The sequence below is a fragment of the Ruegeria sp. CDSC085 genome, from assembly GCF_059610465.1.
Window position 1 is genome coordinate 507015 of sequence record NZ_JBXWNR010000001.1, and the last position, 113530, is coordinate 620544.

Below are 113530 nucleotides of genomic sequence, written 5' to 3' on the forward strand. Positions count from 1 at the left end.
GCGCCATGAAACCCGCTGCGATCCCGATGGCCAGTGCGATGAACCAGAACTGGATCTGGCTTGGCCCCCGGCGCAGCATCACCCGCCACGCATCCTTGATCGCGGCCAGAGCCTGATTGAACTGGTTGCGCAGAACGGTGCGGGTCGATTGGGTCATTGGCCCTCAGGGATCATCACTTAACCCTTAGTAAGCCACGGGGCGTCCATATAAAAGTGAGATAGCGACAGTGTGAGCACCAAATTACGCCACCGCCCCATCAGGCCTGCAACAGAGCCCGTGCTGCGGCACGAGCTTCTTCGGTAATGGTATCGCCCGCCACCATGCGGGCGATTTCGTCCACCCGATCCGATTCGGCCAGGGGGACAACCGTGGACAGGGTTTGCCCATTCGCGACCTGTTTCTGCACCCGCCAGTGATGCGCTGCCCGTGCGGCAACTTGCGGAGAGTGTGTGACAACCAGAACCTGCCCGCCCTGCGCCAATGACGCCAGCCTGCGCCCGACCGCGTCGGCGGTTGCCCCACCGACACCGCGATCAATCTCGTCAAAGATCATCGTCCGGGCGCTGTCGTCGCCAGACAGGCAGACCTTGAGCGCCAGCAGGAAGCGGCTGAGCTCACCCCCCGAAGCGATCTTGTTCAACGGCCCCGCCGGCGCACCGGGGTTGGTGGCCACGGTGAATGCCACCGCGTCGGTGCCCTCGGGGCCGGGTTCAGCCGGGGTGATTTCGGTCTGGAACACAGCACGTTCCATCTTGAGCGGGGCCAGTTCCGCCATGACGGCCGCGTCAAGCTGCCCGGCGGCGGCCTTGCGCGCGGCGCTTAGTTCGATTGCGGCAGCATCATAGGCCTGTTGCGCCGCGTCCACGGCCGCACGTCTGTCGGCCAGGTCGGCATCTCCTGCCTCCAACCGGTTCAACCGGTCACGCAGTGTGTCGGCAAACGAACCCAGATCATCCGGGGCCACGTCATGCTTTCGGGCCTGCGCACGGATGGCAAACAGGCGTTCTTCGGCCTGTTCCAATTCTGCCGGATTGAAGTCCAGCGCCTGAAGGCAAGCATTCACACCATCCTGCGCCTCGCCCAACTCGATCATTGCGCGTCCGAGCGCTGCAATCGGTTCTTCCAGCTGGCCGCCCGCATTGTCCGAGACGCCTTCCAGCCAGCGGGTGGCGTCGGACATGGCCCCTTCCGCCCCGTCCCCGGACAACAGGGCAAAAGCACGCGCAACATCGTCGCGAATCCGCTCGGCCCCTTGCATCATGCGGCGACGGGAATCCAGTTCGGCATCCTCACCGGGTTGTGGATCAAGCTGGTCAAGCTCGGCGACCGCGTGGCGCAGGAATTCTTCCTCGCTGCGGACGGCAGCCAGAGCGGCCTCGGTCTCGGCCAGCATTCTTCGGGTACGGGACATCGCGGCCCAGGCCGTTCGCACGTTTGACTGCGGCTCCGAGACCTGGGCAAATTCGTCCAGCATCGCCCGATGACCACGTGGGTTCAACAAACCACGATCATCATGCTGACCATGCAGTTCGATCAGGGTCTCGGACAGCGCCCGCAGCACCTCACCCGAGCACCGGCGATCATTGACCCAGGCGGTCTTGCGCCCCTCGGCAGTATTTACCCGGCGCAGGATCAGTTCTTCGCCACCCGGCAGGCCAGCTTCGGCCAATACCGCATGTGCGGGATGATCGGCAGAAAGTTCGAACTCGGCGACGACCTCGCCCTGCGCGGCACCCTGCCGCACCAGTTCAGCCCGACCACGCCAGCCAAGTACGAAACCCAGTGAATCCAACAAAATCGATTTGCCCGCACCGGTTTCGCCGGTCAAGGCGTTCAGGCCCGGCTGAAAGCAGAGTTCCAGCCGGTCGATGATCAGCATGTCGCGGATATCTAGGGTGCGCAGCATGAGGTCTTCAGCGTCCCGGACCCGAGGCCATCGCGATTACAACCATTCACCTTTGATGGTCTGACGATAGACCGTGCTAAGCCAATTGTTGCCACGGCTCTTGAGATCAAGCCCGCGAGATGTCAACAGCTTATACGCATCGTCATACCATTCCGTGGATTGGTAGTTGTAGCCAAGAATGGCGCCGGCAGTCTGCGCTTCGTCCAGCAGGCCAAGCGACAGATAGGCCTCGACCAGACGATACAACGCTTCGGCGGTATGGGAGGTGGTCTGAAAGTCTTCGACCACAACACGGAACCGGTTGATGGCTGCGATATAGTGATCCTGACGCAGGTAATAGCGCCCGATCTCCATTTCCTTGCCCGCCAGATGGTCGAAAGCCAGATCGAATTTCAGAACCGCAGATGTGGCGTATTCGCTGTCTGGATAAACCTCGATCACGGTCCGCAAAGATTGCAGCGCCTGGAAGGTCAGGCCCTGATCCCGCCCGACTTCGTCAATCTGGTCATAATAGCTGAGTGCCAGCAGATACTGCGCATAAGCCGCATCTTCATCCGTCGGATAGAAGTCGATATAGCGTTGAGCCGCCGCGCGGCTTTCTTCGTAATTCTGGTCCGAATGGAACGAAAACGCCTGCATGATCAGCGCACGCTTGGCCCAGTCGGAATACGGATACAGACGTTCGACTTCCGAAAAATACCACGCCGCATCGTCCGACCGATTCTGCGACAGTTCGTATTCACCACGGGTATATATCTGTTCCGGCGTAAACCCTTCCAGGTTCTGATCACGGTCAGCGCCCTTGCGACTAAATAGGCCGCCGCCGTTGCCGCATGCCGTCAAAACTGCTGCCAGAAGAATCGCACCCGCGAATCTGACTGCCGCTTTGCTGCCAACCATACCGCCCATCCTTGTCGTCTTGCTTAATGGGGTTTGCCCCGATTTGAGCCATGGTCTAGCACATAAAATTCCGGTGCAAAACGCCTTATGCGACTTCTGGCGCAAATGTCGTCAGAGTTGATCTGATCAGGCCACTTCGGGAATTTCGTGCACGACCAACCCCTGCCCCGGCAGGCGCGCGGCCTGTTCCGGCGTACACAGTACCGGGCGCACCGCACCCGGCGTTTCAAACAGATTGCGCAGCAGTGTGTTGGTCAGCGAATGACCCGACTTGTTTCCGGTGAAGTGACCCAAAATCGGCCCACCAGCCAGATAGAGATCACCCAGCGCATCCAGCATCTTGTGGCGCACGGCCTCGTCCACGCGGCGGAAACCGCCCGGTGTCAGAACTTCGACGCCCTGAACGACCACGGCGTTTTCAAGCGTGCCACCCAAAGCCAACCCGTTTTCGCGCATCGCCTCGACATCTGTGCGACGGCAGAACGTGCGACAATCGCTGAGTTCGCGCGCGAACGAACCGTTGCGCATGTCCAGCGTCTTGCTCTGGCTGCCGATGGCACTGTCTTCGAAATCGATGTGGAAGTCGATGATCAGCCCGTCAGCGGGTGCAATGCTGGTGCTGGCACCTTCGCGTGATGCGGTGACAGTCTTCAATACCTCATAGGCCAATACCGGGCTGGCCTGACGGCGCACGCCCCTGGCCATGATGCCACGCACAAATTCAATCGAGGAGCCGTCCATGATCGGAACTTCGGGACCGTCGATCTCGATAAGCGCGTTGTGCACGCCACAACCAGCCAGAGCAGCCATGATATGTTCGACTGTGGAAACCGAGACACCCGCATCATTCACCAGTCGCGTACAAAGCGGGGTCCGTTCGACCACATGGTAGAGCGCCGGGATCATCGCATCGCCCAGTTGAATATCCGTCCGCTTGAACCAGATCCCGTGACCAGCTGCCGCCGGTTTCAGAACCATGGTCGCCGGCTTGCCACTGTGCAGCCCGACGCCTGTAAACGTGACCGGAGATTTGAGCGTATGTTGCAAAATGGGCCTCGGTGAGTGGTGTCCAGCCTGCTTGGACTGTGTTGGACACTCAGTTAAGGAAGCCCGCGTCAAGGCTCAACTCACTCTTTGCAACCGATTGAAACATGTATGTGACAGATCGGCAAAACCCTGCTTACATGCCTGCAAGATGCTGTTAATAAATGATTAAGGGCCGCCAAATGGCAGCCCCTTGAGTGGATTTTGTTACCGCGATCAGTTGGCTTGACGGCGCAGGAAGGCCGGAATTTCGATACGCTCCTGATCCGGATCAACCTCTTCCTGAATTGGCGCCGTAGCCTCGGACTGCCGCAAAACGGGTTGCTGCCGGGGCGATTGTGCCGGCGTATCAGACGCATGGCCAGTCATCCGATCGATCAGACGATTGAAGCCAAAACGCGAGCGCTCCTCGGGTTCCGACTGCGAAACCGGATCGGATTGTCGGGGCGCCGCCGGGCGCTGCGGCGCTGACGGAACCTTCTGAACAGCAGCCTGCAAACGCTGCAGTGCTTCGGGCGACGGGGTGCCGGCGGCATGTCCGCGCGGTGCCACAAATGCCTCGGGCGCTGGCTCAATATGCTCGGGTTGCGGCTCGAATTCGGCAACACGCGGCTGGTAGGCCGGCGGCGGCAGGCTGTCATCTTCACGCTCGTCGCGCGGCTGGAATTGCGGTTGCGCCGGTTCTTCAGCGGTTTCGAACAGCGAAGGCTCGCGGTTTTCTTCCCGCTGCGGGGCAGGCTCTGCCACCTCTGCAGCAACCGGTGCTTCTTCCTGAAAATGATCTTCGGCCGAAACCGTGCGGGTCAGTGGTTCTGACATCGAGCGGCGAGCCACAGGGACTTCCGTCGTTTTTTCGCTGGCGTCGATACCGGTTGCAACAACCGATACACGCATTCCGCCCTCCATGGCCGTATCCAGCGTCGAGCCGACGATGATATTGGCCTCTGGGTCCACTTCCTCGCGGATGCGGTTGGCGGCTTCGTCGAGCTCGAACAGGGTCAGGTCGTGTGAACCGGTGATGTTGATCAGCACGCCCTTGGCACCCTTGAGGCTGATTTCGTCCAGCAGCGGGTTTGCAATGGCCTTTTCCGCCGCCTGGACGGCGCGGTCTTCGCCGGTTGCTTCGCCGGTGCCCATCATTGCCTTGCCCATCTCGTCCATCACCGCACGAACGTCCGCAAAGTCGAGGTTGATCAGGCCAGGGCGCACCATCAGGTCGGTCACACCCTTGACGCCCTGATACAGAACGTCATCGGCCATCGAAAACGCCTCGGTGAAGGTGGTCTTTTCATTGGCCAGACGGAACAGGTTCTGGTTCGGGATGATGATCAGCGTGTCGACAACCTGCTGCAATGCCTCTACGCCGTCTTCGGCCTGACGCATCCGCTTGGCGCCTTCGAACTGGAAGGGCTTGGTGACAACACCGACGGTCAGAACACCCAGCTCACGAGCGGCCTGCGCAATGATCGGAGCAGCGCCCGTGCCGGTACCGCCGCCCATACCAGCGGTGATGAAGCACATATGCGCGCCGGCAAGGTGGTCAACGATCTGTTCGATGCTTTCTTCGGCGGCGGCTGCACCTACGGTCGGGCGGGCCCCTGCCCCCAGACCTTCGGTGACTTTAACACCCAATTGCACACGTGCCGAGGACTGACTTTGTTGCAGCGCCTGCGCGTCGGTGTTGGCGACCACAAAATCAACGCCGTCCAACTGTTTCTCAATCATGTTATTGACAGCGTTCCCGCCTGCACCGCCAACGCCAAATACTGTAATCCGAGGCTTCAGTTCGTCGTGCCCGGGCATCGAAAGATTCAATGTCATGCTCTGTCCGCCTGTATTTATGTCCCGCCAAAGCGGTGTTTTTCTTACCTATCCTTGTCCGATTCTAGCGGCCTGATGCCAAAAGGTCACGTCAAAAATCGCGTTTTCCCACAAAATATGGAGGAAATAAGGCAGAAACCGGCGGCATTTCGCAGGACATGCCAGATATAGCGGAAACAACGGCGACCATCACAAGACAACCGACATGAACGCGAGGACTCATTCGTTCATCGCGCTCTGATCCATTGTCATTTACATTGCGGAAAACTGCTCAGGTCCTGCCGCGAGGCCTCTGCCGGGCCTTGAGGATATCTTGAGGGATAAATTGAATTGCTGCAACCGGTTTCTTTAGCTGAGCGGAGCACCTGGGCAGTTCAGGCCGCGCTCGGTCATGGTGCGCACTTCCTGTATTTCCCCCTCGGCGAAAGAGGCAAGTCGCACCATCAGCCGGCCTTCGTGCAAAAATGGCCACCAACAGACCGGAATGCCGTCCGGGTCATTGTCGTAAAGAAAGCATATCTGACCGTTAGGCGTTGTGATCTGCCCGTAGACACAGCCCTGCCCCTCTTCGCGCCAGACCGAGACACTTCGGTTCAGGAACTGTTCTGTTCCGACCAGACCGCCGCTGCGAATTTCGTAGAACGTGAGGGTTTTGCCGACAGCCGCATCTAGAAACGCCTCGGGCGTAATTATGGTCTGGGCCGAGACCGCGCCGGGCAGCAAGGCCGCGCCCAGTGCACACCCGCGCAGGTGCTTACCAATTGTCACGGAACCACCGCACGGCGCGCTTGAACGGGCGCGCGGCGTAGGTGTCGACCGGGATTTCAAAATCCCACCATTCGTCCTGAGGATGGGCCGCAAACAGACTGAGGCCGACAGCGGACGAGAACCCGGGCCCGGTGGCTGACTGCGGCAGGCCATGCACGCGCAAGGGGCGGCCCAGGCGCACGCGCTGGCCCAGAATGCGGGTGGCAAGCCCGTCCAGCCCCATGATCTGGCTGCCACCGCCGGTCAGCACGATCTGCTGGCTTGGCATGTGTTCAAACCCGGCGGCGTCCAGCCGCACGCGAACCTCTTCAAGAATTTCCTCGACACGCGGGCGCATGATACCGATCAGCTCGGCACGGCTGACGGTGCGGCGGTCGTGTTCCCAGTCACCGGTGTCACCACCGATATCAATCATATCCCTGTCGTCGGCCCCGGTGGCATGAACGCCACCATTGAATGTCTTTATCCGTTCCGCCACGGCGGCAGGCACACCCAGACCCATCGAGATATCGGCGGTCACGTGATCGCCACCCATGCGCACGCAATCGGCATAAATCATGTGCTTCTTCATGAAGATCGATACGCTCGTGGTGCCGCCACCCATGTCGATACAGGCCGCGCCCAGTTCCTGCTCGTCTTCAACCAGCGCCGAGATGCCCGAAACATAGGCCGAGTTGGCAATACCTGCGAGTTCAAGATCGCAGCGCTTGATACAGCGCACGATATTCTGGATCGCTGTCGAATCCACGGTCAGCATATGCATGTCGACTGCAAGGCTCTGGCCCATCTGCCCGCGCGGGTCGATCAGGCCCGAGCGGTTGTCGAGCGCGAAATTCACCGGTTGAGCGTGCAGCACTTCGCGCCCGTCGCCATAATCCGGCACGTCGCAGGCGTTCAGAACGCGACCCACTTCGGCCTCGGTCACGATCTGACCGTCTAGGTCGACTTGTGCATCCAACCCGTAAGAGCGCGGGTTCGCGCCCGAGAAACATGCGATCACATGGTCGACGCGGATATCGGCCATCTTCTGTGCGGCCTGAAGCGCGGTTCGGATGGCACGTTCGGTTTCCTGCATGGCGGTAACTTCGCCGAACTGGACACCCCGCGACCGGGTGGTCGCGGCGCCGATGACGCGAAAGCCCGTCTGACCCGCCATGGAGCCGATGGTGTTGTCCTCGCTCAGCCGACCAGTTCCGTCAAAGCGCAGCACTAGGCAGGCGATTTTCGAACTGCCCACATCCAGAATCGCAATCACACCGCGTTGCAAAGCCTGCCGCCGCATCTGACGCATGGCGCGTTGGGACTGATAAAGATCGGTCATCATGGTCGTTACTGCCCGTTACTCACTGTCACTTTTGTGTTCCACCAGTCGTCGCTGGCGGCTTTGGTCATTCGGATGGTTGGACGCTGCCCGAGGCGCATGTCGACCACGGCCACGTCACGTTCCAGAAGGTCCTGCACCTCGTTCACGGCAAGCACGCGTTCCAGCGCGCGCACAGGACGTTCGGTCGGCAGCATGATGCGCTGACCACGGTCCAGCACCAGATCCCAGCGCCGCTCTCCCACGCGCACCAGACCGCGCACGCGATTGCCCAGGCTGCGCGAGGTCTGAAGAAGCTCCAGCGCTTCACCCACATGATCGCTGGCGCCCGCCCCCGCGATCAGCGGCAGATCAGCGTGGTCCTTGCGAGAAGTGGCTTCCTTGACATGCGCGCCTGTCTCATCGAGAAGCTCGAGCCCGCCATGCGTTCGCCAGACAATTACTGGCTGACGCTCGACGACATTGACTTGCAGGATGCCTCCGGGGCGGATTCTGACGGTTGCGGATTTTACCGGGTCCAGCCCGGTGATCGTGTCGCGGATCTGTTCCACATCCAGATCCCAGGAACTGATCGGGAAATCCAGCGGCACAATTGCGCGGATGTCCTCGGACAGGCCGGTTCCCGCCCCATCGATGGCCATCAGGTTGACCATGAATTCGGGGCGCTCCTGAATCGAAGTGCGCACATCGGCGATATAAGCGGCAAGTGCGTCGCGACGGTCCTGCGAGGCAAAGAAGATGCCGACAGTTGCAGCAATGGCGCAGATCGGCAGGCCGACCTTGACACCAAGGCGAATGCCAGGTGTCAGCATCCAGCGCTGGAGCCGGTAGCTGAGGCGCGACGGCGCCGGGTCGCTGCGACGGGCCGCGCGGAAAAACACCCGCGCGCCACGCAGACGCAGAAGCGGTTGACCATCGCGCTGTTCAGTGTCTGCCGATGCAAAATCCGCATCCGGGCCTGCAACGGGTTTGGTTCGATGGATTTCCAACGCGCGTCTGGCGGTCAGCGGTCGCATGAGGCGTCCTCCACCATCCAGGCGCAAAGCTGGCCGAATGTCATGTCCAGATGGGCGGCCTGTTCCGGGGCCAGAGATGTCGGCGTCATGCCGGGCTGGGTGTTGGTCTCAAGCAGGAACAGCCCATCGGCGCCCATGCCGTCATCCCAGCGGAAATCGGTGCGGCTGACGCCCCTGCACCCCAAGGCAACATGCGCGCGCAGGGCGTAATCCATGCAGCGATCAAAGATGTCCGGTGGCACATCGGCAGGCAGAACGTGCCATGATCCGCCCGGTTTGTACTTGGCATCATAGTCATACCAACCACCATCGGTCATGATCTCGGTCACGGTCAGGGCGCGGTCGCCCATCACCGTTACGGTCAGTTCACGCCCCGCAACATATTTCTCGACCATGATCTGATCGGGCATGTCTTCGGACAGCTGCGGCGGGCCATTGGCATTTTCGTGGACGATGTAAATCCCAACGCTGGAGCCTTCGTTGTTTGGCTTGGCCACATAGGGCGGCTCCATCACGTGGGCTTCGATCACCTCAAGCCTTGGAACGATCACACTTGGAACGACAGGCAGACCTTCGGCCTGATAGACGTCCTTGCTGCGTTGCTTGTCCATTGCCAGGGCCGAGGCCAACACGCCGGAATGTGTGTAGGGAATGCGCATCCATTCCAGCAGGCCCTGCACACAGCCATCTTCACCCCAGCGGCCGTGCAGGGCATTGAAAACCACATCTGGCTTGATGTTCGCAAGGCGCGCGCAGAGGTCGGGACCTGCGTCCAGTTCGACCACCTCAAAGTCTTCTCCCACAAGGGCGGCTGCGCATTCGCGCCCAGAGCTGAGAGACACCTCGCGTTCCGCCGAGGGGCCACCCATCAATACCGCCACTTTGGGGTTTGTCCTGCTCGACATACCCAACGTGCGCCTCAATGTCCCCGGACCTTATATGGTGGTCCGTACTGCGTTTATGCCTTTGATCCGTCGCCTGAATTTGCCTGTTTTGGTCTGACGGTCCGGGCTTTATTCTTTCAGCGGATCTCCGACCCGCATGATTTCCCACTCTAGCGTGATGCCGCTTGTTTCGTAAACCTTTTTTCGCACCTCTTCGCCAAGGCCTTCGAGGTCGGCAGCGGTGGCCGAGCCGGTGTTGATCAGGAAATTCGAGTGTTTCGGGCTCATCTGCGCACCGCCAAGCGTCGCGCCGCGCATGCCCGCGTCATCGATCACCTTCCACGCCTTGAGATCATGCACATCATCCGCCTGCCCGGTCGAGGAAAACCCGGCCGGATTGCGAAAGGTCGACCCCGCGCTGCGATCCTTGGTGGGCTGGGTTTCGTCGCGTTTTTTCAACTGCGCCTCCATACGGGTATGGAGATCTTCGGGATTGCCTGAAGGGGCCTCGAACACAGCCGAAATCAGCACTGCACCTTCCGGCAGGTCCGTCTGGCGATAGCGAAAATTCAAGTCTTCGGGTGTCAGGTCCACAAGGTCCCCTTGCCGGGTGACAATGATGGCCTTACGCAACACATCCGCCGTGTAACTGCCATAACACCCTGCATTCATGCGCACCGCACCGCCGACGGATCCCGGAATGGTGCGCAGAAAGGTCAGGTCGACACCGGCGTCCGCCGCCTTGCGTGCCACATGCGCATCCAGCGCCGCAGCCCCTGCCGTAACCGTATTGCCGTCAACCGAGATCGTATTGAATCCGCGCCCCAACCGGACCACAACGGCCCGTAGACCCCCATCCCGAACAATCAGGTTCGAACCGACACCGATCGGAAAGATCGGGGTTTCTGCGGGCAGTTCCCGCAGGAACGCTTGCAGGTCTTCGACATCGGCAGGCTGGAACAGGTAATCGGCCGGACCGCCAACACGAAGCCACGTGAGGTCAGAGAGAGGACGCGCCCGAGACAGGCGACCTTTGGGAGCAGGAAGCGTTGTCATATGTCTGCGCGCACCGCCAGGCTGCGTCCGCCCACACCCCCCATGATCGTGGCGAACAGAAAGGGAAGTACGCCGGCGGTCAGCCAGACCAGCGGGCCGAACGCCTGTTCTTCTTCACCAGTGCCAATTCCGGCCAGCACGACGATCAACGCCAAGCCGACGGCCGAGGCCAGACCGATCAGCCATAACAAGCCGCGCAGGCCCAGCCAGCGGCCCGCGGTGAAACCGGCGGCGGCACCAAGCAGAAAAGACAGAATTGGCAGATAGGCAAATGTAGCGACCGACGCCATGGCGGACCTCCTGAAACTGGCCGGTTATTCGTCAGCCGCCTTCATGCCCTGCATTTTCGTCTTTGTCCAACGGGTCAGATAAATGACGGGCCAGCGCAGCACGGACATCCCCATGGCCAGCACCAGCAAGCCGATCCACGGGCCGTTTTGATAGGTGACATACCCCAGAATCGGAATGCCCACGGCGATCAGGATATAGGCGCGCGTCCAGTGGTTGTCTTTGCTGGGGATCATTGCCAGCAGATTCGCGGAAACGCCCCACAGACCGGCAAGGGCGATGGACCAGTTCACTCCATAACCTCCCCTCGCACCCATTTCCGCCAATAGAACCGGATGGGGTTGCGGAACATCGAAACGAAACCGCCAAAGGCAAAAACGGACCAGAACCAACCGTGGTCATAACCCAGCCAGACGATCAGAACCGGAGCACAGATCAGCAGGGTCACACCCGGCGGGAACTGCAGGCGCATCGGTAAGAACGCCACGATCGTGGCACAGATCACCCAGAGGGCGGCAAGGATCATCGAATAGTCCACTTGTCCCCTCCGAGGATATGCGACAGTTGCGGGCAGGTTACCACACTTTCAGGTTGTGCGCCAAACAGAAGGGACGTCAAACAGCTTGTTTTCGTTGCAATCTCTCGGGCAGAGCATTGGCCCAGGCGCTGATCGTGCCGGCCCCGAGACAGACCACCATATCGCCAGGACGGGCCTGTTCCAGCACAAGTCGTTCAAGATCGTTTTCGTCCAGCAGCGCGCGGGCGTGACGGTGACCGTGACGGATCAGGCCCTGTACCAGATCATCACGCGATGCGCCTTCGATCGGGTCTTCGCCGGCGGCAAAAATGTCGGCAATGGCCACGACATCGGCGTCGTTGAAACAGGTGCAGAAATCGTCGAACAGGTTGGACAGGCGCGAATAGCGATGCGGTTGGTGCACAGCGATCACGCGGCCTTCGGTCGCCTGACGCGCGGCTTTCAGAACAGCCGCAATTTCGACCGGGTGGTGGCCGTAGTCGTCGATGATGGTGACGCCGTCGACTTCTCCGACCTTGGTGAAGCGGCGGTTGACGCCACCAAAATTGGCCAGCGCTTCGCGGATTTCCGAGGCTTTCATGCCCAGATGGCGGGCAACGGCCACGGCGGACAGCGCGTTCGAGACATTATGGTCTCCGGGCATCGGCAGGGTGCAGCCTTCGATCACCTTGTCTTCATATTGCAGATGGATATCAAAATGCGCAACGCCGACTTTGTAGGTCAGGTTCTCGGCCCGCACGTCGGCCTGCGCGTTGAAGCCATAAGTGCGCACGCGACGGTCGGTGATACGCCCGACAAGCGCCTGCACCTCGGCGTGATCCGTGCAACAGACGGCCAGACCGTAGAAAGGCAGGTTCGATACGAATTCATGGAAGCCGTCGCGCAATTTGTCGAAATCGCCCCAATGCTCCATATGCTCGGGGTCGATATTGGTGACGATTGCGATGGTCGCGGGCAGGCGGTTGAACGAGCCGTCGGATTCATCCGCTTCGACGACCATCCATTCGCCCTGTCCCATACGGGCATTCGAGCCATAGGCATGGATGATGCCGCCATTGATCACAGTCGGGTCGAAATCCCCCGCCACCATCAGTTCTGCCATCATGGTGGTCGTGGTCGTCTTGCCATGAGTCCCCGCGATGGCAATATTCGAGCGCAAGCGCATCAGTTCGGCCAACATGTCAGCCCTGCGGACAACAGGCAGGCCCTGCGCCCGGGCTTCGTCCAGTTCCGGATTGCCCGGTTTGATCGCGGTCGAAACAACTACAACCGCAGCATTTTCAAGGTTCTCAGCACGTTGACCGACAAAGATCTCGGCCCCCAAACTTGCCAGCCGGTCGGTGATCTTCGATGCCTTGAGGTCCGAGCCCTGCACCCGGTAACCCAGATTGAGCAGCACCTCGGCGATACCTGACATCCCGATCCCGCCGATCCCCACAAAGTGAATCGGCCCCACGTCCTGCGGAAGTTTGGTTGCTGGGTTCATGTGGTCTCCTTCTGCGCCAATTGCTCGACGAGGGCAGCCAGACGCTCGGTGGCGTCAGGTGCCCCGACAGACAAGGCGGCGTGGGCCATTTTCTGTGCGGCTTCAGGGTTCGTGAGAACCGTGGTGATTTGCTGTGTCAACGCAGGAACGTCAAGTGCCTTTTCCGGGATCATGATGGCCCCGCCCGCCTGTACCAACCCACGTGCGTTGGCAGTCTGATGATCTCCGGCGGCTGCGGCAAAGGGGATCAGGATCGACGGGCGCCCGATGACCGAGATATCGGCAACGCTGGACGCGCCTGAACGTGAGATCACCAGCTGGGCATCCGACATGCGACGGGGGACATCACCGAAGAAGGGCTGCACATCGGCGCGAATGCCGTGGTCGTTGTAAAAGGCTGTGACGCGCTCGCCGTCCTCGTCCCGCGCCTGATGCGAGACGCGGATGTGATTGCGGATGTCTTCGGGCAGTTCGGCGATGGCTCCGGGCACAACATCGCTGAGGATGCGGGCGCCTTGCGACCCGCCCATGACAAGGACCGACATCGGGTAATCACCGGGCGGAATGTAACCGGCTGCGGCGCGGTCCAGAACGGCAGCCCGGACCGGGTTGCCAGTGTGGATGCCACGTGCGCCTTCGGGCAGGCCCGTGGGCCAGACACCGCAGGCCACCTGCGCGACGCGGGTGGCGAACAACTGGTTCACACGCCCCAACACTCCGTTCTGTTCGTGGATCATGCGGGGGATTTTAAGCATGGTCGCTGCGCTCAGCGCCGGGATCGAAGGATACCCGCCAAAGCCCACAACAACATCGGGCTTGTCCCGCATCATCTGGAACACCGTGCTGGCGATGCCGCCCGCGATCTTGGGACCGGCCATAGCCTTGGCCACCAGGCCGCCACGCGCGAAAGTGGCTGAGGACGCCTCGACAATCTCGGTCGAATGCGGGAAACCTCCGGTATAGCGGGCGCCGCGCGGGTCGGTAGACAGGCGCACTCGCCAGCCCTTGTTCAGCATCGCCTCGGCCAGCGCCTGAGCGGGGAACATGTGCCCCCCGGTCCCACCAGCCGCAATCAACAGATATGGAGTCCCCATTATCCTCGTCCGCGTAGAATATCGCCAAGTTCGCCCTGTGGGCGGTTTCGGGTAAAGGCCAGCAGCATGCCGACCGCAATACCGCCTGCAATCAGCGATGAGCCGCCATAGCTGACAAAAGGCAGCGTCATACCCTTCGCGGGCAGCAGACGTACCGCAACACCCATGTTGATCATCGCCTGCACGCCGAACATGCACGCCAGACCGGTGCCCGCCAGACGGATGAACATGTCGCGTTCCCGCATCAGGCGAAGCAGCGAGCGTACCACGATCAACGAATAGAGCGCGATGATGATGAGCACCAGGATCAGGCCGTATTCCTCGGCCGCGACGGCAATGATGAAATCGGTATGCGCGTCCGGCAGAGACCATTTCACCTGCCCCTCACCCACCCCGACACCGAACAAACCACCTTCACGAATGGCGTTGGTGGCATAGCCCAACTGCGTGGTCGGATCGACCTCTTGATTCAGGAAGCCATCGATACGACGGGCAAAATGTTCAGAATTGGAATAGGCAAACATACCACCCAGGACAACAAACCCGGCCATTCCGACCAGCAGCAGCATCGGCGCCCCGGCGACAAAGTACATCACCCCCCAGCCGAACAGGATCAGGCAGGCCTGGCCGAAATCAGGCTGCATCACCAGCATGCCGACTATCGCCATGCAAAGGGCAAACGACCAGATCCGCCCCGGTGGGCCGTTTATCTCTTGTGAGGCAGCCAGCAGCCATGCAGCGACGACGATGAAGCCGGGTTTAAGAAACTCGGACGGCTGAAGCGAGGCAAACCCCAGCGAGTACCAGCGCACCGCGCCCTTGCCAAAATCAGTTCCGAACACGGGTAGGAAAACCAGCGCCACGAATGCCCCAAGGAAGCCCAGCACTGCCAGCCGCCGCACCAGCGTCGGCGACATCATCGAGGTCAGCAGCATCGCAATCAGCGCCATTCCGCCGAAGATGGCCTGACGTTCGACATAATGGAACGGATCGAACCCGTTTCGCCCGGCCAGCGGTGGCGAAGACGCCAGCCCCAGCAACAGACCGATGGCAAACAGGATCAGAACGCAGGACATCGTCCAGCGATCGATTGTACGCCACCATTTCGGTAGAATCGGTTCGCCGCGCTGGTCCTGGACCGCGCCATACACCATCTCAGTCATGAGATACCGCCACTCTCTGCCTCGTCAACGCCCCGTTTTCGGGGTCTGCTTGAGACATTACAGGGATTTTTGTTTTTGGGCTAGCAGAATGAAGCAATAAGGCAGAAATCAACCTGCCATGCCCAAGGTGTCCCCCTTCTGCATCTGGCTGACCTAGGAAATTGCAGTATTAGCCGCGCCACTTGGTGGAGCGGCGTGTGATTAAACCTACAAGGCGTTGCTCTTTGCGCTAACCTTTGATCGGATATCGATCGGGCTCTTCAAACACATCGATGACACGAGACCCCGCCTTGATGATCCCTCCGTGCTCCACACCGCTTGGGATCGAGTAGCTGTCGCCGGGGCGGTACGTGCGGGTCTGGCCACCGATAGTGAGTTCAATTTCCCCCTCGACCACTGTCCCCCATTGGGCACCATGCGAATGCAGGGGAAGCTCCATGTCCTTGAGGAAAGTGAAGAAAGCGACCAGCCCTGCATCTGATCGAATGACGGCCGTTTGCACCACGTCTTCAGGAAAAGGCACATCCAGTTTTGGAAATGACGAAATAAATTCGGGAAACTGCATTGGAAATTCCTTTTGCCAGCTTGTTTTGTCAAAGCCTCTTTGCGTTAAAGCAGCAGCATGACAGCACGCTGAACATCTGGCAATCGCCATGTCGGTCGACCTCAAATCTGGGAATGCGCGGGTAGTGCGTCTCATGCACTACTTCGGCATGAGGCCTTGCCATCCCGATTAATCCACGCCATGCGCAGCACATGACCTACGACACGATAATCCTTGGAGCCGGGGCTGCCGGCATGATGTGTGCGGCCCATTGCGGTGGGCGCGTGCTGGTGATTGATCACGCCAAGGCACCCGGCGAGAAAATCCGCATCTCGGGCGGTGGACGCTGCAATTTCACCAACATGTATGCCGGGCCGGGCAATTTTCTGTCGCAGAACCCGCATTTCTGCAAATCCGCCCTTGCACGGTACACGCAGTGGGATTTCATCGATCTGGTCGGACGTCACAACATTGCCTGGCATGAAAAAACCCTGGGCCAGCTGTTCTGCGATGGCTCTTCGAAACAGATCATCCGGATGTTTCTGGATGAATTGAGCGGTGCAGGAGCAGAGCTGTGGGTTCAAACCTCTCTGCGTGATCTGCGCAAGACCGAAAGCGGCTTTGCACTGGAGGTTGAACGTGAAGGACAGCGGCAGCACCTGACCTGCACCAATCTGGTGCTGGCAACGGGCGGAAAATCGATCCCCAAGATGGGCGCGACCGGGCTGGCCTATGACATTGCCGGGCAATTCGGTCTGCGTATGACCGAAACACGCGCTGCATTGGTGCCATTTACCTTCACGGATGGGCGGTTCAGGGACCTGTCCGGCGTTTCCCTGCCCGTGCGACTGTCGAATGATCGAACCAGCTTTGACGAGGCGCTGCTGTTCACCCATCGCGGCCTCAGCGGACCGTCAGTTTTACAATTGTCGTCATACTGGCGCGAAGGTGAGGCCATCCGGGTGAACCTGATCCCCGATCTGCCCCTGCTTGATCTGTTGCGCGCACAGCGGCAAAGCGCAGGTCGCAAGGCGCTGACCACTGAATTGGCGCGGCATCTGCCGGCCCGGCTGGTCGACTACCTGTGCCGGATCATTCCGATGTCCGGGAAGCTGGCGGATCAGTCAGACGCGAAACTGGCCGAGCTGACCTCGGCCTTGTCTGCGTGGCAACTGGTGCCGTCGGGAACCGAAGGGTATCGCACCGCCGAAGTCACCTTGGGCGGGATCGACACGGATGACTTGTCCTCGAAAACGATGGAGGCCAGGGATGTCCCCGGCCTCTATGCGATTGGTGAAGCGGTGGATGTCACCGGGTGGTTGGGCGGCTACAATTTCCAGTGGGCATGGTCATCAGGCCATGCCGCAGGTATTGCAATTGCCGCCGGGCATTAGCCTACGACGTTATACCCGCGCCCACGCATGCAGTTGCGCACCACGACTTCTTTGTTCTGGTTTTTATTGATGACATCTGCGCCAGCGCCAACCAGGGCACCTGCCACAGCCGCGCGACCAAGATTGTCGCTGCTGTCCTGAACGATCCCAGTAACGGCCGCGGCACCCACTGCGCCAATTGCTGCGTTCCCTGCGGTAGAGCCATCAACGCTGCCCTGCGATGCCGCCAGTTGTTGGCATTGCTGCAGGTCCACGTTGTAGTTCGGACCGACCGGACCGTCCACGATAGGCTGATAGTTGGCACCCGTATTGGTGCAGGCCCCCGCAACAAGAATGGCAGGCAGGATCAGAGAAAGTCTACGAAATGGCATAGTCATAACCTCGTGTTGAGTCTGCAGGCAAGCAAAACCAATAGTGGTGCCGCGTCAAGCTGATAGCATCCAAGTTTGGCCCAGCCGGCGGTCTATTGCAAATGGCTATTCTGTCAGCCTGAGCCTGACCTGCGTTGCAAAATCCTCTCCGCGCCGTTCGAAGTTGTCATACTGGTCGAAACTGGCAGCAGCCGGTGCCAGTAGGACTGTCTCGCCAGGTCGGGCATCCGCCATGGCCTGCTCAACGGCTTCAGACATCGTCGTACAGACCTGCGTATCCGCCTCGAGCTGCATCGCAAAACCAGCCGCTTCGCGTCCGATCACATACGCCTTGATGACCTCGCCCGCCGCCGTGTTCAGGGCTGCGATACCGCCCTCTTTCTCAAGACCACCGCAAATCCATCGGATCTTTTTGAACGCCATAAGCGCCTTCAGGGCGCTGTCGACATTGGTCGCCTTGGAGTCGTTAACATAGGTGACCCCATCCGCCTCGGCGATGATCTGGCTGCGATGCGGTAGACCCGGATAGGAATGCAGCGCGTCTTCGATCACGCGGGGAGCAAGGCCCAGCGACCGGCAGGCCGCGTAGGCCGCGCAAGCATTCTGGTGATTATGCGCACCAGGCAAACCCTTGATCGCGCGGAGGTCGATAGACCCCGCCTGCCGCCCCTTGCGGTATTCCGACAGGAACCCTTTGCGCGCAAAAACCTGCCAGCCCGGCCCGGTCAGTTTCCGCGCGACCGAGACACGGATCACCCGGTCATCCGCAGGCCCTTCGGCCAGTTGCCCCGCCAGAAACGCGCCTTCGGTTTCGTCGACACTGATGATCGCGCGGTCGGGGCCGCCTTCGGCAAAGAGACGCCGCTTGGCCGCGAAATACCCTCCCATGCCGCCATGGCGGCCCAGATGATCGGGCGACAGATTGGTGAAAACCGCCACATCGGGGGTCAGAGCGCGGGCCAGCTCGGTCTGATAGCTGGAAAGCTCCAGCACCACGACCGAACCATCACCGCCCGGATCGATATCCAGAACACCGCGACCTATGTTGCCCGCCAACTGCGCCTCGCGACCGGCCTCGGTCAGAATGTGGTGGATCAGAGCGGCAGTCGTCGATTTGCCGTTCGAGCCCGTCACCGCGATCACCCGAGGCGGGGTGTCATGGTTATGCCATTCCGGCCCTGCGAAAGAGCGGAAGAACAGACCGATATCATTGTCGACGGGCACACCGGCTTCCAGGGCTGCGGCCACCACAGGGTTCGGTTCGGGATAGAGATGCGGAATGCCCGGTGAGACGATCAGCGAGGCGATGTCGTCAAACGCTCCATGCTTGCGCAGGTCGGTGCAGGTGAAGCCTTCTTCCTCGGCGGTTTCACGGGCCGCTGGGTTGTCATCCCAGCAGACCGGTTCTGCCCCGCCTGCGTGCAAGGCGCGGGCTGTGGTCAAGCCGGACCGGCCCAGCCCCAGAACCGCAACTTTCTGTCCTGAAAAGCCTTTGACCGGGATCAAACCTTCGTTCCTTTTTTGCTCCACAACAATACTAACAGAGCAGCAACGATCGTGTAGACAATCAGGATACCCCAAGAAATCGACAACGCGGCCCTGTATCCGTCAAAGAGTGTTACAACCGTAAAGGGCAACAAGATCAATGCGATTCCTAAGGCTATGGCTATTACCCGCAACTGCAGACCCCAACCCAACTTCTCAACAGGTTTGAAGCCTTGATCCTGAGAAATATATTTCAGCCCTCGAAGCGAAATCAGGAGTGCATTGCACAACAAACAATAAATGAACGGTAAAATCACCGTTATTGCCGAGAAAAAGGCTAACCACCTCTTCGCGTTACTCTCCGTTGCAAACAACTCAGCCATGTACCAAACACCCCACGCCAGAATCAATGCGGCAACAAGTGATTGAATTGAATTGGCAACCCATTCAATGTGTGGTCGTAGGTATTCAAGAAAATTGATCACTTCACCGCACCTTCAGCGTCGCCAGACCGATCATCGCCAGGATCAGCGAGATGATCCAGAAGCGGATGACGATGGTCGGCTCGGCCCAGCCTTTTTTCTCATAGTGGTGATGGATCGGGGCCATCAGGAAGACCCGTTTGCCAGTGCGTTTGAAGTAGAGGACCTGAATGATCACGCTCAGCGCTTCGACCACGAACAGACCACCGACCACGGCCAGAACCAGCTCGTGCTTGGTGGCCACGGCAATGGCGCCCAATGCGCCGCCAAGGGCCAGCGATCCGGTATCGCCCATGAACACAGCCGCCGGGGGGGCGTTGTACCACAGGAACCCAAGCCCCGCGCCGAATAGTGCAGAGGTGAAGATGAAGATCTCACCGGTGCCCGGGACGTAATGCACATCGAGATATTCGGTAAAGTCGACCCGACCCACCGCATAGGCGATCACGCCCAGAGTCGAGGCCGCAATCATCGCCGGCATGATGGCCAGCCCGTCCAGACCATCGGTCAGGTTCACCGCGTTGGCCGCGCCCACGATCACGACAATCGAAAACGGGATGTAAAAAATTCCCAGATTGAGCAGCGTATCCTTGAGCACTGGAACCGCAAGCTGGTTCTGCAAGGCTTCGGGATGGTGCAACGTGGCCCAAAGCGAGGCCAGCACGGCGATGATCACGCCCAAAGCCAGACGCATCCGGCCCGAAACCCCTTGGGTGTTCTGTTTTGAAACCTTTGCGTAGTCATCCGCGAAACCGATTGCCGCATATGACAAGGTCACAAAAAGAACCATCCAGACATAAGGGTTGTCCAACCGCGCCCAGACAAGGGTTGACGTGACCAGAGCGCCGACAATCAGCAACCCGCCCATCGTCGGTGTGCCTGCCTTGGAAAAATGCCCTTCGGGGCCGTCGTCACGGATTGGCTGGCCCTTGCCCTGTTTCTTGCGCAGCACGTTGATCAGGGGTTTTCCGAAGATGAACCCAAAGATCAGCGCGGTCATGAAGGCACCGCCTGCGCGGAAGGTGATATACCGGAAGAGGTTCCAGAAATCCCCTCCGTCCGACAGAGCGGTCAACCAGTACAGCATGACAATACCTTTCTCACACGAGGCGCGCGGGCATGTTCACCCATCAAGCGCGCCCCCTTGCCCCATTTTGCGCAGACCGTCAACAATCACGGCCAATGCCATGCTGAGTGAACCCTTGGCGAGCACCGTGTCGCCATCTCGGATCAACGCAGGCAGATGTTCGGCCATTTCGGCGCTTGTTGCGAACCAGAGTCCACGTTTCTTTTCTGGCAGCGCGTGGTACATCGCCTGCATCAACGGCCCGATGCAATGGACCTGATCTACATGCTCCATCGCCTTGATACCTGCCATGGCGGCATGCATGGCCTCTTCCTGGGCGCCCAGTTCCTTCATGTCACCCAAAAACGCAATGCGGCGGATACCGCCAGAGGCGGCCAATACATCCAGAGCAGCCTCCATCGAGGTCGGGTTTGCGTTATAGCTGTCATCCAAAAGTTCGATCCGCCCACCTCCTGACAATGGCAAGCTTTCGCGTACCCCGCGCCCCTTGACGGGCGACCACGCATTCAGGCCCGCGATGGCCTGATCCAGATCGACCCCCAATTCGACGCAGGCCGCCAGTGCGCCAAGAGCGTTCATGGCGAAATGCGTACCGGCAGAGTTCACCTCAAACCGGATCACGTGATCACCAACCTTTGCTTCGGCATTCACTGCGTCGGCTTCTGCCCGAGCATCGGTTAGCCGGTAGTCCGCTGCGTTCCGGCCAAAATCGACAACCCCTGCCCCCTGCTCCACCGCTGTTTGGCGCAAGATGTCCGCGTGGTCGATATCTGCGTTGACGATTGCAGCCCCGTCGGGTTCGAGCCCTTCGAAGATCGCCGCTTTTTCTTGCGCAATGTCGGCCACCGACTCGAAGGCTTCCAGATGCACCGCCGCCACGGTCGTAACCAGCGCCACATGCGGGCGGGCCTGTTTGGCGAGAGGGGCAATTTCACCCGGATGATTCATGCCGATCTCGATCACCGCAAACTCGGTGTCATGTGGCATCCGCGCAAGGGTCAGTGGCACGCCCCAGTGGTTGTTGTAACTGGCGACGCTGGCGTGGGTTTTCCCTTGCGTTTCCAAGATTGTCGCCAGCATTTCCTTGGTCGACGTTTTACCCACACTGCCCGTCACGCCGACCACGCGCGCACCAGTTCGTGCCCGTGCCGCCTGCCCCAACGCTTCAAGACCTGCCTGCACGTCTTGGACGATCAGCAGGGGGGCTCCTACGGGTACATCGTCCGGAACACGGGAAACCAGCGCGGCGCCTGCCCCTTTTTCCAACGCCTGAGCTACGAAATCATGCCCGTCCCGCGCCGCTTTCAGCGCCACGAACAGATCGCCGGGCTGAAGGGTGCGGGTGTCGATGGAAACACCATTTGCCACCCAGTCGATCGTGGCCTGCCCACCGGTCGCTTCAACCGCATCAGATGCTGTCCAGAGCGTCATGCGACCCTCCCGTCCAGTGCTGCCACGGAAATGCTGGCCTGTTCCACATCGTCGAAGGGCAGAACCTGATCCCCCACGATCTGTCCGGATTCATGGCCCTTTCCGGCAATCAGCAGAGCGTCGCCCGGTTGCAACGCATCAATTCCACGCAATATGGCCTCGGCACGGTCGCCGACTTCGGTCACGCTGGCTTTGCCGGCGGCCTCTGAAGCGCCTGCCATCACGGCCGCACGGATCACAGCCGGATCTTCGCTGCGCGGGTTGTCGTCGGTGACAAAGACCACATCAGCGTGGTTGGCTGCCGCCTTGCCCATCAACGGGCGCTTGGTGGCGTCGCGATCCCCGCCCGCGCCAACAATGGCAATCAGACGGCCCATCACATGCGGGCGCAGCGCCTTGAGTGCTGTGGCGACAGCGTCAGGCGTGTGGGCATAGTCCACGAACACCGTCGCGCCATTGTCACGCGTGGCGGCTAGTTGCATCCGCCCGCGAACCGTTGTCAGGTGGGGCAGAGTTTCAAAAACGCGTTCGGGGCCGTCCCCGGCTGCGATGACCAGCCCACAGGCCAGCAGAATGTTTTCGGCCTGAAATCCTCCGATCAGGTTCAGGCGGGTCTGGAACGTATGACCCTGCCACGCAAAGCGCAGGTCTTGCCCCGTCGCGTCGAACCGTTGGTTGATCAGGCACAGATCAGCATCGCCCAGCCCGACCGTGAGCACCGACTGACCACGCGCCTCGGCAATCCGCCTGATCTGAGCCCCTTTAGGGTCGCTCAGGTTGACGACAGCTGTTCCATCCTGCGGCAAAACCCGGTCGAACAGACCGGCCTTTGCGTTGAAATAGGCCTCGAAAGTTTCGTGGTAATCCAGATGATCCTGCGTGAAGTTCGAGAAACCGGCGGCGGTCAGGTGAACGCCATCAAGACGGCGCTGTTCAAGGCCGTGGGACGACGCCTCCATTGCGGCATGGGTCACGCCGTTCTCAGCCGCCTCGGCCAGACAGCGGTGCAAGGTGATCGGCTCGGGCGTGGTATGGGCCAGCGGCGCTGTCCAGGCGCCCTCGACCCCGGTGGTGCCGAGGTTGATGGCGGCATGGCCAAGCTCGGTCCAGATCTGCTGGACAAAGGTGGAAACAGACGTTTTGCCGTTCGTCCCCGTGACGGCCACGATGGTTTGCGGCTGCGCCCCGAACCACAGCGCCGCGGCACCGGCCAGCGCCTGACGCGGGTCTTCCACCACGACCAGCGCTGCGTCTGAGGCTGCCAGCTCGGCCTCGGCGATCTCTGCCCCTCTGGCATCGGTCAGGATCGCAGCGGCCCCCATGCGCAGGGCAAACTGGATGAACTCTCCGCCATGAACGCGGGAACCGGGCAGCGCGGCAAACAGAAAACCGTCTTTCACCTCGCGGCTGTCAACGGCCAGACCAGTGATATCTGGGTTTGCGCCCTCTCTTGCGGTCAGGGCCAGCTGGCTGAGTTTCTTCGTCCTTGTGCCCATGACCCACCTCTTGCCGGACAGCCTAGTTTGAGGTCAGCGTTATAGCAGCGCCCGCCTCAGGCTCAAGCCGGGGACGTAGCCCCAACAACGGTGCGACGCGACCGATGAGTTCGGCGGCAACAGGCACCGCAGTCCAACCGGCCGTGCGACGCTTTTCACCGTAGGCCACGATCGAAGGCTCGTCCAACGTGACGATCAGAACGTATTGCGGGTCGTAGGCCGGGAAGATCGTCGCAAAGGTGGCAATGACCTTGTCGTCGTAATACCCGCCGCGCGGTTTGGGCTTGTCGGCCGTACCGGTTTTGCCCGCCACGTCATAGCCATTGACCTCGGCGAAACTGGCGGTGCCGTCCGTTACCACCTTGCGCAGCATTTTCTGCGCCTGACGCGCGGTGTCCTGTGACATGACACGAGGCCCGTATTGCGAGCCGTTCTGGCGCAGGATGGTCGGACTTACGTAATGCCCGCCATTGGCAATCGCCGCATATCCGGCGGCCAGATGCATCGGACTGGTCGACAGGCCATGGCCATAGGAAATTGTCACGGTGCTGAGCTCGCCCCATTTCTTCGGCTTCAGCGGCACGCCGCCCTTGGCCTCGACAATCTCGAAAGGGGTCGGATCGAACATGCCAAGCGCGTCCAGAAACTCCTGCTGCCGTTTGGCCCCGATTTGCAAAGCCAAACGCCCCGTGCCACGGTTCGAGCTGTGGACGATCACATCCGCCACGCTGATCTTGCCGTAGTTCTTGCCGTTGAATTCGCCGATGGGAAAGCGGCCGATCTTCATCGGCCCGGACGTATCGATGGTGGTGTTCGAATTCACCAATCCAAGTTCAACGGCCTGCGCGGCGGTGAAAATCTTGAAAACGGACCCCAGTTCGTACACGCCTTGCACATAACGGTTGAACAGCGGGCTGTCCGAGGGGTCAAAGCCCGAGGTCGGCGGGCGCGGACGGTCATTCGGATCAAAAGAAGGTAGCGAAGCAGCTGAAATGACCTCGCCCGTATGCGCGTTCATCAGAACGGCCGAGGCCCCCTTGGCATTCATGATCTTCATGCCGCCATAGAGAACCTGTTCAACTGCGGCCTGAATGGTCAGGTCCAGCGACAGTTGCAGAGGCTTGTTGCCATTGGCCGGATCGCGCAGATAGTCGTCGAACTGCTTTTCCACACCGGCCACGCCGATCACTTCGGCGGCGCTGACGCCTTCACGCCCAAAACCGGACCCGCCCAGGATATGAGCGGCCAGCCGCCCGTTGGGGTAAAGCCGCATTTCTCGCGGGCCGAACAGGATGCCCGGATCGCCGATGTCATGCACGGCCTGCTTCTGCTCGGGCGAAATGCGTTTCTTGATCCACAGGAATTTGCGATTGCTGGTGAAGTCTTTGATCAGCCGCTCTTTGTCCAGATCAGGAAAGATCGCGACCAGCTGGTCCGCGGCCGCCCCGGGGTCGATCATCAGAGGGGGCTGCGCGTAGACGGAATAAGTGTCCAGATTGGTGGCCAGTATGCGCCCTTCGCGATCGACGATATTGGCGCGCTGCATGGCAATCGCCGCCCCCGGCGCGCTGGCCAGTGGCTCTTGTGCTTCTGAGGTTGCCAACATGCCCATGCGGACACCAACGACTGAAAAAGCGCAGAAGAAGAACAGACCAAGCACCAGCAAACGCCCTTCGGCGCGGGCGCGGGCGCGATCTTTCATCTCTTCGTGACGCTTGCGGATGTTCTCACGTTCGATTGCCTTGGGGTTTTCGCCCCGGGCGCGGGCATCAAGGATTCGGGCCAGGGGGCGCAAAGGGGTGCGTGTCATGGAATCTGCACCTCGCCCAAAGCCTGAATATCGGTGATGGCCTGCAATTCAATCGGATCAACCACGGGCAGGTCCGGGTCTTCGGCATAGGCGATCTGATCCGCACGTCCGAACTGTTCGGCCCGCAAAGGCAGCAGGCCAAGGCGCTCAAAGTTCAGGTCGGCCAGTTCGCGCAGCCTGTCCGGGCGGTTCAGATAGGCCCATTCCGCGTCCAGAACGGCCAGCCGCACCTGTGCCATTCCGATCTCGCGCTGCAAAGACTGCGTTTCCTTTACCACTTGTTGGGTTCGGTAGTTTTCCTGATAGGCCCACAAGGCAAGGCCGAATACGGACAGAGCAGTCAACACATACAAAACACTCTTCATCTTGCCCTTCCCCCCAGTTGCGGCATCCCGATGGCCCGCGATTCGATTTCCCCCGCCGGAGCCTCTGTTCGTATTGCCACGCGCAGTTTGGCTGACCGTGCACGCGGGTTTTCCCGCAATTCCTGTTCGTCAGGACCCACCGCCTTGCGGGTTTTCAACGTGAATTGGGGCTGTTCCTGTTCAATTTCCGGCGCATAGCGGTTCGCACGCCCCGTCTTGCCTGCGCGGGACTGAAAGAACCGTTTCACCATCCGGTCTTCGATGGAGTGGAATGTGACAACAGCCAGTTGCCCGCCAGGCTTCAATGCGCGCTCAGCGGCCATCAACCCCTGAAACAGTTCTTCATATTCTGCATTCACGGCGATCCGCAGCCCTTGAAAGCTGCGCGTGGCCGGGTGGGATTGCCCCGGTTTCGGACGTGGCAGGCAGGATTCGATGATCTCGGCCAGACGCAGGGTCGTGGTGATCGGCTCTTCCGCGCGGGCTTTGACAATCGCCTTGGCAATCCGTCGGCTGGCGCGTTCTTCACCATAGTGGAACAGGATGTCGGCCAGCTGCGCCTCGGTTGCGGTGCTGACCAGATCGGCGGCACTTTCGCCCTCCTGGCTCATGCGCATGTCCAAGGGGCCATCCTTCATGAAGGAAAATCCACGGTCGGCCTGATCCAATTGCATTGAGGAAACGCCAAGGTCCAGCACAATGCCATCCAGATCCTGCGCATATTCGTCCAAACGAGAAAACACACCGGGCTGCATCACCAGCCGGTCGCCATAGGCGCCCGCCCATTCTGACGCCATATCAAAAGCCAGCGGATCACGATCAACACCGATGACCTTGTCTGCCCCGGCCTCCAGCAATCCGCGGGTGTACCCGCCTGCGCCGAAGGTGCCGTCCAGCCAGACGCCGGACACAGGTGCGACTGCGGCCAGCAGGGGGCGCAACAGAACGGGAACGTGAGGTTTGTCGGAGGAGATCTCAGCGCCGGCCATGCCGTTACGCATCCTCGGTGCCATCAAGGAACTGCATAGGATCGAAGTCCTCTGGCAGATCGTTAATCCATTCTTCGGTTTTGGCCAGCTCCTCGACTTCGTAGGTCTCGGGCTTCCAGATCTGAAATGTATCACCGGCGGCGATAAAGAACGCCTCACCTTCAAGGCCGATCTTGTTGCGCAGCTTGGCAGGCAACACCAGACGCCCGGTTTCATCCACATTTGTCGGAAAGGACTGACCATGGAACATGCGCTGCAACATTCGGCGCTGCATTGACCCGCGCGGCAAGGCATCAATCTTGGCATCAACCTCGTCAATGGCCTGCATGGTATAGCATTCAAGGAATTTGCGGCGATGATCGCCGTAGACGATCACAAGCTCTGGATTGTCTCCGGGCTGCCAGTTGGGATCGGACGCTTCAAGCACACGGCGAAACGAGGCCGGGATCGAGACCCTGCCCTTCGTGTCCACCTTATGGTGGCTTTCACCTCTAAACCTGCGCGCCAAGACGACTGTCCCTTTCGCTTGCGCCCCACTTGAAATTCACGTTCCCCCGGATGAAAAACGGCGGGTTGATCTGCTGCCACTGATCAACCCGCCGCATTGACCCGCTTCGCGGGATGTCCAGCTGCACGCGCCACCTGGGGGGATGTCTGCTCGCCCGCGCGCCGGATCTCTTGATTGATGAAAGCGAGATGCCTGTATGAAACCTGATTATTTTTGGTCGGGGTCGTTTGGTGCCCCTGCTGCCTCGTCCTCATCGGATGTACAAGGGATGCCATGGGAATTCATGGAAATCAACAGGAATTTTACGAACCGCACCCCATGAAACACACTCAAGACACAGTATCACTCTAAAATCGGAACGTAATGACACCACTTGTGGAAGAATACGACGACCCAACCTCTATATATAGATAATTTGAGGCGTAAAACTTTTTTCCCATGATTTCCCGAAATAATTTGAAATCCGCCGCGAAGGGTGGAAATACTGCGTGTCCTTGTGCTGCGGCCTCACAGAATCGTTCGAAGTTCGTGCGCGTTTTCGGCGACATGAGCCCTCGGAAACCACACCTGCCCATGAATTCCCGCGGATCTCCGGCTGCACGCGCCGCAACCTGAAACCGGCAAACTGAGCTTCAGGGGCTGGTGAAGCGCCACGCTTCGCCTTGCCGCTTCTCTCACGGGAGCTACCCGAGTTGTTTATTCGCCCAAATTCCAGCCAACACCGCTCAATTAGAGGGCAAGCCGCCAGAAGGCCATGTTTGCGCCATCACCAGTGACCCAGGGTAATGCCCAATTTTTCAAGGCGCATTTCCAGTCGAGGCAAAAAACTGAACCAATCTATGCGCTTGCTGCATAGCAGCATTGACGACGCGACCTATTGTGCAATTGCAGCATTTGCCTATTTTCAATCTCAAGCAAGGGCCGAACGTTATCGGCAAAGCAAATAGACACGGATGATGAGCATGGCAGTCGCAAGCACACATACAGCACCCAAGAGCGCACCGGCGTTCGGAATCGCAGCCATGGTGGAGAACGCTAAGACGCGCTTTACCCGCTATCGTATGTATCGCCAGACCGTCAATGAACTGGCAGGGCTGTCGGATCGTGAACTGGCCGATCTGGGCCTGCATCGGTCCATGATCCGCCGGGTGGCCATGCAGGCCGCCAACGATCACATCGCGCAATAAGCGCGCCACGAATACTGAGATCAGGCCCTTACTCCTCCCTTAGGGTCTGTAATCAGCGGCAACGTCTTTCCTCCTCCCTGACGTTGCCGCACCCTATACCGGCCCCAACCCGCCGGATCCTGATACATCGGGGCTCTCCTCCTCCCTGCCTCGATGTTGAAAGCGCGCGGCGACGTCTTCCTCCTCCCTGACGTCGCCGCGTCTTCCTCATACCGGGCTCAAACCCGGGCACGAATACATCGGGGCTCTCCTCCTCCCTGCTCTGATGTTGACAAGACGGCGGTTCCCCTCCTCCTCCCTGGGAACCGCCGTTTTTTTTATTTTTCGAGCAGGGGTGTAAAACAGCGTCCTGATTTCTGATCCGGAGGACGTTATAGCAGCCTATTTCATCACGCAGATCGACATCCACGACCCGGACGGGCATCAGGATTATCTGGCTGGCTTCATGCCGATTTTCGACCGCCACAGAGGCCGCTTGCTGACAATCTCATCCAAACCGGTCGAACGGATCGAAGGCGTTTGGCCCGACGGCGGGATTGTATTGATGGAGTTTCCGGACCTTGCGGCGGCGAAAGCCTGGAAAGACGACCCGGAATACATCGAACTGGCTAAGATCTGGCAGGCCACCGCCGCAACCAATCTGATTCTGGTCGAAGGGATATGACGCCTCAGAACGGGACGTCATCCTTGTTGCTCAGAAAACGCGAGACCACTTTCTTGGTGCCGGCCTTGTCGAAGTCGACCTCGACCTTGTCACCCTCGATCCCGATCACCGCACCATAGCCGAATTTCTGGTGGAACACCCGTTCGCCCAGTGTGAAACTGGCCACTGCGGTGGCGTCGATGACCGTGTTCCGGCTTTCTTTGGGTTGCGACATGCCATGCTGCCCCTGCCGCGCCTGCAACCGCCTCCAGCCCGGCGAGTTGTAGACATTGGCTTCGACCGCACGCGTTTCAATGCCCGCAGTGTGCTGACCGCCACCATAAAGACCCGGAGGAGTCAGCACCTCAACGTGATCTTCCGGCAATTCGTCGATGAACCGGGATGGCATGGAGTTCTGCCACTGCCCGAACACCCGCCGGTTGGCGGCAAAAGAAATCGTGCACACCTCCTCGGCACGGGTGATGCCAACATAGGCCAGGCGACGTTCCTCCTCGAGCCCCTTGAGGCCGGATTCGTCCATTGACCGTTGCGAGGGGAACAACCCGTCCTCCCATCCCGACAGGAAGACGGCGGGAAACTCCAGCCCCTTGGCCGCGTGAAGGGTCATGATCGAGACCTTGGCCCCGTCGCTGTCCTGCTCGTTGTCCATCACCAGACTGACATGCTCCAGAAACCCTTGCAGGTTCTCGAAATTGTCCAGCTGATTGACCAGTTCCTTTAGGTTTTCAAGGCGCCCCGGAGCTTCGGGCGTCTTGTCGTTCTGCCAATGGGCCGTATAACCGGATTCGTCGAGGATGATCTGCGCCAGCTCGATATGCGTGTGTTCGGGCGCACCGAACCGCATGGGTGAACCGTCATCGATCACGGACTCGTCGTCCACTTCAATCCGTGGTCCACGCGTCATCGCATTCCAACGCGCCAGACCGTCGATGAACTCGCGCAGCGCCTTGCCGCCCTTGCCCTTGATCAGCCCATTGTCGACTGAAATCCGCGCGCCGTCGATCAGAGACACCCCGTTCTCACGCGCTGTCATCTGAATTGTCTGCTGCGCCTTGTCACCAAGTCCGCGTTTTGGCGTGTTCACGATTCTCTCGAACGCCAGATCATCCTCGGGGCTGACCACAAGCCGGAAATAGGCCATGGCATCGCGGATCTCCATCCGTTCATAGAATCGGGGGCCGCCGATCACCTTGTAGGGCAGACCGATGGTCAGGAACCGGTCCTCGAAGGCCCGCATCTGGTGCGAGGCTCGGACGAGGATGGCGATCTCGTCGAGGTTCATAGGGCGAATACCCCGCGTACCGCCCTGCATCGCGTCAATCTCCTCGCCGATCCAGCGGGCCTCTTCCTCACCATCCCAATGGCCTATCAGGTTGACCTTGTGGCCTTCCTCGGCATCGGTCCAGAGCTCTTTGCCCAGACGGTTTTCATTGCCCCGAATGACGTTCGACGCAGCCGCCAGAATATGCGGGGTCGAGCGATAGTTCTGTTCCAGTCGCACCACATACGCGCCGGGAAAGTCCTTTTCGAAGCGCAGGATGTTGCCCACCTCGGCCCCGCGCCAGCCATAGATCGACTGATCGTCATCGCCGACGCAACAGATGTTCTTGTGCCCCCCGGCCAGCAGGCGCAGCCACAGATATTGGGCGACGTTGGTGTCCTGATACTCATCCACGAGGATATAACGGAACCAGCGTTGGTATTGCTCCAGAACATCCTGATGGGTCTGGAAGATCGTAACCATGTGCAGAAGCAGATCGCCGAAGTCCACCGCATTCAGCTCGCGCAAGCGGGTCTGGTATTGAGCGTAAAGCTCGACGCCCTTGTTGTTGTAGGTCCCGACATCGGCAGTGGGCACCTTGTCAGGTGTCAGAGCGCGGTTCTTCCAGTCGTCGATGATGCCGGCCAGCATCCGCGCGGGCCAGCGCTTGTCGTCGATATTGGCGGCCTGCACCAATTGCTTGAGCAGGCGAATCTGGTCGTCCTTATCCAGAATGGTGAAGTTCGATTTCAGATCGACCAGTTCCGCATGGCGGCGCAGCAGTTTGACGCAGATCGAATGAAACGTACCCAGCCATGGCATCCCCTCGGCGGGCTGTCCCAGCAGGCGGCCAACCCGTTCTTTCATCTCGCGCGCGGCCTTGTTGGTGAACGTGACCGACAGAATCTCATTCGGACGCGCGCGCGCAGTGTTGAGAAGATGTGCGATCCGAGCCGTCAGCGCCTTGGTCTTGCCGGTGCCAGCCCCGGCCAGCATCAGAACCGGACCGTCCAGCCGCTCGACAGCATCGCGCTGTGCCGGGTTCAGCTCATCCAGATAGGGCGAAGGGCGCGCAGCCATTGCCCGCGTCGACAGCGATGCGCCCTCGAAGGCGTCCATTTCGTCAAAACTGCTCATTGCCCCAAACTACGCTGGAAAAGCGCGAAGGGAAAGGGTTTGTTCACGGCTTGTTCGCAGACTTTTCGCACTTCTTTTTACATTTAATTCTAAACAAAGACGCCATAGCCCTGCGCCCCTGTTAACTCTCTGTCAAATCCAGACTGGGATGCTTGTCAGAGTGTTGTGGGAGCGGACATATGAAACAGGCGGAACTGACAGGTCAGTCCACGAGGCTTAAAATGATGGGCGTGGCCCTGATGCTGCTCGCGCTGACGGCAGCAGCGGGCTGGGGGATCTATGCCGCCCCGGCGCCAGTGGTTGATCGCATGCTGGAAGCAGACCTGCGAAAAAACGCGATGCGGATGAGCCGCCAGATCGAAAGCCATCTGAACGATCTTGGCCAGACATTCCGTTTTCACGCACTGACCGAGCATGACCAGGTGTTTTTGGAGCTACTGCCCGAAACCACGGACATTTACCGCTTCAAGCTGTTTGATGCTTCGGGGCAAGTGTTCTGGTCGACCCGTGCAAGCGACGTCGGGTTCGTGAATACGAAACCCTATTTCCAGTCGATCGTCGCCGCCGGGGGTCTTTATTACAAACACGAAGAGAAGCCGATTGCCGAAGTTGATTCCTTTGTTGTCGGCGATTCCCGGGATACGGAACTGAGCAGCCGCCATGTGGCCGAGGTCTACACGCCGATCATCAAGGATGCGACGTTCCTGGGCGCCATCGAGTTCTATTCTGACATTACGGACCTGCGGAACCTGTTCATCACCCGTGTTCGCCTGTCCCTGGCGCTGCTCAGCGGGATAGCCCTGCTGGCGCTGACGACAGTTATCCTGATTGTTCATCGTACCAATCGTCGACAGGTTCGCGATCTGCGCAAACGGGCCATAAAAGAGCGGGAACTGATGGACTAACAGATGCGCCTTGCCCGCGAGGTCCGCCTGCTGGGTGAATTGAACGAATGGCTGCAATCAAGCCGATCGCTGGATGAACTGTTCGACATGGTGTCTCGCTTCATGACCCATATCCTGCCAGAGGCCGAAGGCAGTGTGTATGTCTACTCCAACTCACGCGACGTGCTGGATGGCTGCGCAAGCTGGAACGGTGGAACTCATAAATCTCACATTCATCCCGAAGGATGCTGGGGCTTGCGACGCGGCCGGACCTATGAGTTCGGCGCATCCGAGATTGATTTTGTCTGCGAACACGCCGAACCGCATGACGGTCGGCCCTATTTCTGCTTTCCCATTCTAGCCCATGGGGAAACCGTTGGCCTCTTGCATCTTCGGGCACTTGAGGGGCGCGAAGACTGCTTCAACAAGAGCCGCAAGTTGGCCCAATTGTGCGCCGAACAGATCAGTATGGCGATCGCCAATGTCCGGATGCGGGATCAACTTCATGACCAATCGGTACGAGACCCGCTGACCGGGCTGTTCAATCGCCGCCATATGACCGAGATGCTGCGCAAGTCCATCAGCCGCAGCCAGCAGACGGGCGCTGCACTAAGCCTGATCGCAGTGGACGTGGATCACTTCAAGAAGTTCAACGATACTCACGGGCATGATGCTGGCGACATGGTATTGCGCGCAGTCGGCGCCGCCTTGGAGCAAGGTTGCGACCGGGACGAAGTCGCCTGCCGCATCGGTGGTGAGGAGTTTATGCTGATCCTGCCTGACAACAGCCCCGAAGATGCCATGACCCGCGCCGAACAGCTGCGCCAGGCGGTCGAGGCTGTATCCGTACGGTATGGTGAGAAGGCATTGCCGCGCATTACGATATCGCTTGGGGTCGCACATTACCCGGCCCACGGCACCATGCCGCAGGACCTGCTGCGCGCGGCCGATGATGCGCTTTATGTCGCCAAGGACAAGGGCCGCAACCAAGTGCATGTCTCAAGTGGCACCAAGAACCAGGCCCAACGTACGTCACCTGAAAGCCAGCAACCATCTAAGGATGCAGCTTAATAAACTTGCCGAATCGCATGGCAGGTCGGATCAATCTGCATGGACTTGCACAGCACCTATCCCGGCATACCGGATCTGAAACACCGTGCGCGCCGTCGCCTGCCGCATTTCGTGTGGGAGTATATCGACAGTGGAACCGGGATGGAAACGACACTGCACCGGAACCGCCAAGCCCTGGATGACGTGCGCCTCTGCCCCTCGATCCTGCACGGCGAGCTGGACTTTGATACGTCAAAGACGTTTCTTGAGGCTCCGTATCCGTTGCCATTCGGAATCGCACCGATCGGAATGTCCGGGCTGGTCTGGCCCCGCGCGGAACAGCTGCTTGCCAGCGCGGCCGCAAAGGCGGGTATTCCCTACACTCTGTCGACAGTAGCCAGCCAAAGCCCCGAAGACATGGCACCGCATCTTGGGGACAATGCCTGGTTCCAGCTTTATCCGCCCCGAGATCCGGATATTCGAAAGGACCTGCTGAACCGGGTCCGCAAGGCCGGGTTCAAAACCCTGGTTCTCACAGCGGATGTTCCCGTCGCATCACGCAGGGAAAGGCAGAGACGATCGGGCTTGCGGCAACCGCCAAAGCTGACCCCGCGCGTGCTGGCGCAGATCGCCCAGAGACCCGCCTGGGCGATGGGCATGCTGCGCAACGGTGTGCCGCACATGCGAACGCTGGACAAGTATATTGAAAACCCCGGAGATCTGCCCCCGACTGCACATGTCGGATACCTGCTTCGAACATCGCCAGACCTGGAGTATGTCAAATGGCTGCGCGACCATTGGGACGGGCCGCTTGTCCTGAAAGGCGTCCTGCGCCCGGAGGATACGAGCAGGTTAGAACAGGTTGGTGTCGACGCCTTGTGGGTGTCGAATCATGGCGGTCGTCAATTTGACGCGGCCCCGGCCAGTATTGAGGTTCTTCCCTCTATCCGGGATGCGACCCGCCTGCCCCTGATCTTCGACAGTGGCGTCGAAGGCGGTCTGGATATCTTGAGGGCAATGTCACTTGGCGCGGATTTCGTCATGCTCGGGCGTGCTTTTTTGTATGGACTCGCCGCACTTGGCGCACAAGGGCCCGCACATGTCATCGATATCCTGAGACAGGATCTGCACGCGAATATGGGGCAGATGGGATTGGCAAGCCTGTGTCAGATTGAGAGTTAACGTTAAATATTTGATGCTGCGACGCGGCATGAGTATAAAGGCACTGCGACCAAAGGGCGTTTGCGAGCGTTAACATGCCGGTTCTACCCAGAAGAACGGATATACGCGTGCGTATTCTCCGCCCAATAAGACGCCTATACACGAAAGTCCGGGACCTATCATGACAGACTTCAACAAGATCCTGATCGCCAACCGCGGCGAGATTGCCATCCGCGTCATGCGCGCAGCAAACGAAATGGGAAAACGAACCGTCGCCGTTTACGCTGAAGAAGACAAACTGGGCCTGCACCGGTTCAAGGCGGACGAGGCGTATCAGATCGGTGAAGGCATGGGGCCGGTCGCCGCGTATCTTTCGATCGACGAGATTATCCGTGTTGCCAAGCAATGTGGTGCCGACGCGATCCACCCGGGCTATGGCCTGCTGTCCGAGAACCCGGATTTCGTCGATGCCTGCGTCAAGAACGGTATCACCTTCATTGGTCCAAAGGCGGACACCATGCGCGCGCTCGGCGACAAGGCCAGCGCGCGACGCGTAGCCATCGAAGCAGGTGTTCCGGTTATTCCTGCCACCGAAGTTCTGGGCGATGACATGGACGCGATCCGCAAGGAGGCCGCCGAGATCGGTTACCCGCTGATGCTCAAGGCGTCCTGGGGCGGCGGCGGGCGCGGCATGCGCCCGATCCAGTCGGAAGAAGAACTGGAAGAGAAAGTCCTGGAAGGCCGTCGCGAGGCAGAGGCCGCCTTCGGCAATGGCGAAGGCTATCTGGAGAAAATGATCATCCGCGCGCGCCATGTCGAGGTGCAAATCCTGGGTGACAAACACGGTGAAATCTATCACCTCTATGAACGCGACTGCTCGGTCCAGCGCCGGAACCAAAAAGTCGTTGAACGCGCCCCTGCTCCGTATCTGAGCGACGAACAGCGCGCCGAAATCTGCGAACTGGGCCGCAAGATCTGCGCTCATGTGAACTATGAATGTGCCGGAACCGTCGAGTTCCTGATGGATATGGAAACCGGCAAATTCTATTTCATCGAAGTAAACCCTCGTGTGCAGGTGGAACACACCGTCACCGAAGAAGTCACCGGCATTGACATTGTGCAGGCGCAGATCCTGATCGCCGAGGGCAAACCTCTGGCAGAGGCGACCGGCGCTGCAAGCCAGGCAGACGTGCATTTGAACGGCCACGCGCTGCAGACCCGCATCACGACGGAAGATCCGCAGAACAACTTCATCCCCGACTATGGCCGCATCACCGCGTATCGCTCGGCCACCGGTATGGGTATTCGCCTGGATGGCGGGACGGCCTATGCGGGTGGTGTGATCACCCGGTATTATGACTCGCTGCTGACCAAGGTTACCGCTTGGGCCCCGACGCCCGAAAAAGCGATCAGCCGGATGGACCGTGCCTTGCGAGAATTCCGTATTCGTGGTGTCAGCACCAATATCGATTTCGTCATCAACCTGCTCAAGCACCCGACCTTCCTGTCGAACGAATACACCACCAAGTTCATCGACACCACGCCCGAGCTGTTCACCTTCAAGAAGCGCCGCGACCGGGGCACCAAGGTTTTAACCTATATCGCCGACATCACGGTGAACGGACATCCCGAGACCAAGGACCGCCCCGAACCGCGCGCTGATCTGAAAGAGGCCAAGCCGCCCGCGCTGAAAGCCGAACCGCAGATGGGTACACGCAACCTGCTGGAGCAGAAGGGCCCGCAGGCGGTGGCAGACTGGATGAAAGCGCAGCGCCAACTGCTGATCACCGACACCACCATGCGCGACGGGCACCAGTCTCTGTTGGCGACCCGGATGCGGTCAATCGACATGATCAAAGTGGCCCCGACCTATGCGGCGAACCTGCCGCAGCTGTTCTCGGTCGAGTGCTGGGGCGGTGCGACCTTCGACGTCGCCTACCGCTTCTTGCAGGAATGTCCATGGCAGCGCCTGCGCGACCTGCGAGAGGCGATGCCGAACCTGATGACCCAGATGCTGCTACGCGGCGCAAACGGAGTGGGGTATACGAACTACCCTGATAACGTGGTGCAGGAGTTCGTGCGTCAGGCGGCGACAGGAATTGACGTGTTCCGTGTCTTCGACTCGCTGAACTGGGTCGAGAACATGCGCGTGGCGATGGATGCGGTCGTCGAAACCGGTAAGATTTGTGAAGGTACCGTCTGTTACACTGGCGATATTCTTGACCCGGACCGTGCCAAGTACGACCTGAAATACTATGTCGGCATGGCGAAAGAGCTGCGCGACGCCGGCGCGCATATTCTGGGCCTGAAAGACATGGCGGGCCTGCTGAAACCCGCCGCGGCCAAGATCCTGATCCGCGCGCTGAAAGAAGAGGTCGGGCTGCCGATACACTTCCACACACATGACACTGCCGGTATTGCCAGCGCGACCATTCTGGCCGCGTCCGAGGCGGGCGTGGATGCTGTTGACTGCGCGATGGACAGCTTCTCGGGCAACACCAGCCAGGCGACGCTGGGTACGGTGGTCGAAGCGCTGCGCCACACAGACCGCGACACCGGTCTGGACATCAAGGCGATCCGTGAAATCAGCGATTACTTCGAGGTCGTCCGAGGCCAGTATGCGGCGTTCGAGTCGAGCCTGCAGGCTCCGGCCTCGGAAGTTTATCTGCACGAGATGCCCGGCGGTCAGTTCACCAACCTCAAGGCACAGGCGCGCAGCCTGGGTCTGGAAGAGCGCTGGCACGAAGTGGCGCAGATGTATGCTGACGTGAACCAGATGTTCGGTGACATCGTGAAGGTAACGCCGTCTTCCAAGGTCGTTGGCGACATGGCGCTGATGATGGTCAGCCAGAACATGACCCGCGAACAGGTCGAGGACCCCGATACCGACGTGGCCTTCCCGGACTCGGTCGTGGACATGATGCGTGGCAATCTGGGTCAGCCTCCGGGCGGTTTTCCGGACACCATCATCAAGAAGGTGCTTAAGGACGAAGCCCCCAACACCGAACGCCCCGGCAAGGACGTGACTGCGGTTGATCTTGAGGCCACCCGCGTAGAGCTGTCCAAGCAACTGGAAGGCAAAGAGGTCGATGACGAGGATCTGAACGGATACCTGATGTATCCCAAGGTGTTCCTGGACTACATGGGACGTCACCGGATTTACGGCCCGGTCCGTACCCTGCCTACGCGCACTTTCTTCTACGGCATGGAGCCCGGTGAAGAGATCACGGCGGAAATCGACCCCGGCAAGACGCTGGAAATCCGCTGTCAGGCCACTGGCGAAACGGATGAAAAGGGCGAGGTCAAAGTGTTCTTTGAACTCAACGGCCAGCCGCGCGTGATCCGGGTTCCGAACCGGATGGTCACGTCAAGCACGCAAGCGCGCCCCAAGGCCGAGGTTGGCAACCCGGATCATATCGGCGCGCCGATGCCGGGTGTTGTGGCCACCGTCGCAGTGACTGCGGGTCAACAGATCAAGGAAGGCGACATGTTGCTGACCATTGAGGCGATGAAGATGGAAACGGGAATCCACGCCGAGCGCGATGCGACCGTCAAGGCCGTTCATGTGCAGCCCGGCGGCCAGATTGACGCAAAGGACCTTCTGGTCGAGCTGGAATAAGCTGACGAACCGGTTACAGTTCAAAGGGCCGCGCGGGAAACCACGCGGCCCTTTTTCTATACTGAACCGGAGAAACACCATGCTTGCTATCACCCCGATCTATGCGGCCCTGATTGCTATCCTTTACGTTGCACTCAGCGTCAAAGTGATCCTGCAGCGCCGCAGCGATAAAATCTCTGTCGGGGATGGGGGCAGCAAATTGATGATCAAGGCGATAAGGACACATTCAAATTGCGCCGAATACGCCCCAATCGCCCTTTTGCTGATTGCTATGGTAGAGTTGCAGGGCGCAGGTGGGTTGATTTTGCATGGACTGGGCTTGATGTTGCTGGCCGGGCGTCTTTTGCACGCATACGGATTTGGGCGCACGCCCCAGATCGTCATCCTGCGGCAGGCTGGCATGAGCCTGACTTTCCTGGCCATTCTGATTGCGGCCATCACAAACCTGATTCTGGCGCTATAGGTTGGCTGGCGGATGCTATCCCGTCAGATCCGTCGTCATCACATAGGGCGCTTTCAACAAAACGGGCGTGATCCGATTGTGTGCGTGATTGTCCGGTTCTGGCATCGCAGTGACCAGCAGAATCATTGCGGCCAGCGCCATTATCTTCATGTCTGCAACGGATATCATGAAAGCCCTTCCACCCATGTCCTTTTTTGATCTGCGTTTGAGATTGAACGGACCGGAAGCCGGGTTCCGTCGAAAGATTTTTCCTCTTTTTTGTGTTTTTCCGCTTGCAGCCCCGCGTGGGAATTTATACATCCCTCCTCACTCAACGGCGCGGGCGTAGCTCAGGGGTAGAGCATAACCTTGCCAAGGTTAGGGTCGGGCGTTCGAATCGCCTCGCCCGCTCCATTGAGAGGTCTTTGGACCACATATGTATCTGATGCGGGCGTAGCTCAGGGGTAGAGCATAACCTTGCCAAGGTTAGGGTCGGGCGTTCGAATCGCCTCGCCCGCTCCAGATACCAAACTCACCAAACAAGCTGGTTCTTTGTAGAGCGTTGCGCCATTCTGGCTGCATTGCGCACTATAGGATCATTACCCATGTCTGATTACATCATCCGCCCTCTGACCCGCGAAGAAGTCCAACACGCCGTGGATTGGGCTGGGCGTGAGGGATGGAATCCGGGCCTCCACGATGCCGAATGCTTTCGCCCGACCGACCCGGAAGGGTTTCTGGGCGGGTTCCTGGATGGTGAGATGATCGCCTCGGTTTCGGCAGTTAATTACAACGACGCGTTTTCGTTTCTTGGTTTCTACATCGTAAAACCTGATTTCCGGCATCATGGACACGGGCTTGAGATTGCGCGACACGCGCTGGCGCATTGCACCGGCCGGAATATGGGTCTGGATGGTGTGGTGGAACAACAGGAAAACTATCGCAAATCCGGCTTCACCTTCGCCTACAACAACTACCGTTTTTCCGGGACGAAGACACGGGTTTTAGCGAAGTTGGGCACCGCGCCGATTGACCACATAACCGATCTGAACAGCGCATCTGATGACCTGAAAGCTTACGACCGCAAGCTATTCCCTGCCCCGCGCGATCTGTTTCTGGAAAGCTGGTTGAGTGCCTTTAGCCATGTCTCGAAACTCTACACTGAGAATGGCAAAATCCGAGGCTACGCGACTCTGCGCCCCTGCCTCACCGGCTATAAGGTTGGCCCGCTGTTCGCAGATACGTCCAAAATTGCGAAGGCTTTGCTGCGGGCACTTTTGGAGGCAATTCCTGAAGACCACAGCGAACACGAGGTCTTCGTCGATATGCCTCAGCCCAACACAGCTGCTTTTGCGCTGGCCGACGAGCTTGGGCTGGACAAGGTGTTCGAAACGGCCCGAATGTATTCCGATCACGAACCCGATATCGACCTGACTCGCATCTTTGGCGTAACGACGTTTGAGTTGGGCTAGAACGCCTTGAACGTCATCGTGGTCAGCGACCGCTCAATGTTTGGAATCACCAGCAGGTGCTCGTTGATAAAATGGCCCACATCCTCGGTTTCGGGGATATAGAGCTTGAGCATCAGATCATACTCACCGCTGGTGGAATAGAGTTCCGAGTGAATTTCGCGTAACGCAATCTCTTCGGCGACCTTGTAGGTGGTACCGGGTTTGCAACGGATTTGTATGAAAACGCAGGTGGACATGAGCCGGGCCTTTTGAATCGAGTTTCCGGCAGGCTGGCATGGCGCGGACCTGGGTGCAATCCCCTGCAACAGTTTGAAGCGATCGCGACGCGGGCACTGGATCAACTGGCCCAACCCCGTCTATAAGCGCGCCTGTAGCAAAAGGAATTCGCCCATGCGCAGCGCAAAGATCAGCCGTCAGACCGCCGAGACCGAAATTTCGGTCGAGGTCAATCTGGACGGCACCGGCCAGTATGACAACCAGACCGGCGTAGGCTTCTTTGACCACATGCTGGACCAGTTGGCACGTCATTCACTGATCGACATGACGATCCGAGCCAAGGGCGATTACCACATCGACGACCACCACACGGTCGAAGATACCGGCATCGCGCTGGGGCAGGCACTGACGCAAGCTCTGGGCGACAAGAAAGGTGTTCGGAGGTATGGCGAATGCCACCTGCCGATGGATGACGCTCAGGTGCGCTGTGCGCTGGACCTGTCGGGCCGCCCCTACCTGATCTGGAATGTGGAGCTGCCGACACAGAAAATCGGCGCGTTTGACACAGAGCTTGTGCGTGAATTCTTTCAGGCTCTCAGCACCCATGGCGGCATCACGCTGCATATCGACCAGTTGCACGGCTTCAACAGCCACCACATCGCCGAGGCTGCATTCAAGGCCGTTGCGCGCGCGCTGCGCGACGCCGTCGAAACCGATCCGCGCAAGGCAGACGCGATTCCGTCGACCAAAGGCGCGTTGTAAATGCTGACCGCCATCATCGACTACGAAAGCGGCAACCTGCACTCGGCGGAAAAAGCGTTTCAGCGCATGGCGCAAGAGGTCGGCGCGGGTGAGGTTGTCGTCACCTCGGACGCGGATGCTGTGGCACGCGCGGATCGTTTGGTCTTGCCCGGCGACGGAGCGTTTCCGGCATGCGCCGCCGAGCTGCGTGGTCACAAAGGTATTTATGACGCGATGGTCGAGGCGGTCGAACAGAAAGGCCGCCCGTTTCTGGGCATCTGTGTGGGCATGCAGTTGATGGCAACCAAAGGCCATGAATACAGCGAAACGGATGGTCTGGACTGGATTTCCGGCGATGTCGTCAGGATCGAACCGTCAGACACAGCGCTGAAAGTGCCGCATATGGGCTGGAACGATCTTGTTCTGGACAGCGATCACCCGGTGTTCAACGGGGTGAAATCCGGCGATCACACCTATTTCGTCCACTCTTACCACTTCCGCGTATCCGACCCGGCACAGCGATTAGCCTATGTGGGCTACGGGCAGGAAGTCACGGCCGTCATTGGCCGCGACACGATGGTTGGAATGCAGTTCCACCCCGAGAAAAGTCAGGACGTTGGCCTGCGCATGCTGGGCAACTTCCTGACCTGGAAACCCTGAGGCCTACTGAACACGCGTCCAGGTTTGTCCGCGGCAGATCAGACCGCCCGCCACACACCCTTTGACGGTCAGTTTGTTCTGGCCGTCCAGCGACATTTTCGAATTGTATGTCTTGTCCCGGTCCGGTGCCCAGATCTTGCCGCTGTCATAGCTTCCGCCATCCTCGGGCACCATGTCCCAGATGATCTTCTTACCGAGGTTTTCATATTCCAGCTGCTCGTTGCCATCCGCATCAAACGCGCTGTCGATGGTTCCGCAGATCGCACTACCGCATTCGGAAATCGTCACGTGCAGATAGCCGCCGGTATCACCGGGTGCAGTCTTCCACAGACCGTCGACGGGATCTGCAGCCATCGCGCCGGTTGCGAGAAACATCAAACCCGCTGCAAAAGTAAATCTCTTCATAGTTTTCTCCCTGTTTTGAGGGCAGTCTGACCCGGCATTCAGCGACGGGCAAGAATGACCCAGCGTCGCGTTGCATCCCCTGCCCTGCCTGTGCGATATCCCGCGCGTGTAACAGTGATATAGGGCCGCCCGACATGATCCTCTACCCCGCCATCGACCTTAAAGACGGCAATGCCGTGCGCCTTCTGCGCGGTGACATGGACAAGGCCACCGTGTTCAACGAAGACCCGGCGGCACAAGCGCGCGCCTTTGTCGAGGCCGGGTGCGAGTGGCTGCATCTGGTCGATCTGAACGGTGCCTTCGCGGGTGAACCGGTCAACGCCGCCCCGGTCGAGGCGATTCTGGAAACCTGCAATGTGCCCGCGCAATTGGGCGGCGGCATCCGTGACATGGCGACCATCGAAACCTGGGTCGAAAAGGGTCTGGCGCGGGTTATTCTGGGCACGGTTGCCGTCGAAAACCCTGACTTGGTGCGTGAAGCCGCCAAGGCGTTCCCGGGCAAGATCGCCGTGGGCATCGACGCGCGCAACGGCATGGTGGCCACAAAAGGCTGGGCCGAAGAAACCAATGTTCAGGTGACTGATCTGGCCCGCAGCTTCGAAGACGCGGGCGTGGCCGCGATCATCTACACAGATATCAACCGTGACGGCGCCATGCAGGGCCCCAATATCGAGGCCACGGCAGACCTCGCCAGAACGGTAGACATTCCTGTTATCGCATCCGGTGGCGTGTCATCGATCGCCGATCTGATCGCCCTGCGCGATTGTGGCGCAGCCCTGAACGGTGCCATTTCCGGACGTGCGCTTTATGATGGGGCGATTGATCTGAAAGAGGCTCTGACAACTCTCAGAGAATAGTTCAATGTTCCATTCGCCTGTAAAGCGTTCTGATTTGTCCGCGCAAAGCCTGCTGCACAAACGGTATAAAGACGGCGATTTTCTTGACTGCTTCAGCGTCGAATCGGAACTCTCGCCTCGTCGAGCCGCAGAAATCATTACCGCGTTTCCGGCATGGACGATGGCGCTGGTGCGATTACGTGGCGCGTTGGTCGCACCTTTCGGCCTCAGTTCGAAAGGACCTGAGGCTGCGGACAAGCTGGGGATTTTTCCGGTTGAATATGATGGTGAGGCCGAAGTGATTGCAGGATTCAACGACCGCCATCTGGATTTTCGTGTCTCAATCCTGTCAGAAAACGGCCGAATCTCGCTGGCCACCTGGGTACATCGTCACAATTGGGGTGGGCGACTGTACCTTGCTGCGATCCTGCCGTTTCACATCCTGATCGCGCGAAACGCGCTTGCGCGTGTGAAAAGCGCAAGCGCATAACCAAAAAGGTCTTAACCCGCAGCGGCGGCGGTCAGCTTGGCCAGTGCGCCGCGCATTTTCTCGATGACGGGTGATTTTTCGACGTCATCCAGTTCATCCATCGTCTCTTTGGGATCTTCATAGGCCAGCCAGACCTGACCGTTGCCGTCCTCATATGCCTGCACCTTGAGCGGCAGGAACAACCCCGCACGCGGATCGATCTGCATGGCCGGCGTTCCCAGCGCAGGATTGCCGAAAATCAGCACTTGATTGGCCGGGATGGGCGTTCCGACCTTTTCCGCCCCCGCCGCGTGGTCGATGCGGGCGAACACCGTGGCTCCTGCGTTGCCTACCGCTGCCTCCAGATCATCCAGCGCCTCGACTACGGATTTATTCGTTTGAACTTTGATGATGTCGTCAGCCATGGCGGCAAGAGCCCCTCCGAACGAAAGAATTGAAGCCAGTATCAAAGTACGCATATCGGTTTTCCTTCTATAAAATTCACCCCAATTCTCACAGGTTTTGGAAATCTGACAATCACAAGTCTGGCATCAGCAAAGCCTTGCCTGAGTTGGAGATGCCCATTTTACCCTTGCTTTTGCGAACAATCCGACCAAAAGCCAAACATTTTACTGCGTTGAGCCATAATTCGGGCGGAATCCCTGCTTAATTCCCTCGTCAAACACAACAACCCGGGTGCCAAACGTGAGTATTTCGAACCTAGACGTTCCCAACACGTCCAGATTCAGATCAGCAACCATTGCGATCTTCTGCGCGGCGATTTTCACAAGCGCGAGTCTGCTTTTCTTTGTCCAGCCGCTTTTTGCCAAGCTGGTTCTTCCCAAGATTGGCGGTGCGCCGGCAGTTTGGACCACCGCCATGCTGTTTTTCCAAGTGGTGCTGATTCTCGGATATGTGTACGCACATCTTTTGACCAAATTTCTGCCCTTGCGCTGGCAGATCGTTACCCATTTTGCCCTCTGGGTCGCAGCGCTGACTTTCCTGCCGCTGTCCACCAGCGAAAGCTGGAGCTATAACGCCACGACCTCGACCGCAGTGCAAACGCTTGGCCTGTTCGCCGTAGGTGTAGGTGTACCTTTTGCAGTGTTGTCGGCAAATGCGCCCCTGTTGCAGTCATGGTACGCCAAGTCGGGCGGACCGTCGGCGGATGATCCGTATTTCCTTTACAGCGCCAGTAATGTCGGATCATTGCTGGCGTTGCTGGCTTTCCCCCTGGTTGCAGACCCATTTTTTGGGGCCGCTGAGATCAGCCGCGTGTGGCTGTTCGGCTTTGTGCTGTTCGGGGCGCTCTTGCTTGGCAGTGGCATGATCGCCCTGCGGGGGTCACGTCACACAGAGTCGTCGGTGCAAACAGCACTTAAAGCCAGTTTCCCCACCCTGCGGCAAATAGCTATCTGGGTGTTCGTCGCATTCATTCCCTCCTCATTGATGCTGTCCTTCACAACGCGGGTCAGCACGGACCTTGGTGCTCTCCCGCTGATCTGGGTCGTTCCGCTGGCGGTCTACATCCTGTCCTTCATCATTGCCTTCGCCAAATGGAAACACCTGACGCTTGACACTTTGAACCTGCCTATGTTGGCGGCGCTGGCGGCGGGTGTCGTACTGGTGTCCAAAGTGGTCAGCGAACATGACGCGCCGGTGGTCATCCTGCTCTATGTCCCGGTGTTGTTCGTCATCGCTCTTTTTGCACATCGCCTGCTTTACGACATGCGTCCGTCAGCCGAGCAGTTGACCGTGTTCTACATTGCCCTTTCCGTGGGCGGAGCGATTGGCGGGTTGTTCAACTCGATCGTTGCGCCAATTGTCTTCACACGTGAGTTGGAGGCGCCAATCACCATGATCCTGGCCGGAGGATTATTCCTTGTCCGCGCGCCGGGATTTGCCCTTCGCCACGTCATCATGGGCATTGCGGCAAGTGTTTTCATCCTCGTCATCGCGGGTGCGACACGGGGCGTCGCGGCCATGAGCGCGGACATTCCGCGCGCAGGCGCCCTGTTCGTGCTGATATTTGCAGTACTGTACCTGTTCCGGACTCAGGCCTTGCGTATCCCGGTGGTTCTTGCCGTCGTTCTGCTGCCTGCATTTGCAGTAAAGAACAATCCGGTGTTCGAAGATCGCAGCTTCTTTGGTGTGCATTCGGTGTATTCAAGTGAGGGCTACCGCGTCTACAAGAACGGCACCACGGTGCATGGCTGGCAACGCGAATCCGAATATGGCACTCGGCCCACACCGCTGTCCTATTATCACCCCGAGGGACCAATGGCGCAGGTCATCACGTCAGATTTCGGCAAACAATCCAGCAGCATCGGAATAGTTGGTCTGGGAACAGGGGCGCTGGCCTGTTACCGGCAGCCTTCGCAAAACTGGGACTTCTTCGAGATCGACGCGACTGTAGACCAGATCGCACGCGACCCTTCGCTGTTCACCTATCTGTCTGAATGCACGCCCGATTCAGAAACCCATCTGGGTGATGCCCGGATCGTCCTGAAGCAAAGGCCATTTGCCTTCGATATCCTGGTTTTGGATGCTTACAGCTCGGACGCGATTCCGCTTCACCTGATCACACGGGAGGCGGTAGAAATGTACACGAGCCGCCTGACCGACGATGGGGTTCTGGTGTTCCACATCACGAACCGGTTCTACGATCTGGTCCAGCCTTTGGCACGAATTGCCGACAGTTTGAACCTGACAGCTGCGCATCAACGGCTGGCCGTGGGTGAAGAACAGGTTGAAACCGGAGCCGCCACCAGCAGCGTTGTGATCCTGAGCCCGGACAAATCCCGAATTGAGAGTTTTGTGCAGGACGGAAACTGGCAAGTCGTTGAAACCGACGGCGCGCAGCCGTGGACCGATGACAAGGCAAACTTGCTCTCGGCGCTGAAACTGCTGAAGAACCGGGATCACTAAAGCAGGACACCTGCGCTGCCCATGGCCGGTGCGATCCGGGCCATGGGCGTCAAAACGTCTGTGGCATCAGCGGCGCTTTGTCGGTAAAGGTCCGGCAAAGAAGGACGATCAGATGCTGAAGACCCGGATCATTCCCTGCCTTGATGTTGCCGATGGCCGCGTGGTCAAAGGCGTGAATTTCGTCGGTCTGCGCGATGCCGGCGATCCCGTGGAATCGGCCAAGGCGTATGACGCCGCAGGCGCGGACGAGATCTGTTTTCTGGATATCCACGCCACCCACGAAAACCGCGGCACCATGTTCGACGTGGTACAGCGCACGGCCGAGCAGTGCTTTGTACCTCTGACAGTCGGCGGCGGCGTTCGGACCAAAGATGATGTACGCGCCCTGTTGCTGGCCGGGGCAGACAAGGTCAGCTTCAACTCGGCTGCCGTTGCCAATCCCGACGTAATCGCGGAATCGGCAGATCAATTCGGCAGCCAGTGCATCGTCTGCGCCATAGACGCCAAGACGGTCAGTCCCGGCAAGTGGGAGATTTTCACCCATGGCGGACGCAAGCCCACGGGCATTGACGCGGTAGAATTCGCAAAAACCGTTGTCGCCAAAGGCGCCGGAGAAATCCTGCTGACCTCGATGGATCGCGACGGCACCAAAGCTGGTTTCAACCTGCCCCTGACCCGTGCGATTTCCGATGCTGTGGACGTGCCCGTGATCGCAAGCGGCGGTGTCGGCAATCTGGACCATCTTGTCGAAGGCGTCACCGAAGGCGGCGCGAGTGCGGTGCTTGCTGCCTCGATCTTCCATTTCGGCGAATACACGATCCGCGAAGCCAAAGAACATATGGCCGCCGCTGGCATTCCGATGAGGCTGACATGAGTATTCTACACGACCTTGCTGCCACGATTGAGGCACGTAAAGGGGCGGATCCCGATTCAAGCTGGACAGCCAAGCTGCTTGCAAAGGGTCCCGAGAAATGCGCCGAGAAATTTGGTGAAGAAGCCATCGAAGCCATCATCGAAGCCACGAAGGGCGATCAGGCCAAGCTGACCGCCGAAGCCGCAGACGTGCTGTACCACCTGCTGGTCATGCTGGCCGCGCGAGACGTGGCGCTGGAAGATGTCCTGGCCGAGCTTGCGCGCCGTCAGGGCGTCAGCGGAATTGCCGAAAAAGCCGCCCGCCCCAAAGGGTAACGGCCGGGTTCCGCGCCGCCGCAACGGCCGCTATACTCGGGCGTCAGAATGACAGGCCGAGGGCGCGACATGATCCGAGTTTTGATGCTTGTGGCAACGCTTGCCACCGTTGCGGCATGTGCGGCGCCTCCCCCCTCGACCGGGGATGAGGTACAACGCCTGACAGCCGAAATTCAGCGGCTTGGCCCGGATATCGATCCTGAAGAGGCCCGCCGGGCGGCGCAAGTCGCCTATTCCTATACCGCGCAGCTGGTGGACGAATACCAGATCACCGATCCGCCGCTGATCCACAATGCAAAGGTCAACAAGGGATTGCGCCCGCGTGGTCTGTGCTGGCATTGGGCCGAGGATATCGAGCGTCGCCTGAAACAGGAAGACTTCCAGACGCTGGAATTGCACCGCGCCATCGCCAACGCCGACAATCCGCTGAGGATCGACCACAGCACCGCGATTATCAGTCGCAAGGGAGAGTCGTTGTATGAGGGCGTCGTGCTGGACCCCTGGCGCTATGGCGGGGTGTTGTTCTGGGCACCACTTGTCGAGGATACCCGTTATGAGTGGGTGCCACGTGACGTCGTGCTGGAAAAACGACGACAGGAACAGGTGGCCCGCCTGAAACCATATCAGCCAGCAACGCCCTAAAGCTTGGACGAGATGATCCCGGTGGAAAACCCGCCCATGCGCAGCTCGCCAAACAGGCGCTGATATTCGATCTTCGGACAGCGGTTCATCACCACGTCAACACCGCGGGCCTCGGCCTTGGCTGCCGCATCGGGGTGTTCAACCCCGATCTGCATCCAGATCGTGCCGAGCGTCGGGAATGCATCCAACGCTTCGTCCACAATGGGCGGCACGGATTCGGACCGCCGGAAGATGTCTACCATGTCCACGGGTTCGGATATCTCCGAAAGGCTGCCTCGTACCGTCTGGCCAAACAGGTCTTTCCCGGCATGGCCCGGATTGACCGGGATCACGCTGAACCCTTTCAACGAAAGGTAGCGGGCGACGTAATAGCTGGGTCGCACCGGGTTCATGGACACCCCGACAACGGCAACGGTCTTGGTGCGTTGCAGAATGGTTCTCAGGTGCTGATCGGAATAGTCTGACATGCCCTATCCTTAGCAGGGTTCCAAAAAGAAAAAAGCGCCCAAGAAGTCTTGGGCGCCAGTTGTTGGAACGAGGGACAGTGAAATGACCCGCGGCAGTTCCATTCCGCGGTCACTGTGACATTTAGGCATATATTTGGGAAAAAAAAGAGGAGCGGCGCATTTTTGTGATGACTCTTCACGATTACCTGATTCCCGCTCATTCCTGATAGAGGAGTGCCGGCCAGTTTTGTTCAGCCATCTCAATGTATTCTGCCTGATCCCGCTGCCAGACTTCTTCGATTTCGATCGAGTGCGTCAGGTACAGACGACCATCCACAACTTTCCAGGCCTTGGGGTCTGCACTCTTCAGAACGCCCATCGCCATCGCATATGAACAATACCCACCGAACTGCGGCGCGAAAGCACGGGGGTTGCTTTCGAAAAGTTCGCGGTTCTCCTGCGAGGTGAAATGCCACCGCGCTCCTTTCCACATCACGGAATTCTCGGGCATGCCCATGATGGGCGAAGAACTGTCGAAAAAGGACACGGCATCATACCCGGCCAACGCCACCCCTTCGGTGGTGTAGTACACGGGCCTTTCCTGCGCATACGTGGCAGGTGCCAGAAAAAAAGCGCACAGCGCGCCAAGTGTGGAACGTCGGGTCAGCATTGTCATGTCAGAATCTGAATTCACTGGGGTATGAAGATGCAATTTTTTGCTGCATGCGGAACCCCTGTTGACGTGGATGTGAACGATCTTCACCCAAATTCGTTCAATCAAAGATATCTTCGATCACATCCAAGGCTTCATCGAATACGCGCGAGAACATGCTCTTTTTCTTCTTTTTTCGCTTGGCCTTCCGCGGAGGGGTGTGAGAAACCGCAGATCGTACCGTTTTGGAAGGCGCGGCCTTCCGCTTGGGCAGCATCTTCAGATCATGCAGAGGTGCGCCACAACTGGAACAGCTCAGCTCGTGCCGCTCCTTGCCCCTCAGGACCAACGCTGCCCGGGTCCCGCAATAGCAGCAGGTCGCGATTTTTGATGGACCGGGAATAGCGCTCTCCTTTTTTGTCAGGGCCGGGATGCATATAGGGCGATTGCCGCCGCATTTGAGACATTCAGCGATCCGAATCCCCCGGCTGCGTCAATTTTCACCAATTGATCTACGGTTTCCTTCGTCTTTTGGCGCAATCCCGGGCCTTCCGCCCCAAGAACAAGTGCGACGGGGCGGTCCCGACCGTCGCTCAGCGCGCCTTCGATCGTCACGTCTGCTTCTCCGTCCAGCCCAAGGACCAGAAATCCCATATTCTGTAGTTCAACAATTGTGTCGGCAAGGTTGCGCATCCGCAGGTAAGGTTGACGCTCCAGCGCGCCGCTGGCGGTTTTTGCCAGTGCCCCGGTCTCGGGCGCGGAATGGTGGCGCGTGCCAATCACGGCACTGGCACCCAGAACCTCGGCCGAGCGCAGAATCGCGCCGACATTGTGCGGGTCCGTGACGCGGTCCAGAAGAATGACGCGCGGGTTTTCCCGACCGATGCAGTTTTCGGCCAGACCGCCCCAGTCCAGTGGTTTCACCTCCAGCGCGGCCCCCTGGTGCACCGAGCCTGCATCAATGGGCGCCGTAAACTTGCGCGGATCAGCCATCTCGGGCTCGATACCAGAGAATTCAATCGCTTCCGCCAGTTTATCCCGCGCATTGCGCGTTACGATCAGGCGCAGTTTCTGCCGATTTGGGTTCATCAAGGCGTCGCGAACCGCATGCAGACCGAACAGCCAAACGGTTTCAGCAGCCGCGGCCTTGCGCGCCTGTTCCTTCTCAACGACCCATTTGGGTTTCTTCATTTTTCAGGCCTCCGGGCCAAGAGTTCGGTTTCCTGCGCCAAAGCGAAATTTTCCTGTTGACGCTTCTTTGGTGCGCTAGTAATCACGCCTCCACGTCAGGTGCAACGCCTGACAGTGGGCGACAGGCCGCAAGGTGTGGCAGGGGACTGTAACTCCCTCGCGGAGACGCACGCCTGGTTCGATTCCAGGGTCGCCCACCATCTTTCCAGCAGGTTTCAAAGATGGTCAGATTGCATTGCCCGCGCGTGCTTACGTGCATGCTTATGCGCAAAGACGGCTGCAAAGACTCGTAAAAGTTGCGAAACCGGGCGTGGCCCGCTAGTCTGAACACGTTTTTGCGAGGGACTTGTTATGAGACTGCTTTTGGCGGCGCTTGCCGTTTGTGTCGCGGGCGCAGCGAATGCGCTGACTATTACATTTGACAACAACTTTCCGAATGATCCGATCACAGCATCCGGCACTAGGCAAGGAATAAGCCAAGGTTTCACGTTCAATTACGCAGACGTTTACACCTTCGGAAACTATATAAATTTCCACGATGATAGTGGCGTACTGTCTACCACAATAAAGCCCGTGATCGGTGGCAAGTTCACACTTCAGACGGTTGATCTGCAAGGCTGGTCCAGAGCATTCACAACAGGTTCCGGTCCAGCTCCCGCTTTCGGAACCGCTGCATACAATCAATGGTTATCCGCAGGGCCTTCGACCTTTCCGACGTTGACCTTTTCTGGGTTGCTGAATGGGTCAGTTGTGGCCAGCCAGACATTCGGTCCGATGGCTTTGACCACACTGTCATTTTCAAGCGCTTTCACGGCAATTGACGCTTTGCTGGTGACATACAACAGCCCGTCTCCACTAAGGAGCCAATTAATCACCACTCCAAACACGGCTTGGTGTATCGACTACTGCGGGGAAATGTGGGTAGACAACCTTGTCGTTGCACCGGTCCCCTTGCCCGCAAGCGGGCTGCTTTTGATCGGGGCCGTTCTGGGCCTGTTCGGGTACCGCAGGCTTAAGACAACCTAGTTGCACCCAACATAAAAAAAGGCGGCGCTGATTGTTGATCAGCGCCGTTTTTTGTCTCTCAAACAAATTTGGAAGGTTCTACTCCGCCGCCGGGCGCAGTCCCGAGACCTTGTTGAACCACGCCTCGATTGCATCCAGATCCGCCGGGAGGGCTTCCGCGGAACCATCCGCGAAGGTCTGGAATTTCTCTTCGTTCAAACCGTTCACGCCGACCAGAACCGGGATATCCATCGCCAGCGCTTCGCCGATCACGGGGCGGAACCCTCGACCGTCGGATTCGTGCTTGCCAAATTTGTTGATGATCAGTAGCTGAGGCGCGCCCTCCAGCGAGGCGGTCACATATCCCACCGCCTGTTCCAGCGCTGCCGGGTCCAGACGGCAGCCGCGCGACTGGGTGCCCAGCGACTGCGAAATGCGGATGGTTTCACCGTCAGGCAGCACCCGCACATCCATATCGCATTTGCTGCTGTCGGCGCATTCCGTGTTTGTTTGCACAACACCGGCCAGTTTTGCTCCTGACGCCAGCAGACGTTCCGCGACGGCGCTCAGAAGGCGGTCCGTCGCGCCGCGATCGGTGGTGGTGACATAGGCCAGATGCATCTTGGACCTCTTGTAATTCGTTTGTGACGTTTCAAATAGCACGCAAGGCACCGCCCGGCCACTCCCTCGTTTACGGAAGCGGGGACAGACCAATCACAGGAGCGTGCAGGTGAAGCAGAACCGCATAGACGGCAAACGCGGCCAGCCACACCCCGGGACGAGGCCAGGGACGTGGTGCGCACAGTGAGAACCGCGCCGTGTTGCGGGACAAGCGGACCCATTCAAAGCCCATCTCATGCGACTTGCGCCGGTCGACAAGGGCCATGCCCATGACCGCGAAACCTGCAAACAGACCGAACAGAATCACATGTGACAGGCTGCCATTGGCCAGCAGATGTGCCACCGCCCACAGCATCAGCGCGGCAAGGATCGGGTGTCGGGTGGTGCGCAGGATACCGGGCTGCTCTGGATCGAAGGGCCGATTGCCCAGCCCTCCGAAAGAGAACGGGTTCTGAATAATCAGCCCTGCAACAGCCAGCCAGCAGACCACAGGCATGATCAGAACCGGCGCCCAACGCAGCAGCGCGAATGGCGGGATAACCTCGACATAAGGGGCGTTTGCAGCGGCCATGATCAACCACGCCAGGACGGCCAACGACAGAACCGAATAGGCTGTGAAATACCCCCGGCGTCCGAGTGTATCGATCAGCCATCCACGCACGGCGGGCCGAACGGGAATCGCGTGGCTGAGAAGGAATGAAATGAGCGCTGCAAGGAATAGGGCCCAACCGGTCATGGAGATCTCCGCGTTATTGGGATCGGTCTAGATCAGGATGGCGGTGGTATCCTTGTCCGAAATCAAGTCAGGCATAGGGGCGGGTTCACCGCCCCCGTGCTGTGTTACAACCCAAGCGCCGCACGGCGTTCTTCGGCAAACCCCTGCACGATCCGGTCGGCAATCAGCGCCAGAATTGCCATCGCGGCCCCGGCCGAAATGCCAAGCCCCACATCTGCCTGACCCAGCGCCAGATAGATCGACTGGCCCAGACCCGTGGTGCCGATCAGTGCGGCGATCACCAGCATCGCAAAGGCATAGAGGATGGTTTGGTTCAGTCCCAGCAGGATGGTCGGCGCGGCATAGGGCGCGCGGACGTCGCGCATGATCTGCCACTCGGTCGCACCGCTTGAAATCGCGGCCTCCATCATCTCGTCCGGCGTGTTGACCAGCCCGTGCCGCGTGTAGCGGATCATCGGGACGATCGCATAGGCACAGATCGCCAGAAAGGCCGAGAACTCACCGATCTGGAACACCATAAGAACCGGGATCAGGAACACGAACAGCGGGATTGTCTGCAACATGTCGCAGATCGGACGAACCACTTTCCAGACCGGCTCCCAGACCGCACTGGCAAGACCGATCAGCCCGCCGGCGACCGCACAGGAAAACACTGCCGCACCGCTGAGGTAGAGCGATAGCAGCGCTCTCTCCCACAGACCCGAAACGAGGATGGTGCAAAGCAGCCCCACACACAGCGCCGCCAGGCGCCAGCCCCCCGCCACCCAGCCCAGAGCAGCGGCACCGGTCAGGACAAAGGGCCACGGCAGGTTTGCAATACCGGTTTCCAGCATGCCGATCAGGATCAGGACGATCAGACCTCCTGTCAGCCGACCACGCCAAGCCATCAACAGCGCGATCCCCGCACCTGCGGCGAACAGGCCAAAGCTCATGCCCGGCGTCCACTGGAAGCCCCAGGTAAAGGGCAGAACGGCCTGATCCAGACCGATCCGCAAAGGCAGCAGCACATAGAACAGTGAATTGTTCTTGAGCGCATCCAACCACGGGCCATTGGCTTGAGTGAACGCAGTCAGGCCACCGTCCACGGCCTCGGCCATCGGGTCCAGCAAGGTCAGTTCGGATGGGTTCGGCAGCCATGCCGCGAAGGCGGCAGTGAAAAGCACGGCAAACCCGAGAATTGTCCAGACAACGCGACCGTCATAACGTTTGCGCTCGGTCGCCAAGGTGCCGCTCATTCTGTCGATCACCACGGCAAAGACCACAATGACCAAACCCGCCATCAGAGATTCCCCGAACTGCGCCTTGCGCATGGTCAACAAGACCTCCCAGCCGATGTCGTTGAACCCACCGATGACGGCGGCGATGATCACCATCGACAGCGCCGCCATCAGGCACTGGTTCACGCCCACCATGATCTGCGTCGCAGCCGCCGGGATTTCCACCTGGAACAACTGCTGGAACCGGGTGCCGCCCGACATTATGGCGGCCTCTTTAATCTCGGGCTCGACACGCTCCAACCCCAGCATCACGTTGCGCGCCATGGGCGGCGCGGCGTAGATGGCCGAGGCGATCAGGCCAACAACAGGACCAAAGCCAAAGAGCAACAACAGAGGCGTGAGATATGCGAAGGTCGGCACGGTCTGCATCACATCCAGAACAGCCTGCACGAAGGATTTGACCCGCGGCACCTCATTGGCGAGGATGCCGATGCCACCACCCAATATCAACGCCACCGGAACGGATACTGCGACCAAGGCCAGCGTGTTCATGCTCTCAGCCCAGTAGCCTGACGCCAACACAAAGCTGAGGCCCAGAAAGCCGAGAGCGGCCATGGGCAAGCCGCCCAGGTACCAGCCCAACGCGGTCACGATTCCGATCAGGATGGGCCACGGTGTGTTGCCAAGCACGTAATTCGCCCAGTTCATCGGATAGGTCATCATATCCGAGAACAACCGCATCGCTGGTTTGATCAGGTTCAGAAACCAGTCCAGAAACGCGCCCACCCATTGGGTTGCGGGCAACTCCCACGCGGCGGGCCATTTGACCAGCCATGGGGCGATGCCCTCCAGAGCAAGGCAGACCGCACCGACGATAACCGTGATCAGGGCGGCCTTCGCACCCGCCGTCAACTGCGCGCTGCGTTGCGTCGGAAAGTCAGTCACGGCGGTCATGTTTCATCCACCTGAAGTGCGGCAGCCAGATCAGACGGGTGCACCGTCCCAACGACATTGCCATCGGCATCACGCACCGGCACGGGTTCATAAAGTTCCATGCAATGGGCCAGGGCTGCGTCCAGTGTCATCGACGTGGTCAGGCCGGGATCATCCGGGCCACATTCTGCCTCGCTCCGCATGACCGAGGCGACCTTGGCATGCTGCCCCTTGGCGACATCCTTGGAGAATTCGCGCACATAGTCATCAACAGGTCGCAGGACGATATCCGTAGGCGTGCCGATCTGTACGATCTTGCCGTCCCGCATGATGGCGATGCGGTCAGCAAGCTTCAGTGCTTCCTGAATATCGTGAGTGATGAAGACGATCGACTTCTTCAGGGTCGCCTGTATGCGCAGGAATTCGTCCTGCAACTGGCGACGGATCAGCGGATCAAGCGCAGAAAACGGCTCGTCCAGAAACCAGATGTCAGGGTTCACGGCCAAAGATCGCGCAATCCCCACACGCTGACGCTGACCACCTGACAGTTGCCGGGGGAAGCTGTCTTCGCGCCCTTCCAGTCCGACCAGCGAGATCACTTCCTGCGCACGATCCAGCCGTTCCTTCTTGCCAACGCCCTGAACGCGCAGAGGATATGCGACGTTTTCAGCAACGGTCATGTGTGGGAACAGGCCGAAATGCTGGAACACCATGCCCAGCTTTTTACGGCGCAGATCGGTCAGGGCCTTTTTTGAGGCACCGATGACGTTTTCGCCATCTACCCGGATCTCACCGCCCGTGCCGGGTAACAGTTGCGAGATACAGCGGATCAGCGTGGATTTACCCGAGCCCGACAGGCCCATGATGACGAACAACTCGCCTTCCTTGACCTCGAAATTGGCGTCCTGAACGGCTGGGATAAACCCTCGTTCGCGCAGGTCGGTGGCGGCTTTTTCGGCGTCGTTCCCTGACCGAGACAGCGCGTCGGTCAGGGCTTTGTCAGCGCCGGGGCCAAAGACCTGCCAGAGATTCCGGCAGGCGATGGCTGGCATAGTCGCGTCAGTCACTTACGTGCGCTCACTGGGTTGCTGCGTCTACGACCGGACGCCACTTGCCTTCGTTCTCTGCCATCCAGGCGGCGACGACTTCTTCGACCTTTCCGCCGTCAACGTCGATCGCGCCCATCATCGGTTGCTGGTCTTCGACCGCCAGTTGATAATTGGTCAGAATTTCATAGGCGGCCGGCCATTTCTCTTCCATACCGCTCCAGCCAGCTTTGAAAATGCGTGAGGGCGAAAAGTCGCAATCGTTCACCGCGTTCGGGTTCGGACCCCACGCCGGATCGTTAAAGCACGCTTCTTCACCTGCGGGCAGTTCAACGAACTGTACGTCATAGGCAGACATCGCCCAGTGCGGCTGCCAGAATGTGATCAGCAGTGGCGACTTGCGCTCGGTCGAAGCACGAAGTTCGGCGATCAAGGCGCCTTCGGACCCGGCGGGGACAGCCTTGAACGGCAGTTCCAGGCCGACCATACGATCCGCGCCAGGTGTGCCCCAATCGGCCGGATAGTCGACCAGACGGCCACCGGGCAGAGATTCCGCAGTGGCAAAGACTTGCGCGCAGTCTTTCAGCGCTTCCCACGCGGGCAGTCCCGGGCACAGATCGGCGACATGCGCCGGGTATGCGATACCTTCTTTGGCATCCAGGCCAAGATCGCCGATTTCGACAACCGTGCCTTCCTCGATCTTCTTGGCATATTCATCCGACACATTGGACGACCAGATTTCCAGCGTCGCGTCGATGTCTCCATCGGCCAGCGCCTGGAACTGGTTCATCATACCAGCGGTCACATATTCCACGTTATAGCCAGCTGCCTTGAGCATCTCACCCGCCACATGCGTGGTCACGTGCTGACCAGTCCATTCGTTGATCGCCAGTTTGATCGGCTCGTCCACGGCACCCATATCCGCCGCGTGCGCTGCACTGGCAACGGTTAGGGCCATAAGGCTTACACTTAGTTTTTTCATGGATTTTCTCCCTGTCTTATTTGTTTTGCCCACCCCGGCGAGGTTTTTCCCGCCGGTATCTTTGTCTGATGACAATACCATGTCGCAACATGCACAAATTCAGTCGGAAAAGGAAAGTGATCAGTTTGTAACGGCGCAGTTTTCTTCCCGCCAAACCGTTGATGTTTCCCCGCAGACGCCGCAAAGGCCCCTGCCCGACCCGTCATTATCCCTAGCCCCGGATCCCTAGCCCCGGGCGCGGAATGTTGACTGACGAGTCAATCACAAACCGTTTTAAGCCCGTTTGTCGAGGATTTCTTTGACGGTAACAAATCTTTTTTCTTGTTGAGCCTGAGTTTTGAGCCCTGACAGGTGAGTTTCAAACACTCAAAATTCCCATTGCAAAAGGAAGGCAAAACAAAACACTCTTTACATGACAGCTTTGAGGTTGGGTCTATGCGTTCATTTAAAGAGATCTATGATATTGCCGCCTCTCGCCACGGTGGGGCCGAAGCCTTTGAAGCACAGCTGAACAAGCCCAAAAGCCACGAAGAACTGGCGGCAATGCCCGAGGACCGGTGGCTATCGATCATCACGAAATGCGTCTTTCAGGCCGGTTTCAACTGGAAGGTCATCGAAAACAAATGGGATGGGTTCGAAGCCGCCTTTGACGGTTTCGATGTGGGTCGGTGCGCGTTCATGGATGATGAAAAGTTTGATGCCTTACTGCAAGACACACGCATTGTCCGCAATGGAACCAAGATCGCAGCAGTGCGGGACAACGCGGCGTTCCTTTTGGAACTGCGCGAAGAAGGCGGCGCGGGCAAGGTTCTGGGCGGCTGGCCCTCTGATGACTATATCAACCTTCTTGCCATGCTGGCCAAACGCGGGTCTCGTCTTGGCGGAGCTTCGGCGCAGTATGCGATGCGTTTCGCAGGGCGCGACAGTTTCATTCTGTCTCGGGACGTCACCGCCCGTCTGATCGCCGAAGGCGTGATCGACAAGCCCGCCACGTCGAATAAAGCCATGGCGGCGGTGCAATGGGCCTTTAATTCATGGATGGATCAATCCAGCCGGTCTTTGACGGAAATCAGCCGGGTTTTGGCCATGAGCCTGTGAAAACGGTTTGCGGATCGCAAGCAGCGGACTAGGATTCACCTCATGGTTCTGCGCGTATTCCTGTGTGCTCTTTTGTTGCTGCCCTCCTGCGGTCGTCAATTGACAAAGCAAGAGCGTGATTTTGCGGATGCCATTCAGGGCGAAACCCTTAATCTTGACAGCGTGCGATTGGTCCAAGGTGCGCCGGTTGCCAATGTGACGTATTTCCGCGAGGAGCGCCCACGTCTGGCCTGCCGCGAGCGTATCCTTCCTCCGGTGGAACCCGGGCCGGTGACAGGCAGGCCAGCAGCCGTGGCCCTGTTCAACAAGGTTTACTTTGCGCGCGACTGGTATCTGGAAGACTACATGTCTGATTTTCCGGATCAGATGAACCTGGTGGCCGCAATGTTACTGGCCCATGAACTGACGCATGTCTGGCAGTGGCAAAACCGCCGGACCACCGGTTACCACCCGCTGCGTGCTGCGGCGGAACATGGTGGGCGCAGCGATCCGTATCTTTTCGACCTCGAAACGTCGCCGGACTTCCTGTCCTACGGGTTTGAACAGCAGGGCGCCATTGTCGAGGAATACGTTTGCTGCCGTGCGCTGGACCCTCAGGCCACCCGAACCAAACGGCTGCACGCGATGCTGAGCGCGCATTTTGATCTGTCACCGCTTCCGCAAAAAGGGCGTGAGCGCGCAATCTTACTTCCCTGGAGCGAGGCCGAGATCGACGGAATTTGCAGCGGAACCTAGTTCTGCTGCAGTGTTTCAAGATAGGCCACCAGATCCACGATGGGCTGGCTCGTCAGAATAGGCTGACCTTGCGGCGTTTTCATGGATGTGTCCTGCCCGTCAAAATAAGGGCCATAAACCGGCATCGGGCTACCATGACTGACCAATGGGTCCCGACCATCAATGCGGGCGACAACGCTGGCAGTCGGGAACACGCCTTCTTCGTTGGACAAAGTGGTCAGATCGCTCGGTTGAACCACCAACACGGCTGCCATCGGACCCTGCCCCATTGCATCGATCCCATGGCAGGTCGCGCAATGGTGCAGATAAAGTTCTTCTCCGGTCTTAGCGTCTTGTGCCCAAACGGCCTGCGAGGCAGCAGCCGAAACCCCAAGAACCAGTACTCCGATTGTTGCCTTGAACATCGTATCCTCCTGCCAAGATTGACATTTGCAGGGTTGCCCGATGGGCGTCTTGGCGCAATGATCCAGATCAACGAAAATGCTGCAGAGGGTTCGGGCAATGACACAATACGCCGCCATCATGCTGGCCGCCGGATTTGGAATTCCGATCCTGGCCGCGCTTAACGCGGCGCTGGGCAAAGTCATCGGGTCGCCAACGACGGCTGCTGTTGTGCTGTTTGCCATTGCCTTCATCGCCTCGGCGTTGATCATGGCGCTGTTTCCCGGATTTGCGGCCTTGTCCAAGGTTGCCCAGGCGCCGAAACACCTGTTGCTTGCAGGTGTCCTGATTGCTTTCTATGTCCTGTCGATCACCCACGTCGCACCACATTTTGGCGTGGGCAACGCTGTATTCTTTGTGCTGCTCGGGCAATTGATCAGCGCCGCGGCCATCGACCATTTCGGCCTGTTCGGCGCACAGGTCGAGCCGCTTACTTTCATGCGGATGGGCGGGATCGCTGTCATGGCCATTGGCGTTGCGATCACTCAACTGGCCTGAGGACCCCGCTCTCAAGCCGAACCATCCGGTCCATGCGCGCCGCCAGGTCAAGGTTGTGGGTAGCTATCAACGCCGACAACCCTTCGTCCCGTACCAGCTTCATCAATGTATCAAAGACCTGATCCGAGGTTTCGGGGTCCAGATTGCCCGTCGGTTCATCCGCAAACAAAATACGGGGCGCATTGGCCAATGCCCGGCAAAACGCCACCCGTTGTTGCTCCCCACCAGAGAGCGCCGCGGGGCGGTGGCTGGCGCGTGCGGCTACGCCGACACGGTCCAGCAGGTCCAGCGCTCGGGCCTGTGCGGCCTTGTCCGACACACCATTGGCCAGTTGCGGCAGAGTGATGTTTTCCAATGCTGTGAATTCCGGCAGCAAGTGGTGGAATTGATATACGAACCCGACATCCTGCCGACGCAGTGCGGTTCTGATCCGGTCGCCTTTGCCCGACACATTCCGCCCGCCGATTTCGACGGTTCCTTCGTCGGGCATGTCCAGCAGGCCAGCGATATGCAGAAGCGTTGATTTACCTGCCCCTGAGGGCGCAACCATCGCTACGGCCTCACCCGCGCGCAGATCCAGATCAACTCCGCGCAAGACCTGCACTTCGCCCGGTTTGCCTTTCAGATAGGTCTTGGTCAGACCCTTCAGACGCAATGTGACATCATTCATAGCGCAACGCCTCGACCGGGTTCAGCCGCGCCGCTCGACGGGCAGGAAAATAGGTGACGACAAAGGACAGGCCAAGCGACAGACCGATGGCCTTGAGCACATCGTTCATGTGCAGCTCGGCAGGTAAAGCATAGATGCCCCGGATCGACGGATCCCAGACGCCGCCGCCCATCACGTAATTCACGAACGAAAAGATCGGATCGATATAGATCGCGAAGAGGCACCCAAGGATGACCCCCAAAGCCGTTCCTATCAGACCGGTAAAAGCGCCGCAGATGAAAAAGACACGCAGAATCGATCCTTCGCTTAGGCCGATGGTGCGCAGGATGCCGATATCGCGGCCCTTGTTCTTGACTAGCATGATCAGGCCCGAGACGATATTCATCGCGGCGATCAGAACGAGGATCGAGAGGATGATGAACATTACGTTATCCTCGACTTCCAATGCCCGCAGGAACCCACCGGATGCATCCTGCCAGGTCCAGATCTGGCTGCGCTCGCCCGATGCCTCGAGGATGGAAATCAGAATCGGCCCCAGTTCTTCGGGCTTTTCCACCATCACTTCGATCTCATCCGCCACACCTTCGCGATTGAAAAAGCCCTGCGCCTGCGAAAACGGCATGTAGACACGCGTGCGGTCAATGTCATAGCGCCCGGCCGAGAACACATAGACAACGCGGTAGGCATTCACGCGGGGCGAAGTACCGAAGGCGGTTTTTACCCCGTTGGGCGAGGTCAATTTGACGACGTCCCCCACGGTGGCGCCTATGCTGCGCGCCACGCCTGACCCAATTGCAATGACATCCTCACCCGTCTGGAATTCTGACAAGTCCCCCACAGCCTGCTCTGCCTGGGCAATACCCGGCAGATCGAGTAGATCATCGGGGCGGATGCCAAACACTTCAACGCCGCTGCTGCGGTCGCGGTTGGTGATCAGCACCTGCCCCTTCACCAAAGGAGCTGCGCGTTGAACACCGGGCACTTGTGCGATACGGGCGGCGCGTTCCTCATAGTCGGCGATTGTGCGATCCACCCGCCCTTGGGCATCGATCTCGCCTGACGAATAGACCGTCACATGCGCGTTGGCGCCCAGAATGGTGCCAACAAATTCCGAACGGAATCCGGACCGGACCGCCAGTGTCGCGATCAGGGCAAACACAGCCAGTGTGATCCCGATCAGGGAAATCCAGGTCATCACACTGACGCCGCCTTCGGCCCTGCGGGCCCGCAGATAACGCCAGGCTATTTTCCATTCAAAAGAGGCAAAGGGCGGGGGGGTCTTGGCCATACCTGCTCCGGGTGTTCTTGTTCGCGGGGACAGTTTCGGCATTTCACCCGATGGTCAAGCCGGTTGTCCCTCTGACCCGACTCCTCAGCCTGAATGAGCCGAATCAACTCGGTGTGCAACTGGAACGATTGAGCCAAACGGATGACTTCGGAAGTTGGCGTTACACCATGAGTTGTGAAGCGCATCACAGACAAACCGATATTGTTTCATGTATGAAGTTAATCATCGCGCTTTGTGAGCTCCTGAATCGAAAAGGCAACAATGGGCGCGAAATTTTATTACTCTTTTTGATTATTTTCAGAAACTTTGTCACCCTGTCTACGGGGGAACACATTTAAGGAGCGGGGGTCGCTCAATGAATTTTCAAATTTCAACCAACGGTGCGGGTGTTATTCCGTCCCGCCAAGCATCGACAGAACTGGATTGCGAGACAGCGGCGCTGCTGCGTGCGGCCATTCGGCCAATCTTTGCCAGCGCGGCAAGCTGGGGCAATCTGACGGATATTCTGAAAGACAAAGGGTACCGTCTGGTTTTCCGGCAAGGTCGTCTGTGTTTAACGGATCGAACCACGGACGCGCGGGTTTGCGGGTTGCAGTTTCTGGGCCTTGAGTTTCGCGAACTGGTCAGTCGACTGGGCCGACCGATCGTGGTGGCACGGGGCGACGGGGCCAATGGGGACATCCTGGCAAAGCGTCCGACAGCGGACCAAAGCTGAAGTCTGAACCGGGTGTCCTGGTCAGGCCGCGAGTGGCGGCCAGAGCAATATCATGGCCGCCTTCATGGATCAGGTCAGTTTAACGTGACAATCAGAGCAGGTACGGATGCTTGTGCTCAGGCAATCTGCTCGTAGATTTCAGCAACTTTGGTAACGGCGACCTCGGGGCTCAGTTCCTCGCTTTCGCCGGTCCGGCGGCAGGTCAGTTCAACAACACCATTCTTCAGACCACGCGGACCGACCGTGATCCGCCACGGCAGACCAATCAGATCCATGGTCGCAAACTTGCCCCCTGCCCGTTCGTTGCGATCATCATAGAGCGGTTCCAGCCCCAAGGCCGTCAGAGCGTTATAGATTTTGTCGCAGGCGGCGTCAGCTTCTTCATCACCTTGCTTCAGATTCACGATGCCACAATGGTACGGGGTCACACCCTCGGGCCATATGATGCCTTTGTCGTCATGGCTGGCCTCGATGATCGCGCCAACCAGACGACTGACGCCGATCCCGTGGCTGCCCATATGCACCGGAACCGGTTTTCCATCAGGGCCCTGCACAGTCGCGCCCAGTGGCTCGGAATACTTCGTGCCGAAGTAGAAGATCTGCCCAACTTCGATACCACGCGCCACGCGGCGGCGTTCTTCGGGGATCTGATTGAACAGCGCCTCGTCATGCGTTTCATCAGTGCGTGCATATTTCGAGGTGAACTCTTCCAGAATGGCCTGACACTGCTCGTGGCTGTCATAGTCAATCTCACGATCACCAAAGGTCAGGTCGGTGACGGCGCTGTCATAGAAGACCTCGGATTCACCGGTATCGGCCAGCACGAGGAACTCATGCGTATCATCGCCGCCAATGGGTCCGGAATCTGCACGCATCGGGATCGCCTGAAGGCCCATGCGCTCATAGGTGCGCAGATAGCTGACAAGATGGCGGTTATAGGCGTGCAGCGCGTCTTCCTTGGTGAGGTCGAAGTTATAGCCGTCCTTCATATAAAACTCACGGCCCCGCATCACGCCGAAACGCGGGCGGATTTCGTCACGGAACTTCCACTGAATCTGATAGAGCGTCAGCGGCAGGTCTTTGTAGCTGTTCACGTGGCCACGGAAGATATCAGTTACCAATTCTTCGGCTGTGGGTGTGAACAGCATGTCACGGTCATGTCGGTCCTTCATCCGCAGCATCTCCTGACCATAATCATCATACCGCCCAGATTCACGCCACAGATCCGCCGACTGGATGATGGGCATCTGAATCGCGATGTGACCGGCCCGCGCCTGTTCTTCGTGGACGATGTTTTCCAACTTGCGCAGCACTTTGAAACCCAGCGGCAGCCAGGAATAAATCCCCGCAGAGGCCTGCTTGATCATCCCGGCACGCAGCATCAGCCGATGGCTGACGATCTGGGCCTCGGAAGGGTTTTCCTTGAGAACGGGCAGAAAGTAACGGCTGAGGCGCATGGGTTAACCTTCAAAGGTAAATTTCGACTTCAAAGGTGATTATGTCAAACCACCGCCGGGGGCAATCGGGCATTGGTGTTTTTGCGACTTCGCATCAGTCGGTTTTTTGATTGACCCTCCAATCGGGAACTCCAATTGTGGCGCAAACTCAAAACCCATGAGGCCTTGATGCAGACCATTCAGGAACCCGCCCGCAGCATTCCCGTTGTCCACTCTACAGACGTGCTGGTCGTCGGGTCCGGTCCTGCCGGTTTGGCCGCAGCACTGGCCGCAGCGCGGACCGGTGTGGACGTCTCGCTGGTTGACCGGTTCGGGTGCATGGGCGGCAACATCACCGCCGTCGGCGTCGAAGGATTCGCGTGGTACCGGCACGAGCAAACCGTCGAGGCAGGCGGCATCGGGATGGAATTTGAAACCCGCGCCAAAGAGATGGGCGCGGCGGTGCCCGAAAGCCAGTCGCTCAGCTATGAACTCGACAGCGAAGGGTTCAAGCTGGTGGCGGACAAGCTGGTCGAAGAGGTGGGTGTTTATCCAATGCTGCACCGGCAATTCGTCGCCCCCATCATGGAAGGTGACCGGATCATCGGCATCATCACCGAATCCAAGGCCGGGCGTGAGGCGATACTGGCCAAGGTGGTAATCGATGCCACCGGCGACGCCGATGTGGCCCATCGCGCGGGGGCTCCGACGCATAAAACGCCACGGGAAGACATGATGGCCGCCTCTGTCATGTTCCACCTGGCGGGCGTCGACAAACGTGCCTTTATCGAGGGCGTCAAAGCAGACCCGCAGACCTACAAGGACTGGGGCGGCGGCGGTGAGTGGAATATCGAAACCAGCGGGAAAGAGGACGACATGTTCTCACCCTTCGTGCACAAGCCCTTCCAGCAGGCGATTGATGAAGGTCTGATCCCGCCGCATCTGAACACCATCGCCGGCACCTGGGGCGCGATGCATGACACAGGCGAACTCACCTACATGAACCTCATCCACCTGGCCGAGATCGATGGTACCGACCCCGACAGCCTGACGCGCGGTGAAATCGAAGGGCGCCGCCAATCGATGATGGCTATCGAAGCTTTGCGCCGGTTTATGCCCGGCTGCGAGAACGCGCGGCTGCGGAATTTCGGGATGACCATCGGTATTCGTGACACTCGCAAGATCGATGCGATGTACAACATGACCGAAAACGACGCCCGTTATCAGGGCCGGTTCGAGGACACGATCGGCATCTACCCCGAATTCATCGACGGGTATGGCATCCTGATCCTGCCGACCACGGGGCGGTATATGCAGGTCCCGTACCGCTCGATGCTGCCCAGGGGCATCAAAGGCCTGTTGGTTGCGGGACGGTCACACGGTGCCGACCGGGTGGCCCATGCTGCCACGCGAAACATGGCCTGCTGCGCAGTCATGGGTCAGGGCGCGGGCGTTGCAGCCGCGATGTCGCTGAAGGGCAATCAGGAACTGGATCAATTGAATCTGGCACCTGTACACACGGAACTAGAGCGTCAGGGGGTCAGGATTCACTGATGGACAACATTCCAACAATAGACATTTCGCCGCTGTACGATCATGGCACCGCAGCCTTTGATGCGACGGTACAAAGCATTATTGAAGCCTGCGCGGGGATCGGGTTTCTGTCCATCACCGGGACAGATGTGTCTCAGAAATGTGTGGATTACGTCCGTCAAGCCACACGAGAGATCTTTGCCATCACAGACTCCCGCAAATGGGATCAGGCTATCACGCGCGAGAACTATCGCGGTTATATCCCGATGGGTTTTTTCACACCCAACGATGGATCCGGCAAAGCCGACAAATACGAGGGTTACAAACTGCACCACGAGGTTGCCGCCACCGATCCCGTGCGCGCTGAGTGTGCCCTGTACGGCCCGAACCTGTGGCCCGCTGAAGTCCCCGAGGCCAAAGAGGTCATCCTGAGTTATTGGAGTCAATTGGACCGTGTCACTGATCTGTTGCTGGGCGCATTGGAATCCGGCCTGGGCTTGACCTCTGGCATTTTGCGCGACGCGTTCCGAAACCCGATGACCAATATGACACTGCTACACTATCCCCCGCAGGCTGCGGATGAAGCGGGCTATGGCATCCATCCGCACAAGGATACGGACGCACTGACCATCATCGCGCCCGACCCGGTGGGCGGGCTCCAGGTGCAGACCCGCAGCGGCAAGTGGATTTCACCGGACTGCCCACTTGGCGGCTTTGTGGTGAATATCGGCGACATGCTGGAGCTGTGGTCAGGCGGGCGGTTGAAATCCACGCCACATCGGGTGGTGAACAGATCGGGCAAAGAGCGGTACTCGTTCCCCTATTTCGCCGTACCCCGCCATGACGTCATTGTTGAACCATTGTTGCCCGCCCTGCCCGGCTTCGACCGTCCGGCAGTTCATTGTGGTCACTGGTCGGCGGAAATCTGGCGCACCAACTGGCCCGATGAAACCGCGGAAGAAGGCACCCCGGAACTGGGGACGTTGCACGATTGAAGCCGGCAAAGCCCTTCCCAATGAAGCGCTTGCATCATGGGCTTTGATACGCCAAGAACACCGGCAAGGGCCTGAACAAGGGGATCGCCATGGCTTTGCCGGTAAAGGATCAGCTGAGATACTGGAGCGTCGCCGCTGCGGTCTTTGTGTTGATCCTCTGGGCCTTGGGGGATGTCCTGCTGCCCTTCGTCATTGGCGGAGCAATTGCATACTTCCTTGATCCCGTTGCGGATCGGCTGGAGCGGCTGGGCCTGTCGCGTATGGCCGCCACGGCAATTATCACCGTCGTAGGTGTTTTGGGATTTGTACTTGCAATTTTGATGGTGGTACCTGCTCTGATCACCCAGCTGCTGGATCTGATCGACGTTCTGCCCGATCTGTTCAAGCAATTGCGCGGGTTCATTGAAAAACAGTTCCCGTCCTTACTGGATCGAGAGTCGAACACGCATCAGATGCTTTTGTCCTTCGGCGAAACACTGAAATCCAAGACAGGGGATGTTCTGGAAACGGTTATTGCTTCACTTGGGTCTGCGATAAATATTGTTGTCCTTCTGGTGATCGTACCCGTCGTGGCTGTTTACCTGCTGCTGGACTGGGATCGCATGATCGCCCGCATCGGAGAGCTCCTGCCGCGTGACCATGCCCCCACCATCAGGCGGCTGGCCGGTGAGATTGACGCCGTGCTGGCCTCTTTCGTGCGCGGGATGGGAACGGTCTGCCTGATCCTTGGCACCTATTATGCGGTTGCCCTGATGCTTGCCGGTCTGCAATTTGGCCTGATTGTGGGCTTCATTGCGGGATTGGTCACGTTCATCCCTTATCTGGGCGCCCTGATCGGTGGCTCATTGGCCATCGGGCTGGCGCTGTTTCAGTTCTGGGGTGATTGGGCTCATATCGGGCTGATCGCAGGCATCTTTGCCATCGGACAGGTCACCGAGGGAAATTTCCTGACACCCAAGCTGGTGGGCAGCTCTGTCGGGCTGCACCCGGTCTGGCTGCTGCTGGCCCTGTCTGTCTTTGGGGCTTTGTTCGGGTTTGTCGGCATGCTTATCGCCGTGCCCGTGGCCGCAGCATTGGGCGTGCTGACCCGATTTGCCACATCGCTGTACCTGGACAGCCGACTTTATACCGGTCTTGAAGGTCAGGATCAGGAAACCGAGTAGATGGCCCGACAACTCAGCTTTGATCTGCCCGCCAAGACTGCGCTCGGGCGAGAAGATTTCTTTGTGTCGCCAGCCAATGCTTTGGCCGTGGCGATGATCTCGGCCACATCCTGGCCGGGAAACAAGCTCGTTCTGACTGGCCCGGCTGGCGCAGGGAAAACCCATCTGGCGCATGTCTGGGCCGCGGAAACCGGCGGACGCATCATTCAGGCCGCTGACCTGCGGTATGACGATGTGCCGGATCTGGCACGTAGGCCAATTGCCGTCGAAGACGTGCCCATGATCGCCGACGATACCGACCAGCAAAAAACGCTTTTTCATCTGCACAATCTGGTTCTGGCCGAAGGGAACGCCCTGCTGATGACTGGTCGGCTGGCCCCGAAATTCTGGGAATTGCCACTGGCCGACCTGCAAAGCCGGGTCGAAGGCGCCCATCACGTGGCGCTGGATCCGCCCGACGATGCGTTGCTGGGTGCGGTTCTGGCCAAACTGTTCGTAGATCGGCAGCTGAACCCCGGCCCCGAGGTAATCGCCTATCTGGTCAAACACATGGATCGGCGATTTGAAACTGCGGCCGACGTGGTTGCGCAGCTGGATCAATTGGCCCTCATGGAAAAGCGCGACATCACCCGTTCCCTGGCCGTGCGGGTTTTGAACATGAGCCCGGAAAGGATCGAGACGGGTGATTGACCAGCACCCGCCAATTTCGCATCCTCACACAGCATTATCTGGAAGACACATGGATCAGACCGCTGCAACCGACATCCCTGATTGGGGGCCCTTCGGAAAGCCACTGTTCGACGAGCCTGGAACCCGGGCATTGTCGCGTGTCGGAGTTGTCGATGTCGGATCCAACTCGGTCCGAATGGTCATCTTTGACGGTGCGGCCCGATCGCCGGCCTATTTCTACAATGAAAAGGTCATGTGCGAATTGGGCGCGGGCCTGTCCGAGACCGGTCGACTGAATCCGCGTGGACGCGAACGTGCGCTGGCGGCGCTGCGACGGTTTCAGAATCTGGCGATGGATCTGGAATTGCCGGGTCTGCATGTCGTGGCCACGGCAGCTGTACGCGAGGCCAAGGACGGACCGGATTTCTGCAATCAGGTGAAGGCGAAAACCGGGCTGCACGTGGAAGTCATCACCGGAGAAGAAGAAGCCCGTTTTTCAGCTCAGGGTGTGTTGCTGGGATGGCCCGGCGCCTATGGCCTGATCTGCGACATCGGCGGATCTTCGATGGAGCTGGCCGAGATCGGGGACGGTCAGGTGGGCCGCCGCCTGACCTCGGCGCTCGGGCCACTGAAACTGCGAGATATCAAGGGCGGACGGCGTGCACGCAAGGCCCATATCAAAAGCACGATGGAAAAGCTGCGCGATGAGATGGGTCCGCAGCGGGATCGTCTGTTTCTGGTTGGCGGCAGCTGGCGGGCATTTGCCCGGCTGGACATGCTGCGGCGAGGCTATCCGCTGATCGTTCTGCATGAATACCGCATGACGACAAAACAGGTCCGCGAAACGATCAAGTTCATTGAAAAGAACGATCATGAAAAGCTGCGCAGCCAGGCCGGTGTATCCAGCTCGCGCATGTCGCTCATCCCCTACGCGATGGATGTTCTGGCCCGGCTGATCCGAACGTTCAAACCAAAGGATATCGCCATTTCCAGCTACGGTATCCGTGAAGGATTGCTGTATGAACAGATGTCGCAGGAATTACGCGACCGCGACCCGTTGATCGAAGCAAGCCTTTTTTCCGAATCCAAGGATGCCCGCCTGCCCGGATTTGGTCGCAACCTCTACGATTTCGTGATGCCGCTGTTCAAATCTGCCCCCCCCAGCAGCGTTCGACTGATCAAGGCTGCGTGCCTGCTGCACGATGTCAGCTGGCGTGCTCATCCCGACTACCGGGCCGAAGTCTGTTTCGACAACGTCACCCGCGCCAATCTGGGTGGTTTGAAGCATTCCGAACGTGTCTTTATCGGGCTGGCCTTGCAGCACCGGTATCGCAACAAACGCGAGGGCAACCGGTTTGCACCCTTGTATGATCTGCTGGACGAAAAAGGCCAGAAAGAGGCCGAGATCTTGGGCAAGGCGATGCGCTTTGGCGCGATGCTGTGGATGCATAATGACGCCAATATGGGGCGCCTGAAATTCTACCCCAAAAAGCGCGAGTTGGAGCTGTATCTGCCCGAAGCAGCGGCCCCCCTGTTCAGCGAAGTTGCCGAAGCGCGCCTGAATTCTCTGGCAAACGCCCTGAAATCCGATACGCGCGTGATCATCAGGGGCTGACCATCGATCCGATCAGATATCAGTTGCCCCTTCGGGCAACTCATCACTCTCGTCTTCAGGCTCTGGCAGTTCCTCGGCCTGCTTCCTTCGGATGATGATGTCGCCATTGGGCAAGATCTCGGGCGCTTCATAAGCGCTCCAGTCCTTGATCTCAGCCCCCAGCTCGGCCAGTGCCGGGCCCATTTCCCGCAAGAACGACTGCAACGCCGGGCCAAACTCATCCGCGAGGCCCAGCAGCTCATCCAGCGCCGGATCCATTTCCTTGCGCAGACCTTCAAAAAACAGTTCAGCCCCCTGCTCCATCAGGGATTTGCTGTTTTCCTCCTGCGACATGGCGGGTGCGGCAATGCCAGCCGTGATCATGCTGATCAGCAAAACGTGTTTCATACCTGATATATAGTCGCCCTGCCGCAGGCGTGAAAGGTCACAGGTCGATGTCCAGCGTGACCGGGAAATGATCCGACGCCGTCAACAGCGCCTGTCGCAGGTCCGGTGCGGACCAGCAGACCGCGTCGCGAAACGGATGCCAAATACGCCAGCCCGGGCGGTATGCACGCAGATCCTGGGTAATCATTATATAATCCAGAAGAGCCTCGAGAAACCTGCCTTCTTTCGGGCGGGTAAAGCGGGCCGTAGAGGGTATCGATCCGGGCCGAAATCCATGAGCAGTCACCGCGTGCGGGTCGAACAACCCCGCTTGCAGCAAAATCTCGACCGAAGACCGGCCGAACAGATGTTCGAACTCATCCAGCCCGGGACCGTCGTTCAGGTCGCCCAGCAAAATGACAGGTTCTTGGCTTGCAACGTGAATCTCGACCCGCCTGGCCAGCCAGACCGCCTGCGCCAGTTGCTTGCGGCGGTTGGCAATCGAGATACGGATCGCCTCATCCCGCGACTCAGCCCCATGCGGAGCCTTGGATTTCAAATGAGCGCCGATCAGCCGGACCTCGCGGCCCGATTGCGTGGTCACCGCCAATTCCATCGGTGGTTTGGAAAACCGCACAACATCCTCGGTCGCATCTATATCCAGATCGATCCTGAACTCGCTATCGAACCGGGGGGCCAACGGGTCGTCGATGTCACCCCTGGGATCATGGCGCGCGGTAAGAACGGTCCTGTCGTAAAGCAGCGCCAGCTCCTGATGCGTGTCGTTGGCAAACCCCATCACCGCGTCAGAGGTGCGCAGATCAAATGCCTCGGCAAAGGTTTGCAGGGCCCGCACCGTATTCTGGCGTTTACCGGTGTTCGGAGCCTCGACGATCAATACCGCGTCTGCGTCAATCGCGGTCAGCACTTTGGCAATCGCCTCGACCTGCTGCGCCTTGGTGACGTCATGCCGACCGGACCAGGTGTCATCGACAATCAGATTGTCTTTTTGATCAAAAAGATTTGCGAACCATTCGATATTATAGGTCGCCAGCCGCATCCTGTCAGGCCCGCGCCCCGTTGATCTCATCCCAGGCGCGGTTGATATCGATCATCTTTTTCTCGGCCAGTCTGATCGCCTCTTCCGGGACACCGCGCGCCATCATGGCGTCCGGGTGCGTTTCGCGGACCAGTTGTCGCCAGACTTTGCGGATATCGGGCAATAGCATGTCCTGCGGCACACCCAGAACCGTGTAAGGATCTTTTGGAGCATCCGGCACAAATCGCGCCCGCAATGCTTTGAATTGAGCGTCGGTCTGCCCGAAGATCTTGCTCACTTCTTCCAAAAACGCGTTCTCATTGGGGTGGTAGAACCCATCGGCCATGGCGATGTGAAACAGCCCTTCCATCAGGTCGCAAAGCGTGGTGCTGTCTTCGGCAAACATCCGGGCGATCTTTCGGGCATAGTCCTGATACCCCGCCACATCCGTGCGGGCCATGTTGAAGACCCGCGCGGCACCTTCTTCGTCTTCACGCGCGATCTGAAACACATCGCGGAAGGCCGTAACCTCGTCTCGTGTCACCTGACCGTCTGCCTTGGCCATTTTTGCGCCCAGCGCAATCACTGCAATCGTGAACGCCACCGAACGTTCCGGGGGCGAACGCAGTTTTTCAAAAACTGCGGTCAGGCTTTCGCCTTGGGCCAGCGCACTGAGCGCTTCGGATATGCGGGTCCAGATCGACATGGGCATACACTAGCGTCACAATCCGGGACTGTCAGGTGCGACAGATCACTCAGGCGAAAGAATTTTCTGCATCAGCACAAGATCCAGCCGTTGACCCCATTTGAACCCTACTTCGGGCATTCGACCAACCTGCAAAAAGCCCAGCGCCGCGTGGAACGCCACAGCGCCCGGATTGGCCGAGGAGATGCCTGCAACCAACACATGCAGCCCGTCGGTTCGTGCGGCCTTCTCCAGCGCTTGCATCAAAGCACGCCCAACGCCCTTTCCGCGCGCGTCCGGTGACAGCTGGATCGAGTGTTCGCGCGTCTGCGCGTATCCGGGACCCGCACGAAACTGGGCATAGGTGGCAAAACCAACAACTTGCCCATCATGTTCGGCGACCAGAAACCCGGTGCCCCGCGCCGAGATGTCCTCGGTAATTTGCGTCGTGCTACGCTCATCGGTCGTGAACGTGATCAAGGACTCGCGAATGATCGCATTGGTGATCCTGGCGATTGCCGGCGCATCCGCCCGCATGGCCGGGCGAATGATCATTCCAGCACCCGAATCCCATGAGGAGTCTCGAATTCCGCCCTGAGCGCGGCCGGGCCGGTGTCGAACACCACATGATCCAATGCACCCAGATGTTTGGCCAGCGTCAATGCATCCGGGTGGTACACAACCAAACGCCGCAGCCGACAGGCGCTGTCTTGCAGCATGTCGGCCGGGTGAAGGTCGCCCTGCCATTCGATAAGTGCGGGAAACAGGTTGTCGAACGGCAAGCGCCCGGTTGGCGGAACCGCCATGCGCCATCGTAACGCCCCCCGGGTCAGGTCGATCGGTTTCCCGACACCATCGGGAAACATCGAAAGCGAGGCTTCGATATCCTCGACCCGGCAAATCCAGTTGGTCAGACGCGGGCTGCCCTCAAATCGGTCCAGATCGAACCACCGCGTTCTGCCCGGAGTTTGCGCCTGCGGGTCGATCGCAATCGCTTCCAGATAGAGCCCGCCCCTGAGACCCAGCAACTTGTTGTATGTCCCGAACGTCTCGTGCTTGCCGCCGGGTTGCAGCGCAACGCCAAGCGCTTGTTCGATATGGGCAGTTGCGTCTTCCAGCGTTTCACCCGCGACGGCCAGATGATCCAGTAACATGCGCCACCTCCTGCAAGTTTTACGGCCAGATCCTTGCGGATCTGGCCGTATGTTTTCGCCAAAGAGGCGCGATCACAAGAGGTTTCGAAGAAAAACCTGACCTTCGTCAACCGCGCGCTTCGCTGATCAGGCGCAGGATGTCCTGAGCGGCCTCGGGAATGTTGGTGCCCGGACCAAAGATGGCCTTGACCCCATGATCGTATAGGAACTGGTAGTCCTGCTGCGGGATCACCCCGCCGCAGATCACGATGATGTCCTCGGCCCCGGCCTTTTTCAGCTCTTCCACCAGTTGCGGGGCCAATGTCTTGTGCCCTGCCGCCTGCGAGGAAATGCCGACCACATGCACGTCATTGTCGACCGCGTCCTGCGCAGCCTCAGCCGGTGTCTGGAACAAGGGGCCCACGTCCACGTCAAACCCGATATCGGCAAAAGCGGTCGCGATGACCTTGGCACCCCGGTCGTGTCCATCCTGCCCCATCTTGACCACCAGAAGACGGGGGCGGCGGCCTTCGGCCTCGGCGAATTCCTCAATGGATTTCTGGATCGCGGCAAAGCCTTCGTCACCCTCATAGGCCGCGCCATAAACGCCGGCCAGGGTTTTCACCTCGGCGCGGTGGCGGCCGAATTCCTTCTCCATTGCCATGCTGATCTCTCCTACGGATGCGCGGGCACGGGCGGCCTCGACGGCGGCGGCCAGCAGGTTTCCTCCCTCGCGGGTGGTCGTGGTCAGTGCGTCCAGTGCCTGTTGACAGGCGGCCTCGTCCCGCGTTGCACGGATACGTTCCAGCCGTGCGACCTGAGCTTCGCGTACGGCCACGTTGTCGACGTCCAGGATATCGATCGGGTCTTCCTGTTCCTTACGGTACTTGTTGACGCCGACGATGACCTCTTCACCCCGGTCGATCATGGCCTGACGGCGTGCCGCGCTTTCCTCGATCCGCAGCTTGGGCATACCCGAGGCCACGGCCTTGGTCATACCACCCATTTCCTCGACCTCTTCCATCAGGGCCCAGGCTTTTTCGACCAACTCATTGGTCAGGCTTTCGACATAGTAGGACCCGGCCAGCGGATCGACCACATCGGTTACACCGGTTTCTTCCTGAAGCACCAGTTGCGTGTTCCGTGCGATGCGGGCAGAGAAATCCGTGGGCAGGGCAATCGCCTCGTCCAGCGCGTTGGTGTGAAGCGACTGTGTGCCGCCCAGTACTGCACTCATGGCCTCATAGGCGGTACGGATGACGTTGTTGTAGGGGTCCTGTTCCTGCAAGCTGACACCCGAAGTCTGGCAGTGTGTCCGCAGCATCTTTGAGCGCTCGGACTTTGCCCCGAACTCGGTCATGACCCGGTGCCACAGCGTGCGTGCGGCACGCAGTTTGGCGATTTCCATGAAAAAGTTCATGCCGATGGCAAAGAAGAAAGAAAGGCGACCTGCAAACTTGTCGACGTCCATACCCGCTTCGGTCGCGGCCCGAACGTATTCGCGCCCATCGGCCAGCGTATAGGCCAGCTCCTGAACCAGGTTCGCCCCGGCCTCTTGCATGTGATAGCCTGAGATCGAGATCGAATTGAACTTGGGCATTTCATTCGAGGTGTATTCAATGATGTCCGAGATGATCTTCATCGACGGTTCGGGCGGATAGATATATGTGTTGCGCACCATGAACTCTTTCAGAATGTCGTTCTGAATGGTGCCGGACAGGACAGATTTGTCGTGACCCTGTTCTTCACCCGCAACGATGAAATTCGCCAGAATCGGGATCACCGCACCGTTCATGGTCATCGAGACCGAGACCTTATCGAGCGGGATGCCGTCGAACAGGATCTTCATGTCTTCGACACTGTCGATGGCCACGCCAGCCTTACCAACATCACCAACCACCCGGGGATGGTCGCTGTCATAGCCGCGATGCGTCGCCAGATCGAACGCGACCGAAACCCCCTGCTGACCGGCCGCAAGATTGCGACGGTAGAATGCGTTGGATTCTTCGGCGGTGGAAAAGCCCGCATATTGACGGATCGTCCACGGACGGCCCGCATACATCGTGGCCTTCACGCCGCGTGTAAACGGACCAAAGCCCGGCAGCGAGCCCATATGCGGCAAATCGGCGGTGTCTTCCTGCGTATAGAGCGGCTTGACCGCGATGCCTTCCAGAGTCTCTTTGGTCAGGTCGTCCAACGGACGTCCGCGCAGCTCTTTCTCGGCCAGCGCTTTCCAGTCCTTCGTGTCGGTCATTTCGGTTTCCTCTCGTCAATTCGGATGGCGGCAGTCGAAAGCTTCCGCATTGAGGTCCTGCACTTGGCCGTTTCATTCAGGCGCAAGCGCGACATTTTGAGTGTTTGGTACAAATCGTCGGTCGCAATCGGTGGCACAGAGGCTATATTCGAAGGAACAGGAGGCCACATGATACGCACGCTTGCCTTTGTTTTCTCGGCACTAATCCCGCTGTCCGTCTGGGCGGCGGATGGCACAGCGACGACGGATGACAGCTTTGTCCGCCCGGTAGGTGACAGCGAACTCAGCGATTTTCTCTGGGTCAGCCGCCCGATCGTGGTTTTTGCCGACACGCCGGCGGACCCGCGGTTCCAACAACAGATCGACATGTTGCTCGAAGGTGAGGCCGCCATGCGTGAACGCGACGTGGTGGTTCTGACCGATACCGATCCGTCGGCGCGGTCCCCGATCCGGTCACAGTTGCGGCCGCGTGGTTTCCAGATGGTATTCGTCGACAAGGACGGTGTGGTCAAACTGCGCAAACCTTCTCCGTGGAGCGTGCGCGAGATTGGCCGGTCCATCGACAAGACCCCCCTGCGCGAACGCGAAATCCGCGATCGCCGCGAAGGCGGCTGAACGCTTTCGCCACCCCGAAAGACCCCGGCACGGAATGCCGGAGGCTTTGACTGGTATGACAAACGCGCGATCATGATCACTCGAACTCGATGATCACTTCGTCCACAGCGAGGCTGTCGCCGGGGCCCGCATTGATCTTGGCAACGGTGCCCTTCTTCTCGGCGCGCAGGATGTTTTCCATCTTCATCGCCTCAATTGTGCACAGCGCCTGACCTTCCTGCACCTCTTGCCCCACTTCGACGTCGATCTTCACGACAAGGCCGGGCATCGGGCAAAGCAGCATTTTCGAGGTGTCGGGCGGCAGTTTTTCGGGCATCAGACGCGCCAGTTCGGCCTGACGCGGGGTACGTATCTGCACCTTGAGGTCCGCGCCGCGGTTACGGATGCGGAACCCACCCGAGACCTTGCCCACTTTCATGACCAGCGGCGCGCCGTCGACCATCATGGTGGCCAGCTGATCGCCCGGGGTCCAATCGCCCGTCACCCTCATTTCCTGACCATTGTCGAACCTGACCGTGGCCCCATCCTGATCCGCCATCACCTTGACAGGCCACTGGATCTCGCCCCCCAGGGTGACAACCCAATCGGTGCCGACCTTGCGTTCGTGATTGTCCATCCGGCCCGACACACGGGTCCGGCGAATTTCGGCAACGCGATGCATCGCCGCGCAGGACGCTGCAATCCGACGCAGGTCCGCCTCCGGAAGTTCCACGCCTTCGAACCCGTCCGGGTATTCTTCTGCGATGAACGCCGTGGTCATATCGCCGCTGATGAATTTCGGATGATCCATCACGGCGGACAGGAACGGCAGGTTGTGGCCAATGCCTTCAACCTCGAAACTGTCCAGCGCCACGCGCATCGCCTCGATCGCCTGCTCGCGGGTCGGAGCCCAGGTACACAGCTTGGCAATCATCGGGTCGTAATACATGCTAATCTCACCGCCTTCATAGACGCCGGTATCATTTCGAACGGCAACATCCCCTTCGGGCGCGTCCCCTTGCCATTTGCCGTTGACCAGCATCGGTCCGGCTGCCGTCTCCTGTGGCGGGCGGTACCGGGTCAAACGGCCAATCGACGGCAAGAAGCCACGATACGGATCCTCGGCGTACAGGCGGTTTTCGATCGCCCATCCGGTCAGCGCCACGTCATCCTGCGTGATTGAAAGCTTCTCACCCGCTGCGACGCGGATCATCTGTTCGACCAGATCAACGCCGGTGATCAATTCGGTAACAGGGTGTTCCACCTGCAAGCGCGTGTTCATTTCAAGGAAGTAGAAGTTCTTTTCACCGTCAACGATGAACTCGACTGTGCCCGCGCTGGAATAGCCCACGGCCTTGGCCAGAGACACGGCCTGCTCCCCCATGGCCTTGCGTGTCGCTGCGTCCAGAAACGGCGACGGTGCCTCTTCCACGACTTTCTGGTTCCGGCGCTGGATCGAGCATTCGCGCTCGCCCAGATAGATGCCGTTTCCATGACTGTCGCACAGAACCTGAATTTCAATGTGACGCGGTTGGGTCACAAATTTCTCGATGAAGATCCGGTCATCCCCGAACGAGCTTGCGGCTTCGTTCTTTGACGACTGAAAGCCCTCGCGCGCTTCGTCATCATTCCACGCGATCCGCATACCCTTGCCACCGCCCCCGGCGCTGGCCTTGATCATGACAGGATAGCCGATCTGGTTCGAGATTTTGACTGCCTCGTCGGCGTCTTCGATCAGCCCCATGTATCCGGGAACTGTCGATACGTTTGCCTCCTGAGCGATTTTCTTCGAGGTAATCTTGTCGCCCATTGCCTCGATCGCACCTTTCGGGGGACCGACAAAAGCCACGCCTTCGGCTTCCAGCGCCTCGGCAAACTTGGCGTTTTCGGACAGGAAGCCATAACCCGGATGGACCGCCTGCGCGCCGCTCTGGCGGATGGCATCCATGACCTTGTCGATCACGATGTAAGACTGGTTGGCAGGTGGCGGGCCGATATGAATGGCTTCATCCGCCATCGACACATGCAGCGCGTTCTTGTCCGCGTCGGAGAAAATGGCGACGGTGCCGATACCCATCTTGCGGGCAGTCTTGATAACCCGGCAGGCGATCTCGCCCCGGTTGGCGATCAGGATCTTATTGAACATGGAACGTCCTTTGGCTTGGTGTTCTGGAAACGCAAAACGCCGCCGCAGAGAACAATCCCCACGACGGCGTGATACGCGATGACGGGCGGGACGACACGCGCCCCGCAAAATATGCGTTAGTTACAGGTGTTCTGTGTTTTGCAGTAAAGCACGTTGCCCGCCGCACCGACTGCTGCGCCAAACAACGGGTCCGCGCTGAGGACCGCTGCCCCCACTGCCCCGGCACCTCCGCCGAGGATTGCCTGTTCGCCCGTGGTGTCTCCGCAGGCGGCCAGGCCCGCGCAGGTCGTCGCAACAAGGATGAAGCGTGAGAATCGCATAGTATCTGCCCTTTTTGGTTTCTTGGTCCTTTTCGGGTCAGATGCGCGAAACACGCATTGTTATTCAATATCAACGGACGCGCAGGCGAATTTTGTGCGGGATTTTGCCTCTTTTTGTCCGTTACAGGCAAAAAGAAAAACGCGGACAGGACTATGTGGGGAACACAAGCCTGCCCGCGCAAGGAAGGGGTACGGAATAGTAGGTGCATGTGCGGCGCAGGCAAAGTAGAGCCGCACGGCTCATCCAGTTTGCACAGCACAATATTGCCAGCAAACACAGTATTGTTTCCAATCGGGATTTCGGCTGGAATCTGCCCACACCGGGAAATGCCGCGCAACTTCGCGCCGATACCCGTTCGATACTGCTCGGGCATTTCAAGCTGCTTTGCCGTCACGGTTTCGTGACAGATCAAGCTGCTGTCAGCGCGCTTCGCAGTTGCAGCATCACGACTCTCTGTCAGCGTTGGACATACAGAAACGCCTTGCGCCAATGAGTTGTCCAAGCGGCTCAAGACGTCGTGTTTCAGCGCCGTGAAAAACACACATTTGCTTGAAAAATCAAAGTCTTCACTTCCCATTCTCGTGATTTCCCAAGATTTGCACCTCGTGAAACGGTCCTTGTGCACACTCGCACTCAAAGGAACACCCACATGACGAAGACTAGAAAAAAAGCACTCCTGCTTGCTGCCTCTGCTCTCAGTGTGACCGGCACGCTTGGTTTTGCTCAGGATGCCCAAACTCAAGCCGAGCTTGACGCCTTGCGCGCCCGGGTCGAGGCGCTGGAATCTGGCAAGAGCAGCCCCGCCAACGGAGACTTCCGCATCGGTAACACCGTTCTGGATGTTTATGGCTACGTGAAGGCCGACTTCTTCTACGACTTCGATTTCGATCAGGGGGATACGGCGTTCGTGAATGTCATCGGGGAACCCTCGGCTGCGACCGATGGCACATTTGGTGCCACCGTCCGCCAATCGCGGATCGGCCTGCGCACCACCACCCCAAGCGGCATCGGCGATATCGGCGGGCAATTGGAACTTGATCTGTTTGGTTCGGGCGGAACAGCCGAACTGCGTGTACGCCACGCCAATATCACCATCGGTGACAACTGGCTGATCGGTCAGACCTGGACCAACTTCATGCCGCTGGATACCTACCCGACCTCGGTGGAGTTCAACGGCCCTGTTGGCATTCCCTTCGCACGGGTTCCGCAGGTTCGCTATACCAACTCTTTCGGAACGAACACGTCCTTCGCAGTTTCGATCGAAGAGAATGTCAGCGGTTCGAATTCGGATGATCCGGTTTTGACCGCATCCGCCGAGTACAATGACGGGACGTATGTCGCGCGTGTGTCCGGCCTCTACGGCAAGGCGCAATCCGGCAATGTCGAAGTCGATCAAACCGGGTTCACGATATCCGGCTCTGTTCGCCCATGGCAGGGCGGCCTGTTCCAGGTCAACTATGTAAACGGCGAGGCACTCGGCCCGTACCTGATCGGCCTTGGTGATCCCATCGTGAATGGCCTGGCCAACGACGTGGATGGCTACACCATCGAATTCCGGCAGGATCTGAGCCCGAAATGGAATGTTGGCATTGCATACGGAAAAGAAGACTATGACCTGCCGACTTCGACCGGAACCCTGTCGTTTACCGAGCTGGAAACAATCCACGTCAACGCATTTTACAAGGCAACTGAGGATCTGACACTCAGCGCCGAGTACATCTATGGCGAACGGAACGACGCGCCGACCGGCAGAACCTTTGACGGAAGCCGCGTTCAGCTCGCCGCTCAGTTGAACTTCTGATTCCGCGCACGGATCCTGCCCGGCTTCGGGCAGGGTCATCCCGAAACCGGTCTTAAAGGGCTGATATGCGGCGGTTTGAATCACAATCAGCCTGTCCCGTCGATTATGTCCGGAAAAGACGCACGTGCAGCGTTCACATCGATCACCAGCATTGCGTCATAACTTGCGGGATCAAATGGGTCTTCCGCCGGAATGACTTCGCGCCCGAACAACCAGCTGAGACGCCCCGCATCCAGATTGCCCCGCTCGAACGGCTGATCGCCGAAATGGGCCCACAAAGCTTCCATGAACGCGATATCTGCGCGCTTGTCCGCTGGTTTCCGGTCCCGGAACCGTTCCCGCCGTGTCAGCGGTGTAACGCCTTTGGGATTGGCGCGCCGAATTGTGAACTGATAATCGGTGCCCGAAAGGCGACCGGGGAACCCGCGATGTTTTAGCATGGCGACACTCCACAGCTGTTTGTCGCAGACAATAATAGTTCGAACCCGAACTGGGATGGGATCATGTTGCGCACCTCCAAAGCCGCACCGTTGGTCTGAGATGCTTTGGAGTCATGACAGCGTAAGTACATGGTCAAAGCCCCTCCCAGATACACCGGGACTGCTCCAGCCGGTAGGCTTCAAAATACTGTGTCGCGTCCGGAGCGGTGTCACCAAATTCCACCGGGCGATCAGACAGGGAAATAACAACTCTAGATGGCTGCAATTCGTGCTGAGCCACATAGGGAACGGCAAGAATTTGGCACAGATGCTCCATGTCCTTCGACGCTACATCATAGCCAATCCGCCCCACAGATGCTCCGATTTTCGGGGCGACAAATCGAAAGCGCACCCAAAGCTCACCCGGGTTGTTGTCCAGCAGGACATCGCTTAGCTGAACCGGCTGACCGGACGGCACCGGCAATAAACTATCTGTCTGGGCAAAAACGGAAGTGCCGAGCGCGCACAACACCAGACACATGGCACGATCCCGGACCCGCCGAAGGCAGGCTCCTCCTTCCGGGATCGCGCGCGCAGTGCTTTTGGCCTGCGCGGTTCTATGTCTGACGGGTCGGATCATTCAACCATTTGTCGCTTTTTGTCAATTCCGCCGCATATTTGAGCATTTTTTGCCTGGAATTGGGTTGCCAGGGCCAAACAAACCGGGACGAACAACACCGCCCCGAATGGTTCAAAGCGGAATATTGTCGTGTTTTTTCCAAGGGTTCTTAAGCTGTTTGCCGCGCAAACTGGCAAAGGCGCGGGACACACGCCGGCGGGTCGAGTGCGGCATGATCACCTCGTCGACAAACCCGCGCTCGGCGGCGACAAATGGGTTCGCAAACCTATCTTCGTAATCTGCGACATGCTGTGCGGTCTTTTCTGCATCATGCAGATCCGCCCGGTGGATGATCTCGGTTGCACCCCTGGCACCCATCACCGCGATTTCGGCGGTCGGCCAGGCATAGTTGAAATCACCACGCAGGTGTTTGGATGCCATAACCACATAGGCACCGCCATAGGCCTTGCGCGTGATCACGGTGACCTTTGGCACAGTCGCCTCACCATATGCATAAAGCAGCTTTGCTCCGTGCTTGATCACACCGCTGTATTCCTGCTGCGTACCTGGCAGGAAGCCCGGAACATCGACAAGAGTCAGGATCGGGATTTCAAAGCAGTCGCAGAACCGTACGAACCGCGCCGCCTTGCGCGAACTGTCGATATCCAGACATCCCGCCAGTACCATCGGTTGGTTGGCCACGACGCCGACGGTCTGACCTTCCAGCCGGACAAAGCCGGTGATGATATTCTTGGCGAAATCTTCCTGGATTTCGTAAAAATCACCTTCATCCGCTATTTTGGTGATGAGTTCCTTCATGTCGTAGGGCGTATTGGGATTATCCGGAACCAAGGTGTCCAGCGAAGCCTCGATCCGGTGAGGGTCATCAAAGAACGGGCGGACCGGGGGTTTCTCGCGGTTATTGAGCGGCAGGAAATCAACCAATCGACGCACTTCGGCCAGCGCCTCGACATCGTTTTCGAACGCGGCATCGGCGACCGAGGATTTCCTGGTGTGGGTAGAGGCACCGCCCAGTTCCTCGGCTGTGACGACTTCGTTGGTCACGGTTTTGACCACATCTGGGCCCGTCACGAACATGTAAGAGGTGTCTTTGACCATAAAAATGAAGTCGGTCATCGCCGGGCTGTAGACCGCACCTCCTGCGCATGGGCCCATGATCACACTGATCTGTGGTACTACGCCGGACGCAGTGATGTTGCGCTGAAACACTTCGGCATAACCCGCCAGAGATGCCACACCTTCCTGGATTCGCGCACCGCCCGAGTCGTTGATTCCGACAATCGGAGCACCGTTTTGGACCGCCATATCCATAATCTTGCAGATCTTCTGGGCGTGCGTCTCGGACAGCGACCCACCAAAGACTGTAAAGTCCTGGCTGAACACATAGACCATACGCCCGTTGATGGTGCCCCAGCCCGTGACAACGCCATCACCGGCAGGCTTTTGATTTTCCATTCCGAATTCAGTGCATCGATGGCTGACGAACATGTCGAATTCTTCAAAGCTGCCCTCATCCAGCAGCAACTCGATCCGCTCTCGCGCTGTCAGTTTTCCGCGCGCATGCTGGGCATCGATCCGCCTCTGCCCACCACCCAATCGTGCGTCGTTGCGGCGGTTTTCCAACTCGGAAAGGATGTCTTTCATGGCGATTATCCCTTGTAAAATTTGCCGGGACCCTACCCTTTCGGCCTTCTTATCCAAAGCCCTTTTCGGCAAATTTGCAAACTTTCAGCAACAACAATCTGGATAACTGTAAACTTGCTAAGTTTTGCGATGGATTTGATGGATGGCTGGCAATCCAAAATTCCGTGACTATACATGTGAACTATGCAGTTCAGCTCTCGCGCGGTTCACCGCACACCACCCACATTGGCGACACTTGTATTGCTCGCGGGCTTGTCCGCGCTAAGCATGAACCTGTTCCTGCCCAGCCTGCCGAATATGGCAGTGTATTTTGGCACCGATTACAAGGTCATGCAGCTGTCGATCGCGCTGTATCTTCTGGTCAATGCAGTTCTTCAAATCCTGATCGGACCGCTTGCAGACAAGGCTGGTCGCAGGCCAGTTCTGCTGTGGGGGATTGGTTTGTTCCTGCTGGCTACTCTGGGATGCATCTATGCCCCCAACGCTGAAATCTTTCTGGCCTTCAGAATGTGCCAGGCGGTCGTCGTTGTAGGCATGGTTCTCAGCCGTGCCGCTGTCCGGGACATGTACGATCAGGATCAGGCCGCATCCATGATCGGTTACGTAACAATGGGAATGGCCGTGGTTCCGATGATCGGCCCGGCGATCGGCGGACTTCTGGAGGAAAGCTTTGGCTGGAAAGCAAACTTCTGGCTGCCTTTTGCCATCGGGGCTTTGACGCTTGCCTTGACGTTCGCGGATTTCGGAGAAACATCAGCCAAAAGCGGCAAGACCCTGGTTCAGCAATTCAAGGAATACCCCGAGCTTCTGACATCGCCACGTTTTTGGGGCTATTCGTTGTCCTGCGCCTTTTCGTCAGGCACCTTCTTTGCCTATCTCGGCGGCGCACCCTTTATCGGAACCGAATTGTTTGGACTAAGCGCGGCGCAGGTAGGCATTTATTTCGGCGCTCCCGCAGTCGGCTACTTTGTTGGCAACTTTCTTAGCGGTCGTTTTTCCATGCAGATTGGCATCAACCGAATGGTGCTGTGGGGCAGCTTGCTTAACGCGTTGGGTGTTGCGCTTTCAGCATCTTTGTTTCTCACAGGTCAGGGCACCGCACTCAGCTTTTTCAGCTTGATGACCTTTGTAGGCGTCGGAAACGGAATGGCCATCCCCAATGCAACTTCCGGCGCACTGTCGGTTCGTCCGCATCTGGCGGCAACCGCCTCGGGGTTGAGCGGAGCGATCATGCTGGGTGGCGGCGCCGGGCTAAGTGCATTGGCAGGCACCCTGCTGACCCGGGAAACCGGCGCCATGCCCTTGCTCTGGCTGATGCTCACATCCGCAGTTCTGGCGATTTTCGCAATTGGTTCCGTCATTCGGCGAGAGCGTCAATTGGGGCTGTAACGACTTGCCCCGAAAACTTTGCAAAGTTAGTCTTCCAAAATAGGAAACTTGCAAAGGCACCTCATGGCCACCCAAAAGCTCTATGCCGGCGCGAAACTGCGTGAAATGCGCACGCGACTGGCCCTGACACAACGCGAATTCGCGGCGAAACTGGGTGTTTCACTCCCCTATCTGAACCAGATGGAAAACAACAACAGGCCGATCTCGACGACGGTTGTGTTGGCTCTGGCGCAAGAGTTTGGCATGGATGTCACCGAGCTCAGCACCGGTGACAGCGAGCGGTTGGTGTCGGATATGCGCGAAGCTCTGGCCGACCCGGTTTTTGCGGATATTCTACCGCCACTCGCCGATTTACGCCTGACGGCATCAAACGCCCCGGCATTGGCCCGCGCATTTATCGAGCTGCACAAAACCTACCGGCAGACACATGAGCGTCTCGCCTCTCTGGACGAAGCCTTGGGACGGGAAGACGCCCGTATGCAGGCCAGCCCCTGGGAGGAGGTACGGGACTTCTTTCACTATTGCGACAACTATATCGACGCCGTGGACAGGGCGGCAGAACTGTTCGCCAACCGCGCTGAAGGGCCGGGCAATATCCGGCAAGCTGCTTTGAACAGCCTGACGGAGCGCGGCATTCAAGTAATGTTCTCTGACATCGCCCCCTTGCGCACATATGACGCCGAAAGCAAGGTCCTTCGCCTTTCGTCCCGCTCGGCTCCGCAAACGCAAGTGTTTCAGCTGCTGTTGCAAGTCGCACTGATCAGTCAGGACAAACTGCTGGAAGCGACTCTGGATTTTGCCAAGTTCCAAAGCGAAGAGGCGCGGTCCATCGCAAAGATCGGCCTTGCCAATTATTTCGCGGGCGCTTCTTTGATGCCCTATTCCGCGTTTCTGACGGCCGCTCAGGAAGAGCGCCACGATCTGGAGCTGCTCAGCAACCGGTTCGGCGCCTCGATCGAGCAGGTTGCACACCGACTGTCGACGCTGCAACGCCCCGGCGCAAAAGGTATCCCGTTCTTTTTCGTTCGCGTGGATCAGGCCGGGACGATCACTAAACGGCACTCGGCCACGCGCCTTCAATTTGCGCGGTTCGGTGGCGCTTGTCCCCTTTGGAACGTGCATCGGGCCTTTGAAACGCCGGGCCATTTCCTCAGGCAACTGGCAGAAACACCGGATGGTGTGCGTTACATCTCGCTGGCACGGGATGTGTCGAAATCAGGAGGCTCATTCGGCGCGCCGGTGAGACGGTACGCAATTGCGCTGGGGTGCGAGGTACGCCATGCCCCGGCGCTCGTGTATGCCGACAACCTCGACATAAACAACGCCAGCGCCTACGAGCCCATCGGCATTTCCTGCCGCATCTGCGAGCGACAAAACTGCCACCAGCGTTCGGTCCCGCCGCTGGAACGCCGCCTCAGCATCGACACCCATACGCGCGGTACCCTGCCCTACGAAGTCACCTGATCTTCACATGGCCAGAAGTGTGCCGGGGGAGCCCGACCCAGACCGGGACAGGGACAGTGCCCCCGGCACTGTTTTTTAAGCTTTGGACAAAATCGCCCAGATTTCATCTTTCAGAGCTGCCCGCTTCTTGCGCAAATCAACTTCGGCCAGTTCTTCCATTGGTTCGACATTGGTTTCGGCCCGATGCACAATGCGATTGACCTCGTGATACTCATCAGCCAGACGGGCAAAATGCGCGTCCGTTTGCTTGAGCTGGCTCATCAGTTCAACCTTGTCCGGAAACTCTTCGGCCAGTTCATGCGGGGTGTGGGACATGTCTGTTCGCTCCTTCATATGTCGTTGCATATCAGTGGTAGAAGCGTGACGCGTCGCCTTCTTTGACGCGGATCAATTTCATACAGGATTCTTGCAGAATTCAGCGTCGCGCAGCACGCCACCCCGCGGCGCGTGCTTCGGCAGCAGAGCAGAACCATCGCTCGCCCTTGGCTGCACTGATCCGGGTCTTGGCATAGTACCTCTGGCCCGGTGCGTGAAAGATCTTTTCGCCCTTTGACGAAACATTTCCCTTGATAAGGCATGTTTCAGAGGATTTCGGCTTCTTGCGTGCCCTGTGCACCCAAGGCACCCGCATCTGTGTCTTGTGCAATCCCCTTTCCAATCCTCGCGACCCGCTCGGCGCCTGCATACGCGTCCGAATATTTGCGGTACGCAAAGGCCAATCCCTGCTCTGCAATCTGGGCAGCGGCGTCTTCGTGTTCAACGCTGCACCGAGCAACGATGCGCCCGTAGCGATCTCGATCCAGCGGGACACATGTGGTCATCCGTCCCTGAAATTGTTCCTGAACCATATGAGTGACCCACGCCCCGCATGGCCAGCTTGATCCGTTGGAATCCTGACAGGTCTGATCCAGCTCGGGCGCATCAATGCCGTGCAGCCGAACCCGGGCGCCGCCGACATCCCAGGTATCCGCATCAATGACATCAACCCGGCCTGTCAGTCGTTCTGCCGCGTGGGTCAGACCTGGCATGAGAAGAACAAAAGCTAAACAAATCCTTAACATGCCCCCGATATGCGCGGTATTCCGTGCGCATTCAACCGGGGGCCGTATGGAAAGGTTAACGTTGCGCCGTTGCCCAGCCGGGGTGGATCCACGGGCGGTCGTTGGCTTTGGGCAACGGATCTTTGCCCAAAAGCGAATCCGACACCTTTTCGCCCACCATGATCGACGGCGCATTCAGGTTGCCGTTGGTGATCTGCGGAAAGATTGAACTGTCCGCGACGCGCAGCCCATCCACACCGATGACACGGCCTTCGGGATCGACCACCGCGTTCTTGTCATCCGCGCGCCCCATTCGGCAGGTGCCACAGGGGTGATAGGCGCTTTCCGCATGTTCCGCGATAAACGCATTCAGTTCTTCATCCGTTTGGACAGCGGCACCAGGCTGGATTTCTTTGCCCGCGTAGGGTTTGAAGGCGTCTTGCCCAAAGATTTCGCGTGTCAACCGGATGCAAGTGCGGAAGTCCTCCCAATCTTCTTCATGGCTCATGTAGTTGAACTTGATCACCGGCGCGTCTGCTGCTTGGGCCGAGCGCAATGTGACCACCCCGCGTGACGGGGACCGCATCGGACCAACATGCGCTTGGAACCCGTGCCCCTCGGCCGCGGCCTGTCCGTCATAGCGAACCGCAATCGGCAGGAAGTGGTATTGAATGTCAGGGTATTCCACGCCCGGTTTCGACCGGATGAAGGCCGCACTTTCGAATTGGTTCGATGCGCCCAATCCCGTTTTGGTAAACAGCCATTGCGCCCCGATCAGACCTTTACTGAACAGGTTCCAATGCTTGTAGAGCGTGATAGGTTGCAGCGACGCCTGTTGAATATACAGTTCCAGATGGTCCTGCAGGTTGGCCCCAACCCCCGGACGATCCGCAACGACGTCGATCCCATGCTCGGCCAGATGCGCTGCTGGGCCGATACCGGACAACATCAGCAGCTTGGGCGAGTTGATAGACGATGCCGCCAGAACGACTTCGCGCCGGGCCTTGATGACTTCTTTCTTGCCGCCGCGGATCAGTTCGACCCCAATGGCGCGACCGTCTTCTATGACAACACGAGACGCAAGACCACGCACAATATCGCAATTGTCGCGCTTGAGCGCAGGTTTCAGATAGGCATTCGCCGCAGACCAGCGCCGTCCTTTCCAGACGGTCTGCTCCATCGGGCCAAAGCCTTCCTGCTTTTCTCCGTTATAGTCGTCTGTGACCTCGTAACCGGCCTGCTGACCTGCATCCACAAAAGCCTGAAACAAAGGATTCGCGCGCGGGCCACGCGACACGTGCAGCGGACCGTCAGCGCCACGCCACGCCGGATCGCCCCCATGGCCACCGTCGTGCCAGGTCTCCATCCGTTTGTAATAAGGCAGAACATCCGCATAAGACCACCCGTCAGCCCCCATCTCGGCCCAGGTATCGAAATCGCGCGCGTTACCGCGAACATAGACCATGCCATTGATCGAGGAAGACCCGCCAATCACCTTGCCGCGCGGACAGGCCAGGCGGCGATTGTTCAGGTGTGGCTCGGGCTCGGATTGATAACCCCAGTCATAGCGCGACATGTTCATCGGATAGCTCAGTGCAGCCGGCATCTGAATGAACGGCCCCATATCGGTGCCGCCGTGTTCGATCACCAGAACCGAGGCCCCGGCCTCGCTCAGACGATATGCCATTGCGCAGCCTGCGGACCCTGCGCCGACGATGACAAAATCTGCTTCCATTTCCACAACTCCTGACCCGCCGAGACGTGATGTGTTCGACGGGAATATTTTCAAATATATGAATAGGTTATTCGCCGCGCGGGAACCGGGCGCTTTCCTCTACAGTGTTGAGATCCATGTGATTGCGCATGTAGCGTTCCGACGCCTTTTGCAGCGGTTGATAATCCCACGGATAGTATCCGCCCTGCCTCAGCGCTTCGTACACAACCCAGCGCCGCGCCTGGCTGGCGCGGACATCGGCGTCGAAGTGATCCAGATCCCAACGGGCCTCGGATTTGGCACGCAGAGTTTGCAGCGTGCCTGCGTGTTCGGGACTGCCTGCCAGATTGTTCAGCTCGTGCGGGTCGGCTTCAAGATCAAACAACTGATCAGGGTCCAATGCACAGCGGTTGTACTTCCACTTGCCATATCGCATCGAGACCAGCGGCGCGTAGGATGCCTCGGCCGCGTATTCCATGGCGACTGGCGCGGTTCGTTCCTCGCCTTGCGCCAGAGGCACCAGGTTTTCACCATCTGTCCAAGGCGCGATTTCGGCCATGTCGACGCCTGCCAGAGCCCCAAGGGTTGGTGTCACGTCGATTGTTGAAACCGGTGTATCGATCCGCCCGGCAGGCAGATCAGGCGATGCGATCATCAGCGGCACCCGCGCCGAACCCTCGTAGAAGTTCATTTTGAACCACAAGCCCCGTTCGCCCAGCATATCTCCGTGATCCGAAACGAACAGGATGATCGCCTCTTGCCGGGTCGTTTCCAGCACTTCGAGGATTTCCCCGATCTTGTCGTCCAGATAAGTGATATTGGCGAAATAGGCGCGGCGGGACTTGCGGATATCATCTTCGGTGATGTCGAAACTGCGCCAGTCATTGGCATCAAAAATCCGCTGAGCGTGCGGGTCCTGATTGTCATAGCCGATGTCAGAAACCTTGGGCAGAAGATGCTCGCAATCCTCATACAGATCCCAATACTTGCGACGGGCTACGTATGGGTCATGCGGATGGGTGAAGCTGACGGTCACGCACCATGGGCGGTCATCCTTGCCGCGTGCCAGATCATAAAGCTTGGCTTTGGCATTGTAGGCGACCTCGTCGTCATATTCCATCTGGTTGGAAATCTCGGCAATGCCCGCACCGGTGACGGACCCCATGTTGTGATACCACCAGTCGATCCGTTCCCCCGGCTTGCGGTAGTCCGGGGTCCACCCAAAATCGGCCGGGTAAATGTCTGTGGTCAGGCGATCCTCGAACCCGTGCATCTGGTCAGGGCCTACGAAATGCATCTTTCCGGACAAACAGGTGTAATACCCGGCCCGACGCAGGTGATGTGCGTATGTGGGGATATCGCTGCGAAACTCGGCTGCGTTGTCATAGACGCCGGTGCGCGACGGCAATTGACCGGACATGAAGCTGGCCCGCCCTGGCGCGCATAAGGGCGACGCCGTGTACGCATTGGCAAACCGGGTTGACCGTTCTGCCAGTCTCGTCAGGTTCGGAGCGTGAAGCCAGTCAGCGGGACCGTCTGGAAAGAGAGTCCCGTTGAGCTGATCCACCATCAGGATCAGAATGTTCGGTTTTGTCATTTTTCAGCCTCGAGCAGAGTGTTGAGCACACGCATCGCGTGGTTCACGGCCAGTTGCGGTTCTTCAGGGGCGCTGAGTGCGGCGCGGATGTACAGACCGTCAATCAGGGCAACCATGTTCTCGGCCGCCTCCTGAGGGTCGGCCAACTTGTGCCGCAGGGCGTCGGTCAGGTTGGATTTGATGCGAGCCTGATAGATCTGCCACAGGCGCAGGGCGTCATCATTGGTCTGAGCCAGCACGTAGAAGGTCATCCAGGCCGCAATCACATCGGGTGTGAAACAAGAGGGCGCAAAACACGCCCTGACAATTGCCTGTGCCCTGTCGTCCGGCGCGGCTGCTTTCAGTTCGCCCCGCGCCTCTTTGCCGAAGTCCGACAGGATCTGCCGCATTGCAGCCAGAAAGATCTGATCCTTGCCGCCGAAGTAGTGGTGCGCCAGAGCGCTGGACATGCCCGCACGCTTGGCAATCTGACTGACTGTTACATCAAGGGATTTCTTCACGCCCAATTCAGCGATTGTCGCACGAACAATCGCATCCCGGCGGATTGGCTCCATTCCGACTTTTGGCATCGTTCTCCCCTTGAGCAGGCGTCACAGGACCACGCTAGGGGGTTTTTATTGACTCGTCAATTAATGAAAAATCGGGGAGCAGTGTCGTTACAGCTTCGGCGCAATACTCGGAGGCGTCAAGTCCCTGCGGTTCAGCACGAATTCGCGCCATGAGATAAAGCTTACGGCGGCAAGGATCAGTGTGCCGCCCGCGACAACCCACACGTCAACGCTTTCATGGAACACTGCAGCGCCCAAGATCGTGGCCCATATCAGCTGAAGAAACGTTACTGGCTGTGTAACGGCCACCGGTGCCGCCTGAAGCGCCAAGGTCATGAAATAGTGCCCAGCTGTCGCAAAGCTGGCCACCAGAAAAAGAACCCCGAGATCCCGCAGGCTTGGCTGCGTCCAAACGGCAATCGCAAAAGGTATCAGGGCAACGGTCACCCAGATCGACAGATGCGCCACGACGACGGATGGCGGTACATCACGCACCAGAATCTTGGCCAACAAATACGACCCCCCCAGCGTCAGGGCCGTTCCCAGCATGGCCAGATGACCCGGTGACACTTCGCGAAACCCTGGTCGCAGAATGATCAGGACGCCACCCAGAGCGACCAGAATCGCCGCAATCCGGCGAAAGGCCAGCTTTTCGCCCAGAAACAGGGCTGCCCCCAAGGTGACGTAAACCGGCGTCATGTAATTCATAGCTGTGACCTCGGCCAATGGTATCTGTGTCATGGCAAAGAACCAGAGCATGACCGCAACCGCATGCACGACCCCTCGCAGACCGAACAGCGTCAACAGGCGGGGTGTCAGATGTGTTTCCATGATCGACCGCATGGCTGGCAAAAGAAACACCAAACCCAGCACATACCGCAGGAAGGCGGCCTGGATGGAATCCATCGATGTTCCCAGCGACTTCACCAGCGCGGTCATCACAACAAAGGACAAGCCGGCGGTAAACATCCAGAACATTCCGGCAAGCGGGCGAGACGATACGGCGAGTGTTGACATGGTTTAGGTTGAACACCGAAATCCAACCGGGAACAACCCTTCACATGATAACAAGTTTCAGTGCGATACCCAACATGACCACGCCGATCCCGGCGTCCAGAACCTGCCACGCCCGGGGACGCGCAAAAACCGGGGACAGAATACCCGCGCCGTAACCAAGCGAAAAGAAGAACACGAAGCTGGATGTCATCGCGCCAAGGGCGAAACCCAGCCGGTCGTCATATTGGGCCGAGATCGAGCCGATGAGCACGACCGTATCCAGATACACATGCGGATTCAGCCAGGTGAACGCGAATATCGTCAGCAGCGCAGCCTTGAGGCTGGTTCGCTCACCATTGCCGATTTCCATCACCGAACCACCCAGCCAGGACGACCGGAGGCTGCGCGCGCCGTACCAAATCAGAAATGCCGCCCCTCCGTATCGCATCACAGCCTCAAACCAGGGTGCAGCCTGTGCCAGAGTGCCAAAACCTGCCACGCCCGTTCCGATCAGAATGGCATCAGACACTGCACAAGTCAGGCACAGAATAAAAACGTGCTCGCGCCGCAAGCCCTGCCTCAGAATAAAGGCGTTCTGCGCCCCGATGGCGAGGATCAGGCTGAAACCCAGCGCAAAACCGGCGATCACGGATGTAGGCATGGTATCTCCTGCGTTGCCATTGCGTTGACTAATGGCCGCGATACGATCTATCAAATTAAAGATGTTTCCCTTGGTTAAGCTCTGCTAATGTTGCTGGACCCTCACCAATTGGCCGCTTTGTCAGCCATTCTGCGCCATGGCAGTTTTGATGCAGCGGCGGCGGAACTGGCCGTGACCCCGTCAGCGATATCCCAGCGGATAAAGGCGCTAGAGGATCGGGTGGGTGCCTCGCTCATACATCGGGGAACCCCTTGCACCGGAACGCCGGCAGGTCAGCGCATCGCGCGATACGCCGAAGATGTCGGGCTGCTGGAGGCACAACTGGCCCGTGAATTGGCGCTGGTACAAGAACCCGGGTCCGCGCGGGTTCGCATTGCGGTTCCCGCCGACATTCTGGCGACCTGGTTCATTGACGCGATGGCGCGTGTTCCCGACATGCTGTTCGACCTTGTGATCGACGATCAGGACCATTCGGCAGACTGGCTGAGGCGAGGCGAGGTCAGCGCCGCCGTCACCGTCGGCGGACAAACCATAAGCGGTTGTGACGCGATTGAACTGGGCGTGTTGAGGTATCTGCCAACCGCCAGCCCGGACTTTATCAATGCGTGGTTCAAGGACGGCGTGACCGAGAAGACGCTCAGCAAAGCACCTTGCCTTGTCTTCAACAGGAAAGACGGTCTGCAAAAAGCGTGGATCGCACATCGCACCGGCAGTCGTCTTTCACCGCCTTCGCACTTCCTGCCATCTTCTCAAGGGTTCGTTGATGCCGCGATCGCTGGGGTTGGCTGGGGCATGAACCCGGCAGCCCTTGTGCAAAACGCCATGGAGCGTGGACAGTTGCGCCCTATCGTTCCCAATGCGCCACTGGACGTCGCCCTTAGCTGGCAGGTCGGACGGGTTCTTGCGCCAGGGCTCAAACCCCTTACACAAGCGGTCCAGCATGCTGCGCATCGGGTTTTGCTCCCGTCGCAAGGCAAATAGTCAGACTCATTCGATCGGAGGAACCAATGCTCTCACGCGACGCCCTCAGTTATGACCCCATTCCCCTGCCCGACCGATGCGAGATCAGTGATGCAGACATGTTGGGCGCGGCCGTGGCTTTTTTTGAAAAGATGCGCCGGCGACATACCGTTCGGGATTTCTCTACGCGCCCGGTGGCTGGCGATGTGATCGAAACCTGCCTGCGCACCGCAGGAACAGCGCCGTCAGGTGCAAACCATCAACCCTGGCACTTTGCTGCCATCTCGGACCCAAAGCTGAAACTGCGCATCCGCGAGGAAGCCGAAGAAGAAGAGCGCCGGTTCTATGCGGGAGGGGCGGGCGATGAATGGATCAAGGCGTTGGAACCCATCGGGACCAACGCGGTCAAAGAGCACCTGACCACCGCCCCGTGGCTGATCGTGGTCTTTGCCCAACGCTGGGGGCAATTCGAAGACGGTACGCGGTACAAGAATTACTACGTGCCCGAGAGTGTGAACATTGCCACCGGCTTTCTGTTGGCCGCGCTACATCACGCCGGCCTCAGCACCCTGACCCATACCCCGAACCCGATGCGCTTTCTGAACGACGCACTGGACCGGCCCGCATCAGAGAAACCAACCATGATCATCGCAGTTGGTCATCCCTCGGAAACCGCGACCGTACCTTCTGTGGCAAAGCTAAAGAAGCCTTTGGAAGAGATTTCCTCGTTCTTCTGAATGTACCTGCATTAGCTCTGTGGCCGGGGAGAATCTTCCCGGTCGGGCGACATCGTTAGGTAGCACGTCACGCAAGCCATCAGACTGGCCGCGACTATGAACGCGACCGCCAAGGCAACCTCATGCATATGGGCGACTGCGGCCAGCGCTGCCGAAAGCAGCACCGCCAACAATCGAGTAAACGATTTGATAGCTGCGGATCCCTGAACGCGTTGCTCTTTGGGCGCGACGTCCAGGAAATAGAGCTTGCGCACGCTGCTGATCCCGGTCACCGCGACGGTGACAACAAACAGCGCTATCGCATGCAGGTGTACATCGTGATCGATACCCATGTAGTGGAATGCCAGCAGAACACCTCCGGTAACGGCGACCATGAGTGTCCCGACCACCATGACGGCACGATGAGATTTCATGTTCACGACCTGCCACAACGGCCCCGAGACAAGATAGCCCGAAGCAGATGAAACAATCATCGCGGTCAGACCCCTGGCCGAGCCATGATGCGCCTCTGCCGCTATCAGCGCGAAGAACGGGACGGATAGCGACACAGCCACCAAAGGTATACGCATTACCATGTAACGCCGAAACCAGGTGTATTCGAACATGCCAAGGATACCCCGGGCATTGGCCGTGAACGACAGCTTGGGTTTGGTTCCAGTCTTTTTTACCGGTTCCGCAGAGCGGGTATTCTCTGTCATTGCCAGCATCAAAACTCCTGAAAGCATGAAAAACGCAACCGATACGCCGATCATGGTTGAATGGCGTGAAAAAGGTGGGTTTTCCTTGGTGATCTGATGCACCAGCAGGGCTAGACCGATGGCACAAAGGCCCCCGCCCCCAAGTTGCAGGTAACGCATGACCATGCGCGAACGCGAATGGACATGATCGCCCAACAGATCGGTGAGCATCAGGTTCTGAACTTCATCCACCAGACCGATCACGAAAAAGACCGCCACGAAAACCACTGCGATTAACGGAACGTTCCCGGTCGCGGCAGCCACCATCGCCAGAACAAGACAGGCACCGATAACGGCTTCGGTCAGAGCAATGGCGCGCTTCTTTTGCGATTTCGCCGCTATGGGTTGCGCCAGGAAAAAGTCGGAAATCATGCTGCCAATCATCCGCACCGAAACCAGCGCGCCCGCCACGAACATCGGCAATTCGAATGACACGGCCAGAAATGGCAAAACCACCGATGGGCTGCCCAGAGTCCACGCAACCTGAGACACGATACTCTGCCCAGCAAGAACCGGCACGTTTCGCTTGGTCTTATCAGCAGTCACATCCGTCATGGATCTTTCGGTGGCATCGTCCCAGAACTTCCAAGTTGTACCAGCCTAAGCGTTTCGAAGGGTTCAGCCAACACCTCTTCGAAACTGTCCGAAAACGAAAAAACCCGGCCTGTTGAGCCGGGTCTCACAATCAGGTTCCGTAACAGCTCAGAGCTGCGCCATCACCTCATCAGTGGCTTCGAAGTTGGTCGTGACACGCTGTACGTCGTCATCGTCTTCCAGCGCATCCACCAGTTTCATCAGCTTTTGCATGTCTTCCAGACCCAGCTCGGTCGTGGTGGTCGGTTTCCAGACCAACTTGGTGGATTCCGATTCACCCAGCACAGCCTCCAACGCGTTCGAAACTTCGTTCAGATCCGTATCTGCACACCAGATGACGTGACCATCCTCTGAACTTTCGACATCTTCCGCGCCGGCCTCGATTGCGGCTTCGAAAATGGTGTCTGCGTCACCCGCAGTAGCCGGATAGAAAACTTCGCCCTTGCGTTCGAACATGAACCCGACCGAGCCCGTCTCACCCAGATTGCCGCCGTTCTTGGAAAAGGTCGAACGCACAGTCGAGGCGGTGCGATTGCGGTTGTCTGTCATGGTTTCAACGATCACGGCCACGCCGTTGGGGCCGTAGCCCTCATAGCGGATTTCTTCATAATCGTCGCCTTCGCCTGCAACGGATTTCTTGATCGCGCGGTCAATCACGTCCTTGGGGACCGAGTTCGACTTGGCCTCTTTCACCGCCAGACGCAGGCGCGGGTTCTTTTCCGGATCCGGGTCGCCCATCTTGGCGGCAACGGTGATTTCTTTCGACAGTTTGGAAAACAGTTTGGACCGCGCGGCGTCCTGACGCCCCTTGCGGTGCTGGATGTTGGCCCATTTGGAGTGGCCTGCCATAATGCGTCCTCGTCATCGTGATTGCGTGTTCGGCGCTCATATAGACGTTTGCGGGGGGCAGGATCAAGAGAGTGGCTTGCGACGGCTTCACTGGCTTGTATGGTGACGGCATGACGACAGATCAGATCATTCTTTTTGCGCTTTTCATCACGGTCTTCGGAATGCTGCTTTGGGGTCGGTTTCGATACGACCTTGTGGCCTTTGCTGCGCTGATGATCGGCGTCGTGCTGGGCGTCGTGCCGGTGGATGATGCCTTTGCCGGGTTCGGCCATCCCGCCACCATCATCGTGGCGTTGGTGTTGGTAGTCTCTGCTGGTCTGGTGAGGTCGGGAGCCGTTTTCCTGATTACCCGCACTTTGGTTGATGCCTCGCGTGGCCTCGGCGCGCATATTGCGCTGATGGGCGGGATCGGCGCAGTGTTGTCTGCCTTCATGAACAATGTGGCAGCCCTTGCACTGCTGATGCCCGTGGACATTCAGACCGCACGCAAAGCAGGCCGGTCTGTGGGTCTGACCCTGATGCCGCTGAGCTTTGCGACCATTCTTGGGGGGATGGCCACGCTGATCGGGACCCCCCCGAACATCATCATCGCATCGATCCGGCAGGAAACACTGGGCGAACCGTTCCACATGTTCGATTTCGCCCCTGTCGGTGGGCTGGCCGCGATCGCCGGCCTTGCCTTTGTCGCTCTGGTAGGATGGCGCCTGATCCCCAATCGCGGGCCGCAAGCCGAGACATCTGAGGCACTGGCCGAATACATCGCCGAACTGACCGTCCCAACCGACTCTGCTCATATCGGTAAACGGGTCAGCGAGCTTTATGAAGTTGCCGAGAAATCAGACGTGGCGATCATCGGCCTTATCCGCGATGGCAAACGTCGCTATGGCAGGTCGGCGCACGCCACTCTCAAAGAAGGTGATGCGCTGGTATTGGAAGCCCGTCCGGAAGCGTTGGATGAGTTTCGTGCCGCCCTCAACCTCGATTTCTCGGATACCCGACGGCAGGAACTGTTGACGGCCGAGGGCGATGGATTGGAGGTAATCGAGATCGTCGTCCCGGAAAACGCCCGCATCGCCGGACGCACGGCACAAGGTGTCGGGTTGGCTTGGCGCCAAAGCACCGTCCTGATGGGCATCTCTCGACAAGGGCGTCGCATTACCGAGCAGGTCCGCAAGACCGAGGTGGAGCCGGGCGATATCCTACTTTTGCTTTGCCCCCGAGATCGTTCTGCCGATGTGACCGATTGGCTTGGCTGCCTGCCGCTTGCTGAACGTGGGCTGAGCGTAACTGCAAATGAAAAAGCATGGTTGGCTATTGGTCTGTTTGCTGCGGCTGTTTTGGCGGCAAGTGTTGGGCTGATTTACCTGCCTGTCGCATTGGGACTGGTCGTCATTGCCTATGTATTGACCAAGATCATGCCAATCGCTGACATCTACAATCATATCGAATGGCCTGTGGTCGTCTTGTTGGGCTCAATGATCCCGCTAGGCAGTGCTCTTGAAACATCCGGCGGCACCGAACTGATCGCAAACGCTCTGATCCAATTGACCGACGGCTTGCCTGCCTGGGCCATTCTGACGGTACTGATGGTTGTCACGATGACGTTGTCGGACGTGTTGAACAACACCGCCACTGCCATTGTCGCCGCGCCGGTCGGGATACAAATGGCACGTACCCTTGAGGTATCGCCCGACCCGTTTTTGATGACCGTGGCCGTTGCGGCCTCGGCTGCGTTCCTGACCCCCATCGGGCACAAGAACAACACGCTGGTTCTGGGCCCCGGCGGCTATCGATTCGGTGACTACTGGCGCATGGGATTGCCGCTGGAGATGCTGATCATCGCCGTTTCTGTTCCTGCCATTCTTGTATTCTGGCCGCTGTGACGGATAAAGGCTGCGCATGAAACGCTTTTTGATCCTGCAACTGCGCCCCGAAACCGATGCGTCCGACGCCGAGTACGCCTCGATCCTGAACCGGAGCGGGTTGTCGCCCGATCAGGCCCATCGCGTCCGTCTGGACTGCGAAAACCTGCCCGAGGGGTTGGATGTCACGGACTACGCCGGTGTCATCGTAGGTGGTGGACCGGGATGCGTCAGTGACAACCCGGCGACCAAATCCCCGTTGGATGCCCGGATCGAGACGACGATCATGGGGTTGATGCCGCAGATCATCGCACAGGATCACCCGTTCATGGGTTGCTGCTATGGCCTTGGTATTCTGGCTGCGCATCTGGGCGGCGACGTCAGCAAGGCCCGATATGGCGAACCCGTCGGACCATCCACTTGCCATCTGACCCCGGAAGGCCAGCAGGACCCGTTGACCGCAGGGTTGGAGGCCACCTTTGACGCTTTCGTTGGTCACAAGGAAGCGGTTCAGGCTCTGCCGAAAGGGTGCGTGCACCTTGTAGCGTCAGACCCCTGCCCGTTCCAGATGATCCGCTGGGGGCAGAACGTATATGCCACGCAGTTCCATCCCGAAGCCGACGCCAGGGATTTTGAACAGCGCATCAATATCTACAAGAACCACGGCTATTTCCCGCCTGAAGACGCGCAAAAACTGATCGACCACTGCCATTCTGCCGATGTCACACAACCCGGCGAGATCCTGCGCCGGTTCGTCAGACGATACGAGTGACCCAACGGCGCGGTTGCCTGAGCCTTCCCGCCTCGCTTAGGCTGATCTGACGCAACTTTGGGAGGAGTTGTCCTTGGATCTGCTTATTAACGTCGGCCTGCCAGTTTCACTGGCCGTTATCATGCTGTCTCTGGGTATCGGACTGGAGGTCGCAGATTTCCGCCGTGTCCTGAGCCGACGTCGCGCCTTTGCCATCGGGGCGGCAAGTCAGGTTGTTCTATTGCCGGTGGCGGCCTTTGTGACGGTCAAAATTTTTGCTTTGCCGCCTGAAATCGCGGTTGGTTTCATGCTGCTCAGTTTTTGTCCAGGCGGCGTAACCAGCAATATCCTGTCAAAGCTCGCCAAGGCCGATGTCGCGCTTTCAGTCAGCCTGACCGCCGTGATCAGCCTTCTGTCGATCGTAACCGTACCAATATTGGCCGCCTGGTCGATCGCGCATTTCATGGGCGACGAAGCCCCTGACGTTTCCATCACCGGGCTGGCTGTTGCTCTGTTCCTGATCACTACGTTACCGGTGGCCATTGGTGTAGGGATTCGCAACTTTGCAACGGGGTTTGCAAACCGTGTGGAGCCGGGGTTGTCGGCGCTCGCGACCGTTTTGTTCGTGCTGATCGTTGCCGCTGCACTGGCCGGGAACTGGCAACTGTTCGTCGAAAATCTCGGCATCATGGGCGCCGGCTTGATTTCTCTGAATATCGTATTGCTTTTCTGTGGATTAGGGCTGGCGAGGATATCAAACCTGTCCTGGAATGAGCGCAAGACGATTTCAATCGAAACCGGAATTCAAAATTCCACGCTGGGCATTACACTGGCGGCGCTGATTACGAATACCGAAAGCGGGTTCAGCCCGCTGGCCCTGCCCTCGGCGGTTTATGGTATTACGATGTACGCCGTGGTTCTGCCGTTTCTTGTCTGGTTCCGCAGGCGCTGAAAGGACCGTTATGACAAACAACACTGCTGATGCGATCGTTGTCGGTGCTGGTCTGGCCGGATTGGCCGCCGCAGCTGAACTGGGCGACCGAGGTAAAAAGGTAATCATACTCGATCAGGAACCAGAAGGCTTTCTGGGCGGTCAGGCATTCTGGAGCCTGGGTGGCCTGTTTATGGTCAACACCCCGGAACAACGCCGTATGGGTATCCGCGACAGCCACGATCTGGCGTTGCGCGACTGGATGAGCAGCGCGCAGTTTGACCGGGAAGAAGATACCTGGCCTCGCAAATGGGCCGAATCCTATATCGAGTTCGCAGCTGGCGAAATGCGCCCCTGGCTGCACGAGATGGGGCTGCGCTGGTTTCCGGTCGTAGGCTGGGCCGAGCGCGGCGGGTCCTACGCAAACGGGCACGGCAATTCTGTCCCGCGCTTTCACATCACGTGGGGCACCGGCCCCGGAGTGCTGGAACACTTCATCCGTCGCGTCCGCGACCATGCCAGTGCCGGGCTGATCCAGATGAAGTACCGTCATCAGGTCAGCCATGTCATCATGCAGAATGGCACCGCCAAAGGCGTCTCCGGCGAGGTTCTGGCCGATGACACCGCCCAGCGCGGCGGCAAAACCAACCGCGACGAGGTCGGCGAGTTCGAGGCTTATGCGCCTTCTGTGATCGTCACCTCTGGCGGTATTGGTGGCAATTTTGAGTTGGTGCGCCAGAACTGGCCTAGGGATCGTCTAGGGGAACCGCCACAGGACATGGTGGCCGGGGTACCGTTTCACGTCGACGGTCGTATGATCGCTATCAGTGAAAAAGCAGGTGGCCATGTCATCAATGGTGACCGCATGTGGCATTACACCGAAGGCGTTCGCAACTGGGACCCGATCTGGCCCGCCCATGGCATTCGCATTCTGCCCGGCCCCAGCTCTATGTGGTTCGATGCACGCGGAAACCGGTTGCACCCCCCCTGCCTGCCCGGGTTCGATACGCTGGGGACACTGCGCGAAATCCTGAAAACCGGGTATGAATACAGTTGGTTTGTTCTGACCCAGAAGGTGATCAAGAAGGAATTCGCCCTGTCCGGGTCCGAACAGAACCCAGACTTCACTTCAGGCAGCTGGAAAGAAGTTATTCGTCAACGAATTCTGTCCGGGTCCAAAGCGACCGCCCCGGTCGAGGCATTCAAGGAGAAAGGCGAGGATTTTGTTGTTGCCAACACGTTGACCGAGCTGGTCAACGGAATGAACCATTTGGGTGGGGGGCTGATAGACGAGGCCCATTTGCGCGCCCAGATCGAAGCGCGGGATTCTCAGGTCGACAATCCCTTCTCAAAAGACGCGCAGATGATGGCGATCCTTGCAGCCCGCAATTATCGTGGAGACAAACTGATCCGCACCGCCAAACCTCACAAGTTCCTTGATCCGTCCAACGGCCCGTTGATCGCGGTCAAGCTGCATGTTCTGACACGCAAGACGCTGGGCGGTTTGCAGACCAATCTGGACAGTCAGATGATCGGTGCCGACGGTCAAGTGGTGCCCGGCCTCTTCGCTGCCGGCGAAGTCGCCGGGTTCGGTGGTGGTGGCTATCACGGTTACAACGCGCTGGAGGGAACGTTCCTGGGTGGCTGCATCTTTTCAGGTCGCAACGCAGGGCGATCGAGGGCCGTCGCCTGACAACCCTGCCCTTTTACTTGCGTACCAGTTTGATCACCGGCTCACCCTGAGCATCCAGCAAGGCCAGCGCGTTGCCTTGCACCGCGAAGGTCGTGACACTTTGCATCGCTTTCAGAAACTGCCGCTCTACCTCATCCAGCGGGGGTGGGCACGCCATGAGCGTTGCGGCCATATTGTCCGGGAACTCGATCCGATTGGCAGAAATCTCGGCCTGGCCACTGAACCGGTTGCAACCGCCGTTTCCTGAAAAGGCCCCGCCCTGCCCGAAAGCAAGTTCAGGACGTTTCTCTGTCTCAATAGGCGCACCATTGAGGCCCGAGGCGTACCACACGGTGTTTTCCAGCATCGCGGCACCTTGGTGTTGCACCTGTATCATCAGCAGGTCAGCTGAATTCTCGGCCCCATGTGTCAGAACCGGATAGACAGTATCGGTGGTGAACAACAGCTTTTGCCCCTGCATGACCGAAGCGCGCACGGCATAGCTGCGCCCGTCCTGAATCAACGCATCATCATAGGTCAGTTCAAACTGCGCCGGCACACCGGTCAGGGCATATCTCTGCGCGGCAAGCGTTTCGGCCGGCGCATCCGCCAATGAGATATCCTGAAGCTCGACGAACAAGGTCGTGTCGGGCGAAAGCGCAATACGCTCTCGGTAGGTTGCAGTTCCTTCGACGGTTCCAGCAAGCGATGTGCCGCTCAAAACGGTGGCGAAAGCAACCGCAGGAAACGTGGTACGGACGAGTGCCAGCATAGCAGTACCCTTTAAATATCAGTTCTACAAAAGATTGCTGTTCATCCGACATTTACAAGTACGCCGCGAGCAAAGCGGCAAATCTGTGCCGATGTCATAACGGCCAGATCAATGGGATCAGCAGGGACGCCAACAATCCGACCGTCAGGTTCAGCGGCACGCCTACCTTCATGAAATCGGTGAACCTGTAGCCTCCGGGACCATAGACCATCATGTTTGTCTGGTATCCGATCGGTGTTGCAAACGATGCCGAGGCCGCCACCATAACCGCAACGACCAGCGGACGCGGATCTATCCCGACAGCCTGCGCCAGACCGATGGCGATCGGAGTGACGACAACCGCAACGGCGTTGTTGGAGACCAGTTCGGTCAGCACCGAGGTCAGCAGATAAATCGCCCAGATAATCAGGAATGGCGGCAAGGCACTGAGCCCCGGCGCAACAGCTTCGACGATCAGAGAAACCGCGCCAGAGCTGTCCAGCGCAGCCCCTATGCCCAGCATCGCGAAGATCAACGCCAACAGGCGACCTTCAACAAAGGAAAACGCCTCATCCGCGTCGATACAGCGGGTCAGTAGAACCACGGCGCAGGCCACAATCGACAACAACAGGATGGGCGCAATGCCCAGCGCGGCGAGGACGACAATCCCTACAAGAGCACCAATCGCAATGGGTGCATGGCTTCGACGGAATGCTCGAGCCGATGGTTGTGTGACGTCCACCATGTCCATATCAGCCGCAAGCCGCTGGATATCCGCCGGGGCACCTTCCAAAAGCAACGTATCCCCAACCCTGACCACCAAATCATCCAACTGGCGACCAATGTTCTGGTTACGGCGGTGCACCGCCAGCACGTAAACGCCATAGCGACGCCGAAGCCGCATCATTCCAAGGGTCCGACCCACCAAACGGCACCCGGGTGTGATCAACACCTCAACCGTCTTGGTTTCAACGGCAGATACCTGATCCACACGTTTGAGTTCCCTGTTGCTCTGAAGGCTCAGAAGTTCGGTCATCTCGGTGCGTAAAACCACCCGATCGCCTACTTTCAGCTCCACGCCTTTCAGATTACGCCGCAACGACTCATCCCCCCGGATGACATCTATCAGGCGCACGCCGGGGCGTTTGAACAACTGCACACCGGTCACTTCGCGCCCGATCAGGTTGCTATCAGGCGGAATGACGGCCTCGGTAAAGAACTTCATCTTGGACCGGTCACTGAGCAGCGACGCCATGCTGTCCCGCTCGGGCAACAGTTTGGGCGCGATGAAGCGCAAATAAATCATGCCGTAGATCACCAGCGCGATCCCCAGAGGCGTGATTTCGAAAATCGTAAAGGCTTTCATCCCCTGCGCGCGAGCCACGCCATCCACCAGCAGGTTCGTGGACGTGCCGATCAACGTCAGCGTGCCGCCCAAAATGGCTGCGTAACTCAACGGAATCAGCAATTTGGATGCGGGAACATTCAGGGTGCGGGCAATTTGCACAAAGACCGGAATCATGACCACAACCACTGGCGTATTCGACACCACCGCCGAGGCCAGCACGACAAACCCCATAAGCAAAGCGATGGCAATACGCGGGTTTACCTGAGCCTGCTTCTGTGCGGTCGAAGTGAATGAGTCCAAGGCTCCGGTCCGCACCAAGGCCCCCATGATGATGAACATCGCGGCAATCGTCCAGGGTGCCGGGTTGGACAGAACCGCAAGCGCGCTTTGATAGGGCAGGCTGCCAGTTACAAGCATCAGAGAGACACCGCCAAGGGCTACGACTTCGGTCGGATAAACCTCGCGCAGGAACATGATGAACATGCCCGCAACGATGAGCAGCGCCAGAACTGCGCTTCCTGTGTCTGTCAGTGAAAGGAAATTCATTCGTGGTATTCTGTCCGAACCCCGGCCCAAGCGCCTGATGACATGCAGTTTCACGCATTGCGCCCGACAGAGCAAGCCTAACGATGACTATTCGGGCCCGGCTTGTTCCAGACGCCCTCCGACCCGCACCATAAGCACGGATTTGGCCTGTCCGTCACGGTCGTCGGTTTCCACGAACACGCCGCTCAGAGTGGCTTCACCGGTTGCGGGGGTAAAGCGTGCCTTGGGCATACCGGTGATGAACCGGCGCATAGGCTCCTGCTTGTCCATCCCGATGACCGAGTCGTAGTCTCCGCACATGCCCGCATCCGTCAGATACCCGGTGCCACCCGGCAAAATCTGGGAATCCGCCGTTGGCACATGGGTGTGCGTCCCCACCACAAGGCTTGCGCGCTTGTCACAATAATGGCCCATCGCCATCTTTTCGGACGTGGCCTCGCAATGCATATCCACGATGATGGCCTGCGCCTGCCCGCCTCTCGGGTGAGACTTCAGAATCGGCTCAATGGCTGAGAACGGGTCGTCAAACGGTCGTTTCATAAAGACCTGACCCAGCACCTGCACCACCAGAACCTTGCGTCCACCCGGCGCCGTGAACAGCCGATGACCCCGTCCCGGCGCGCCTTTGGCAAAGTTCACGGGCCGTACGATTCGCTGTTCTTTCTCGATAAATTGCAGCATGTCTTTCTGATCGAAGGCATGATCGCCCAGCGTCAGGCAATCTGCCCCGGCATCAAGCAACAGCCTGGCGTGATCCCCGCTCAGCCCCATGCCGTTGGACGCATTTTCACCGTTGACCACAACAAAATCCAGCCGCCATTCGTCGCGCAGACGCGGCAAGTGCTGCTGAACGGCAGCGCGCCCCGCGCGCCCCATGACATCACCAAGAAACAAAATCCTCATGATCCGGGTCGTAGGGGCTGCGCAGGGCAATAACAAGGCGGAAGCATGAAATTTCCGGCAGACTTCGGGGTTGAAATCAAATTCTGCCGCGGCAATGTTTCGAGACATCTCTTGAATACGGAAGGAATTCTTCGTGAAGTCGTCAATTGTTCTGACAGGCTGCCTTCTGGCGGCAACTGCTGCCGCGGCCGAAGGCACCAAGACATCCATGCCCAACCCCGCTGCGACCTTTTGCATTGAAAACGACGGGACCTACCAACTTCGAAAAAACGAAGACGGCAGCGTCTACGGCATCTGCATCCTGAAGGACGGCACCGAGGTGGATGCCTGGGACTACTTGCGCAGCCATTTCGAGAAGTAGCAGCTAGAAGGTCAGCACGCGGCTTTCCGTGACAACCATATCCAGCGGTTGGTCGGTCAGCTCGAGCGGTAGGTCCGCAGCCTCTTGCGCATCAAAAGCAAAGCCGATGGCAAGCGTCGGGCGTTTGGCGCGCAGACCTTCCAGTGTCCGGTCGTAAAACCCGCCGCCATAACCCAGTCGGCCACCATTTGCATCGAAGGCGACCAGCGGCACGATCAGAATTTCGGGGCCGAAATAGTCATCAACCTGGGGCACTTTTGCACCAAAGGGACCATCACTGAGCGCGCCTTCTGGTGTCCAGCGAGAGAATTTCAGCGGCAGACCGGCTGCCTGAATGACAGGCACACCCACCGGGCCATAGGCCGACGCCTCGGCCATGGCGGGGACCGGGTCGATCTCGGTCCGGATCGGCATATAACCTGACAGGGGCACACCGCGATGGCCTGCCAGAACCTCGGACAAGCGCCCGGCTGCACCCGGCAAGCGGGCATCAAACGCGGCCTTGCGGCGGGCAAAGGCCGCTTTGCGCGCTGCGGCTTTGATTTCGGTCAGATCGGTCACAGTAGCACCACGCTGGCAAGCCCAAGAAAGATGAAGAACCCCATGACGTCCGTCGTGGTTGTCACAAAGGTCCCCGATGCAAGCGCCGGGTCGATGCCCAAGCGGTCAAGCACGACCGGTACTACCGTACCTGCAAACCCTGCGATGATCATGTTCACGACCAAGGCCGACCCGATCACGACACCCAGCCAAGGAGAATCGAACCACAGCATCCCCACGGTCCCCAGCACGATGGCAAAGCAGAGCCCGTTCAGCATGCCCACCAGCAGTTCCCGGCGAATAACGCGCATCACGTTTGCATTAGTCAGGTCGCGCGTCGCCAACGCGCGCACCGCAACGGTGAGGGATTGTGTTCCCGCATTGCCGCCCATCGACGCGACAATCGGCATCAGGATGGCCAGCGCGACCAGTTGATCAATCGCCGCTTCGAATTGCGAAATCACCAACGAGGCACAAATAGACGTGCACAGGTTCACCGCCAGCCACGGCAACCGCCGCCGGCTGGTCGCCGCCACGCTGTCGGACAGTGAGCTTTCGTCGCTCACACCGGCAAGGCGCAGGATGTCTTCTTCGTGCTCTTCGTCCAGAACCACCATCGCATCGTCGATTGTAATGACACCGACCAGACGCCCATCGGCATCCACCACCGGGGCCGAGATCAGGTGATACTGGTTAAAGGCATAAGCCACGTCTTCCTCGTCCTGATCGACGGGGATACTGTGGAATTCCTCTTCTGCCAGATCAAGCAGCGGCACCTCACGCCGTGTCGCCATCAGCTTGCCCAACGTCACCTGCGCCACCGGCTTCAGGCGCGGATCGACCAAAACAATGTGATAGAACTGTTCCGGCAGATCGTCATTGGCGCGCATGAAATCAATGGCTTGTCCAACGGTCCAATGCTCAGGCGCCATGACGACTTCGCGCTGCATGAGACGACCGGCAGAATTCTCGGGGTAGGACAGCGCCTGTTCGGCGGCGATCCTCTCGGAATCCTCCAACGCGTCCAGAATGGTTTCCTGCTGCGGCTCTTCAAGGTCTTCCAGCAGGTCAACGACATCGTCGCTTTCCATCTCGCGCACGGCTTCTGCCAGAACGTCCGGCTTCAGAACCGAGATTACCTCTTCACGAACCGATTCATCCAGTTCAGACAGGATATCGCCGTCAAATTCCTTGTCGTACAGGCGGATCAGGCGGGAACGGTCAAACGGGTTGATCTGCTCAAGAAGGTCAGCAATATCGGCCGAATGCAGCGGCTCCATCAACTCGATCAGCTTGTCGCGGTCGTCAATATCCACTGCATAAAGGATCGCGGCCACAGCCTTGGGATCGAGCGCATAGACGTCCTCATCCCGGGGCTGATCGTGTCCGGCTTCGTCACTGCCTGTCGTCATGCTCTGCCCCTTTTTTTCGATTTGCCCTTAAATAGAAGAAGCAGCTACCAGAAAACAATGACAATGCGCCGATTTACCCACTTCTTTCGTCCGCCTATGCTGGTGCGCGGTTCCAAACAGGTGGAGAACAGGGAAAATGGCGCAAAAGACGCTTTTGAAAGGGCGTGTTCTGAGTTTCACAGGCTCACCCTTTGACGGAGAGCCGACCGAGGCGATGCGGCTGGACGAAGCAGTCGTGGTCGAACACGGGCGAATTGCAGAGGTCGGCACCGTCGATACACTGAAAAAAGCCCACCCTGACGCAGTCACGAAGGATCACGGAACGCGCTTGATCATGGCTGGGTTCGTCGACCCGCATGTGCATTATCCACAGACGGCGATGATCGCCAGCTGGGGCAAACGGCTGATCGACTGGCTGAACATCTACACCTTCCCGGAAGAGATGAAGTTCGGCGATTTCGACTATGCGACCGAGATAGCCAACCGGTATCTGGACCTGACGACCGCCCACGGCACCACGACCATGTGCAGTTTTTGCACGATCCACCCTGAAAGCGTGGATGCCTTTTTCACCGCGGCGCAACAGCGTGGGCAGCGTGTCGTCGCCGGCAAGACCTGCATGGACCGGAACGCGCCCGAAGGATTGCGCGACACCGCGCAGACGGCTTATGACCAATCCGCCGCCCTGCTGGAAAAATGGCATCGCGTCGATCGCTTGTCCTATGCGATCACGCCGCGCTTTTCACCGACCTCGACCCCGGAACAGCTCGAGGCCATGGGCGCGCTTTGGGCCGAGCATCCCCATTGTCTAATGCAAACTCATCTGAGCGAGCAAACGGATGAAATCGAATGGGTCCGGTCCCTGTTCCCTGATGCAAGGGATTATCTGGACACCTACGAGAAATTTGGCCTGTTGGGCCAGAACGGCCTGTATGGCCATGTCATCCATCTGGAAGACCGGGAACGGGATCGGCTGCGCGAGGTCGATGCCTCTTTGATTCATTGCCCCACGTCGAACACGTTCATCGGATCGGGATTGTTTGACATGAACGGGCTGATCCATGATGGCCACCGGATCGGTCTGGCCACGGATACCGGCGGCGGGTCCAGCTTTTCGATGCTGCGCACCATGGCCGCCGCCTATGAGATTGGCCAATTGCGCGGCCGCCCTCTGCACCCGGCTCAATTGCTGTGGTTGGGCACGGTCGGATCGGCCCGGAGCCTGCGTATGGACGACTGCATCGGAAACATCGCCCCTGGGATGGAGGCGGATCTGGTCGTGATCGACCTCGCCTCGACCCCCGCCATCGCCCAACGCGAGGCCCACGCGGAAGATGTTTGGGAAGCGATCTTTCCGACGATCATGATGGGCGACGATCGGGCCGTGGCAGAGGTCTGGATCGGCGGGCGGCAGGCGGCTTAAGCCTGCAACGCCCGGGCAAGCATGTTTTGGCGTTCGATCACGCGGGGCAGATCAATGGTTGTTATGTATCCATCACGTACGATCTGGCGGCCTTCGACGAACAGATGTTTCACAGTCATCGGCCCCGCCAGAAGCAGGGCCGCCGGATCCCAACTGCCCGCGCTTTCGATGCCGCGGGTATCCCACACCGCAATATCGGCACGTTTTCCGGGCATCAGCCGTCCGCAATCGTGACGTCCCAACACATCCGCCCCGCCGCGCGTCGCAATCTCAAGCGCTTCGCGGGCCGACATGGCATCTGCACCATTGGCAACCCGTTGCAGCAACATGGCCTGGCGCGCCTCAAGCATGAGGTTGCCATTGTCATTGCTGGCCGATCCATCCGCGCCGAGGCCAACCTTGATACCGGCATCCCGCATTGCCCGCACCGGAGCTATACCTGATCCGAGACGACAATTTGAACAGGGGCAATGGGCCACACCTGTTTTGGTACGTGAAAACAGATCGATCTCGGCCCCGTCCAGCTTGACGCAATGGGCGTGCCAGACATCCGGGCCGGTCCAACCCAATTCCTCGGCATATTGCCCCGGGCGGCAGCCGAATTGCGCCTGCGAATAGGCGATATCCTCATCATTCTCGGCCAGATGGGTATGCAGCATCACGCCCTTGTCCCGCGCCAGCAACGCTGCATCCCGCATCAGGTCCCGGCTGACGGAAAACGGTGAACACGGAGCAAGGCCAACGCGGCACATTGAACCCTCGGATGAATCATGAAACGTATCAACAACCCGGATCATGTCGTCCAGAATGGCGGCTTCCTTTTCCACCAGACTGTCCGGTGGCAGGCCGCCGTCGCTTTCACCAATGCTCATCGCGCCACGCGTCGGATGGAACCGCATTCCCAACTCGGACGCGGCAGCGATCGTATCCCCAAGCCGCGCGCCATTGGGGTAGAGGTAAAGGTGATCGGAACTGAGCGTGCACCCCGACAGCGCCAGTTCTGCCAAACCGATCTGGGCCGAGGTGAACATTTCTTCCGGCCCAAAACGCGACCAGATCGGATAGAGCGTTTGCAGCCACCCAAACAGCAACGCATCCTGTCCGCCCGGCACCGCCCGTGTCAGAGTTTGATAGAGATGGTGGTGGGTATTTACCAGGCCGGGTGTCACCACACAGCCCGAGGCATCGTGCACCTCACCCTGTGTTTCCAGCCCCCGCCCGATCCGGGAAATCTGCCCGTCGCGGACCAGAACATCAGCCCGGGACAACTCTTGCCGGGACTCGTCCATCGTCAGGATCAGATCAGCATTCTTGAGTAGGATTTCCGTCATTTCGCGCTCCTGCATCTGCCCGTCTCATGCAAGAAGTGCGTCGACCGGTGGAAAACGGGCTCAAGAACCGGCCATCACCGGTTTAGTTGCCTTTGGCGCACTGGGCAACAGAATTCAGAACTGGCGGAGTATCTCAAGCGCTGCGGCATGAAGGTCAGCGTTTGCCGCAGCCAAGACCCGGCCACCTTCATGAGCAGGGCCACCCTGCCAATCGGTTACAATACCGCCGGCCGCCTGAATAACGGCAATCGGCGCCTGAATATCATAAGAGTTCAAGCCCGCCTCGATCACCAAATCCGCCTGCCCGGCAGCCAGAAGCGCATAGGCGTAGCAATCCATTCCATAGCGCGTCAGTTGCACCTGCTCGGACACGGCCTGAAACCCTGCGCGGTCCTTCGGGGTTCCAACCTCGGGGAAGGTGGTAAACAGAGTTGCCTGATCCAGCGTTCTGGTCTTGCGCGTTTGCATTCTGCTTGTGCCCTGCGGACCGGTCAGGTGAGCACCGGAAGACGATCCAACAAAACGCTCTCGGATATAAGGCTGGTCGATCACACCCATGAACGGCCCATCGTGATCGCTCAGCGCTATCAGAACGCCCCAGGTTGGCGTGCCACTGATAAACCCGCGAGTCCCATCGATGGGATCCAATACCCAAGTGCGGCCACTGGTGCCCTTATGCTCGCCGAACTCTTCGCCCAGAATACCGTCATCCGGGCGTTGCCGCGCCAGAACTTCCCGCATCGCTTGTTCAGCAGCCCGATCAGCCACGGTGACCGGGTCAAACCCGTCGGCCAGTTTGTTGGCAGTTTCTAGGTTTGTTTGACGAAAAAAAGGGAGTATGGCCGCTCGCGCTGCTTCGGCCATTTCTTCGGCAATTTCGATATCGCTCGGTGTCGTCGGTTGCATGCCCTTGAGGTGCGGGCAATCCGCGACAAAGTCAAGTCAGTCAGGCAACGTCGCTGAGAACCCGCGCCAGCTCGAAAAGGCGGCGACGCTGGTTTTCCGGAATCGCATAGTAAGAGCGCACCAGATCCAAAGCTTCTTTGTCACCCATCAGGTCAGCAGGGACAGATTTCTTGTCCGCGTCGCTTTTCTGGGCTTCTTCCAGACCTTCGAAGAAAAAGCTGACCGGAACATCCAACGCCTCGGCGATGTCCCACAGGCGGGATGCGCTGATTCGGTTGGCACCGGTCTCATATTTCTGGATTTGCTGAAACTTGATACCAACTTGCTGTGCCAACTGCTGCTGGGTCATCCCAATCAGCCAGCGGCGATGCCGAACGCGCTTGCCCACATGGACATCGACGTGATGAGTCATTGGTATTCTCCTATACTACACAAACATCTGCACGGGATTTTGCGACGTCCGATATCGCAATTCTAGAGAGCTCCCCTTAACCGCTCCCTAATACGGACTGTACCGCCCCCCCGTTTGCAGCACTGACTGTATATAATGCCGGTTTTGAGATTTTTTTCAAGCTGGTTGAGTCCAGCACACCTTACAGGGATTTGTGGTTGTATTACCTTGAGCCTTTGCGCATCTCTTTTTCGGCCACTTGATTTCGCCCCCCCCCGAAACTAAGGTCCTTTCCCTCGTCGAAGCAAACGGATTGACTTTTCTGACGGCACACGCGCCTATATCGCAAACTGTTGAGGAACCGTATGCGGTCCTATTGCATTCCATCCGACGGGGCGTCTGCCCAGCTTTGTGACGTGAATAAACCTGAGCCGGGAAAAGGCCAGGTGCGGGTCGCGATAAAAGCTTGTGGCCTGAACTTCGCTGACCTGCTCATGCAGAAGGGCTCGTATCAGGACACTCCACCTGCCCCGTTCACTCTGGGAATGGAGGTCGCCGGCGTCGTGGATACAGTCGGACCCGGAGTTTCAACGCTGAGGCCGGGCGACCGGATCGCGGTCTATTCAGGTCAGGGCGGGTTGGCGGAATACGGCGTTTTCGACGCGGACCGCGCGATCCTGCTGCAGGACAGCACCAGTTTCGAAGATGCCGCCGCCATCCAAATCGCATATGCGACAAGTCACATGGCCCTTGAACACAGGGCGCGTCTGCAACCCGGCGAAACCCTTCTGGTCACGGGTGCTGCAGGTGGCGTTGGCCTGACCGCTGTCGAAATCGGTAAACTCATGGGCGCCACAGTTATCGCCCAGGCACGAGGCGAGAACAAGCTAGCCGTTGCCCGAGCTGCCGGTGCCGATCATCTGATCGATGCTTCCGAAGACTTGCGGGAACGGGTCAAGTCTCTGGGCGGCGCGGATGTCGTCTATGACGTCATCGGCGGAGATGTGTTCAAGGCCGCTTTCCGCGCCACCAACCCCGAGGGACGCTTGCTGCCCATCGGATTTGCCGGGGGTGACGTTCCGCAGATCCCCGCCAATCATCTGCTGGTCAAAAACCTGAGTGTGATCGGGGTTTATATCGGAGGATATCTGAAGTTCCGCCCCGAAGCTGTGCGCAACAGCTTTGAAACCCTGTTCAAATGGCATTCAGAGGGCCGGATAAAACCGCACATCAGTCATGTCCTGCCACTTGAAGACGTCGCACACGGAATGCAGCTGTTGAAAGAGCGCAAATCGACAGGCAAGATCGTGATCACGCCCTGATCGCGATCACCCAACCACTGCCCGCAATTGGGTACCGCCCAGCAGTCTGAAGTTCTGACGTACCAACTGGGCCAGAGCCTCGACAACCGCATCCCGGCCCGGCTCCCCACCGTATAGATTGATCATATGCGCTGGCAAATCCGGCAGAGCACCGCCCGAGTCGATCTGTTCAAGATGTGCGGCCTCGGTCCCGTCCAGCATTGCGTGTACGGCAAGATCGGCACTGACCGTGGCTTCTATTGTACGGTCGTTTTCGGTTTCTACCGACAGTTCCCACGGTATTCCGGCGGCATCCAGTGCTGAAATGACCTGCGGTCTGAACAGACAGCGCCGTCCAAGTGCCAGAGGCAACGGACGTTTGCGCCATGCAGATCCGCCCGGCGCACCAATCCAGCGCAACGGCAACTCTGCTATGGTCTCCGCGCCATCGGCCGAAGACGGTTCGGTCGTCAGGATCACATCACATTCGCCCCGCTTGTACATGTCTTTCAATTGCAGTGAATAGGACGACACCAACTGCACCCTGACACGGGGAAAATCGGCGTTGAACCGCTGTAGGACCCGAGGGATCGCGGGGTAGACGATGTCATGGGGAACGCCCAGAACCACCTCGCCCTCAAAAGCCTGGTCGGTGAGTTTCGAGATAACTTCGTCATTCAAGGCGATCATACGGCGCGCGTAAGCCAACAGCTGCTCACCGGATGCGGTCAGGGCAATTGTTCTGCCGCTTCGGTCCAGCAACTCCAGGCCCAACAGCTCCTCCAGCCGTTTCAGCTGCATGGAAACCGCAGATTGCGTCAGGTGCAGAAATCCGGCAGCGCGGGTAACGCCGCCTTGATCCGAAACCGCCACAAAGG

The 113530-nt window shown here is 58.7% G+C and carries 116 protein-coding genes and 3 tRNA genes (2 of these 119 only partly in view); 42 read left to right on the forward strand and 77 right to left on the reverse strand.

What is annotated here, in order from left to right; all coding sequences use genetic code 11:
• The 17 genes from AC2FJB_RS02525 to AC2FJB_RS02605 all read right to left on the reverse strand — a co-directional run.
• Positions 1-157, reverse strand: the 5' end (the start) of a protein-coding gene (locus AC2FJB_RS02525) for a chloride channel protein (protein ID WP_496719249.1). 1529 nt of this gene lie to the left of the window's left edge; only the first 157 of its 1686 coding nucleotides appear in the window; it begins with the start codon at positions 155-157; its stop codon lies off the left edge, out of view.
• Positions 158-257: 100 nt separating this feature from the next.
• Positions 258-1907 (reverse strand): DNA repair protein RecN, encoded by a 1650-nt coding sequence (recN, locus tag AC2FJB_RS02530; RefSeq protein ID WP_496719250.1) that lies wholly within the window; start codon positions 1905-1907, stop codon positions 258-260.
• Positions 1908-1943: 36 nt separating this feature from the next.
• The gene (locus AC2FJB_RS02535) at positions 1944-2807 is read right to left on the reverse strand and encodes an outer membrane protein assembly factor BamD (protein ID WP_117872623.1); all 864 of its coding nucleotides are present in this window, start codon (positions 2805-2807) and stop codon (positions 1944-1946) included.
• A gap of 126 nt (positions 2808-2933) precedes the next feature.
• On the reverse strand, positions 2934-3854 hold the full coding sequence (lpxC, locus tag AC2FJB_RS02540; RefSeq protein WP_496719251.1) for a UDP-3-O-acyl-N-acetylglucosamine deacetylase: 921 nt from the start codon (positions 3852-3854) through the stop codon (positions 2934-2936).
• A gap of 213 nt (positions 3855-4067) precedes the next feature.
• The gene (ftsZ, locus tag AC2FJB_RS02545; protein WP_299638603.1) at positions 4068-5672 is read right to left on the reverse strand and encodes a cell division protein FtsZ; all 1605 of its coding nucleotides are present in this window, start codon (positions 5670-5672) and stop codon (positions 4068-4070) included.
• Between the two features lie 348 nt (positions 5673-6020).
• Positions 6021-6440, reverse strand: a complete 420-nt coding sequence (locus tag AC2FJB_RS02550) for a hypothetical protein (protein WP_117868340.1) — start codon at positions 6438-6440, stop codon at positions 6021-6023.
• On the reverse strand, positions 6427-7761 hold the full coding sequence (ftsA, locus tag AC2FJB_RS02555) for a cell division protein FtsA (protein WP_117872621.1): 1335 nt from the start codon (positions 7759-7761) through the stop codon (positions 6427-6429). Before ftsA ends, AC2FJB_RS02550 begins: the two co-directional genes overlap by 14 nt.
• Before the next feature lie 8 nt (positions 7762-7769).
• Entirely contained in the window at positions 7770-8777 is a 1008-nt protein-coding gene (locus AC2FJB_RS02560; protein WP_117868339.1) for a cell division protein FtsQ/DivIB, read from the reverse strand.
• The gene (locus AC2FJB_RS02565) at positions 8765-9688 is read right to left on the reverse strand and encodes a D-alanine--D-alanine ligase (protein WP_117868338.1); all 924 of its coding nucleotides are present in this window, start codon (positions 9686-9688) and stop codon (positions 8765-8767) included. The genes AC2FJB_RS02560 and AC2FJB_RS02565 overlap by 13 nt, the downstream gene beginning before the upstream one ends.
• 102 nt (positions 9689-9790) lie before the next feature.
• On the reverse strand, positions 9791-10717 hold the full coding sequence (gene murB, locus AC2FJB_RS02570) for a UDP-N-acetylmuramate dehydrogenase (protein WP_117868337.1): 927 nt from the start codon (positions 10715-10717) through the stop codon (positions 9791-9793).
• Entirely contained in the window at positions 10714-11007 is a 294-nt protein-coding gene (locus AC2FJB_RS02575) for a hypothetical protein (RefSeq protein ID WP_496719252.1), read from the reverse strand. Before AC2FJB_RS02575 ends, murB begins: the two co-directional genes overlap by 4 nt.
• Positions 11008-11031: 24 nt before the next feature.
• A complete protein-coding gene (locus AC2FJB_RS02580; protein ID WP_117868335.1) occupies positions 11032-11298 on the reverse strand; it encodes a DUF2484 family protein in 267 nt (88 codons plus the stop codon).
• A complete protein-coding gene (locus AC2FJB_RS02585) occupies positions 11295-11543 on the reverse strand; it encodes a DUF2484 family protein (protein WP_205511894.1) in 249 nt (82 codons plus the stop codon). Before AC2FJB_RS02585 ends, AC2FJB_RS02580 begins: the two co-directional genes overlap by 4 nt.
• A gap of 76 nt (positions 11544-11619) precedes the next feature.
• Positions 11620-13029: a UDP-N-acetylmuramate--L-alanine ligase gene (gene murC, locus AC2FJB_RS02590; protein WP_299894756.1), complete on the reverse strand. Its 1410-nt coding sequence runs from the start codon at positions 13027-13029 to the stop codon at positions 11620-11622.
• Positions 13026-14123, reverse strand: a complete 1098-nt coding sequence (locus AC2FJB_RS02595) for a UDP-N-acetylglucosamine--N-acetylmuramyl-(pentapeptide) pyrophosphoryl-undecaprenol N-acetylglucosamine transferase (protein ID WP_496681368.1) — start codon at positions 14121-14123, stop codon at positions 13026-13028. The genes murC and AC2FJB_RS02595 overlap by 4 nt, the downstream gene beginning before the upstream one ends.
• Positions 14123-15286, reverse strand: a complete 1164-nt coding sequence (gene ftsW, locus AC2FJB_RS02600; protein ID WP_299894763.1) for a putative lipid II flippase FtsW — start codon at positions 15284-15286, stop codon at positions 14123-14125. Before ftsW ends, AC2FJB_RS02595 begins: the two co-directional genes overlap by 1 nt.
• A gap of 229 nt (positions 15287-15515) precedes the next feature.
• Positions 15516-15851, reverse strand: coding sequence for a cupin domain-containing protein (locus tag AC2FJB_RS02605; RefSeq protein ID WP_117872617.1), 336 nt, complete (start codon positions 15849-15851; stop codon positions 15516-15518).
• Positions 15852-16042: 191 nt separating this feature from the next.
• On the opposite strand from AC2FJB_RS02605, the gene AC2FJB_RS02610 reads away from it, so the two are divergent.
• A complete protein-coding gene (locus tag AC2FJB_RS02610) occupies positions 16043-17224 on the forward strand; it encodes a BaiN/RdsA family NAD(P)/FAD-dependent oxidoreductase (protein WP_496719253.1) in 1182 nt (393 codons plus the stop codon).
• On the opposite strand, the gene AC2FJB_RS02615 is transcribed toward AC2FJB_RS02610, so the two are convergent.
• The 10 genes from AC2FJB_RS02615 to mraZ form a co-directional block, all read right to left on the reverse strand.
• The gene (locus AC2FJB_RS02615) at positions 17221-17595 is read right to left on the reverse strand and encodes a glycine zipper family protein (protein WP_254683773.1); all 375 of its coding nucleotides are present in this window, start codon (positions 17593-17595) and stop codon (positions 17221-17223) included. The two genes, AC2FJB_RS02610 and AC2FJB_RS02615, sit on opposite strands and share 4 nt — an antisense overlap.
• 105 nt (positions 17596-17700) lie before the next feature.
• Complete coding sequence (gene murD / locus AC2FJB_RS02620) at positions 17701-19101, reverse strand: UDP-N-acetylmuramoyl-L-alanine--D-glutamate ligase (protein ID WP_496817740.1); 1401 nt, start codon at positions 19099-19101, stop codon at positions 17701-17703.
• Positions 19098-19565: a hypothetical protein gene (locus AC2FJB_RS02625; RefSeq protein ID WP_496719079.1), complete on the reverse strand. Its 468-nt coding sequence runs from the start codon at positions 19563-19565 to the stop codon at positions 19098-19100. Before AC2FJB_RS02625 ends, murD begins: the two co-directional genes overlap by 4 nt.
• Before the next feature lies 1 nt (position 19566).
• Positions 19567-20649: a phospho-N-acetylmuramoyl-pentapeptide-transferase gene (gene mraY / locus AC2FJB_RS02630; RefSeq protein ID WP_117868327.1), complete on the reverse strand. Its 1083-nt coding sequence runs from the start codon at positions 20647-20649 to the stop codon at positions 19567-19569.
• A 36-nt stretch (positions 20650-20685) separates the two neighbouring features.
• Entirely contained in the window at positions 20686-22080 is a 1395-nt protein-coding gene (locus AC2FJB_RS02635; protein ID WP_496719080.1) for a UDP-N-acetylmuramoyl-tripeptide--D-alanyl-D-alanine ligase, read from the reverse strand.
• Positions 22077-23576: a UDP-N-acetylmuramoyl-L-alanyl-D-glutamate--2,6-diaminopimelate ligase gene (locus AC2FJB_RS02640; RefSeq protein ID WP_496719081.1), complete on the reverse strand. Its 1500-nt coding sequence runs from the start codon at positions 23574-23576 to the stop codon at positions 22077-22079. Before AC2FJB_RS02640 ends, AC2FJB_RS02635 begins: the two co-directional genes overlap by 4 nt.
• A gap of 22 nt (positions 23577-23598) precedes the next feature.
• A complete protein-coding gene (locus AC2FJB_RS02645) occupies positions 23599-25386 on the reverse strand; it encodes a peptidoglycan D,D-transpeptidase FtsI family protein (RefSeq protein WP_496719082.1) in 1788 nt (595 codons plus the stop codon).
• Positions 25383-25751: a cell division protein FtsL gene (ftsL, locus tag AC2FJB_RS02650; protein WP_117868323.1), complete on the reverse strand. Its 369-nt coding sequence runs from the start codon at positions 25749-25751 to the stop codon at positions 25383-25385. The genes AC2FJB_RS02645 and ftsL overlap by 4 nt, the downstream gene beginning before the upstream one ends.
• A complete protein-coding gene (gene rsmH / locus AC2FJB_RS02655) occupies positions 25748-26740 on the reverse strand; it encodes a 16S rRNA (cytosine(1402)-N(4))-methyltransferase RsmH (protein ID WP_299894793.1) in 993 nt (330 codons plus the stop codon). The genes ftsL and rsmH overlap by 4 nt, the downstream gene beginning before the upstream one ends.
• A gap of 4 nt (positions 26741-26744) precedes the next feature.
• Entirely contained in the window at positions 26745-27248 is a 504-nt protein-coding gene (gene mraZ / locus AC2FJB_RS02660; protein ID WP_117868322.1) for a division/cell wall cluster transcriptional repressor MraZ, read from the reverse strand.
• A gap of 962 nt (positions 27249-28210) precedes the next feature.
• Between mraZ and AC2FJB_RS02665 the strand changes: the two genes are divergently transcribed.
• Positions 28211-28435, forward strand: a complete 225-nt coding sequence (locus AC2FJB_RS02665) for a DUF1127 domain-containing protein (RefSeq protein WP_496719084.1) — start codon at positions 28211-28213, stop codon at positions 28433-28435.
• 388 nt (positions 28436-28823) lie between these two features.
• Positions 28824-29099 carry a DUF1330 domain-containing protein gene (locus AC2FJB_RS02670; protein WP_496719169.1) on the forward strand — a complete coding sequence of 92 codons (276 nt, stop codon included), beginning with the start codon at positions 28824-28826 and terminating at the stop codon, positions 29097-29099.
• Positions 29100-29103: 4 nt separating this feature from the next.
• Here the strand turns inward: AC2FJB_RS02670 and AC2FJB_RS02675 are convergent, their stop codons facing one another.
• Positions 29104-31497, reverse strand: coding sequence for an ATP-dependent helicase (locus AC2FJB_RS02675; RefSeq protein WP_496719085.1), 2394 nt, complete (start codon positions 31495-31497; stop codon positions 29104-29106).
• A gap of 179 nt (positions 31498-31676) precedes the next feature.
• Between AC2FJB_RS02675 and AC2FJB_RS02680 the strand changes: the two genes are divergently transcribed.
• The 5 genes from AC2FJB_RS02680 (at position 31677) to AC2FJB_RS02700 (ending at position 38674) form a co-directional block, all read left to right on the forward strand.
• Positions 31677-32402 carry a hypothetical protein gene (locus AC2FJB_RS02680; protein ID WP_496719086.1) on the forward strand — a complete coding sequence of 242 codons (726 nt, stop codon included), beginning with the start codon at positions 31677-31679 and terminating at the stop codon, positions 32400-32402.
• A 3-nt stretch (positions 32403-32405) separates the two neighbouring features.
• On the forward strand, positions 32406-33452 hold the full coding sequence (locus AC2FJB_RS02685) for a sensor domain-containing diguanylate cyclase (protein ID WP_496719087.1): 1047 nt from the start codon (positions 32406-32408) through the stop codon (positions 33450-33452).
• A gap of 39 nt (positions 33453-33491) precedes the next feature.
• A complete protein-coding gene (locus AC2FJB_RS02690) occupies positions 33492-34613 on the forward strand; it encodes an alpha-hydroxy acid oxidase (RefSeq protein ID WP_496719088.1) in 1122 nt (373 codons plus the stop codon).
• A 160-nt stretch (positions 34614-34773) separates the two neighbouring features.
• The gene (locus AC2FJB_RS02695) at positions 34774-38211 is read left to right on the forward strand and encodes a pyruvate carboxylase (protein WP_496719089.1); all 3438 of its coding nucleotides are present in this window, start codon (positions 34774-34776) and stop codon (positions 38209-38211) included.
• Positions 38212-38290: 79 nt separating this feature from the next.
• Positions 38291-38674 (forward strand): MAPEG family protein, encoded by a 384-nt coding sequence (locus tag AC2FJB_RS02700; protein ID WP_117868315.1) that lies wholly within the window; start codon positions 38291-38293, stop codon positions 38672-38674.
• A 15-nt stretch (positions 38675-38689) separates the two neighbouring features.
• Here AC2FJB_RS02700 and AC2FJB_RS02705 read toward each other — a convergent pair whose 3' ends face one another.
• Positions 38690-38842, reverse strand: coding sequence for a hypothetical protein (locus tag AC2FJB_RS02705; protein ID WP_162896733.1), 153 nt, complete (start codon positions 38840-38842; stop codon positions 38690-38692).
• A gap of 150 nt (positions 38843-38992) precedes the next feature.
• Here AC2FJB_RS02705 and AC2FJB_RS02710 point away from each other — a divergent pair.
• The 3 genes from AC2FJB_RS02710 to AC2FJB_RS02720 all read left to right on the forward strand — a co-directional run bounded on the left by AC2FJB_RS02710 (position 38993) and on the right by AC2FJB_RS02720 (position 40125).
• Positions 38993-39067: transfer RNA gene (locus AC2FJB_RS02710), tRNA-Gly, on the forward strand.
• A 33-nt stretch (positions 39068-39100) separates the two neighbouring features.
• Positions 39101-39175: transfer RNA gene (locus AC2FJB_RS02715), tRNA-Gly, on the forward strand.
• Between the two features lie 83 nt (positions 39176-39258).
• Positions 39259-40125 carry a GNAT family N-acetyltransferase gene (locus tag AC2FJB_RS02720; protein WP_496719090.1) on the forward strand — a complete coding sequence of 289 codons (867 nt, stop codon included), beginning with the start codon at positions 39259-39261 and terminating at the stop codon, positions 40123-40125.
• On the opposite strand, the gene AC2FJB_RS02725 is transcribed toward AC2FJB_RS02720, so the two are convergent.
• Positions 40122-40361, reverse strand: coding sequence for an Lrp/AsnC family transcriptional regulator (locus tag AC2FJB_RS02725; protein WP_117868312.1), 240 nt, complete (start codon positions 40359-40361; stop codon positions 40122-40124). The genes AC2FJB_RS02720 and AC2FJB_RS02725 overlap by 4 nt on opposite strands.
• A 154-nt stretch (positions 40362-40515) precedes the next feature.
• On the opposite strand from AC2FJB_RS02725, the gene hisB reads away from it, so the two are divergent.
• On the forward strand, positions 40516-41103 hold the full coding sequence (gene hisB, locus AC2FJB_RS02730; RefSeq protein WP_496719091.1) for an imidazoleglycerol-phosphate dehydratase HisB: 588 nt from the start codon (positions 40516-40518) through the stop codon (positions 41101-41103).
• The gene (hisH, locus tag AC2FJB_RS02735) at positions 41104-41742 is read left to right on the forward strand and encodes an imidazole glycerol phosphate synthase subunit HisH (RefSeq protein WP_496719092.1); all 639 of its coding nucleotides are present in this window, start codon (positions 41104-41106) and stop codon (positions 41740-41742) included.
• Positions 41743-41745: 3 nt separating this feature from the next.
• Here hisH and AC2FJB_RS02740 read toward each other — a convergent pair whose 3' ends face one another.
• Positions 41746-42147 (reverse strand): DUF2147 domain-containing protein, encoded by a 402-nt coding sequence (locus tag AC2FJB_RS02740; RefSeq protein ID WP_117868309.1) that lies wholly within the window; start codon positions 42145-42147, stop codon positions 41746-41748.
• Positions 42148-42281: 134 nt separating this feature from the next.
• On the opposite strand from AC2FJB_RS02740, the gene hisA reads away from it, so the two are divergent.
• Both hisA and AC2FJB_RS02750 read left to right on the forward strand, forming a co-directional pair.
• On the forward strand, positions 42282-43004 hold the full coding sequence (hisA, locus tag AC2FJB_RS02745; protein WP_496719093.1) for a 1-(5-phosphoribosyl)-5-[(5-phosphoribosylamino)methylideneamino]imidazole-4-carboxamide isomerase: 723 nt from the start codon (positions 42282-42284) through the stop codon (positions 43002-43004).
• Between the two features lie 4 nt (positions 43005-43008).
• On the forward strand, positions 43009-43473 hold the full coding sequence (locus tag AC2FJB_RS02750; protein WP_117868307.1) for a DUF2867 domain-containing protein: 465 nt from the start codon (positions 43009-43011) through the stop codon (positions 43471-43473).
• A gap of 11 nt (positions 43474-43484) precedes the next feature.
• On the opposite strand, the gene AC2FJB_RS02755 is transcribed toward AC2FJB_RS02750, so the two are convergent.
• Together AC2FJB_RS02755 and AC2FJB_RS02760 are read right to left on the reverse strand one after the other, a co-directional pair.
• Positions 43485-43931: a DUF302 domain-containing protein gene (locus AC2FJB_RS02755; protein WP_162896732.1), complete on the reverse strand. Its 447-nt coding sequence runs from the start codon at positions 43929-43931 to the stop codon at positions 43485-43487.
• 150 nt (positions 43932-44081) lie between these two features.
• A complete protein-coding gene (locus tag AC2FJB_RS02760) occupies positions 44082-44333 on the reverse strand; it encodes a hypothetical protein (RefSeq protein ID WP_496719094.1) in 252 nt (83 codons plus the stop codon).
• Between AC2FJB_RS02760 and AC2FJB_RS02765 the strand changes: the two genes are divergently transcribed.
• From AC2FJB_RS02765 to AC2FJB_RS02780, 4 genes are all read left to right on the forward strand, one after another.
• Positions 44332-46380: a fused MFS/spermidine synthase gene (locus tag AC2FJB_RS02765; RefSeq protein ID WP_496719095.1), complete on the forward strand. Its 2049-nt coding sequence runs from the start codon at positions 44332-44334 to the stop codon at positions 46378-46380. The two genes, AC2FJB_RS02760 and AC2FJB_RS02765, sit on opposite strands and share 2 nt — an antisense overlap.
• Before the next feature lie 112 nt (positions 46381-46492).
• Complete coding sequence (hisF, locus tag AC2FJB_RS02770; protein ID WP_117872606.1) at positions 46493-47254, forward strand: imidazole glycerol phosphate synthase subunit HisF; 762 nt, start codon at positions 46493-46495, stop codon at positions 47252-47254.
• Positions 47251-47568: a phosphoribosyl-ATP diphosphatase gene (locus AC2FJB_RS02775; RefSeq protein WP_496719096.1), complete on the forward strand. Its 318-nt coding sequence runs from the start codon at positions 47251-47253 to the stop codon at positions 47566-47568. The genes hisF and AC2FJB_RS02775 overlap by 4 nt, the downstream gene beginning before the upstream one ends.
• Positions 47569-47637: 69 nt before the next feature.
• Complete coding sequence (locus tag AC2FJB_RS02780; RefSeq protein WP_496719097.1) at positions 47638-48210, forward strand: hypothetical protein; 573 nt, start codon at positions 47638-47640, stop codon at positions 48208-48210.
• Here the strand turns inward: AC2FJB_RS02780 and AC2FJB_RS02785 are convergent.
• The 4 genes from AC2FJB_RS02785 to rlmB form a co-directional block, all read right to left on the reverse strand.
• Positions 48207-48677: a CoA-binding protein gene (locus tag AC2FJB_RS02785; RefSeq protein ID WP_170343687.1), complete on the reverse strand. Its 471-nt coding sequence runs from the start codon at positions 48675-48677 to the stop codon at positions 48207-48209. The genes AC2FJB_RS02780 and AC2FJB_RS02785 overlap by 4 nt on opposite strands.
• Positions 48678-48873: 196 nt before the next feature.
• A complete protein-coding gene (locus AC2FJB_RS02790) occupies positions 48874-49332 on the reverse strand; it encodes a YHS domain-containing (seleno)protein (protein ID WP_170343686.1) in 459 nt (152 codons plus the stop codon).
• A 97-nt stretch (positions 49333-49429) separates the two neighbouring features.
• Positions 49430-49711 (reverse strand): hypothetical protein, encoded by a 282-nt coding sequence (locus AC2FJB_RS02795; RefSeq protein WP_257600867.1) that lies wholly within the window; start codon positions 49709-49711, stop codon positions 49430-49432.
• A gap of 17 nt (positions 49712-49728) precedes the next feature.
• On the reverse strand, positions 49729-50499 hold the full coding sequence (rlmB, locus tag AC2FJB_RS02800; RefSeq protein ID WP_170343685.1) for a 23S rRNA (guanosine(2251)-2'-O)-methyltransferase RlmB: 771 nt from the start codon (positions 50497-50499) through the stop codon (positions 49729-49731).
• 116 nt (positions 50500-50615) lie between these two features.
• On the opposite strand from rlmB, the gene AC2FJB_RS02805 reads away from it, so the two are divergent.
• A tRNA-Tyr gene (locus tag AC2FJB_RS02805) sits at positions 50616-50699 on the forward strand.
• 480 nt (positions 50700-51179) lie between these two features.
• Here AC2FJB_RS02805 and AC2FJB_RS02810 read toward each other — a convergent pair.
• The 6 genes from AC2FJB_RS02810 to AC2FJB_RS02835 form a co-directional block, all read right to left on the reverse strand.
• Positions 51180-51341 carry a hypothetical protein gene (locus tag AC2FJB_RS02810; RefSeq protein ID WP_496719099.1) on the reverse strand — a complete coding sequence of 54 codons (162 nt, stop codon included), beginning with the start codon at positions 51339-51341 and terminating at the stop codon, positions 51180-51182.
• Between the two features lie 262 nt (positions 51342-51603).
• Positions 51604-52125 (reverse strand): DUF2478 domain-containing protein, encoded by a 522-nt coding sequence (locus AC2FJB_RS02815; protein ID WP_496719100.1) that lies wholly within the window; start codon positions 52123-52125, stop codon positions 51604-51606.
• A 70-nt stretch (positions 52126-52195) separates the two neighbouring features.
• Complete coding sequence (locus AC2FJB_RS02820) at positions 52196-52861, reverse strand: NnrU family protein (protein WP_496719101.1); 666 nt, start codon at positions 52859-52861, stop codon at positions 52196-52198.
• 104 nt (positions 52862-52965) lie between these two features.
• Positions 52966-55032, reverse strand: a complete 2067-nt coding sequence (locus AC2FJB_RS02825) for an ABC transporter permease (RefSeq protein ID WP_496719102.1) — start codon at positions 55030-55032, stop codon at positions 52966-52968.
• On the reverse strand, positions 55029-56078 hold the full coding sequence (locus AC2FJB_RS02830) for a quaternary amine ABC transporter ATP-binding protein (RefSeq protein ID WP_299641725.1): 1050 nt from the start codon (positions 56076-56078) through the stop codon (positions 55029-55031). The genes AC2FJB_RS02825 and AC2FJB_RS02830 overlap by 4 nt, the downstream gene beginning before the upstream one ends.
• 10 nt (positions 56079-56088) lie before the next feature.
• Entirely contained in the window at positions 56089-57039 is a 951-nt protein-coding gene (locus tag AC2FJB_RS02835; protein WP_496719103.1) for an ABC transporter substrate-binding protein, read from the reverse strand.
• A gap of 435 nt (positions 57040-57474) precedes the next feature.
• Between AC2FJB_RS02835 and AC2FJB_RS02840 the strand changes: the two genes are divergently transcribed.
• Entirely contained in the window at positions 57475-58137 is a 663-nt protein-coding gene (locus tag AC2FJB_RS02840; RefSeq protein WP_117868294.1) for a DNA-3-methyladenine glycosylase I, read from the forward strand.
• 42 nt (positions 58138-58179) lie between these two features.
• Entirely contained in the window at positions 58180-58872 is a 693-nt protein-coding gene (locus tag AC2FJB_RS02845; protein ID WP_117868293.1) for a hypothetical protein, read from the forward strand.
• Here AC2FJB_RS02845 and AC2FJB_RS02850 read toward each other — a convergent pair.
• Positions 58869-59276, reverse strand: a complete 408-nt coding sequence (locus AC2FJB_RS02850; protein ID WP_496719104.1) for a c-type cytochrome — start codon at positions 59274-59276, stop codon at positions 58869-58871. The genes AC2FJB_RS02845 and AC2FJB_RS02850 overlap by 4 nt on opposite strands.
• A gap of 97 nt (positions 59277-59373) precedes the next feature.
• Between AC2FJB_RS02850 and AC2FJB_RS02855 the strand changes: the two genes are divergently transcribed.
• Positions 59374-59811: a DMT family transporter gene (locus AC2FJB_RS02855; protein ID WP_117868292.1), complete on the forward strand. Its 438-nt coding sequence runs from the start codon at positions 59374-59376 to the stop codon at positions 59809-59811.
• Here AC2FJB_RS02855 and AC2FJB_RS02860 read toward each other — a convergent pair.
• Together AC2FJB_RS02860 and AC2FJB_RS02865 are read right to left on the reverse strand one after the other, a co-directional pair.
• The gene (locus tag AC2FJB_RS02860; protein WP_496719105.1) at positions 59795-60481 is read right to left on the reverse strand and encodes an ABC transporter ATP-binding protein; all 687 of its coding nucleotides are present in this window, start codon (positions 60479-60481) and stop codon (positions 59795-59797) included. The genes AC2FJB_RS02855 and AC2FJB_RS02860 overlap by 17 nt on opposite strands.
• Entirely contained in the window at positions 60474-61769 is a 1296-nt protein-coding gene (locus AC2FJB_RS02865; RefSeq protein ID WP_496719106.1) for a lipoprotein-releasing ABC transporter permease subunit, read from the reverse strand. The genes AC2FJB_RS02860 and AC2FJB_RS02865 overlap by 8 nt, the downstream gene beginning before the upstream one ends.
• Before the next feature lie 355 nt (positions 61770-62124).
• On the opposite strand from AC2FJB_RS02865, the gene AC2FJB_RS02870 reads away from it, so the two are divergent.
• Positions 62125-62484, forward strand: a complete 360-nt coding sequence (locus tag AC2FJB_RS02870; protein ID WP_299641745.1) for a hypothetical protein — start codon at positions 62125-62127, stop codon at positions 62482-62484.
• A gap of 116 nt (positions 62485-62600) precedes the next feature.
• Here the strand turns inward: AC2FJB_RS02870 and proS are convergent, their stop codons facing one another.
• Complete coding sequence (gene proS, locus AC2FJB_RS02875) at positions 62601-63941, reverse strand: proline--tRNA ligase (RefSeq protein WP_117868287.1); 1341 nt, start codon at positions 63939-63941, stop codon at positions 62601-62603.
• A gap of 168 nt (positions 63942-64109) precedes the next feature.
• Between proS and AC2FJB_RS02880 the strand changes: the two genes are divergently transcribed.
• The 5 genes from AC2FJB_RS02880 to AC2FJB_RS02900 all read left to right on the forward strand — a co-directional run bounded on the left by AC2FJB_RS02880 (position 64110) and on the right by AC2FJB_RS02900 (position 69895).
• Positions 64110-65474 carry an FAD-dependent oxidoreductase gene (locus tag AC2FJB_RS02880; protein ID WP_496719107.1) on the forward strand — a complete coding sequence of 455 codons (1365 nt, stop codon included), beginning with the start codon at positions 64110-64112 and terminating at the stop codon, positions 65472-65474.
• Positions 65474-66448 (forward strand): isopenicillin N synthase family dioxygenase, encoded by a 975-nt coding sequence (locus tag AC2FJB_RS02885; RefSeq protein ID WP_496719108.1) that lies wholly within the window; start codon positions 65474-65476, stop codon positions 66446-66448. The genes AC2FJB_RS02880 and AC2FJB_RS02885 overlap by 1 nt, the downstream gene beginning before the upstream one ends.
• Positions 66449-66537: 89 nt before the next feature.
• A complete protein-coding gene (locus AC2FJB_RS02890) occupies positions 66538-67611 on the forward strand; it encodes an AI-2E family transporter (RefSeq protein ID WP_117868285.1) in 1074 nt (357 codons plus the stop codon).
• Positions 67612-68301, forward strand: coding sequence for a P-loop NTPase family protein (locus tag AC2FJB_RS02895; protein ID WP_496719109.1), 690 nt, complete (start codon positions 67612-67614; stop codon positions 68299-68301).
• Between the two features lie 49 nt (positions 68302-68350).
• Positions 68351-69895, forward strand: a complete 1545-nt coding sequence (locus AC2FJB_RS02900; protein ID WP_496719110.1) for a Ppx/GppA family phosphatase — start codon at positions 68351-68353, stop codon at positions 69893-69895.
• Between the two features lie 12 nt (positions 69896-69907).
• On the opposite strand, the gene AC2FJB_RS02905 is transcribed toward AC2FJB_RS02900, so the two are convergent.
• The 6 genes from AC2FJB_RS02905 to scpA form a co-directional block, all read right to left on the reverse strand.
• On the reverse strand, positions 69908-70282 hold the full coding sequence (locus tag AC2FJB_RS02905) for a hypothetical protein (protein ID WP_496681452.1): 375 nt from the start codon (positions 70280-70282) through the stop codon (positions 69908-69910).
• A 37-nt stretch (positions 70283-70319) separates the two neighbouring features.
• Positions 70320-71321, reverse strand: a complete 1002-nt coding sequence (locus AC2FJB_RS02910) for an endonuclease/exonuclease/phosphatase family protein (protein ID WP_496719170.1) — start codon at positions 71319-71321, stop codon at positions 70320-70322.
• A gap of 4 nt (positions 71322-71325) precedes the next feature.
• Positions 71326-72006 (reverse strand): molecular chaperone DjiA, encoded by a 681-nt coding sequence (locus AC2FJB_RS02915; RefSeq protein ID WP_299894896.1) that lies wholly within the window; start codon positions 72004-72006, stop codon positions 71326-71328.
• A gap of 45 nt (positions 72007-72051) precedes the next feature.
• Entirely contained in the window at positions 72052-72540 is a 489-nt protein-coding gene (locus AC2FJB_RS02920; RefSeq protein ID WP_299894899.1) for a GNAT family N-acetyltransferase, read from the reverse strand.
• On the reverse strand, positions 72537-73139 hold the full coding sequence (locus AC2FJB_RS02925; RefSeq protein ID WP_299637918.1) for a VOC family protein: 603 nt from the start codon (positions 73137-73139) through the stop codon (positions 72537-72539). The genes AC2FJB_RS02920 and AC2FJB_RS02925 overlap by 4 nt, the downstream gene beginning before the upstream one ends.
• A 106-nt stretch (positions 73140-73245) precedes the next feature.
• Entirely contained in the window at positions 73246-75372 is a 2127-nt protein-coding gene (gene scpA, locus AC2FJB_RS02930) for a methylmalonyl-CoA mutase (RefSeq protein WP_496719111.1), read from the reverse strand.
• A gap of 168 nt (positions 75373-75540) precedes the next feature.
• Here scpA and AC2FJB_RS02935 point away from each other — a divergent pair, with 168 nt between their 5' ends.
• Positions 75541-75987, forward strand: a complete 447-nt coding sequence (locus tag AC2FJB_RS02935) for a DUF4174 domain-containing protein (RefSeq protein WP_117872598.1) — start codon at positions 75541-75543, stop codon at positions 75985-75987.
• Positions 75988-76063: 76 nt separating this feature from the next.
• On the opposite strand, the gene AC2FJB_RS02940 is transcribed toward AC2FJB_RS02935, so the two are convergent.
• Positions 76064-78112: an acetyl-CoA carboxylase biotin carboxylase subunit gene (locus AC2FJB_RS02940; protein ID WP_496719112.1), complete on the reverse strand. Its 2049-nt coding sequence runs from the start codon at positions 78110-78112 to the stop codon at positions 76064-76066.
• A gap of 116 nt (positions 78113-78228) precedes the next feature.
• Entirely contained in the window at positions 78229-78432 is a 204-nt protein-coding gene (locus AC2FJB_RS02945; RefSeq protein WP_117868275.1) for a hypothetical protein, read from the reverse strand.
• A 650-nt stretch (positions 78433-79082) separates the two neighbouring features.
• Between AC2FJB_RS02945 and AC2FJB_RS02950 the strand changes: the two genes are divergently transcribed.
• Positions 79083-80234 carry a DcaP family trimeric outer membrane transporter gene (locus AC2FJB_RS02950; protein WP_496719113.1) on the forward strand — a complete coding sequence of 384 codons (1152 nt, stop codon included), beginning with the start codon at positions 79083-79085 and terminating at the stop codon, positions 80232-80234.
• A gap of 86 nt (positions 80235-80320) precedes the next feature.
• Here the strand turns inward: AC2FJB_RS02950 and AC2FJB_RS02955 are convergent, their stop codons facing one another.
• The 3 genes from AC2FJB_RS02955 to AC2FJB_RS02965 form a co-directional block, all read right to left on the reverse strand.
• Positions 80321-80674: a hypothetical protein gene (locus AC2FJB_RS02955; RefSeq protein WP_117868273.1), complete on the reverse strand. Its 354-nt coding sequence runs from the start codon at positions 80672-80674 to the stop codon at positions 80321-80323.
• Between the two features lie 133 nt (positions 80675-80807).
• Complete coding sequence (locus AC2FJB_RS02960) at positions 80808-81194, reverse strand: DUF6497 family protein (protein ID WP_299637905.1); 387 nt, start codon at positions 81192-81194, stop codon at positions 80808-80810.
• 210 nt (positions 81195-81404) lie between these two features.
• Positions 81405-82937 carry an acyl-CoA carboxylase subunit beta gene (locus AC2FJB_RS02965; protein ID WP_299894919.1) on the reverse strand — a complete coding sequence of 511 codons (1533 nt, stop codon included), beginning with the start codon at positions 82935-82937 and terminating at the stop codon, positions 81405-81407.
• A gap of 183 nt (positions 82938-83120) precedes the next feature.
• On the opposite strand from AC2FJB_RS02965, the gene AC2FJB_RS02970 reads away from it, so the two are divergent.
• Positions 83121-84326, forward strand: a complete 1206-nt coding sequence (locus tag AC2FJB_RS02970; RefSeq protein ID WP_299637900.1) for a multidrug effflux MFS transporter — start codon at positions 83121-83123, stop codon at positions 84324-84326.
• A gap of 63 nt (positions 84327-84389) precedes the next feature.
• Positions 84390-85790, forward strand: coding sequence for a helix-turn-helix domain-containing protein (locus AC2FJB_RS02975; RefSeq protein WP_299894925.1), 1401 nt, complete (start codon positions 84390-84392; stop codon positions 85788-85790).
• Between the two features lie 75 nt (positions 85791-85865).
• Here the strand turns inward: AC2FJB_RS02975 and AC2FJB_RS02980 are convergent, their stop codons facing one another.
• The 8 genes from AC2FJB_RS02980 to AC2FJB_RS03015 all read right to left on the reverse strand — a co-directional run bounded on the left by AC2FJB_RS02980 (position 85866) and on the right by AC2FJB_RS03015 (position 92346).
• The gene (locus AC2FJB_RS02980; RefSeq protein ID WP_496675822.1) at positions 85866-86105 is read right to left on the reverse strand and encodes an HP1242/YdcH family protein; all 240 of its coding nucleotides are present in this window, start codon (positions 86103-86105) and stop codon (positions 85866-85868) included.
• A gap of 100 nt (positions 86106-86205) precedes the next feature.
• On the reverse strand, positions 86206-86475 hold the full coding sequence (locus AC2FJB_RS02985) for a sunset domain-containing protein (RefSeq protein WP_496719115.1): 270 nt from the start codon (positions 86473-86475) through the stop codon (positions 86206-86208).
• A complete protein-coding gene (locus tag AC2FJB_RS02990) occupies positions 86372-86818 on the reverse strand; it encodes a thermonuclease family protein (RefSeq protein ID WP_496719116.1) in 447 nt (148 codons plus the stop codon). The genes AC2FJB_RS02985 and AC2FJB_RS02990 overlap by 104 nt, the downstream gene beginning before the upstream one ends.
• An 88-nt stretch (positions 86819-86906) precedes the next feature.
• Complete coding sequence (betA, locus tag AC2FJB_RS02995; RefSeq protein ID WP_496719117.1) at positions 86907-88565, reverse strand: choline dehydrogenase; 1659 nt, start codon at positions 88563-88565, stop codon at positions 86907-86909.
• A gap of 67 nt (positions 88566-88632) precedes the next feature.
• Positions 88633-90141, reverse strand: coding sequence for a choline-sulfatase (betC, locus tag AC2FJB_RS03000; protein ID WP_496719118.1), 1509 nt, complete (start codon positions 90139-90141; stop codon positions 88633-88635).
• On the reverse strand, positions 90138-90710 hold the full coding sequence (gene betI / locus AC2FJB_RS03005) for a choline-binding transcriptional repressor BetI (RefSeq protein ID WP_117868265.1): 573 nt from the start codon (positions 90708-90710) through the stop codon (positions 90138-90140). The genes betC and betI overlap by 4 nt, the downstream gene beginning before the upstream one ends.
• A gap of 87 nt (positions 90711-90797) precedes the next feature.
• Entirely contained in the window at positions 90798-91706 is a 909-nt protein-coding gene (locus AC2FJB_RS03010; protein WP_496719119.1) for a DMT family transporter, read from the reverse strand.
• A 40-nt stretch (positions 91707-91746) separates the two neighbouring features.
• Complete coding sequence (locus tag AC2FJB_RS03015) at positions 91747-92346, reverse strand: LysE/ArgO family amino acid transporter (RefSeq protein WP_496719120.1); 600 nt, start codon at positions 92344-92346, stop codon at positions 91747-91749.
• A gap of 87 nt (positions 92347-92433) precedes the next feature.
• Between AC2FJB_RS03015 and AC2FJB_RS03020 the strand changes: the two genes are divergently transcribed.
• Together AC2FJB_RS03020 and AC2FJB_RS03025 are read left to right on the forward strand one after the other, a co-directional pair.
• Positions 92434-93327, forward strand: coding sequence for a LysR family transcriptional regulator ArgP (locus AC2FJB_RS03020; protein ID WP_496719121.1), 894 nt, complete (start codon positions 92434-92436; stop codon positions 93325-93327).
• Positions 93328-93353: 26 nt separating this feature from the next.
• The gene (locus tag AC2FJB_RS03025; protein WP_496719122.1) at positions 93354-94043 is read left to right on the forward strand and encodes a nitroreductase family protein; all 690 of its coding nucleotides are present in this window, start codon (positions 93354-93356) and stop codon (positions 94041-94043) included.
• Between the two features lie 11 nt (positions 94044-94054).
• On the opposite strand, the gene AC2FJB_RS03030 is transcribed toward AC2FJB_RS03025, so the two are convergent.
• Both AC2FJB_RS03030 and AC2FJB_RS03035 read right to left on the reverse strand, forming a co-directional pair.
• Entirely contained in the window at positions 94055-95335 is a 1281-nt protein-coding gene (locus AC2FJB_RS03030) for an MFS transporter (protein WP_496719123.1), read from the reverse strand.
• Positions 95336-95482: 147 nt separating this feature from the next.
• The gene (locus AC2FJB_RS03035; RefSeq protein WP_117868259.1) at positions 95483-96223 is read right to left on the reverse strand and encodes a YebC/PmpR family DNA-binding transcriptional regulator; all 741 of its coding nucleotides are present in this window, start codon (positions 96221-96223) and stop codon (positions 95483-95485) included.
• Positions 96224-96333: 110 nt separating this feature from the next.
• Between AC2FJB_RS03035 and AC2FJB_RS03040 the strand changes: the two genes are divergently transcribed.
• The 4 genes from AC2FJB_RS03040 (at position 96334) to AC2FJB_RS03055 (ending at position 101460) form a co-directional block, all read left to right on the forward strand.
• Positions 96334-98106, forward strand: a complete 1773-nt coding sequence (locus AC2FJB_RS03040) for an SLC13 family permease (protein WP_496719124.1) — start codon at positions 96334-96336, stop codon at positions 98104-98106.
• A 16-nt stretch (positions 98107-98122) separates the two neighbouring features.
• Positions 98123-98857, forward strand: coding sequence for a glutamine amidotransferase (locus AC2FJB_RS03045; RefSeq protein WP_299637870.1), 735 nt, complete (start codon positions 98123-98125; stop codon positions 98855-98857).
• 73 nt (positions 98858-98930) lie between these two features.
• A complete protein-coding gene (locus AC2FJB_RS03050) occupies positions 98931-99788 on the forward strand; it encodes a bile acid:sodium symporter family protein (RefSeq protein WP_496719125.1) in 858 nt (285 codons plus the stop codon).
• Between the two features lie 10 nt (positions 99789-99798).
• A complete protein-coding gene (locus tag AC2FJB_RS03055) occupies positions 99799-101460 on the forward strand; it encodes an FAD-binding dehydrogenase (RefSeq protein ID WP_496719126.1) in 1662 nt (553 codons plus the stop codon).
• A gap of 13 nt (positions 101461-101473) precedes the next feature.
• On the opposite strand, the gene AC2FJB_RS03060 is transcribed toward AC2FJB_RS03055, so the two are convergent.
• From AC2FJB_RS03060 to AC2FJB_RS03070, 3 genes are all read right to left on the reverse strand, one after another.
• Positions 101474-102211, reverse strand: coding sequence for a YbaY family lipoprotein (locus AC2FJB_RS03060; RefSeq protein WP_496719127.1), 738 nt, complete (start codon positions 102209-102211; stop codon positions 101474-101476).
• Between the two features lie 94 nt (positions 102212-102305).
• On the reverse strand, positions 102306-104084 hold the full coding sequence (locus AC2FJB_RS03065; protein ID WP_496719128.1) for an SLC13 family permease: 1779 nt from the start codon (positions 104082-104084) through the stop codon (positions 102306-102308).
• Between the two features lie 87 nt (positions 104085-104171).
• Entirely contained in the window at positions 104172-104987 is an 816-nt protein-coding gene (locus AC2FJB_RS03070) for a TIGR00282 family metallophosphoesterase (RefSeq protein WP_496719129.1), read from the reverse strand.
• Positions 104988-105120: 133 nt separating this feature from the next.
• Here AC2FJB_RS03070 and AC2FJB_RS03075 point away from each other — a divergent pair, with 133 nt between their 5' ends.
• A complete protein-coding gene (locus tag AC2FJB_RS03075) occupies positions 105121-105348 on the forward strand; it encodes a putative hemolysin (protein WP_254683768.1) in 228 nt (75 codons plus the stop codon).
• 3 nt (positions 105349-105351) lie between these two features.
• On the opposite strand, the gene AC2FJB_RS03080 is transcribed toward AC2FJB_RS03075, so the two are convergent.
• On the reverse strand, positions 105352-105909 hold the full coding sequence (locus AC2FJB_RS03080; RefSeq protein WP_496719130.1) for a 5-formyltetrahydrofolate cyclo-ligase: 558 nt from the start codon (positions 105907-105909) through the stop codon (positions 105352-105354).
• Positions 105906-107300 carry a magnesium transporter gene (mgtE, locus tag AC2FJB_RS03085; protein ID WP_117868252.1) on the reverse strand — a complete coding sequence of 465 codons (1395 nt, stop codon included), beginning with the start codon at positions 107298-107300 and terminating at the stop codon, positions 105906-105908. Before mgtE ends, AC2FJB_RS03080 begins: the two co-directional genes overlap by 4 nt.
• A gap of 136 nt (positions 107301-107436) precedes the next feature.
• Here mgtE and guaD point away from each other — a divergent pair, with 136 nt between their 5' ends.
• The gene (gene guaD, locus AC2FJB_RS03090) at positions 107437-108723 is read left to right on the forward strand and encodes a guanine deaminase (RefSeq protein WP_496719131.1); all 1287 of its coding nucleotides are present in this window, start codon (positions 107437-107439) and stop codon (positions 108721-108723) included.
• On the opposite strand, the gene AC2FJB_RS03095 is transcribed toward guaD, so the two are convergent.
• From AC2FJB_RS03095 to AC2FJB_RS03105, 3 genes are all read right to left on the reverse strand, one after another.
• On the reverse strand, positions 108720-110054 hold the full coding sequence (locus AC2FJB_RS03095; RefSeq protein ID WP_496719132.1) for an 8-oxoguanine deaminase: 1335 nt from the start codon (positions 110052-110054) through the stop codon (positions 108720-108722). The two genes, guaD and AC2FJB_RS03095, sit on opposite strands and share 4 nt — an antisense overlap.
• A gap of 114 nt (positions 110055-110168) precedes the next feature.
• Positions 110169-110960, reverse strand: a complete 792-nt coding sequence (gene hisN / locus AC2FJB_RS03100) for a histidinol-phosphatase (RefSeq protein ID WP_496719133.1) — start codon at positions 110958-110960, stop codon at positions 110169-110171.
• A gap of 40 nt (positions 110961-111000) precedes the next feature.
• Complete coding sequence (locus AC2FJB_RS03105) at positions 111001-111372, reverse strand: helix-turn-helix domain-containing protein (protein WP_170343628.1); 372 nt, start codon at positions 111370-111372, stop codon at positions 111001-111003.
• A 344-nt stretch (positions 111373-111716) separates the two neighbouring features.
• Between AC2FJB_RS03105 and AC2FJB_RS03110 the strand changes: the two genes are divergently transcribed.
• On the forward strand, positions 111717-112673 hold the full coding sequence (locus AC2FJB_RS03110; RefSeq protein WP_496719134.1) for an NADPH:quinone oxidoreductase family protein: 957 nt from the start codon (positions 111717-111719) through the stop codon (positions 112671-112673).
• A gap of 6 nt (positions 112674-112679) precedes the next feature.
• On the opposite strand, the gene AC2FJB_RS03115 is transcribed toward AC2FJB_RS03110, so the two are convergent.
• Positions 112680-113530, reverse strand: partial view of a LysR family transcriptional regulator gene (locus AC2FJB_RS03115; RefSeq protein ID WP_117868247.1) — the 3' portion only. It continues 31 nt past the right edge of the window; 851 of the gene's 882 nt are visible here — the last part of the coding sequence; its start codon lies beyond the right edge, outside the window; it ends in the stop codon at positions 112680-112682.

Coding starts and splice junctions, on each gene's coding strand:
- AC2FJB_RS02955 (WP_117868273.1), bottom strand. CDS start 80,674: ATGCTAAAACATCGCGGGTTCCCCGGTCGCCTTTCGGGCACCGATTAT.
- AC2FJB_RS02900 (WP_496719110.1), top strand. CDS start 68,351: ATGGATCAGACCGCTGCAACCGACATCCCTGATTGGGGGCCCTTCGGA.
- AC2FJB_RS02740 (WP_117868309.1), bottom strand. CDS start 42,147: ATGAAGAGATTTACTTTTGCAGCGGGTTTGATGTTTCTCGCAACCGGC.
- AC2FJB_RS03105 (WP_170343628.1), bottom strand. CDS start 111,372: ATGACTCATCACGTCGATGTCCATGTGGGCAAGCGCGTTCGGCATCGC.
- ftsL (WP_117868323.1), bottom strand. CDS start 25,751: ATGAAGAGTGTTTTGTATGTGTTGACTGCTCTGTCCGTATTCGGCCTT.
- AC2FJB_RS03110 (WP_496719134.1), top strand. CDS start 111,717: ATGCGGTCCTATTGCATTCCATCCGACGGGGCGTCTGCCCAGCTTTGT.
- AC2FJB_RS02765 (WP_496719095.1), top strand. CDS start 44,332: ATGCTGTTTTTCCAAGTGGTGCTGATTCTCGGATATGTGTACGCACAT.
- AC2FJB_RS02790 (WP_170343686.1), bottom strand. CDS start 49,332: ATGACAATGCTGACCCGACGTTCCACACTTGGCGCGCTGTGCGCTTTT.
- AC2FJB_RS03045 (WP_299637870.1), top strand. CDS start 98,123: ATGAAACGCTTTTTGATCCTGCAACTGCGCCCCGAAACCGATGCGTCC.
- AC2FJB_RS02945 (WP_117868275.1), bottom strand. CDS start 78,432: ATGCGATTCTCACGCTTCATCCTTGTTGCGACGACCTGCGCGGGCCTG.
- AC2FJB_RS02905 (WP_496681452.1), bottom strand. CDS start 70,282: ATGAAACACGTTTTGCTGATCAGCATGATCACGGCTGGCATTGCCGCA.
- ftsZ (WP_299638603.1), bottom strand. CDS start 5,672: ATGACATTGAATCTTTCGATGCCCGGGCACGACGAACTGAAGCCTCGG.
- AC2FJB_RS02980 (WP_496675822.1), bottom strand. CDS start 86,105: ATGTCCCACACCCCGCATGAACTGGCCGAAGAGTTTCCGGACAAGGTT.
- AC2FJB_RS02695 (WP_496719089.1), top strand. CDS start 34,774: ATGACAGACTTCAACAAGATCCTGATCGCCAACCGCGGCGAGATTGCC.
- AC2FJB_RS02815 (WP_496719100.1), bottom strand. CDS start 52,125: ATGCATCTGGCCTATGTCACCACCACCGATCGCGGCGCGACGGACCGC.
- AC2FJB_RS02845 (WP_117868293.1), top strand. CDS start 58,180: ATGGTTCTGCGCGTATTCCTGTGTGCTCTTTTGTTGCTGCCCTCCTGC.
- AC2FJB_RS02610 (WP_496719253.1), top strand. CDS start 16,043: ATGACCTACGACACGATAATCCTTGGAGCCGGGGCTGCCGGCATGATG.
- ftsW (WP_299894763.1), bottom strand. CDS start 15,286: ATGACTGAGATGGTGTATGGCGCGGTCCAGGACCAGCGCGGCGAACCG.
- AC2FJB_RS02895 (WP_496719109.1), top strand. CDS start 67,612: ATGGCCCGACAACTCAGCTTTGATCTGCCCGCCAAGACTGCGCTCGGG.
- AC2FJB_RS02960 (WP_299637905.1), bottom strand. CDS start 81,194: ATGTGTCTGGTGTTGTGCGCGCTCGGCACTTCCGTTTTTGCCCAGACA.
- AC2FJB_RS02665 (WP_496719084.1), top strand. CDS start 28,211: ATGGCAGTCGCAAGCACACATACAGCACCCAAGAGCGCACCGGCGTTC.
- rsmH (WP_299894793.1), bottom strand. CDS start 26,740: ATGGCCGGCGCTGAGATCTCCTCCGACAAACCTCACGTTCCCGTTCTG.
- betA (WP_496719117.1), bottom strand. CDS start 88,565: ATGGAAGCAGATTTTGTCATCGTCGGCGCAGGGTCCGCAGGCTGCGCA.
- AC2FJB_RS03020 (WP_496719121.1), top strand. CDS start 92,434: ATGTTGCTGGACCCTCACCAATTGGCCGCTTTGTCAGCCATTCTGCGC.
- guaD (WP_496719131.1), top strand. CDS start 107,437: ATGGCGCAAAAGACGCTTTTGAAAGGGCGTGTTCTGAGTTTCACAGGC.
- hisH (WP_496719092.1), top strand. CDS start 41,104: ATGCTGACCGCCATCATCGACTACGAAAGCGGCAACCTGCACTCGGCG.
- AC2FJB_RS03015 (WP_496719120.1), bottom strand. CDS start 92,346: ATGCCTACATCCGTGATCGCCGGTTTTGCGCTGGGTTTCAGCCTGATC.
- AC2FJB_RS02760 (WP_496719094.1), bottom strand. CDS start 44,333: ATGGCGGTGGTCCAAACTGCCGGCGCACCGCCAATCTTGGGAAGAACC.
- mraY (WP_117868327.1), bottom strand. CDS start 20,649: ATGCTGTACTGGTTGACCGCTCTGTCGGACGGAGGGGATTTCTGGAAC.
- proS (WP_117868287.1), bottom strand. CDS start 63,941: ATGCGCCTCAGCCGTTACTTTCTGCCCGTTCTCAAGGAAAACCCTTCC.
- AC2FJB_RS02690 (WP_496719088.1), top strand. CDS start 33,492: ATGGACTTGCACAGCACCTATCCCGGCATACCGGATCTGAAACACCGT.
- AC2FJB_RS02820 (WP_496719101.1), bottom strand. CDS start 52,861: ATGACCGGTTGGGCCCTATTCCTTGCAGCGCTCATTTCATTCCTTCTC.
- AC2FJB_RS02785 (WP_170343687.1), bottom strand. CDS start 48,677: ATGTCAGACTATTCCGATCAGCACCTGAGAACCATTCTGCAACGCACC.
- AC2FJB_RS02825 (WP_496719102.1), bottom strand. CDS start 55,032: ATGACCGCCGTGACTGACTTTCCGACGCAACGCAGCGCGCAGTTGACG.
- recN (WP_496719250.1), bottom strand. CDS start 1,907: ATGCTGCGCACCCTAGATATCCGCGACATGCTGATCATCGACCGGCTG.
- murC (WP_299894756.1), bottom strand. CDS start 13,029: ATGAACCCAGCAACCAAACTTCCGCAGGACGTGGGGCCGATTCACTTT.
- mgtE (WP_117868252.1), bottom strand. CDS start 107,300: ATGACGACAGGCAGTGACGAAGCCGGACACGATCAGCCCCGGGATGAG.
- AC2FJB_RS02935 (WP_117872598.1), top strand. CDS start 75,541: ATGATACGCACGCTTGCCTTTGTTTTCTCGGCACTAATCCCGCTGTCC.
- AC2FJB_RS03025 (WP_496719122.1), top strand. CDS start 93,354: ATGCTCTCACGCGACGCCCTCAGTTATGACCCCATTCCCCTGCCCGAC.
- AC2FJB_RS02615 (WP_254683773.1), bottom strand. CDS start 17,595: ATGCCATTTCGTAGACTTTCTCTGATCCTGCCTGCCATTCTTGTTGCG.
- AC2FJB_RS02705 (WP_162896733.1), bottom strand. CDS start 38,842: ATGATATCCGTTGCAGACATGAAGATAATGGCGCTGGCCGCAATGATT.
- AC2FJB_RS03035 (WP_117868259.1), bottom strand. CDS start 96,223: ATGGCAGGCCACTCCAAATGGGCCAACATCCAGCACCGCAAGGGGCGT.
- AC2FJB_RS02950 (WP_496719113.1), top strand. CDS start 79,083: ATGACGAAGACTAGAAAAAAAGCACTCCTGCTTGCTGCCTCTGCTCTC.
- AC2FJB_RS02685 (WP_496719087.1), top strand. CDS start 32,406: ATGCGCCTTGCCCGCGAGGTCCGCCTGCTGGGTGAATTGAACGAATGG.
- AC2FJB_RS02675 (WP_496719085.1), bottom strand. CDS start 31,497: ATGAGCAGTTTTGACGAAATGGACGCCTTCGAGGGCGCATCGCTGTCG.
- AC2FJB_RS02970 (WP_299637900.1), top strand. CDS start 83,121: ATGCAGTTCAGCTCTCGCGCGGTTCACCGCACACCACCCACATTGGCG.
- murB (WP_117868337.1), bottom strand. CDS start 10,717: ATGACAACGCTTCCTGCTCCCAAAGGTCGCCTGTCTCGGGCGCGTCCT.
- scpA (WP_496719111.1), bottom strand. CDS start 75,372: ATGACCGACACGAAGGACTGGAAAGCGCTGGCCGAGAAAGAGCTGCGC.
- rlmB (WP_170343685.1), bottom strand. CDS start 50,499: ATGAAGAAACCCAAATGGGTCGTTGAGAAGGAACAGGCGCGCAAGGCC.
- AC2FJB_RS02700 (WP_117868315.1), top strand. CDS start 38,291: ATGCTTGCTATCACCCCGATCTATGCGGCCCTGATTGCTATCCTTTAC.
- betI (WP_117868265.1), bottom strand. CDS start 90,710: ATGCCAAAAGTCGGAATGGAGCCAATCCGCCGGGATGCGATTGTTCGT.
- AC2FJB_RS02860 (WP_496719105.1), bottom strand. CDS start 60,481: ATGAATGATGTCACATTGCGTCTGAAGGGTCTGACCAAGACCTATCTG.
- AC2FJB_RS02720 (WP_496719090.1), top strand. CDS start 39,259: ATGTCTGATTACATCATCCGCCCTCTGACCCGCGAAGAAGTCCAACAC.
- AC2FJB_RS03095 (WP_496719132.1), bottom strand. CDS start 110,054: ATGACGGAAATCCTACTCAAGAATGCTGATCTGATCCTGACGATGGAC.
- AC2FJB_RS02890 (WP_117868285.1), top strand. CDS start 66,538: ATGGCTTTGCCGGTAAAGGATCAGCTGAGATACTGGAGCGTCGCCGCT.
- AC2FJB_RS03040 (WP_496719124.1), top strand. CDS start 96,334: ATGACGACAGATCAGATCATTCTTTTTGCGCTTTTCATCACGGTCTTC.
- AC2FJB_RS03055 (WP_496719126.1), top strand. CDS start 99,799: ATGACAAACAACACTGCTGATGCGATCGTTGTCGGTGCTGGTCTGGCC.
- AC2FJB_RS02990 (WP_496719116.1), bottom strand. CDS start 86,818: ATGCCAGGTCTGACCCACGCGGCAGAACGACTGACAGGCCGGGTTGAT.
- AC2FJB_RS02835 (WP_496719103.1), bottom strand. CDS start 57,039: ATGAAAAAACTAAGTGTAAGCCTTATGGCCCTAACCGTTGCCAGTGCA.
- AC2FJB_RS02755 (WP_162896732.1), bottom strand. CDS start 43,931: ATGCGTACTTTGATACTGGCTTCAATTCTTTCGTTCGGAGGGGCTCTT.
- AC2FJB_RS03070 (WP_496719129.1), bottom strand. CDS start 104,987: ATGAGGATTTTGTTTCTTGGTGATGTCATGGGGCGCGCGGGGCGCGCT.
- AC2FJB_RS02645 (WP_496719082.1), bottom strand. CDS start 25,386: ATGACACGCACCCCTTTGCGCCCCCTGGCCCGAATCCTTGATGCCCGC.
- AC2FJB_RS02680 (WP_496719086.1), top strand. CDS start 31,677: ATGAAACAGGCGGAACTGACAGGTCAGTCCACGAGGCTTAAAATGATG.
- AC2FJB_RS02535 (WP_117872623.1), bottom strand. CDS start 2,807: ATGGTTGGCAGCAAAGCGGCAGTCAGATTCGCGGGTGCGATTCTTCTG.
- AC2FJB_RS02910 (WP_496719170.1), bottom strand. CDS start 71,321: ATGCGGCTGGCGACCTATAATATCGAATGGTTCGCAAATCTTTTTGAT.
- betC (WP_496719118.1), bottom strand. CDS start 90,141: ATGACAAAACCGAACATTCTGATCCTGATGGTGGATCAGCTCAACGGG.
- AC2FJB_RS02635 (WP_496719080.1), bottom strand. CDS start 22,080: ATGACGCTCTGGACAGCATCTGATGCGGTTGAAGCGACCGGTGGGCAG.
- AC2FJB_RS03060 (WP_496719127.1), bottom strand. CDS start 102,211: ATGCTGGCACTCGTCCGTACCACGTTTCCTGCGGTTGCTTTCGCCACC.
- AC2FJB_RS02880 (WP_496719107.1), top strand. CDS start 64,110: ATGCAGACCATTCAGGAACCCGCCCGCAGCATTCCCGTTGTCCACTCT.
- AC2FJB_RS02780 (WP_496719097.1), top strand. CDS start 47,638: ATGATCCGAGTTTTGATGCTTGTGGCAACGCTTGCCACCGTTGCGGCA.
- ftsA (WP_117872621.1), bottom strand. CDS start 7,761: ATGACCGATCTTTATCAGTCCCAACGCGCCATGCGTCAGATGCGGCGG.
- AC2FJB_RS02925 (WP_299637918.1), bottom strand. CDS start 73,139: ATGTTACTGGATCATCTGGCCGTCGCGGGTGAAACGCTGGAAGACGCA.
- hisN (WP_496719133.1), bottom strand. CDS start 110,960: ATGCAACCGACGACACCGAGCGATATCGAAATTGCCGAAGAAATGGCC.
- AC2FJB_RS02560 (WP_117868339.1), bottom strand. CDS start 8,777: ATGCGACCGCTGACCGCCAGACGCGCGTTGGAAATCCATCGAACCAAA.
- hisF (WP_117872606.1), top strand. CDS start 46,493: ATGCTGAAGACCCGGATCATTCCCTGCCTTGATGTTGCCGATGGCCGC.
- AC2FJB_RS03010 (WP_496719119.1), bottom strand. CDS start 91,706: ATGTCAACACTCGCCGTATCGTCTCGCCCGCTTGCCGGAATGTTCTGG.
- hisB (WP_496719091.1), top strand. CDS start 40,516: ATGCGCAGCGCAAAGATCAGCCGTCAGACCGCCGAGACCGAAATTTCG.
- AC2FJB_RS02775 (WP_496719096.1), top strand. CDS start 47,251: ATGAGTATTCTACACGACCTTGCTGCCACGATTGAGGCACGTAAAGGG.
- AC2FJB_RS02885 (WP_496719108.1), top strand. CDS start 65,474: ATGGACAACATTCCAACAATAGACATTTCGCCGCTGTACGATCATGGC.
- AC2FJB_RS02920 (WP_299894899.1), bottom strand. CDS start 72,540: ATGATCATTCGCCCGGCCATGCGGGCGGATGCGCCGGCAATCGCCAGG.
- hisA (WP_496719093.1), top strand. CDS start 42,282: ATGATCCTCTACCCCGCCATCGACCTTAAAGACGGCAATGCCGTGCGC.
- AC2FJB_RS02840 (WP_117868294.1), top strand. CDS start 57,475: ATGCGTTCATTTAAAGAGATCTATGATATTGCCGCCTCTCGCCACGGT.
- AC2FJB_RS02640 (WP_496719081.1), bottom strand. CDS start 23,576: ATGGGCACAAGGACGAAGAAACTCAGCCAGCTGGCCCTGACCGCAAGA.
- AC2FJB_RS02575 (WP_496719252.1), bottom strand. CDS start 11,007: ATGGCGTCGGTCGCTACATTTGCCTATCTGCCAATTCTGTCTTTTCTG.
- AC2FJB_RS02605 (WP_117872617.1), bottom strand. CDS start 15,851: ATGCAGTTTCCCGAATTTATTTCGTCATTTCCAAAACTGGATGTGCCT.
- AC2FJB_RS02985 (WP_496719115.1), bottom strand. CDS start 86,475: ATGCAGGCGCCGAGCGGGTCGCGAGGATTGGAAAGGGGATTGCACAAG.
- AC2FJB_RS02750 (WP_117868307.1), top strand. CDS start 43,009: ATGTTCCATTCGCCTGTAAAGCGTTCTGATTTGTCCGCGCAAAGCCTG.
- AC2FJB_RS02965 (WP_299894919.1), bottom strand. CDS start 82,937: ATGAAAGACATCCTTTCCGAGTTGGAAAACCGCCGCAACGACGCACGA.
- AC2FJB_RS03065 (WP_496719128.1), bottom strand. CDS start 104,084: ATGAATTTCCTTTCACTGACAGACACAGGAAGCGCAGTTCTGGCGCTG.
- AC2FJB_RS02870 (WP_299641745.1), top strand. CDS start 62,125: ATGAATTTTCAAATTTCAACCAACGGTGCGGGTGTTATTCCGTCCCGC.
- AC2FJB_RS02940 (WP_496719112.1), bottom strand. CDS start 78,112: ATGTTCAATAAGATCCTGATCGCCAACCGGGGCGAGATCGCCTGCCGG.
- AC2FJB_RS02915 (WP_299894896.1), bottom strand. CDS start 72,006: ATGTCGATCTGGACCCGCATATCCGAAGCGCTCAGTGCGCTGGCCCAA.
- AC2FJB_RS03030 (WP_496719123.1), bottom strand. CDS start 95,335: ATGACGGATGTGACTGCTGATAAGACCAAGCGAAACGTGCCGGTTCTT.
- AC2FJB_RS02865 (WP_496719106.1), bottom strand. CDS start 61,769: ATGGCCAAGACCCCCCCGCCCTTTGCCTCTTTTGAATGGAAAATAGCC.
- AC2FJB_RS02975 (WP_299894925.1), top strand. CDS start 84,390: ATGGCCACCCAAAAGCTCTATGCCGGCGCGAAACTGCGTGAAATGCGC.
- AC2FJB_RS02850 (WP_496719104.1), bottom strand. CDS start 59,276: ATGTTCAAGGCAACAATCGGAGTACTGGTTCTTGGGGTTTCGGCTGCT.
- AC2FJB_RS02595 (WP_496681368.1), bottom strand. CDS start 14,123: ATGGGGACTCCATATCTGTTGATTGCGGCTGGTGGGACCGGGGGGCAC.
- AC2FJB_RS02725 (WP_117868312.1), bottom strand. CDS start 40,361: ATGTCCACCTGCGTTTTCATACAAATCCGTTGCAAACCCGGTACCACC.
- AC2FJB_RS02855 (WP_117868292.1), top strand. CDS start 59,374: ATGACACAATACGCCGCCATCATGCTGGCCGCCGGATTTGGAATTCCG.